The organism is Paraburkholderia sp. CI2, assembly GCF_014201055.1.
Lineage (GTDB): Bacteria > Pseudomonadota > Gammaproteobacteria > Burkholderiales > Burkholderiaceae > Paraburkholderia > Paraburkholderia tuberum.
On the sequence record NZ_JACHDL010000008.1, the window covers coordinates 57,672 to 173,014 of the forward strand.

At 64.1% G+C, this 115,343-nt stretch carries 107 protein-coding genes, 1 tRNA gene and 2 pseudogenes (2 of these 110 cut by a window edge); 84 read left to right on the forward strand and 26 right to left on the reverse strand.

What is annotated here, in order from left to right:
* The 7 genes from HDG32_RS13520 to iscX all read left to right on the forward strand — a co-directional run.
* Positions 1-290: the 3' portion of an IscS subfamily cysteine desulfurase gene (locus HDG32_RS13520; protein WP_184067542.1), read on the forward strand. Its footprint begins 934 nt before the window's first position; the window shows 290 of its 1,224 coding nt (coding positions 935-1,224); its start codon lies off the left edge, out of view; the stop codon is at positions 288-290.
* 72 nt (positions 291-362) lie between these two features.
* Entirely contained in the window at positions 363-776 is a 414-nt protein-coding gene (iscU, locus tag HDG32_RS13525; RefSeq protein ID WP_184022374.1) for a Fe-S cluster assembly scaffold IscU, read from the forward strand.
* Between the two features lie 78 nt (positions 777-854).
* Positions 855-1,178, forward strand: coding sequence for an iron-sulfur cluster assembly protein IscA (gene iscA, locus HDG32_RS13530; RefSeq protein ID WP_184022376.1), 324 nt, complete (start codon positions 855-857; stop codon positions 1,176-1,178).
* Between the two features lie 137 nt (positions 1,179-1,315).
* Positions 1,316-1,843, forward strand: coding sequence for a Fe-S protein assembly co-chaperone HscB (gene hscB, locus HDG32_RS13535; RefSeq protein ID WP_184067544.1), 528 nt, complete (start codon positions 1,316-1,318; stop codon positions 1,841-1,843).
* 164 nt (positions 1,844-2,007) lie between these two features.
* Complete coding sequence (gene hscA, locus HDG32_RS13540) at positions 2,008-3,879, forward strand: Fe-S protein assembly chaperone HscA (protein ID WP_184067547.1); 1,872 nt, start codon at positions 2,008-2,010, stop codon at positions 3,877-3,879.
* Between the two features lie 188 nt (positions 3,880-4,067).
* Positions 4,068-4,409, forward strand: a complete 342-nt coding sequence (gene fdx, locus HDG32_RS13545) for an ISC system 2Fe-2S type ferredoxin (protein WP_090800789.1) — start codon at positions 4,068-4,070, stop codon at positions 4,407-4,409.
* Between the two features lie 15 nt (positions 4,410-4,424).
* A complete protein-coding gene (gene iscX, locus HDG32_RS13550; RefSeq protein ID WP_027198111.1) occupies positions 4,425-4,622 on the forward strand; it encodes a Fe-S cluster assembly protein IscX in 198 nt (65 codons plus the stop codon).
* Between the two features lie 102 nt (positions 4,623-4,724).
* On the opposite strand, the gene HDG32_RS13555 is transcribed toward iscX, so the two are convergent.
* From HDG32_RS13555 to HDG32_RS13575, 5 genes are all read right to left on the reverse strand, one after another.
* On the reverse strand, positions 4,725-5,459 hold the full coding sequence (locus tag HDG32_RS13555; protein WP_184067550.1) for a glycine zipper 2TM domain-containing protein: 735 nt from the start codon (positions 5,457-5,459) through the stop codon (positions 4,725-4,727).
* Between the two features lie 343 nt (positions 5,460-5,802).
* Positions 5,803-7,329 (reverse strand): lysine--tRNA ligase, encoded by a 1,527-nt coding sequence (lysS, locus tag HDG32_RS13560; protein ID WP_184067553.1) that lies wholly within the window; start codon positions 7,327-7,329, stop codon positions 5,803-5,805.
* 174 nt (positions 7,330-7,503) lie between these two features.
* Positions 7,504-8,608, reverse strand: a protein-coding gene (gene prfB, locus HDG32_RS13565; RefSeq protein WP_184067556.1) for a peptide chain release factor 2 whose coding sequence is annotated in 2 segments (ribosomal slippage) — positions 7,504-8,526 and positions 8,528-8,608 — 1,104 coding nt in all. Because the reading frame shifts where the segments join, the coding sequence is not laid out codon by codon here.
* Positions 8,609-8,717: 109 nt separating this feature from the next.
* Positions 8,718-10,424, reverse strand: a complete 1,707-nt coding sequence (gene recJ, locus HDG32_RS13570) for a single-stranded-DNA-specific exonuclease RecJ (protein WP_184067559.1) — start codon at positions 10,422-10,424, stop codon at positions 8,718-8,720.
* Between the two features lie 16 nt (positions 10,425-10,440).
* On the reverse strand, positions 10,441-11,550 hold the full coding sequence (locus HDG32_RS13575; protein WP_184067561.1) for a regulator: 1,110 nt from the start codon (positions 11,548-11,550) through the stop codon (positions 10,441-10,443).
* 305 nt (positions 11,551-11,855) lie between these two features.
* Between HDG32_RS13575 and HDG32_RS13580 the strand changes: the two genes are divergently transcribed.
* From HDG32_RS13580 to ftsB, 9 genes are all read left to right on the forward strand, one after another.
* Positions 11,856-13,109 carry a lipoprotein-releasing ABC transporter permease subunit gene (locus HDG32_RS13580; RefSeq protein ID WP_184067564.1) on the forward strand — a complete coding sequence of 418 codons (1,254 nt, stop codon included), beginning with the start codon at positions 11,856-11,858 and terminating at the stop codon, positions 13,107-13,109.
* A 31-nt stretch (positions 13,110-13,140) separates the two neighbouring features.
* Positions 13,141-13,857 (forward strand): lipoprotein-releasing ABC transporter ATP-binding protein LolD, encoded by a 717-nt coding sequence (gene lolD, locus HDG32_RS13585; RefSeq protein ID WP_409340030.1) that lies wholly within the window; start codon positions 13,141-13,143, stop codon positions 13,855-13,857.
* Between the two features lie 43 nt (positions 13,858-13,900).
* Positions 13,901-14,689, forward strand: a complete 789-nt coding sequence (locus HDG32_RS13590) for a TatD family hydrolase (protein WP_184067570.1) — start codon at positions 13,901-13,903, stop codon at positions 14,687-14,689.
* 115 nt (positions 14,690-14,804) lie between these two features.
* Positions 14,805-17,456 carry a DNA internalization-related competence protein ComEC/Rec2 gene (locus tag HDG32_RS13595; protein WP_184067573.1) on the forward strand — a complete coding sequence of 884 codons (2,652 nt, stop codon included), beginning with the start codon at positions 14,805-14,807 and terminating at the stop codon, positions 17,454-17,456.
* Positions 17,457-17,572: 116 nt separating this feature from the next.
* Positions 17,573-18,376 (forward strand): alpha/beta fold hydrolase, encoded by an 804-nt coding sequence (locus HDG32_RS13600; protein ID WP_184067577.1) that lies wholly within the window; start codon positions 17,573-17,575, stop codon positions 18,374-18,376.
* A 142-nt stretch (positions 18,377-18,518) separates the two neighbouring features.
* Positions 18,519-20,180 carry a CTP synthase gene (locus HDG32_RS13605; RefSeq protein ID WP_184022401.1) on the forward strand — a complete coding sequence of 554 codons (1,662 nt, stop codon included), beginning with the start codon at positions 18,519-18,521 and terminating at the stop codon, positions 20,178-20,180.
* Entirely contained in the window at positions 20,177-21,031 is an 855-nt protein-coding gene (gene kdsA, locus HDG32_RS13610) for a 3-deoxy-8-phosphooctulonate synthase (RefSeq protein ID WP_184067580.1), read from the forward strand. Before HDG32_RS13605 ends, kdsA begins: the two co-directional genes overlap by 4 nt.
* A gap of 215 nt (positions 21,032-21,246) precedes the next feature.
* Positions 21,247-22,530: a phosphopyruvate hydratase gene (gene eno, locus HDG32_RS13615; protein ID WP_184067582.1), complete on the forward strand. Its 1,284-nt coding sequence runs from the start codon at positions 21,247-21,249 to the stop codon at positions 22,528-22,530.
* Positions 22,531-22,644: 114 nt separating this feature from the next.
* Positions 22,645-23,082 (forward strand): cell division protein FtsB, encoded by a 438-nt coding sequence (gene ftsB, locus HDG32_RS13620; RefSeq protein WP_184067585.1) that lies wholly within the window; start codon positions 22,645-22,647, stop codon positions 23,080-23,082.
* 95 nt (positions 23,083-23,177) lie between these two features.
* Here ftsB and HDG32_RS13625 read toward each other — a convergent pair whose 3' ends face one another.
* From HDG32_RS13625 to HDG32_RS13635, 3 genes are all read right to left on the reverse strand, one after another.
* Positions 23,178-23,540 (reverse strand): hypothetical protein, encoded by a 363-nt coding sequence (locus HDG32_RS13625; RefSeq protein ID WP_184067588.1) that lies wholly within the window; start codon positions 23,538-23,540, stop codon positions 23,178-23,180.
* Between the two features lie 202 nt (positions 23,541-23,742).
* Complete coding sequence (gene hslO / locus HDG32_RS13630; protein ID WP_090800759.1) at positions 23,743-24,693, reverse strand: Hsp33 family molecular chaperone HslO; 951 nt, start codon at positions 24,691-24,693, stop codon at positions 23,743-23,745.
* Between the two features lie 63 nt (positions 24,694-24,756).
* Entirely contained in the window at positions 24,757-25,281 is a 525-nt protein-coding gene (locus HDG32_RS13635) for a gamma carbonic anhydrase family protein (protein ID WP_184004143.1), read from the reverse strand.
* 279 nt (positions 25,282-25,560) lie between these two features.
* On the opposite strand from HDG32_RS13635, the gene HDG32_RS13640 reads away from it, so the two are divergent.
* From HDG32_RS13640 to HDG32_RS13685, 10 genes are all read left to right on the forward strand, one after another.
* Positions 25,561-26,466, forward strand: a complete 906-nt coding sequence (locus tag HDG32_RS13640; protein ID WP_184067591.1) for a ferritin-like domain-containing protein — start codon at positions 25,561-25,563, stop codon at positions 26,464-26,466.
* A 70-nt stretch (positions 26,467-26,536) separates the two neighbouring features.
* Entirely contained in the window at positions 26,537-27,421 is an 885-nt protein-coding gene (locus tag HDG32_RS13645) for an alpha/beta fold hydrolase (RefSeq protein ID WP_184067594.1), read from the forward strand.
* 178 nt (positions 27,422-27,599) lie between these two features.
* Positions 27,600-28,430: a 3',5'-nucleoside bisphosphate phosphatase gene (locus tag HDG32_RS13650; protein ID WP_184067596.1), complete on the forward strand. Its 831-nt coding sequence runs from the start codon at positions 27,600-27,602 to the stop codon at positions 28,428-28,430.
* 113 nt (positions 28,431-28,543) lie between these two features.
* Positions 28,544-29,179, forward strand: coding sequence for an L-threonylcarbamoyladenylate synthase (locus HDG32_RS13655; protein WP_090800752.1), 636 nt, complete (start codon positions 28,544-28,546; stop codon positions 29,177-29,179).
* 56 nt (positions 29,180-29,235) lie between these two features.
* Positions 29,236-29,898 (forward strand): site-2 protease family protein, encoded by a 663-nt coding sequence (locus tag HDG32_RS13660; protein ID WP_184067599.1) that lies wholly within the window; start codon positions 29,236-29,238, stop codon positions 29,896-29,898.
* A 6-nt stretch (positions 29,899-29,904) separates the two neighbouring features.
* Positions 29,905-31,107 carry a tryptophan--tRNA ligase gene (locus tag HDG32_RS13665; protein ID WP_090800748.1) on the forward strand — a complete coding sequence of 401 codons (1,203 nt, stop codon included), beginning with the start codon at positions 29,905-29,907 and terminating at the stop codon, positions 31,105-31,107.
* Between the two features lie 28 nt (positions 31,108-31,135).
* Complete coding sequence (locus HDG32_RS13670) at positions 31,136-31,738, forward strand: methyltransferase domain-containing protein (protein WP_184067602.1); 603 nt, start codon at positions 31,136-31,138, stop codon at positions 31,736-31,738.
* A gap of 43 nt (positions 31,739-31,781) precedes the next feature.
* Positions 31,782-32,699, forward strand: a complete 918-nt coding sequence (gene dapA, locus HDG32_RS13675; protein WP_090800745.1) for a 4-hydroxy-tetrahydrodipicolinate synthase — start codon at positions 31,782-31,784, stop codon at positions 32,697-32,699.
* 123 nt (positions 32,700-32,822) lie between these two features.
* Positions 32,823-33,962: an outer membrane protein assembly factor BamC gene (gene bamC, locus HDG32_RS13680; protein WP_184067605.1), complete on the forward strand. Its 1,140-nt coding sequence runs from the start codon at positions 32,823-32,825 to the stop codon at positions 33,960-33,962.
* Positions 33,963-33,970: 8 nt separating this feature from the next.
* Positions 33,971-34,744: an MBL fold metallo-hydrolase gene (locus HDG32_RS13685; protein WP_090800741.1), complete on the forward strand. Its 774-nt coding sequence runs from the start codon at positions 33,971-33,973 to the stop codon at positions 34,742-34,744.
* A gap of 118 nt (positions 34,745-34,862) precedes the next feature.
* On the opposite strand, the gene HDG32_RS13690 is transcribed toward HDG32_RS13685, so the two are convergent.
* Complete coding sequence (locus tag HDG32_RS13690) at positions 34,863-35,561, reverse strand: Bax inhibitor-1/YccA family protein (RefSeq protein ID WP_018417558.1); 699 nt, start codon at positions 35,559-35,561, stop codon at positions 34,863-34,865.
* Between the two features lie 269 nt (positions 35,562-35,830).
* Here HDG32_RS13690 and ndk point away from each other — a divergent pair, with 269 nt between their 5' ends.
* The 17 genes from ndk to HDG32_RS13775 all read left to right on the forward strand — a co-directional run bounded on the left by ndk (position 35,831) and on the right by HDG32_RS13775 (position 55,406).
* Positions 35,831-36,256, forward strand: a complete 426-nt coding sequence (gene ndk, locus HDG32_RS13695; RefSeq protein ID WP_184067608.1) for a nucleoside-diphosphate kinase — start codon at positions 35,831-35,833, stop codon at positions 36,254-36,256.
* A 210-nt stretch (positions 36,257-36,466) separates the two neighbouring features.
* The gene (gene rlmN / locus HDG32_RS13700; protein WP_184067611.1) at positions 36,467-37,618 is read left to right on the forward strand and encodes a 23S rRNA (adenine(2503)-C(2))-methyltransferase RlmN; all 1,152 of its coding nucleotides are present in this window, start codon (positions 36,467-36,469) and stop codon (positions 37,616-37,618) included.
* A 212-nt stretch (positions 37,619-37,830) separates the two neighbouring features.
* Entirely contained in the window at positions 37,831-38,970 is a 1,140-nt protein-coding gene (locus HDG32_RS13705) for a helix-turn-helix domain-containing protein (RefSeq protein ID WP_184067613.1), read from the forward strand.
* An 85-nt stretch (positions 38,971-39,055) separates the two neighbouring features.
* A complete protein-coding gene (gene ispG / locus HDG32_RS13710) occupies positions 39,056-40,372 on the forward strand; it encodes a flavodoxin-dependent (E)-4-hydroxy-3-methylbut-2-enyl-diphosphate synthase (protein ID WP_184067616.1) in 1,317 nt (438 codons plus the stop codon).
* Positions 40,373-40,393: 21 nt separating this feature from the next.
* Positions 40,394-41,734, forward strand: a complete 1,341-nt coding sequence (gene hisS, locus HDG32_RS13715) for a histidine--tRNA ligase (RefSeq protein ID WP_184067619.1) — start codon at positions 40,394-40,396, stop codon at positions 41,732-41,734.
* 66 nt (positions 41,735-41,800) lie between these two features.
* Positions 41,801-42,430, forward strand: a complete 630-nt coding sequence (locus HDG32_RS13720) for a tetratricopeptide repeat protein (RefSeq protein WP_184067622.1) — start codon at positions 41,801-41,803, stop codon at positions 42,428-42,430.
* A gap of 79 nt (positions 42,431-42,509) precedes the next feature.
* A complete protein-coding gene (bamB, locus tag HDG32_RS13725) occupies positions 42,510-43,655 on the forward strand; it encodes an outer membrane protein assembly factor BamB (RefSeq protein ID WP_184067625.1) in 1,146 nt (381 codons plus the stop codon).
* A gap of 468 nt (positions 43,656-44,123) precedes the next feature.
* Entirely contained in the window at positions 44,124-45,461 is a 1,338-nt protein-coding gene (der, locus tag HDG32_RS13730) for a ribosome biogenesis GTPase Der (RefSeq protein ID WP_184067628.1), read from the forward strand.
* Positions 45,462-45,636: 175 nt separating this feature from the next.
* Positions 45,637-45,873 carry an RNA chaperone Hfq gene (gene hfq / locus HDG32_RS13735; RefSeq protein ID WP_006051315.1) on the forward strand — a complete coding sequence of 79 codons (237 nt, stop codon included), beginning with the start codon at positions 45,637-45,639 and terminating at the stop codon, positions 45,871-45,873.
* Positions 45,874-45,903: 30 nt separating this feature from the next.
* Complete coding sequence (gene hflX / locus HDG32_RS13740) at positions 45,904-47,118, forward strand: GTPase HflX (RefSeq protein ID WP_184022437.1); 1,215 nt, start codon at positions 45,904-45,906, stop codon at positions 47,116-47,118.
* 51 nt (positions 47,119-47,169) lie between these two features.
* Positions 47,170-48,573 carry an FtsH protease activity modulator HflK gene (gene hflK, locus HDG32_RS13745; RefSeq protein ID WP_184067632.1) on the forward strand — a complete coding sequence of 468 codons (1,404 nt, stop codon included), beginning with the start codon at positions 47,170-47,172 and terminating at the stop codon, positions 48,571-48,573.
* Between the two features lie 15 nt (positions 48,574-48,588).
* Positions 48,589-49,494 (forward strand): protease modulator HflC, encoded by a 906-nt coding sequence (gene hflC, locus HDG32_RS13750; protein WP_184067635.1) that lies wholly within the window; start codon positions 48,589-48,591, stop codon positions 49,492-49,494.
* Between the two features lie 43 nt (positions 49,495-49,537).
* Positions 49,538-49,729, forward strand: coding sequence for a DUF2065 domain-containing protein (locus HDG32_RS13755; protein ID WP_090800720.1), 192 nt, complete (start codon positions 49,538-49,540; stop codon positions 49,727-49,729).
* A 217-nt stretch (positions 49,730-49,946) separates the two neighbouring features.
* Positions 49,947-51,098, forward strand: coding sequence for an ATP phosphoribosyltransferase regulatory subunit (locus HDG32_RS13760; protein ID WP_184067638.1), 1,152 nt, complete (start codon positions 49,947-49,949; stop codon positions 51,096-51,098).
* Between the two features lie 221 nt (positions 51,099-51,319).
* Positions 51,320-52,666, forward strand: coding sequence for an adenylosuccinate synthase (locus HDG32_RS13765; RefSeq protein WP_184067641.1), 1,347 nt, complete (start codon positions 51,320-51,322; stop codon positions 52,664-52,666).
* Between the two features lie 18 nt (positions 52,667-52,684).
* Positions 52,685-53,257 (forward strand): phosphoribosyltransferase, encoded by a 573-nt coding sequence (locus HDG32_RS13770; RefSeq protein WP_184048954.1) that lies wholly within the window; start codon positions 52,685-52,687, stop codon positions 53,255-53,257.
* A gap of 262 nt (positions 53,258-53,519) precedes the next feature.
* The gene (locus tag HDG32_RS13775; protein ID WP_184067643.1) at positions 53,520-55,406 is read left to right on the forward strand and encodes a potassium transporter Kup; all 1,887 of its coding nucleotides are present in this window, start codon (positions 53,520-53,522) and stop codon (positions 55,404-55,406) included.
* Between the two features lie 149 nt (positions 55,407-55,555).
* Here HDG32_RS13775 and HDG32_RS13780 read toward each other — a convergent pair whose 3' ends face one another.
* Positions 55,556-57,910: a Tex family protein gene (locus HDG32_RS13780; RefSeq protein ID WP_184067646.1), complete on the reverse strand. Its 2,355-nt coding sequence runs from the start codon at positions 57,908-57,910 to the stop codon at positions 55,556-55,558.
* Between the two features lie 319 nt (positions 57,911-58,229).
* Between HDG32_RS13780 and HDG32_RS13785 the strand changes: the two genes are divergently transcribed.
* The 3 genes from HDG32_RS13785 to HDG32_RS13795 all read left to right on the forward strand — a co-directional run bounded on the left by HDG32_RS13785 (position 58,230) and on the right by HDG32_RS13795 (position 61,869).
* On the forward strand, positions 58,230-59,177 hold the full coding sequence (locus HDG32_RS13785) for a hypothetical protein (protein WP_184067649.1): 948 nt from the start codon (positions 58,230-58,232) through the stop codon (positions 59,175-59,177).
* Between the two features lie 148 nt (positions 59,178-59,325).
* Positions 59,326-59,544 carry a DUF465 domain-containing protein gene (locus HDG32_RS13790; protein ID WP_013089766.1) on the forward strand — a complete coding sequence of 73 codons (219 nt, stop codon included), beginning with the start codon at positions 59,326-59,328 and terminating at the stop codon, positions 59,542-59,544.
* A gap of 63 nt (positions 59,545-59,607) precedes the next feature.
* Entirely contained in the window at positions 59,608-61,869 is a 2,262-nt protein-coding gene (locus HDG32_RS13795) for an ATP-dependent DNA helicase (protein WP_184067652.1), read from the forward strand.
* 192 nt (positions 61,870-62,061) lie between these two features.
* Here the strand turns inward: HDG32_RS13795 and HDG32_RS36370 are convergent, their stop codons facing one another.
* Positions 62,062-62,313, reverse strand: a complete 252-nt coding sequence (locus HDG32_RS36370) for a hypothetical protein (RefSeq protein ID WP_167368596.1) — start codon at positions 62,311-62,313, stop codon at positions 62,062-62,064.
* A gap of 231 nt (positions 62,314-62,544) precedes the next feature.
* Positions 62,545-63,798 carry a cupin domain-containing protein gene (locus HDG32_RS13805; protein WP_184067658.1) on the reverse strand — a complete coding sequence of 418 codons (1,254 nt, stop codon included), beginning with the start codon at positions 63,796-63,798 and terminating at the stop codon, positions 62,545-62,547.
* Between the two features lie 32 nt (positions 63,799-63,830).
* Here HDG32_RS13805 and HDG32_RS13810 point away from each other — a divergent pair, with 32 nt between their 5' ends.
* The gene (locus tag HDG32_RS13810; RefSeq protein ID WP_184067661.1) at positions 63,831-64,373 is read left to right on the forward strand and encodes a peptidylprolyl isomerase; all 543 of its coding nucleotides are present in this window, start codon (positions 63,831-63,833) and stop codon (positions 64,371-64,373) included.
* Here the strand turns inward: HDG32_RS13810 and HDG32_RS13815 are convergent.
* The 4 genes from HDG32_RS13815 to HDG32_RS13830 form a co-directional block, all read right to left on the reverse strand.
* Positions 64,353-65,804, reverse strand: coding sequence for a hypothetical protein (locus HDG32_RS13815; RefSeq protein WP_260336448.1), 1,452 nt, complete (start codon positions 65,802-65,804; stop codon positions 64,353-64,355). The genes HDG32_RS13810 and HDG32_RS13815 overlap by 21 nt on opposite strands.
* Positions 65,770-68,457, reverse strand: coding sequence for a DNA mismatch repair protein MutS (mutS, locus tag HDG32_RS13820; RefSeq protein WP_184067664.1), 2,688 nt, complete (start codon positions 68,455-68,457; stop codon positions 65,770-65,772). The genes HDG32_RS13815 and mutS overlap by 35 nt, the downstream gene beginning before the upstream one ends.
* A 208-nt stretch (positions 68,458-68,665) precedes the next feature.
* Entirely contained in the window at positions 68,666-69,964 is a 1,299-nt protein-coding gene (gene lplT / locus HDG32_RS13825; RefSeq protein ID WP_184067667.1) for a lysophospholipid transporter LplT, read from the reverse strand.
* Positions 69,965-70,177: 213 nt separating this feature from the next.
* Complete coding sequence (locus tag HDG32_RS13830; protein WP_184067670.1) at positions 70,178-70,981, reverse strand: inositol monophosphatase family protein; 804 nt, start codon at positions 70,979-70,981, stop codon at positions 70,178-70,180.
* A 407-nt stretch (positions 70,982-71,388) separates the two neighbouring features.
* Here HDG32_RS13830 and HDG32_RS13835 point away from each other — a divergent pair, with 407 nt between their 5' ends.
* Positions 71,389-72,219 carry an RNA methyltransferase gene (locus HDG32_RS13835; protein ID WP_184067673.1) on the forward strand — a complete coding sequence of 277 codons (831 nt, stop codon included), beginning with the start codon at positions 71,389-71,391 and terminating at the stop codon, positions 72,217-72,219.
* Between the two features lie 255 nt (positions 72,220-72,474).
* A complete protein-coding gene (cysE, locus tag HDG32_RS13840) occupies positions 72,475-73,302 on the forward strand; it encodes a serine O-acetyltransferase (RefSeq protein ID WP_184067676.1) in 828 nt (275 codons plus the stop codon).
* Between the two features lie 45 nt (positions 73,303-73,347).
* On the opposite strand, the gene HDG32_RS13845 is transcribed toward cysE, so the two are convergent.
* From HDG32_RS13845 to HDG32_RS13860, 4 genes are all read right to left on the reverse strand, one after another.
* Positions 73,348-74,145: a UDP-2,3-diacylglucosamine diphosphatase gene (locus HDG32_RS13845; RefSeq protein WP_184067678.1), complete on the reverse strand. Its 798-nt coding sequence runs from the start codon at positions 74,143-74,145 to the stop codon at positions 73,348-73,350.
* Between the two features lie 63 nt (positions 74,146-74,208).
* Positions 74,209-74,703, reverse strand: coding sequence for a peptidylprolyl isomerase (locus tag HDG32_RS13850; RefSeq protein WP_184067681.1), 495 nt, complete (start codon positions 74,701-74,703; stop codon positions 74,209-74,211).
* A 126-nt stretch (positions 74,704-74,829) separates the two neighbouring features.
* The gene (locus HDG32_RS13855; RefSeq protein WP_184022474.1) at positions 74,830-75,411 is read right to left on the reverse strand and encodes a peptidylprolyl isomerase; all 582 of its coding nucleotides are present in this window, start codon (positions 75,409-75,411) and stop codon (positions 74,830-74,832) included.
* 50 nt (positions 75,412-75,461) lie between these two features.
* Positions 75,462-76,274, reverse strand: a complete 813-nt coding sequence (locus HDG32_RS13860; RefSeq protein WP_184067684.1) for a tetratricopeptide repeat protein — start codon at positions 76,272-76,274, stop codon at positions 75,462-75,464.
* Positions 76,275-76,524: 250 nt separating this feature from the next.
* On the opposite strand from HDG32_RS13860, the gene cysS reads away from it, so the two are divergent.
* The 8 genes from cysS to HDG32_RS13900 all read left to right on the forward strand — a co-directional run bounded on the left by cysS (position 76,525) and on the right by HDG32_RS13900 (position 85,603).
* Entirely contained in the window at positions 76,525-77,922 is a 1,398-nt protein-coding gene (gene cysS / locus HDG32_RS13865; RefSeq protein WP_184067687.1) for a cysteine--tRNA ligase, read from the forward strand.
* A 47-nt stretch (positions 77,923-77,969) separates the two neighbouring features.
* Entirely contained in the window at positions 77,970-79,094 is a 1,125-nt protein-coding gene (locus tag HDG32_RS13870; RefSeq protein WP_184067690.1) for a DNA-3-methyladenine glycosylase, read from the forward strand.
* Between the two features lie 128 nt (positions 79,095-79,222).
* A complete protein-coding gene (locus tag HDG32_RS13875) occupies positions 79,223-80,194 on the forward strand; it encodes an acetyl-CoA carboxylase carboxyltransferase subunit alpha (protein WP_090800690.1) in 972 nt (323 codons plus the stop codon).
* Positions 80,195-80,247: 53 nt separating this feature from the next.
* A complete protein-coding gene (gene tilS, locus HDG32_RS13880) occupies positions 80,248-81,738 on the forward strand; it encodes a tRNA lysidine(34) synthetase TilS (RefSeq protein WP_184067693.1) in 1,491 nt (496 codons plus the stop codon).
* A 415-nt stretch (positions 81,739-82,153) separates the two neighbouring features.
* The gene (locus tag HDG32_RS13885) at positions 82,154-83,404 is read left to right on the forward strand and encodes an aspartate kinase (RefSeq protein ID WP_184067696.1); all 1,251 of its coding nucleotides are present in this window, start codon (positions 82,154-82,156) and stop codon (positions 83,402-83,404) included.
* Positions 83,405-83,584: 180 nt separating this feature from the next.
* Positions 83,585-83,678 (forward strand) — tRNA-Ser (locus tag HDG32_RS13890).
* 159 nt (positions 83,679-83,837) lie between these two features.
* Entirely contained in the window at positions 83,838-85,052 is a 1,215-nt protein-coding gene (locus HDG32_RS13895; RefSeq protein WP_184067699.1) for a site-specific integrase, read from the forward strand.
* A 323-nt stretch (positions 85,053-85,375) separates the two neighbouring features.
* Positions 85,376-85,603, forward strand: coding sequence for an AlpA family transcriptional regulator (locus HDG32_RS13900; protein WP_184067702.1), 228 nt, complete (start codon positions 85,376-85,378; stop codon positions 85,601-85,603).
* A 448-nt stretch (positions 85,604-86,051) separates the two neighbouring features.
* On the opposite strand, the gene HDG32_RS13905 is transcribed toward HDG32_RS13900, so the two are convergent.
* A complete protein-coding gene (locus HDG32_RS13905; protein ID WP_184067705.1) occupies positions 86,052-86,336 on the reverse strand; it encodes a hypothetical protein in 285 nt (94 codons plus the stop codon).
* Between HDG32_RS13905 and HDG32_RS13910 the strand changes: the two genes are divergently transcribed.
* From HDG32_RS13910 to HDG32_RS37235, 3 genes are read left to right on the forward strand one after another with little or no spacing between them, the layout of a single operon-like run.
* A complete protein-coding gene (locus tag HDG32_RS13910) occupies positions 86,329-86,619 on the forward strand; it encodes a hypothetical protein (RefSeq protein ID WP_184067708.1) in 291 nt (96 codons plus the stop codon). The two genes, HDG32_RS13905 and HDG32_RS13910, sit on opposite strands and share 8 nt — an antisense overlap.
* A 38-nt stretch (positions 86,620-86,657) precedes the next feature.
* On the forward strand, positions 86,658-87,398 hold the full coding sequence (locus HDG32_RS13915) for an autoinducer binding domain-containing protein (protein WP_184067711.1): 741 nt from the start codon (positions 86,658-86,660) through the stop codon (positions 87,396-87,398).
* Positions 87,382-88,413, forward strand: coding sequence for a fatty acid desaturase (locus HDG32_RS37235; protein WP_184067714.1), 1,032 nt, complete (start codon positions 87,382-87,384; stop codon positions 88,411-88,413). Before HDG32_RS13915 ends, HDG32_RS37235 begins: the two co-directional genes overlap by 17 nt.
* Here HDG32_RS37235 and mnmH read toward each other — a convergent pair.
* Positions 88,339-89,397, reverse strand: a complete 1,059-nt coding sequence (gene mnmH / locus HDG32_RS13925) for a tRNA 2-selenouridine(34) synthase MnmH (protein ID WP_184067717.1) — start codon at positions 89,395-89,397, stop codon at positions 88,339-88,341. The two genes, HDG32_RS37235 and mnmH, sit on opposite strands and share 75 nt — an antisense overlap.
* A 421-nt stretch (positions 89,398-89,818) precedes the next feature.
* Here mnmH and HDG32_RS13930 point away from each other — a divergent pair, with 421 nt between their 5' ends.
* From HDG32_RS13930 to HDG32_RS14035, 22 genes and pseudogenes are all read left to right on the forward strand, one after another.
* On the forward strand, positions 89,819-90,379 hold the full coding sequence (locus tag HDG32_RS13930; RefSeq protein WP_184067720.1) for a hypothetical protein: 561 nt from the start codon (positions 89,819-89,821) through the stop codon (positions 90,377-90,379).
* A gap of 1,024 nt (positions 90,380-91,403) precedes the next feature.
* Positions 91,404-91,646 carry an AlpA family phage regulatory protein gene (locus HDG32_RS13935; protein ID WP_184067723.1) on the forward strand — a complete coding sequence of 81 codons (243 nt, stop codon included), beginning with the start codon at positions 91,404-91,406 and terminating at the stop codon, positions 91,644-91,646.
* Positions 91,643-91,969 carry a hypothetical protein gene (locus HDG32_RS13940; RefSeq protein ID WP_184067726.1) on the forward strand — a complete coding sequence of 109 codons (327 nt, stop codon included), beginning with the start codon at positions 91,643-91,645 and terminating at the stop codon, positions 91,967-91,969. Before HDG32_RS13935 ends, HDG32_RS13940 begins: the two co-directional genes overlap by 4 nt.
* 461 nt (positions 91,970-92,430) lie before the next feature.
* Entirely contained in the window at positions 92,431-93,279 is an 849-nt protein-coding gene (locus tag HDG32_RS13945) for a ParA family protein (RefSeq protein ID WP_184067728.1), read from the forward strand.
* On the forward strand, positions 93,272-93,850 hold the full coding sequence (locus HDG32_RS13950) for a hypothetical protein (protein WP_184067731.1): 579 nt from the start codon (positions 93,272-93,274) through the stop codon (positions 93,848-93,850). The genes HDG32_RS13945 and HDG32_RS13950 overlap by 8 nt, the downstream gene beginning before the upstream one ends.
* The gene (locus HDG32_RS13955) at positions 93,847-94,494 is read left to right on the forward strand and encodes a lytic transglycosylase domain-containing protein (RefSeq protein ID WP_184067735.1); all 648 of its coding nucleotides are present in this window, start codon (positions 93,847-93,849) and stop codon (positions 94,492-94,494) included. The genes HDG32_RS13950 and HDG32_RS13955 overlap by 4 nt, the downstream gene beginning before the upstream one ends.
* 35 nt (positions 94,495-94,529) lie before the next feature.
* Positions 94,530-94,871, forward strand: coding sequence for a TrbC/VirB2 family protein (locus HDG32_RS13960; RefSeq protein WP_184057238.1), 342 nt, complete (start codon positions 94,530-94,532; stop codon positions 94,869-94,871).
* 13 nt (positions 94,872-94,884) lie between these two features.
* Positions 94,885-95,205, forward strand: coding sequence for a type IV secretion system protein VirB3 (locus tag HDG32_RS13965; protein WP_184067738.1), 321 nt, complete (start codon positions 94,885-94,887; stop codon positions 95,203-95,205).
* 1 nt (position 95,206) lies between these two features.
* A complete protein-coding gene (locus HDG32_RS13970; RefSeq protein ID WP_184067741.1) occupies positions 95,207-97,696 on the forward strand; it encodes a VirB4 family type IV secretion/conjugal transfer ATPase in 2,490 nt (829 codons plus the stop codon).
* Positions 97,693-98,850 carry a type IV secretion system protein gene (locus HDG32_RS13975; RefSeq protein ID WP_184067744.1) on the forward strand — a complete coding sequence of 386 codons (1,158 nt, stop codon included), beginning with the start codon at positions 97,693-97,695 and terminating at the stop codon, positions 98,848-98,850. The genes HDG32_RS13970 and HDG32_RS13975 overlap by 4 nt, the downstream gene beginning before the upstream one ends.
* Positions 98,847-99,554: a type IV secretion system protein gene (locus tag HDG32_RS13980; RefSeq protein WP_184067748.1), complete on the forward strand. Its 708-nt coding sequence runs from the start codon at positions 98,847-98,849 to the stop codon at positions 99,552-99,554. The genes HDG32_RS13975 and HDG32_RS13980 overlap by 4 nt, the downstream gene beginning before the upstream one ends.
* Before the next feature lie 177 nt (positions 99,555-99,731).
* On the forward strand, positions 99,732-100,448 hold the full coding sequence (locus HDG32_RS13985; protein WP_184067751.1) for a virB8 family protein: 717 nt from the start codon (positions 99,732-99,734) through the stop codon (positions 100,446-100,448).
* Entirely contained in the window at positions 100,445-101,281 is an 837-nt protein-coding gene (locus HDG32_RS13990; RefSeq protein ID WP_184067754.1) for a TrbG/VirB9 family P-type conjugative transfer protein, read from the forward strand. The genes HDG32_RS13985 and HDG32_RS13990 overlap by 4 nt, the downstream gene beginning before the upstream one ends.
* On the forward strand, positions 101,274-102,491 hold the full coding sequence (gene virB10 / locus HDG32_RS13995) for a type IV secretion system protein VirB10 (RefSeq protein ID WP_184067757.1): 1,218 nt from the start codon (positions 101,274-101,276) through the stop codon (positions 102,489-102,491). The genes HDG32_RS13990 and virB10 overlap by 8 nt, the downstream gene beginning before the upstream one ends.
* Entirely contained in the window at positions 102,488-103,615 is a 1,128-nt protein-coding gene (gene virB11 / locus HDG32_RS14000) for a P-type DNA transfer ATPase VirB11 (protein ID WP_184067759.1), read from the forward strand. The genes virB10 and virB11 overlap by 4 nt, the downstream gene beginning before the upstream one ends.
* A 14-nt stretch (positions 103,616-103,629) precedes the next feature.
* The gene (locus HDG32_RS14005; protein ID WP_184067762.1) at positions 103,630-104,031 is read left to right on the forward strand and encodes a hypothetical protein; all 402 of its coding nucleotides are present in this window, start codon (positions 103,630-103,632) and stop codon (positions 104,029-104,031) included.
* The gene (locus tag HDG32_RS14010; protein ID WP_184067765.1) at positions 104,028-105,809 is read left to right on the forward strand and encodes a type IV secretory system conjugative DNA transfer family protein; all 1,782 of its coding nucleotides are present in this window, start codon (positions 104,028-104,030) and stop codon (positions 105,807-105,809) included. Before HDG32_RS14005 ends, HDG32_RS14010 begins: the two co-directional genes overlap by 4 nt.
* Positions 105,806-107,692 (forward strand): PriCT-2 domain-containing protein, encoded by a 1,887-nt coding sequence (locus tag HDG32_RS14015; RefSeq protein WP_184067768.1) that lies wholly within the window; start codon positions 105,806-105,808, stop codon positions 107,690-107,692. The genes HDG32_RS14010 and HDG32_RS14015 overlap by 4 nt, the downstream gene beginning before the upstream one ends.
* A gap of 42 nt (positions 107,693-107,734) precedes the next feature.
* On the forward strand, positions 107,735-109,291 hold the full coding sequence (locus HDG32_RS14020) for an LPD7 domain-containing protein (RefSeq protein WP_184067771.1): 1,557 nt from the start codon (positions 107,735-107,737) through the stop codon (positions 109,289-109,291).
* Between the two features lie 10 nt (positions 109,292-109,301).
* Positions 109,302-109,829 carry a plasmid stabilization protein gene (locus HDG32_RS14025; protein ID WP_184068056.1) on the forward strand — a complete coding sequence of 176 codons (528 nt, stop codon included), beginning with the start codon at positions 109,302-109,304 and terminating at the stop codon, positions 109,827-109,829.
* 1 nt (position 109,830) lies between these two features.
* Entirely contained in the window at positions 109,831-110,880 is a 1,050-nt protein-coding gene (locus HDG32_RS14030) for a relaxase/mobilization nuclease domain-containing protein (protein ID WP_184067774.1), read from the forward strand.
* A 15-nt stretch (positions 110,881-110,895) separates the two neighbouring features.
* Positions 110,896-111,618: pseudogene (locus HDG32_RS14035) on the forward strand (DNA adenine methylase).
* Between the two features lie 60 nt (positions 111,619-111,678).
* Here the strand turns inward: HDG32_RS14035 and HDG32_RS14040 are convergent.
* Both HDG32_RS14040 and HDG32_RS37240 read right to left on the reverse strand, forming a co-directional pair.
* Positions 111,679-112,107: a hypothetical protein gene (locus HDG32_RS14040; RefSeq protein WP_184067777.1), complete on the reverse strand. Its 429-nt coding sequence runs from the start codon at positions 112,105-112,107 to the stop codon at positions 111,679-111,681.
* A gap of 221 nt (positions 112,108-112,328) precedes the next feature.
* The gene (locus tag HDG32_RS37240; RefSeq protein WP_184067780.1) at positions 112,329-112,628 is read right to left on the reverse strand and encodes a hypothetical protein; all 300 of its coding nucleotides are present in this window, start codon (positions 112,626-112,628) and stop codon (positions 112,329-112,331) included.
* A gap of 516 nt (positions 112,629-113,144) precedes the next feature.
* Between HDG32_RS37240 and HDG32_RS14050 the strand changes: the two genes are divergently transcribed.
* A complete protein-coding gene (locus HDG32_RS14050) occupies positions 113,145-113,408 on the forward strand; it encodes a hypothetical protein (RefSeq protein WP_184067783.1) in 264 nt (87 codons plus the stop codon).
* A gap of 160 nt (positions 113,409-113,568) precedes the next feature.
* Positions 113,569-113,822, forward strand: a pseudogene (locus HDG32_RS36375) (tryptophan--tRNA ligase); the annotation flags it as partial.
* A gap of 304 nt (positions 113,823-114,126) precedes the next feature.
* Here HDG32_RS36375 and HDG32_RS14055 read toward each other — a convergent pair.
* Positions 114,127-115,107 (reverse strand): cytochrome d ubiquinol oxidase subunit II, encoded by a 981-nt coding sequence (locus tag HDG32_RS14055; RefSeq protein WP_184067786.1) that lies wholly within the window; start codon positions 115,105-115,107, stop codon positions 114,127-114,129.
* Positions 115,108-115,143: 36 nt separating this feature from the next.
* Positions 115,144-115,343: the 3' portion of a cytochrome ubiquinol oxidase subunit I gene (locus HDG32_RS14060; protein ID WP_184067790.1), read on the reverse strand. It continues 1,192 nt past the right edge of the window; 200 of the gene's 1,392 nt are visible here — the last part of the coding sequence; its start codon lies beyond the right edge, outside the window — the gene reads right to left on this strand; its stop codon occupies positions 115,144-115,146.

The window sequence follows — 115,343 nt, forward strand, 5'->3', positions numbered from 1 at the left end:
AAGGCGAATCGCTGATCATGGCGGTGAAGGACGTCGCGGTGTCGTCGGGCTCGGCGTGCACATCGGCGTCGCTGGAGCCGTCGTACGTGCTGCGCGCGCTTGGCCGCAACGACGAACTCGCGCACAGCTCGATCCGCTTCACGGTGGGACGCTTCACGACCGAGCAGGAAATCGACTACGTGATCAACCTGCTGAAGTCGAAGATTTCCAAGCTGCGCGATCTGTCGCCGCTGTGGGAAATGCACAAGGACGGGATCGATCTGTCGACCATCCATTGGGCCGCGCACTGACGCGCCGGCTGGACGAAGCGGACATCGAACGTTCATCGCATTGCAGGTTGAAACGAATCAAGGAGTGTAATCATGGCTTATAGCGACAAGGTCCTCGACCACTACGAAAACCCGCGCAACGTCGGTTCCTTCGCGAAGGACGACGACACGGTCGGTACCGGCATGGTCGGCGCGCCGGCCTGCGGCGACGTGATGAAGCTGCAGATCCGCGTCGGCGCGGACGGCATCATCGAAGACGCGAAGTTCAAGACCTACGGCTGCGGCTCGGCCATCGCATCGAGCTCGCTCGTCACCGAATGGGTGAAGGGCAAGACGCTCGACCAGGCGATGTCGATCAAGAACACGCAGATCGCCGAAGAACTGGCACTGCCGCCGGTGAAGATCCATTGCTCGATCCTCGCGGAAGACGCGATCAAGGCAGCGGTCGCCGACTACAAGCAGCGCCACGGCGAAGCAGCGGTTGTCGAAGACGGCAAGGCCGCCTGAGCAACAGGGTAAGAAAGAAGCAACCGGTGAGCGCGGCGCGAACACGCGCGCCGCGCACTCTGGCAACTGAGAAACGTTATGGCAATTACGTTGACCGAAAAGGCAGCACAGCACGTCCAGAGGTATCTGACCCGCCGCGGTAAAGGCATCGGGTTGCGCGTCGGCGTGCGCACCACCGGTTGCTCGGGCCTCGCCTACAAGCTCGAGTACGTGGACGAACTCGCGCCGGAAGACCAGGTGTTCGAGACGGGCGGCGTGAAGGTCGTCGTCGACCCGAAGAGTCTCGCGTATATAGACGGCACGGAGCTCGACTTCGCGCGCGAAGGGCTGAACGAAGGCTTCAGGTTCAACAACCCGAACGTGAAAGACGAATGCGGCTGCGGCGAGTCGTTCCGCGTCTAGATTCGTTACCTTCCGCGTGCGGCGGATAAAAGGCGGCGAGGGCCGCCTTTTTAGTTTGATCCGCGCTCCACTGAACCGGTCGCGCCTGACAAGGCCCGACGTCTCCATACCAGTTTTCATCAACGGACTTTAATCCGATGGCCTCGCTGAACGACAGCCACTTCGATCTGTTTGGTCTGCCGGCGCAATTCGCGCTCGACGCGGGCACGCTCGATCACGCGTACCGCACCGTGCAGGCGCAGGTGCATCCGGATCGCTTCGCGGCCGCCGGCGATGCGCAAAAGCGCATCGCGATGCAGTGGGCGACGCGCGCGAACGAGGCCTATCAGACGCTGCGCGATCCGCTCAAGCGCGCGACCTATCTGCTGTCGTTGCGCGGCATCAACGTCGGCGCGGAGAACAACACGGCGATGGAGCCCGCGTTCCTGATGCAGCAGATGGAGTGGCGCGAGAACATCGAGGACGCGGCCGCGGCGAAGAACGTCGACGCGCTCGACGCGCTGCTCATCGAGTTGCGCGACGAGGAGCGTCGGCGCTTCGACAAGCTCGGCGCATCGCTCGATCACGGCGCGAATCAGGCGGCGGGCGAGGCGGTGCGGCAGCTGATGTTCATCGAGCGCGTCGCGTCGGAAATCGATGCCCAGATCGAGCGGCTCGAAGGCTAGCGCGGTTTCGCGCGACGCGCGCAAAAGCGCGGCGCGGGCAAGCAGCAACAGTAGGCAGCGACGTAGTAAGCGACAAACAAAAAACCAGAGCGGCCGCGAGCCGCGGCATCACCCCAGCAACGCGAACATTCAGGACGGGGCACAACGTCCCCGAGAAGATCCAGATGGCCTTACTGCAAATCTCCGAACCCGGCATGGCGCCGGCGCCTCACCAGCGGCGTCTGGCGGTCGGTATCGATCTCGGCACCACCAACTCCCTCGTCGCCGCTGTGCGCAGCGGCGTGCCCGATGTGCTGCCCGACGAAGACGGGCACGTGCTGCTGCCGTCGGTGGTGCGTTACCTGGAGCAGGGCGGCCGTCGCATCGGCCGCCGGGCGAAGGCCGAAGCCGCGACCGACCCGCGCAACACGATCGTGTCGGTCAAGCGCTTCATGGGCCGCGGCAAGGCCGAGGTGGAGGGCGCCGAAAACGCGCCGTACGACTTCGTCGATGCACCCGGCATGGTGCAGATCCGCACCGTCGACGGCGTGAAGAGCCCGGTCGAGGTATCGGCTGAAATTCTCGCGACGCTGCGCCAGCGCGCCGAAGACACGCTCGGCGACGAGCTCGTCGGCGCAGTAATCACGGTGCCCGCTTACTTCGACGAAGCGCAGCGCCAGGCGACCAAGGACGCCGCGCGCCTCGCGGGGCTGAACGTGCTGCGTCTGCTCAACGAACCGACCGCTGCGGCGATCGCCTACGGTCTCGACAACTGCGCGGAAGGTTTGTACGCGGTCTACGACCTCGGCGGCGGCACCTTCGACCTGTCGATCCTGAAGCTCACCAAGGGCGTTTTCGAAGTGCTCGCGGCGGGCGGCGATTCCGCGCTCGGCGGCGACGACTTCGACCATGCGCTATATCGCCATGTGCTCGAACAGGCCGGCATCGCGTCGCAGACGCTCGCGCCGCACGACGTGCGCCTGCTGCTCGATAGCGTGCGCGAGGCCAAGGAGGCGCTGTCGAGCGCGTCGCAAACTACCCTCGAGCTCACGCTTGCCAACGGCACCGCGCTCGATCTGACGATCGACGAAGCCACTTTCGAGACCATCACGGCCGCGCTGGTGCAACGCACGCTGGGCCCGACGAAAAAGGCGCTGCGCGACGCGAAGGTCACCACGAAGGAAATCAAGGGCGTCGTGCTGGTCGGCGGCGCGACGCGCATGCCGGTGATCCGCCGCGCGGTCGAGGCGTTCTTCGGCCAGCCGCCGCTCGTCAATCTCGATCCGGATCAGGTCGTCGCACTCGGCGCCGCGATCCAGGCCGATCTGCTGGCCGGCAACCGCGGGGCGGAAGGCGACGAATGGCTACTGCTCGACGTGATTCCGCTGTCGCTCGGCGTCGAGACGATGGGTGGCCTCACCGAAAAGATCATTCCGCGCAACTCGACGATTCCAGTCGCGCGTGCGCAGGATTTCACGACCTTCAAGGACGGCCAGACCGCGATGGCGATTCACGTCGTCCAAGGCGAGCGCGAGCTCGTCAGCGATTGCCGTTCGCTCGCGCGCTTCGAGCTGCGCGGCATTCCGCCGATGGCCGCCGGCGCCGCGCGCATTCGCGTGACCTATCAGGTCGACGCCGACGGCCTGCTGTCGGTGTTTGCGCGCGAGCTGGCGTCGGGCGTGGAGGCATCGGTCGTCGTGAAGCCTTCGTATGGCCTCGCCGACGACGACATCGCGCGCATGCTCGAAGACAGCTTTTCGACCGCTGAAATCGACATGCGCGCGCGCGCATTGCGCGAGGCGCAGGTCGAAGCGCAGCGTCTCGTCGAAGCGACCGACGCGGCGCTCGCCGCCGACGCCGAGTTGCTCGACGACAGCGAACGCGCCGAACTCGACGCGCTGCTCGCCGCGCTGCGCAACGTCGCGCGAGGCGACGACGTCGGCGCGATCGAAGCCGCGACGAAGGCGCTCGCCGAAGGCACCGACGAATTCGCCGCGCGCCGCATGAACAAGGGAATTCGCCGCGCGCTGTCGGGCCGCAAGCTCGACGAGATCTGAACGGGCGAGCGTAGCGACAGCAACGTGCACGCGACGCGCGCTCAGGCCACGCACGAACTGCGCCCCCCACGAACCACCGATCGCGCCCGCGCGGACTTAAAAAGTCCGCGCGGCGCCAGTAAAATGGCACGGAGCCTGCACCCGGCATTGCTGGCAGCCGCCGTGCCTCAGACCCAAACGGAAACTGTATGCCTCAAATCGTTGTGCTGCCTCACGTCGAACTGTGCCCGGAAGGCGCGGTGATCGACGCCGTTCCCGGCAAGAGCATCTGCGACAACCTGCTCGATAACGGTATCGAAATCGAGCATGCGTGCGAGAAGTCGTGCGCGTGCACGACCTGCCACGTAATCGTGCGTGAGGGTTTCGCCGCCTTGACGCCATCCGAGGAAGACGAGGACGATCTGTTGGACAAGGCATGGGGGCTGGAACCGGCTTCGCGCCTGTCGTGTCAGGCGGTCATGCCGGACGAGCAGGATCTGGTCGTCGAAATTCCGCGTTACTCGATCAATCACGCGAAGGAAAACCACTAACAGGAGGGTGCCGCCATGAAGTGGACCGATACGCAAGACATCGCGATGGCTCTGACGGACAAGCATCAGGACGTCGATCCACAGCAGGTGCGTTTCACCGACCTGCACCGCTGGGTGACCGAGCTCGAAGGCTTCGACGACGATCCGAACCGTTCGAGCGAAAAGATTCTCGAAGCGATTCAGGCGGCATGGATCGAAGACGCGGATTATTGAACGCGTGTTCGAACGGGTGCATTGAACTCCAAAGAAAAGGCGATTCCGATGGAATCGCCTTTTTTCATGGCGCGTCGACGAACGTTGGGCGCCGAGCTCAGCTCAGTCGGCGACGAGGCCGCCGTTCTGAACGCGCACGCGCTCGCCGTCGCGCAACGGCGGCGCCTCGCTATAGGTGAAGTAGCGCGTCTTGCCGTCTTCCATGTGCACGCGCACCGAATACGACGTCGTGCTGCGCAGATGTTTTTCGACCGAGTTGCCGGCGAACCCGCCGCCCAGCGCGCCGAGCAGCGTCATCGCGGTACGCCCGCCGCCGGCGCCGAATTGATTACCGACGACGCCCCCGGCCACCGCACCGCCGACCGCGCCAATGCCGGTGCCATGTCCTTCATGCCGAACCGCCGAGATCGCGACGACGGTGCCGCAAGTCGAGCAATAAGCGGCATGCGGCGCCGGCTGCTGCGCATACTGCGGCGCCGCTTGCGGCTCGGGCTGTGGCGCATATTGCGGCGCGGCCTGTGCCTGCTGTTGCTGCGCGTATTGCTGCTGGGTCGGAGCGGCGGCAGGGGCGGCCGGCACCGCTTGCTGAGCCTGATCCTGCCGCTGTTGCGCAGATGGCTTGACCGGCGCGGCCGATTCGACGACGCCCGGCGCTTGCGTGCTGACCTGCGCGGCCTGCGTCTGATCGTTCTGTGCGCCGTTGCCCGACGCCTTCGGGAACACGCCGGTGATCGCCGCGGTAGCGACGAGACTCGCGACGAGCACCGCGCCGGCGGCCACCGCGATCAACGGATGAAGACGACGTGGCTGCGTGGGTTGATGAGTAGGGTTGTCCATGTAGGGCCTCCGTTTCTGACAGAGCCGACTTCTTGTGAGACTGAGTGTGGGGCAATTCGATCCGGGCAGCGTTTCTATTTGTAACCGCTCAGGTGGCGCCCTCGGGCGTGGGTAGGCGCCCTTCACGCGGTGCACTTTGGTGTCAACAAACTTCTAAGACCATCGAGTCCGCGGCGACTTGCGCGCGAACGAGCAGCTTTTACCGCTGGTTACAAACGATGAGAAGCAGAAAACGGTCCCGCAAAGCGAAAGCGCGCGCATAAGAAAACGCCCGGCATCAACCGGGCGCTCTTCAAACCATCGCATTGCGCGAAGCACAACGAGCGCTCGCGCCCAGCGTCGCTCAGTCTTCGCGACGCAGATGCGGGAACAGAATCACGTCGCGGATGCTCGGGCTATCGGTCAGCATCATGACCAGACGATCGATGCCGATACCGCAGCCGCCCGCCGGCGGCATGCCGTACTCGAGCGCGCGGATGTAGTCGGCGTCGTAGAACATCGCTTCCTCGTCGCCGGCGTCTTTCTGGTCGACCTGCTTCTTGAAGCGCGCGGCCTGATCTTCCGGATCGTTGAGCTCCGAGAACCCGTTGGCGATTTCGCGGCCGGTGATGAACAGCTCGAAACGCTCGGTGATGCCTGCCACCTTGTCCGACGCACGCGCGAGCGGCGACACCTCGATCGGGTAGTCGATGATGTAGGTCGGCTCCCACAGTTGCGACTCGGCGGTCTCTTCGAACAGCGCCAGTTGCAGCGAGCCGACGCCCGCGTTGAGGAACTGCGGCTGCGACGCATCGACGCCGAACTTCTTCAGCTCGGCGCGCAGGAACGTGCCGTCGGCGAGCTGCTCGTTCGTGTATTGCGGCGCGTATTTCTGGATCGCCTGCGTGATCGTGAGCCGATGGAACGGCTTCGACAGATCGAGCTCGCGACCCTGATAAGTGATGGTGGCCGTGCCGAGCGCATCGATCGCGGCCTGGCGAATCAGCTGCTCGGTGAAGTCCATCAGCCACTTGTAATCGGTGTAGGCCGCGTAGAACTCGATCATCGTGAATTCCGGGTTGTGGCGCACGGATACGCCCTCGTTGCGGAAATTACGATTGATCTCGAACACGCGCTCGAAGCCGCCCACCACCAGCCGCTTCAGGTACAGCTCCGGCGCGATGCGCAGGAACATCTGCATGTCGAGCGCGTTGTGGTGCGTCGAGAACGGCTTGGCCGCCGCGCCGCCCGGAATCGGGTGCAGCATCGGTGTTTCGACTTCCATGAAGTTCGCGTCGGCCATGTACTTGCGGATCGACGAAATCGCCTTCGTGCGCGCGACGAACGTGCGGCGCGTTTCCGGCGTGACGATCAGATCGACATAGCGCTGGCGGTACTTCATTTCCTGGTCGGCGAGACCGTGGAACTTGTCCGGCAGCGGACGCAGCGACTTCGACAGCAGACGCAGCTCCGTGCAGCGCACCGATAGCTCGCCCTTGTTGGTGCGAAACAGCACGCCGCGCGCGGCGACGATGTCGCCCATGTCCCACTTCTTGAACGCGTCGTAGGTCTCCTGACCGACGTCGGCCGGTGTGATGAAGAACTGGATCTGACCCGAGCCGTCGCGCACGGTTGCGAAACTTGCCTTGCCCATCACGCGTTTCAGCATCATGCGGCCGGCGATCGCGACTTCGAGCGGATTCGCTTCGAGCGCTTCCTTGTCGGCGTGCTCGTACTGCGCCTGCAGATCTTCGGCGTGGTGCGTGGGACGGAAATCGTTCGGATAGGCGACGCCTCGCTCACGCAGTTCGCGCAGCTTTTCGCGGCGCTCGGCGATGATCTTGTTGTCGTCCGCTTCGGGCACGACAGTCGGCTGGGTCGGTTCAGTCATGATGATTTGGTATTCGGTGGCCCGCCGCGGAGTGCTCCGCTGGCGGGAAGCCAGTCAGTGTAAAAACCTCAGGCGGTACTGGAAAAACGGCGAACAAATAGCGTGGAAGCAACGCAAAGGCGCCAACGAAGAAGGCGCGGTCCCGATCGGTGAACGGGGCGGCGCCGTGCGCGCCTAGACGCCCTGTTTCAGGCTCGCGCTGATGAACGGATCGAGGTCACCGTCGAGCACGCTCTTCGTATTGCTGATTTCGACGTTGGTGCGCAGATCCTTGATGCGGCTGTTGTCGAGCACGTACGAACGGATCTGATGGCCCCAACCCACATCGGTCTTGCCGGCTTCCAGCTTGTCCTGCTCGGCCTGACGCTTGCGGATTTCCGCTTCGTACAGGCGCGATTTCAGCATCGCCATGGCTTCGGCGCGGTTGCGGTGCTGCGAGCGGTCGTTCTGGCACTGCACGACGATGCCCGACGGCATGTGCGTGATACGCACCGCGGAGTCGGTCTTGTTGATGTGCTGACCGCCCGCGCCCGAAGCACGGTACGTGTCGATGCGCAGGTCGGCCGGGTTGATGTCGACTTCGATCGAGTCGTCGATTTCCGGGTACACGAACACCGACGAGAACGACGTGTGACGACCGCCCGACGAGTCGAACGGCGACTTGCGCACGAGCCGGTGCACGCCGGTTTCGGTACGCAGGAAGCCGTACGCGTAGTCGCCTTCGATCTTGATCGTAGCGTTCTTGATGCCGGCGACGTCGCCTTCGGTCTGCTCGAGCACTTCGGTCTTGAAGCCCTTGCGCTCGCAATAACGCAGATACTGGCGCAGCAGCATCGACGCCCAGTCGCACGCCTCGGTGCCGCCGGCGCCGGCCTGGATGTCGAGAAAGGCGTTGTTGGGATCGGCCGGGTTCGCGAACATCCGGCGGAATTCCATGTCGGCGACGCGTGCCTCGATGGCTTGGGCGTCACCCTCGCAGGCGAGCAGCGTGTCGTCGTCGGCTTCTTCGCGTGCCATCGCGAACAGGTCTTGCGCGTCGCGCACGTCGTTCGTGATCGACGTGAGCTTGCCGACCGTGTCGTCGAGCAGCTTCTTTTCCTTACCGAGCGCCTGGGCGTGCTTCGAGTCGTTCCAGACGTCCGGGTCTTCGAGTTCCCGGTTGACTTCGATTAGACGCAGTGCTTTGTCGTCGTAGTCAAAGATACCCCCGTAGGTCGTCCGCGCGCTTGCGCAGGTCGGCCAGAGAGGCTTCGATCGCGTTGAGACGTTCCGCTTCCATGTCGATCTTCTATTCTGCGTAAAAAGCAGAAATTATAGCCGATCGGCACGCCGCGCCGGAGCCTCGCGGGCGACCCAGCGCGTGTTCGCGATTGATTTTGCGGAAGATTTCAGCTCACCGCGTGCTCGACGATCAGTTGCACGCGCGACACGCCGTTCCATGTATCGCTCGCGAGCCGGTAGGCGACGGTGGTGCGCGCGGGCAGCGTGTCGGTGTGATTGAACCAGATCGCGTTGAAGCGCTGGCGGCCGCGCAGCAGTTGCAGCTTCAGGTGCTTGTCCTTCACCAACGCCTGCGAGGCGACCTCGAATTCGCCGGAGAACACCGGCGCCGGAAAACCCTGGCCCCAGACGGCCGCGTCGAGCATTTCGACGAATTGCGGCGTGAAGTACGCGTCTTCGAGCTCGCCGTCGGTTTCGATCGTGCGTGCGAGCGCCTCCGCGGACAGCCATTCGCGGCCGACCGCCTCGAACGCGGCGGTGAAGCGCGGCACGTCGGCGGCGGCGATCGTCAGGCCCGCGGCCATCGCGTGGCCGCCGAATTTGACGATCAGGTCCGGCTCGCGCTTCGAGATCAGATCGAGCGCGTCGCGCAGGTGGAAGCCCGCGATCGAGCGGCCCGAGCCCTTGACGAGCATGCCGGTACCGTCGGCCGGCGCGAACGTGAACGACGGGCGGTGGAACTTCTCTTTCAGCCGTCCCGCGACGATGCCGATCACGCCCTGATGCCAGCCCGGATTGAACAACGTGATCGTGGTCGCGCCGTCGGGATCGACCGTCGACAGGTCGTCCAGCGCCTGCTGCTGCATGCCGGCCTCGATTTCACGGCGCTCGCGGTTCATCGTGTCGAGCTGCTGCGCGAGTTCCCAGGCACGGCCAACGTCGTCGGTGGTCAGGCATTCGATGCCGAGCGACATGTCCGACAGCCGTCCCGCCGCGTTCAGGCGCGGTCCCAGCGCGAAGCCGAGGTCGAAGCCGGAGGCGTTGCGCGCATCGCGCGCGGCGGCGCGAAACAGCGCGGCGATGCCAGGCTGCATGCGGCCGCGGCGGATGCGCTGCAGACCTTGCGCGACCAGCACGCGGTTGTTGCCGTCGAGTTTGACGACATCGGCGACGGTGCCGAGTGCGACCAGATCGAGCAGACCGTCGAGGCGCGGCTCGGGCAGCGCGTCGCCGAACGCCCCACGGCGGCGCAGTTCGGCGCGCAGCGCGAGCAGCACGTAGAACATCACGCCGACGCCGGCGAGGCACTTGCTCGGGAATGTGCAGCCCGGCTGGTTCGGATTGACGATTGCGCGCGCGGCGGGCAGTTCGTCGCCGGGCAGGTGGTGGTCGGTGACGAGCACGTCGATGCCGAGGGCGTTGGCCGCCGCGACGCCGTCGACGCTCGCGATGCCGTTGTCGACGGTGATCAGCAGATCGGGCTTGCCGGCCGCGCTGCGCGCCGCCAGCTCGACGATGTCCGGCGTGAGCCCGTAGCCGTGCTCCATGCGGTTCGGCACCAGGTAGTCGATGCGCGCGCCGAACATGCGCAGCCCGCGCACCGCGACCGCGCAGGCGGTCGCGCCGTCGCAGTCGTAGTCGGCGACGACCAGCATGCGGCGCTGCTGCTGGAGCGCGTCGGCGAGCAGCGCGGCGGCCGCGTCGCAGCCCTTCAGTTCGGCTGGCGGCACGAGCCGCGCGAGGTCGGTTTCGACGTCCTCGGGCAGGCACACGCCGCGCGCTGCGTACAGGCGCGCGAGCACCGGATGCAGGCCGCAGCGGGTCAGCACTTCGGCGTCGACGGGGGAGCAGGGGCGTGTAACGATTCGGGTCATGCGGAAGGGCCGTGGATCATTCGATGAAAAGCGAGGCCAGCACGCGCCGCCGCCAGAATTTGCGCAGATCGCCGCGCGTGACCGTCAGCGTCACCGAGCCGGTGTCGCCGCACAGCGTGAGGCCGAGCTCGGCGAGTTCGCCCGACTGCAATGCCGCGAGCGCGGGCGCGAACCAGTCGGTCTGCAGCGCGGCGAATGCCTGGTTCCAGCGCGCCCAGTCCTGTTCGATGTAGGGCGCGGAGAAGGGGGCGAGTTCGACGAGCGTTGCGCCGCTGCCGTTGGTGGTGCCGCGCAGCGCCGCGGCCAGTTCGCGATACGACGCCGGCGGCGCGCCTGTCGCGACCCCCGCGCTGAGCGCGAGACCGCGCGTTGCGGCGGCATCGGACAGCACCTGCGCGAACGGACTGCGCACGCTCCGCGCGGCGCCTTGCGCGTGAAACCAGATCGAGTTGACGGCCGGCAGCCCGCGCGCCTCCCGCGCTTCGTTGACCGGATGCTCGAACCAGGCCATCTGCACTTCGTTCTGCAGCTTCATCCACGCGCGAGAGCGTTCGCCGGAATGCGCTTCGTGCGGCAACCAGATCTCGATGTTGCGGCCGCTCGCGCGCAACGGCGACGCGCCCGCTAGCGAGCCGAAAGCGTCGCTCGACAGATACCAGCGGATGGGCTTGGGCGCCTCGACGCGCACGCCGAGTTCCTCGATCAGCGGACGCGCGAGCGCGAGCAGCGTGCTCGCTTCGGCGTCCGACAGATTGAGCGACGCCGGGTCGATCAGCACCAGGTGGTCGTGCGCGATGTGCACGTGTACCGGCTGCACGCAGGCCCACGTCGCGTTGCCGGGTTCGCCGCCGTCGGCGCGCAGCATGTAGGGCGCGAGCGGGGCTTCGTCGGCGGCGGCCGAGGCGCCGTCGGGCAGCGCGCCGAATTGTCGCGCGACCCAGCGCTCGTGCGGCAGCGTGCGCTGAAAATCCTCGCCGATCACGCGTTCGATCAGCGTCGCGCGCGCGATCAGCCTGTCGAGAGCGGGGCACTGGATGTCGTGAAGCGCGGTGGAGGCGTCGGCCGCGGCAGGCAGCGCGAAGGGCAGCAGAAGATGGAGGCGGTCGGCAGGCATGATGCTGCGCATTGTAGGGCAAACGGTGCGAGTATTTCGACGAAGCGCGGCCGGTTCGTCGATGGCGCGGCCGAGGCACGTCCTTTGCGCGAGCCGGCGGCATTGTGTGGCAAACTTCGCGCTTGATCGCCGGACCCGGCAGGGTGGCGCACCGCGGCGCCGCGCCTCTATGCGCCGGCAGAGCCGCACAGCGGCCGGGCGCACGAGGAACGATCCGCGCCGCCGCGAGCCCAACGATCACGACGCTCGGGCCGCACGGCGGACGTCGATGTCCGCCGGTCCCGACATACAGTCGAAGAACGCACAAAAGGATTCGCTTGAAATTTCCCTACGAATGGCAGATTGGCTGGCGCTACACACGCGCCGGCAAACGCACGACCGGTAACGGCTTCATTTCGTTCATCGCGCTGGTGTCGATGTCGGGCATCGCGCTTGGCGTCGCGGCGCTGATCGTCGTGTTGTCGGTGATGAACGGCTTTCAGAAAGAGGTGCGCGACCGCATGCTGTCGGTGCTCGCGCACGTCGAGATCTTTTCGCCGACCGGTTCGATGCCCGACTGGCAGCTGACCGCGAAGGAGGCGCGCCAGAACAAGGAGGTGATCGGCGCGGCGCCCTACGTCGAGGCCCAGGCGCTGCTGACGCGCCAGGACGCGGTGAGCGGCGTCGCGTTGCGTGGCATCGAGCCGACGCTCGAGCCTGAAGTGTCGGACATCGGCAAGGAAATGAAGGGCGGCAAGCTGGCCGACCTCGTGCCCGGCGGCTTCGGCATCGTGCTCGGCGCCGATCTCGCGGCCAATCTCGGCGTGCAGCTGAACGACAAGATCACGCTCGTCGCGCCCGAAGGCACGATCACGCCGGCCGGCATGCTGCCGCGCCTGAAGCAGTTCACGGTGGTCGGCATCTTCGAGTCGGGCCATTACGAATACGACAGCACGCTCGCGCTGATCAACATCAAGGACGCAGAGGCGCTGTTCCGGCTGCCCGCACCGACCGGCGTGCGGCTGCGCCTCACCGACATGCAGCGCGCGCCGGAAGTCGCGCATCAGCTCGCGCGCACGCTGTCGGGCGATCTGTACATCCGCGACTGGACCCAGCAGAACAAGACCTGGTTCTCGGCGGTGCAGATCGAGAAGCGCATGATGTTCATCATCCTGACGCTGATCATTGCGGTGGCCGCGTTCAATCTTGTGTCGTCGCTGGTGATGACGGTGACCAACAAGCAGGCCGATATCGCGATCCTGCGCACGCTCGGCGCGCAGCCCGGCTCGATCATGAAGATCTTCGTCGTGCAGGGCGTGACGATCGGCTTCATCGGCACGGCGACCGGCGTCGTGCTCGGCTGTCTGATCGCGTGGAGCATTCCGTGGCTCGTGCCGATGATCGAGCATCTGCTCGGCGTGCAATTCCTGCCGCCGTCGGTGTACTTCATCAGCGAGCTGCCGTCCGAGCTGGTTCCGGCGGACGTCGCGCGCATCGGCCTCATCGCGTTCGTGCTGTCGGCGCTCGCGACGCTCTATCCGAGCTGGCGCGGCGCGAAGGTCCGTCCGGCGGAGGCGCTGCGCTATGAATGACCGCCTCGTCCATCCCTCAACCGATTCATCCATGACCGCTCAGGACTCCGCGTCGCATCCGTTCGTGCTCGAAGCCACCGGCATTTCCAAAGCGTTCGTGCAGGGCGGGCTGAACGTGCAGGTGCTCAACAATGCGCAACTCGCCGTGCGGCGCGGCGAGAAGCTCGCGATCGTCGGCGCGTCGGGCTCCGGCAAGAGCACGCTGCTGCACGTGCTCGGCGGTCTCGACGACCCGAGCGCGGGCCACGTGTCGGTGCTCGGCAAGCCGTTCACGAAGCTCTCCGAGCGCGAGCGCAACGACCTGCGCAATCGCGCGCTCGGTTTCGTGTATCAGTTTCACCATCTGTTGCCGGAGTTTTCCGCGCTCGATAACGTCGCGATGCCGCTGCGGATTCGTCGCGAGACGACCGAAGTCGCGCGCCGCGAGGCCATGGCGGTGCTGGAGCGCGTCGGCATGGGGCATCGCGCGAAGCATCGGCCGGGCGAGCTGTCGGGCGGCGAGCGTCAGCGTGTCGCGATCGCGCGTGCGCTCGTCACGAAGCCCGCCTGCGTGCTCGCCGACGAGCCGACCGGTAACCTTGACGGCGGCACCGCCGACACGGTCTTCAACCTGATGCTCGAACTGTCGCGCACGCTCGAGACGAGCTTCGTGATCGTCACGCACGACCCGGAGCTGGCGGGCCGCTGTGATCGCATCATGCGGTTGCGCGACGGCGTGCTGCACGAAGAGCCGCCAGTGCCGGTCTGAGTGCGGGCCGGCACGGTCCGTCCTCTTGCCAGCGAGATAACCCATGTGGATCGACACGCACTGCCATCTCGACGCTTCGGAGTTCGACGCCGACCGTGATGCGGTTGCGGCGTCCGCGCGCCATGCGGGGGTGTCGCGCATCGTGATTCCGGCGATCGGGCGACAGAACTTCGCGGCGGTGCGCGAGCTCGCGCATCGCGTCGACGGCGGCGCCTACGCGCTCGGCATTCATCCGCTGTTCACGCCGCACGCCGTCGATGCCGACCTCGACCTGTTGCGCATGGAGATCGAGGCGAGTCTCGACGATCCGCGCTTCGTCGGCATCGGCGAGATCGGGCTCGACTATTTCGTCGACGGCCTCGACGATGCGCGCCAGCAGTTTTTCTACAACGGCCAGTTGCAGCTCGCGCGCGAATTCGATTTGCCGGTCATCTGCCATGTGCGCAAATCGCAGGATCAGGTGATCAAAGGGCTGCGCCGGCATCAGATTCATCGCGGCATCGCGCACGCGTTCAATGGCAGTTTCCAGCAGGCGCAGGCGTACATCGATCAGGGCATGCATCTTGGGTTCGGCGGCAACCTCACGTTCGAGCGCGCCCGGCAGATCCGGCGACTCGCCGAACAGCTGCCGTTCGATGCGCTGGTCGTCGAGACCGACGCGCCGGATATCGCGCCGTCGTGGATGTACAGGCAGCGCAATTCACCCGAGCAGATTCCGGCGATCGGCGCGAGCCTCGCGCGACTGCGCGGTGTCACTTCCGACGCAGCCGCCCTTGGCACAACGGCTAACGCGCTCGCCGCGCTGCCGCGACTCGCGCTTTCCTCTGCATAATCGATTCCGTTGATCGAAAGGGTTCGCGTCGGGCGATCCCCTCGCCCGGCGGGCTCGCTGCTGCCCGTTCGCTGGCGCGGTGACGAGGCCGGGCGCCAACGGGTACGGAGGGCGGATGAGGGCGGTCTGGTGTGGATTTGCGTTGGGCGTGGTCTGGCTGCAGCGACAGGCGGTGTTGCCGGATACAGGCGCATGGTGCGCGTTGATACTGGTCGGCTGCACGGCGGCCGGCGTTGCGGTGTGGGGTTTGCGTGGCGGCGGAGCGGCTGCGGCGGCGGGTGTGACAGGTGTGACAGGTGCGGCCGGTGCGGCGCTCCGGCGCGACTACGAGCGGGACTTCTCGCACCAGCTCGCTAGCCGCGTATGGCGCGACGCTCGCATGCGGCGGGTGACCGGTTGGGGCGCGGTATGGTGCGCGGCGATTTGCGTCGGCTTCGGCTACGCGGCCGTGCGCGCGCAAACGCGGCTCGCGGTGAGCCTGCCGCACGAGTGGGAAGGGCGCGATATCGAGGTGGTCGGCACGATCAAGGGATTGCCGACGCGTGACGACAAAGGCGCGCGCTTCCTGTTCGACGTCGATACGAACGGTGCGCGGCTCGCCGCTTTCCCGCGCGTGATCCAGCTAACCTGGATCGCGCGCGACGCCGCGGCGCCGCGGCTCGAACCGGGCGAACGCTGGCGTCTGACCGTGCGCCTGAAGCGCCCGCACGGCAACGCGAATTTCGGCGTGCGCGATGCAGAGGCGAGTCTGCTCGCGCGCAACGTCCGCGCGACCGGCTACGTGAGCGTGCCGGACCATGCGCGGCGCCTGGCCGGTCACGCGCGCGGGCTCGCCGTGCTGGTCGACCGCTGGCGCGCCGGGTTGCGTGCGCGTATCGACACGGTGCTTGCCGATGCGCCGCATCGCGGCATCGTCGTCGCGCTCGCGATCGGCGCGCAGGACGAAGTGAGCCCCGCCGACTGGCAATTGATGCGCGGCACCGGCACGAGTCATCTGGTGGCGATTTCGGGCTTGCATCTCGGCTTGGTCGCGGGGCTGACCGGCTGGCTCGCGGCGGCAATCTGGAGGCGTTCGGGGTGGCTCGGCCGCAACTGGCCGCTGCGCTTGCCCGCGCAGCTCGTCGGCGTGACGGCCGGTGCGATGTTCGCCGCACTGCATGCCGCGCTCGCGGGCTTCAACGTGCCAGCGCAACGCGCGCTGTGGATGGCCGCGCTCGTCGCGCTGGCGTTCGTCGGCGGCCGGCAGCTAGCGCGCTCGACGGTGCTCGCGTGGGCGCTCGGGCTCGTGCTGCTGGTCGATCCGTGGGCGGTCGTGTCGGCCGGATTCTGGCTGTCGTTTTGCGCAGTCGGCGCGATCCTGTTCGCGATGTCGGGGCGGCCGCGCGTGCGGGTTCCACTGGCGTCCCGTCATCATGACGACGAGGAGGGCAGCGCGGCGCGTCCCGTATCGATCCGGCGTCTGCGCGTGCTCGCCGAACGGTTGCGCAGCGCCGCTCACGCGCAGTTCGCGGTGACGGTCGCGCTGGCGCCGCTGACCGCCTACTGGTTCGCGCAAATTCCGCTCGCCGGTCCGCTCGCGAACGCGTTCGCGATTCCCTGGGTGAGCCTGCTCGTCACGCCGACGGTGCTCGCGGGCGTCGCATTGCCCGCGCCGCTCGATGCGTTCGCGTGGCGCGCCGCGCACACGCTGCTCGATGGTCTCGCGGCCGGCCTGCAACTGGCGTCGGGACCGCGCTGGACGCTGTGGTGGCTGCCGCAGCCGCATGCGTGGGCGCTGGCCGCGGCGGCGCTCGGTGTGCTGTGGTGTCTCGCGCCGCGCGGCTGGCCACTGCGCTGGGCGGCGCCGCTGTCGTGGCTGCCGCTGCTGATGCCCAGCGCAAGCGGCGCACTCGCCGAGCCATCAGGCGCGTTCCGTCTGACTGCGCTCGATGTCGGGCAGGGCTCGTCGGTGCTCGTGCAGACCGCGCATCACGCGTTGCTGTTCGATGCGGGTCCCGGTCCGGAATCGAGCCACGCTGGCGAGCGCGTGGTGGTGCCGTTCCTGCGGGCGCAAGGCGTGACGACGCTCGATACGCTGATGATCAGTCACGCCGACTCGGATCATGCGGGCGGCGCCCCTGCCGTTTTCGATGCGATCGAGGTGCGTCAGCTGGTGGCTGCTCTGGAGCCGGACAATCCGCTGTGGCCGAAGGCAAAACAGCATGGCACGCAGACGCTGCCGTGCGTGGCGGGGCAGCGCTGGCAGTGGGATGGTGTTGAGTTCGCCGTGCTGTGGCCTGACGTCGGGGCACTCACGGGCAAGGCGAACGAGCATTGCTGCGTGTTGAGGGTCAGCACGTTGCCGCCCACCAACGCAAGCCAGGCGGCGGCGTTCGTCGGTGCGAACGCGCCGCGTTTCACGGCCCTGCTGACCGCCGACATCGAAGCGCCGACCGAACGCGCGCTGCTCGCGCGCGATCCCGCTATGCTGCGCGCGCAAGTGTTGATGGTGCCGCATCATGGCAGCAAAACGTCGTCGACCGAGCCGTTCCTCGACTCTATCGATCCGTCCATCGCGTTATTTCAGGTAGGCTACGAGAATCGCTTCCATCATCCGAATGCGGGCGTGTTCGCGCGCTACGCGGCGCGTCATATCGAACTCGGGCGCAGCGATCGCGATGGCGCCGTGAGGGTCGACGTCGATCCGGGCGCGCGCGGTGAGGAGGGCGCCGCGCTGACGCTCGAGCGCTATCGGGACACGCAGCGCCGCTACTGGATGGAGCCCTGAGCGCGTCGCGGCCCGATGAGTGCAACAGCGCAGACAACAGGCGCAAGCAGCGGTATAAGCAGCGGCACAGGCAAAGCACCGCCCACGCGTAAAAAACACAACGGAGATCGCCGCAGTTGAAAAACATCATCCATTTCTCGCATGCGAACGGCTTTCCGGCCTCGACTTACCGGACGATCTTCGCCGAGCTCTCCGACGACTACGACGTGCGCTCGATCGAGCGGATCGGCCATGATCCGCGCTTTCCGGTCACGCAGGACTGGCCCCATCTGGTCGAGCAACTGCTTGACGATATCGCCCGCAAGTACGAGCAGCCGGTGTGGCTCGTCGGGCATTCGCTCGGCGGTTATCTGTCGCTGATGGCGGCGCTGAAAAAGCCGCAGTGGGTGAGGGGCGTCGTGATGCTCGACTCGCCGGTGATCGCCGGCTGGCGCAGCAGCATGCTGCGCGTGTCGCAATGGACCGGGCTCGACGAGCGGCTGTCGCCTGCCGCCGCGACGCGCAAGCGGCGCACGCAATGGACGAGCCGTGACGAAGCATGGCGGCACTTCCATTCGAAGCCCGCGTTCGTGCGCTGGGACGAGCGCATGCTGTCCGACTACATCGACTTCGGCATTCCGCAGAGTTCGCCCGACGGCACCCGGGTGCTCGCGTTCGATCGTCGCATCGAATACCAGATCTACCGGACGCTGCCGCATACGCTCGGCGCGCGGCTCGCGCGCGGCGCGCCGGTGCCGGTCGGGTTCATCGCCGGGAAACGCTCGAAGGAAATCCGCCAGGCCGGGCTCGACGCGACGCGACGCGCGACCGGCGGGCATGTCGAGTGGATCGAGGGCAGCCATCTGTATCCGATGGAAAAGCCGATCGAAACCGCGCGCGCGGTGCAACGCATGCTGCGTGAGCTGGAGCGAACCGCCTGACGTGCTGCGCGCACGAAGCGGGCCCCAAACCGCTGCGCCGGCTGCCACGCGAGGCGGCCTCGGCACGCGTGGGTCGGCCGTTTTTTGCTGGGTCGGGAACATCCTTTACGGTATAATCCGTTTTTCCCGCGAGCATCCAGCGATGACCAAATATGTTTTCGTCACCGGCGGCGTAGTATCTTCCCTCGGCAAGGGTATTGCCGCCGCTTCCCTCGCCGCGATCCTCGAATCGCGCGGTCTTAAAGTCACCCTCCTCAAACTCGATCCCTACATCAACGTCGACCCCGGCACGATGAGCCCGTTTCAGCACGGCGAAGTGTTCGTGACGGAAGACGGAGCGGAAACCGACCTCGACCTCGGCCACTACGAGCGCTTCATCAGCACGAAGATGCGCAAGGCCAACAACTTCACCACGGGCCAGATTTACGAGTCGGTAATCCGCAAGGAACGCCGCGGCGATTATCTCGGCAAGACCGTGCAGGTCATCCCGCACATCACGAACGAAATCCAGGCATTCGTCGAGCGCGGCGCAGCGTCTGCGACGTGCGGCGAGCCGGATGTCGCGATCGTCGAAGTGGGTGGCACGGTGGGTGACATCGAATCGCTGCCGTTCCTCGAAGCCGCGCGCCAGATGAGCCTGCGCCTCGGCCGCAACAGCGCGTGCTTCGTGCACCTGACGCTGGTGCCCTGGGTCGCCACGGCCGGCGAACTCAAAACCAAGCCCACCCAGCACAGCGTGCAGAAGCTGCGCGAAATCGGCATTTCGCCGCACGTGCTGCTGTGCCGTGCCGACCGCCGCATTCCGGACGACGAGCGCGCGAAGATCTCGCTGTTCTCGAACGTGCCCGAAGACGCGGTGATTTCCGTGTGGGACGCGGACAGCATCTACAAGATTCCGCAGATGCTGCACGACCAGGGTCTCGACGCGATCATCTGCGAAGAGCTGAAGCTCACGCCGAAGGCGGCGGACCTGTCCATGTGGTCGGACCTCGTCGAGAAGCTGCAGAACCCGAAGCACGAAGTGACGATCGGCATGGTCGGCAAGTACGTCGATCTGACCGAGTCGTACAAGTCGCTGATCGAAGCGCTGCGTCATGCGTCGATGCATACGTCGACGCGCGTGAATATCGAGTACATCGACTCCGAAGAAATCGAAACGCAAGGCGTCGGGAGCCTCAAGCATCTCGACGCGGTGCTCGTGCCGGGCGGCTTCGGCCGTCGCGGCACCGAAGGCAAGATCGCCGCGATCCGTTATGCGCGCGAAGCGAAGGTGCCGTATCTCGGCATCTGCCTCGGCATGCAGCTCGCCGTGATCGAATTCGCCCGCGACGTCGTCGGCCTGAAGGACGCGAACAGCACCGAATTCGATCAGGAAACGAAGAACCGCGTGGTCGCGCTGATCACCGAGTGGTACGACCGCGAAGGCCGAGTCGAGAAGCGTACCGAAGAGTCGGATCTCGGCGGCACGATGCGCCTCGGCTCGCAGCGCTGCCCGATCAAGCCCGGCACGCTCGCCGAAGAGATCTACGGCACCGATGTGAACGAACGCCACCGTCACCGTTATGAGGTGAATAACCGTTTCGTGCCCCAGCTCGAAGGCGGTGGCCTTATCATTAGCGCCCGTACCCCGAGCGAGGATTTGCCGGAAATGATGGAGCTGCCGCGCAGCATGCACCCGTGGTTCGTCGGCGTCCAGTTCCACCCTGAATTCACGTCTACGCCGCGTGACGGTCATCCGCTGTTCAAGTCGTTCGTCGAAGCGGCGCTCGCGCATCAGCAGTCGAGGGTCGAGGAGAAAGCATGAAACTGGGCGATTTCGACGTCGGGCTCGACAAGCCGTTTTTCCTGATCGCCGGTACCTGTGTCGTCGAATCGGAACAGATGACGATCGACACGGCCGGCCGCCTGAAGGAAATCTGCGCGAAGCTGAACATTCCGTTCATCTACAAATCGTCGTACGACAAGGCCAATCGCAGCAGCGGCAAGTCGTTTCGCGGTCTGGGCATGGACGAAGGTCTGCGCATCCTGTCGGAAGTGAAGCGCCAGCTCGGTCTGCCGGTGCTGACCGACGTGCACGCCGAACACGAGATCGAGCAGGTGGCGTCGGTCGTCGACGTGCTGCAAACGCCCGCGTTCCTGTGCCGTCAGACCGACTTCATCCACGCGTGCGCGCGCTCGGGCAAGCCGGTCAACATCAAGAAGGGCCAATTTCTCGCGCCGCACGACATGAAGAACGTGATCGACAAGGCGCGCGACGCCGCGCGTGAAGCGGGTCTGTCGGAAGACCGTTTCATGGCGTGCGAGCGCGGCGTGTCGTTCGGCTATAACAACCTCGTGTCGGACATGCGTTCGCTCGCGATCATGCGCGAGACCAACGCGCCGGTCGTGTTCGACGCGACGCATTCGGTGCAGTTGCCGGGCGGTCAGGGCACGAGCTCGGGCGGCCAGCGCGAATTCGTGCCGGTGCTCGCGCGCGCCGCGGTCGCGGTCGGCGTCGCCGGTCTGTTCATGGAAACGCACCCGAATCCGGCGCAAGCGAAGTCGGACGGGCCGAACGCGGTGCCGCTCAATCGCATGGCCGGGCTGCTCGAGACGCTCGTCACGCTCGACCGGGCCGTCAAGCGCGGGCCGTTCCTCGAAAGCGATTTCAACTGATTCAGGTGTGCGCCGCGTGTCACGATTGCACTCGATAATCGACCCGCGGCGTTTTCGCATAATGGTCGTCGAACGTATCGGCGCGCGAGCTGTCTGTCGGGGAGACCGGCAGGCGCTTTGCATGGGACCGGAGTAGGCGCTAAAGCGCCAACTCCGGTTCGACAGCGCGATGCAAGGTCACAGTAAAGAATTCAACGTCATCCTTTGAGGAAACCATGAGTGCTATCGTAGACATCATCGGTCGAGAGATTCTCGATTCGCGAGGCAACCCCACCGTCGAATGCGACGTGCTGCTCGAGTCAGGCACGATGGGGCGCGCGGCCGTACCGTCAGGCGCGTCGACCGGCTCGCGCGAAGCGATCGAACTGCGCGACGGCGAAGCCGGCCGCTACGGCGGCAAGGGTGTGCTGAAGGCCGTCGAGCACATCAACACGGAAATCTCCGAAGCGATCATGGGTCTCGACGCTTCCGAGCAGGCGTTCCTCGACAAGACGCTGCTCGAGCTCGATGGCACCGACAACAAGTCGCGCCTCGGCGCGAACGCGATGCTGGCCGTGTCGATGGCTGTCGCGAAGGCCGCGGCCGAGGAGGCCGGTCTGCCGCTGTACCGCTACTTCGGCGGCTCGGGCGCCATGCAACTGCCGGTGCCGATGATGAACATCGTCAACGGCGGCGCGCATGCGAACAACAGCCTGGACATCCAGGAATTCATGATCGTGCCGGTCAGCCAGCCGAGCTTCCGCGAAGCACTGCGCTGCGGCGCCGAAGTGTTCCACGCGCTGAAGAAGATCCTGTCGGACCGCGGCATGAGCACGGCAGTCGGCGACGAAGGCGGCTTCGCACCGAACTTCGGCAGCAACGAGGAATGCCTGTCCACTATCTTGCAAGCCATCGAGAAAGCAGGCTACCGCGCCGGTGAAGACGTGCTGCTCGCGCTCGACTGCGCGGCGAGCGAGTTCTACCACGACGGCAAGTACCAGCTCGCGGGCGAAGGCCTGCAGCTGTCGTCGACGGAATTCGCGGACTACCTCGCGAACCTCGCCGACAAGTTCCCGATCGTGTCGATCGAAGACGGCATGCACGAGAGCGACTGGGAAGGCTGGAAGACGCTGACCGACAAGCTCGGCAACAAGGTCCAGCTGGTCGGCGACGACCTGTTCGTGACGAACACGCGCATCCTGAAGGAAGGCATCGAGAAGGGCATCGCGAACTCGATCCTGATCAAGATCAACCAGATCGGCACGCTGACGGAAACCTTCGCGGCGATCGAAATGGCCAAGCGCGCGGGCTACACGGCGGTGATTTCGCACCGTTCGGGCGAAACTGAAGACTCGACGATCGCGGACATCGCAGTCGGTCTGAACGCCGGCCAGATCAAGACAGGTTCGCTGTCGCGTTCCGACCGCATCTCGAAGTACAACCAGCTGCTGCGTATCGAGGAAGATCTCGGCGATATCGCGAGCTACCCGGGCAAGTCGGCCTTCTACAATCTGCGCTAAGCGGTCTTCGCCAGATTGTTCACGCCGATCGATGAGCCGGTTATCCTTCGTTTCTGATTGACCTCGCCGCCCTGCGTATAGCGCAGGGCGGCGCGTATTTATTGTGCTTACTTCATGCGGCTTGTCACTGCTGTCCTGATCGTTCTGCTGGCGTTGATCCAGTACCCGCTCTGGTGGGGGCACGGCGGCTGGCTGCGCGTGCATGAGTTGCAGGGACAACTCGCGCAGCAACTGCAGAAGAATGCCGACGCGAAGCTGCGCAACGAGCGCATCCAGGGCGAAGTGCAGGACCTGCAGAATGGCACGGCCGCGGTCGAAGAGCGGGCGCGCTACGAAATGGGCATGGTCAAGGACGGCGAAGTGTTCGTGCAGTTCGTGTCGCCGAACCAGCCGTTGCCGTTGGCGAATACGCCGTCGGCGAACACCTCGACGCGCGGTGAGGTGTCGGTCGCGCCGCTGCATGTGGTGCCGAATCCGGAGTCGCGCGCGAAGCCGGATCGCAAGCATGGCGGGAAGGCAGCGGCTGCGAAGGAGAAGAAGCCGGTGCACTGAGGTTCGATATTTCGCATCGGCCTCGCAGGAAGGCGCAAAAAAAGCGCGGTTCATCTTGAACCGCGTTTTTTTGTTTTTATGCTGCCGTGTTCGCCCTACCAGCCCCAATACGGCCCGAACCCGACGCCGATCCCGGTTCCCCAGCCACGTCCCCAGCCGCCGCTCGAGAAGCCCGCGGAAAACCTCACGGGCGGCGAACGCGAGTAATAGCGCGACCAGGCTTGCGCGGCGGCGTCCGCGGCCATCGTCTGATTCTGTTCGAACATGACCTGTTGCTCGATCGCGTCATAGCGCGCGCGTTCCTCCGGTGTCAGCGTCTGCGTATGACTGATGGCTTCGGCCTGATCGGGCGGCAGACGGCTCAGAATCGGCGCTGGACCACGCGGATCGATCGAGCAGCCGGCCAGCACCGCGCTGCCCGTGAGGACGGCAAGCATCAACGAAAGCGTGTGCTTCATGGTCGAATCTCCATCGGTCCGAGGCTCGAGCAAGCGTCTTCCAAAGCGCAGCGCCGCATGCATCGTTCCAAAGTATCGACGCCGCGCTCAAAAGCAACGCGCCGCCCGAGCCGTGACGAGGCATGGGGCGGCGCGGTCAGGACTTGCGTTGAAGAGCCCGATCAGTTCACGGGCACGTACTCCGCTTCGGCGAAAGCGCGGTCTAGTGCCGCTGCGCGGCCGCCGGCGTCACACCTTGTGAGAGTCCGCCGGCCACGAAAAGTTGCGCGACGTCGACCGGGTCGAACTCGTAGCGCTGATTACAAAACTCGCAGTGAATCTCGACGTGGCCGCGTTCCTCGATCACGCTGTCGACTTCATCGCGGCCAAGCATCTTCAGCATCGCGCCGACTTTTTCGCGCGAGCACGTGCATTCGAAGCGCGCGGTAACCGGCTCGAAATGCTGGACGTTTTCCTGCCAGAACAGGCGTCGGAACACCGTCTCAGGTTCTTCCTTCAGCAGCTCGTCGTGCGACAGCGTGCCGCCGAGCGTGCACACGCGTTCCCACGTATCCGCGTCGAGCTCGCCCGGATGCGGGACGATGCCGCCGTCGCCCGGCAGTTTCTGCAGCAGCATGCCGACCGCGCGCTCGGTGTTCGCCGCGAGCCACATGCGCGTGTCGAGCTGCTCGGAGTGATGCATATAGTGCTCGAGCACCTCGGCGATCGACTTCAGCGCTCCGTCCACGCCCGACAGCGGCACGATACTCTGGTACGGCTGCTGGCCGGGCTGCTTGGCGGTCGGGTCGAGCGTGATCACGCAGCGGCCGTAGCCGCTCGCGTTCACCAGATCGATGAGCGAGGTCGTGTCGTCGATCGTATGGGCGGCTTCGCCGGACAGCTTCGCGGTGGCGCGCATCGTCAGGTTCGAGCTGCACTGCACGACCAGCATCTTGACCGGGCCATCGCCGAAAATCTGCATGACGAGCGTGCCGTCGAACTTCAGGTTCGCCGACAGCAGCGCGCACGCGGCCATCATTTCGCCCAGAATCGTTCGCACGGGCGCCGGATAATCGCGGCGCGTCAGCACGTCCTGCCAGGTATTGCGCAGGGAAACGATCTCGCCGCGCACCGGCGCCGCGCTGAACATGAATTTTTGCAACTGGTCGCTCACAACTTTTCCTCGCTGGAATGACGCGGCATGACGCCGCGCCTTTGCGCACCGCGCGCCGGCCGTCTAGCCGATGCGTACGAGCTGCGCCTTGAAATACTCGCGGCGCCCGGCATAGCTTGCCGCGCCGCGCTGCATGTTGGCGATATCCGCTTCCGTCAGTTCGCGCACCGCCTTCGCGGGCGCGCCGAGGATCAGCGTATTGTCGGGAAACACCTTGCCCTCGGTGACGATGGCGCCCGCTCCGACCAGACAGTTGCGGCCGATCACCGCGCCATTCAAGACCACCGCCTGAATTCCGATCAACGCGCCTTCCTTGATCGTGCAGCCGTGCAGCATCGCCTGATGGCCGATCGTCACGTTTGACTCGACCGTCAGCGGATAGCCGGGGTCGGTGTGCAGCACCGCGCTTTCCTGCACGTTGCTGCCGGCGCCGATCGTGATCGGCTCGTTGTCGCCGCGCAGGGTCGCGCCGAACCACACGCTCGCGTTCTCCTCGAGCGTTACGTTGCCGATGATGTTCGCCGAATCCGCGACGAACACGCTTTCATGAATGATCGGGGCGGCTTCGCCCAGCTTGTAAATCGTCACAATGTCTCCTTGTTGGTCAGAGCCGGGCCTTCGGTGACTCCGATCCTGTGCGCGATGATGGTCTGATCGGTTGCCACGCATGGGCGGGACGGCGCGCAGCCGGCGCGGTGCGAGGTTGGCGGTCTTGCGTCGCCAACTGACGGGCGTGCCCGAAAGCGCGCCGGTTGGTCGAATCGGGTATTGTAAACGGTTGTGTGCTTGAGCCGCTTGGCCGCTCGCGCGCGGCTCAGCCGCCGTCTGTCCGCCGTCTTTTCCGCCTCCAACGCCGATCTGTTTGTCATGACGTCCGCCGCTTCGCCCGTTTCTGTCGCTTCTCCCGCATCGAATTCTCACGACGAGCCGCCGTGCGCGCGCCGCGCCGCGCTCGCCGCGTTGCGCGAGCGGGATCCGGCCGCGAAGGCCGCGGCGGCCCGCGAGCTGTACGCTGCGGTACTCGACGGTCGCGCGCTCTGTGACTCCGGCCTCGATCTCGCCGAGCCCACTGGCCTGCCGGGCCGCCCCGAACGGCCCGAACTGGTCGAACCGCGCCAACTCGGTCGACGCAGCATGCAGTCGCCGCAGGGCCGCGCGGTGCTGCTCCACGCGCTCGCGCACATCGAGTTCAATGCGATCAATCTGGCGCTCGACGCCATCTGGCGTTTCCCCGGCATGCCCGCCGGGTTCTATACCGACTGGCTCAAAGTCGCCGCTGAAGAGGCGTATCACTACTCGCTGCTCGCCGCGCGTCTCGCCGAATATGGCCACGCGTACGGCGACTTCCCGGCGCACGGCGGCCTATGGGACATGTGCGAGCGCACCCGCGGCGACGTGCTCGCGCGCATGGCGCTCGTGCCGCGTACGCTCGAAGCGCGCGGCCTCGACGCGTCGCCGCCGATCCGCGCGCGTTTGCAGCAGGCCGGCGATCACGCGTCGGCGGCGATTCTCGACGTGATCCTGCGCGATGAAATCGGCCACGTGCTGATCGGCAACCGCTGGTTTCGTCACCTGTGCGACGCGGACGGCCTCGATCCGCACCACACCTATCTGCGTCTCGCCGACCAGTATCACGCGCCGAAACTGCGTGGCCCGTTCAATTTCGAAGCGCGCCGCGACGCTGGTTTCGACGATGCCGAGCTCGCCGCGCTCGCGAGTCAGGATGCGCAGCAAGCCGTGCAGGCAACGGACGACCGAGCATCGCGTCAATAAACCGTTACCACTTCTTGCGCCGCTGTTCTTATAATCGAACGACCATTCTTTTTTTACGGGTGCGCCGTTCATGAATACATCCCGCTCTGAGTTCGTTGCCGCGCGCGGCGTCCGGCTGCACGTGCGGCGCTGGGGCCATCCCGATGCGCGGATACTGTTCATGCTGCACGGCTGGATGGACGTCGGCGCGTCGTTCCAGTTCGTCGTCGATGCGCTCGGTGGCGACTGGCAGGTGATCGCGCCCGACATGCGCGGCTTCGGTCTGTCCGACTGGCCGGTCGCCGAGCGCGGCGGCGGCAGCTACTGGGTGCAGGACTATCTCGGCGATCTCGACGCGCTGATCGACCACTACGCGCCCGACGGCCAGGTGAACCTCGTCGGTCACAGCATGGGCGCGAACGTCGTGTGCCTGTATGCGGGCGTGCGGCCGCAGCGGGTACGGCGCGTGGTCGATCTGGAAGGCTTCGGGTTCGCGCGATCGCATCCGGAGCAGGCGCCGAAGCGCCTGCTCAATTGGCTCGACGACTTGCGCGATCCACCGCAGCTCAAGCGCTACGCGTCGCTCGACGAGGTCGCCGCGCGCCTGATCAAAACCAATCCGCGCCTCGATCCGCGGCGTGCGCAATTTCTCGCGCAGCACTGGTCGAAGCCGGATGGCGAAGGGCGCTTCATGCTGCTCGCCGATCCGGCGCACAAGGTCCGCGGCCCGACGCTGTATCGCCTCGACGAGGTGATGGCGGTGTGGCGTAAGGTCAGCGCGAAGGTGCTGCACGTCGAGGCCGCCGGCTCGCCGACGCTCGCGCAGATCGCCGGCGACATTCCGCTCGCCGAATTCAAGGCGCGTTTCCAGGCGTTTCCCGATTGGCGCGAGAAGATCATCGACGGCGCGGGGCACATGCTGCATCACGACCAGCCGGAGCAGATCGCCGCGTTGATCGAGGGGTTCTGCACCTGACACCGCGCCTGAAGCTACGTTTGAAACGGCGCTCGTGGGTCGCCCGGAGCTCGCGGGATCGGCGCTGACTGGTCTTGACCTCGCGGCACGCCGGCAACCGGCACTGGCGTCGCGAGATACCCCTGCGGCCCCTTACTGCATTGCAGTAAAATGCCCCCAGAACCCTTCCAGGACCACGATGAACGCCGATCTTCACTGCCACTCCACCGTTTCCGACGGCCAGTTCGCGCCGGCCGACGTCGCGCGCCGCGCGCACGCTAACGGCGTGACGCTGTGGGCGCTCACCGATCACGACGAAGTGGGCGGCCAGCACGAGGCGCGCACCGCGGCCGAGGCTCTCGGCATGGATTACCTGAGCGGCGTCGAGATTTCGGTCACGTGGGCGGGGCGCACCGTGCACATCGTCGGACTCGGCATCGATCCGGGCAGCCAGATCCTGATCGACGGTCTCGCCCGCACGCGCGACGGCCGCGCCGCGCGCGCCGAAGCAATCGGCGAGCAACTGGCCACGCTCGGCATTCCAGACGCGTACGAGGGCGCGCTGCATTACGTATCGAATCCCGACATGATGTCGCGCACGCATTTCGCGCGCTTTCTGGTCGAGCACGGCCACTGCGCAAACACCCAGGAAGTGTTCGACCGCTATCTCGGCGACGGCAAGCCGGCTTACGTCGCGCACCGCTGGGCCAGGCTCGCCGACGCACTCGGCTGGATCCAGGCCGCGGGCGGCGTCGCGATCGTCGCGCATCCCGGTCGTTACGCATATTCGCAACTCGAATTCGACGCGTTCTTTGGCGAATTCATCGACCTCGGCGGCGAGGCGATCGAGGTCGTGACCGGCAGCCACACGCCCGGCCAGTACCGCGAATATGCGGACGTCGCGCGTCGCTATGGCTTCGAGGCCTCGCGCGGTTCCGACTTCCATGCGCCTGGCGAAGGCCGCGTCGAACTCGGTGCACTGCCGCCGCTACCCGCCGATCTGAAGCCCGTTTGGGAACGCTGGCTGTGACCGCGCGCCGTGCCGGAGCGGCACGGCGCGCGCGGGGGCCGGCTGGATGCGGCACGCGCTCTGCTCGCCGCAGCCCATCCGCCGCAGTTCGTCTGCCGCCATCGTGAGTCTCCATGTCCCAATACTTTCGGCTTCACCCCGACAATCCGCAACCGCGTCTCGTCAAGCAGGCCGTGCAGATCATCAACGGCGGCGGCGTGGTCGCCTTGCCGACCGATTCGACCTACGCGCTCGCCTGCCGTCTCGACGACAAGGATGCGGTCGAACGCCTGCGGCGCATCCGCGGACTCGACGAAAAGCAACTACTGTCGCTGCTCGTGCGTGATCTGTCGGAGCTCGCCAATTTTGCTATGGTGGACAACTGGCAGTACAGGCTGCTTAAGTCGGTGACCCCGGGTCCGTACGTGTTCGTGCTGCAGGCCACCAAGGAAGTGCCGCGGCGCGTGTCGCATCCGTCGCGCAAGACGATCGGCCTGCGCGTGCCGGATCACGCGATCACGCTCGCGATTCTCGAGGAGCTCGGCCAGCCGCTGCTGGGCTCGACACTGATCATGCCCGGCGAAACCGAGCCGCTGAACGACCCCGAGGAAATCCGCGCGCGGCTCGAAAAGCAGCTCGATCTGGTGATCGACGGCGGCGCGTGCGTGTGCGAGCCGTCCACCGTAATCGATCTGACCGGCTCGGAGCCGGTGCTGGTGCGGGCAGGGCGCGGCTCGCTCGCGCCGTTCGGTCTCGAGGAAACGGCGTGAGCGTCGTGAGCGAAAGCGGACAGACACGCGCGAGCGCATTGTTACAATAGCGAGCTATGGATTCTTCCCTGATACAGACGATTGCGGTGTACGCGCTGCCGGTGATCTTCGCGATTACGCTGCACGAGGCTGCGCATGGCTACGTCGCGCGCTGGCTCGGCGACAACACCGCGTACGTGCTCGGCCGCGTGTCGCTGAACCCGATGCGGCACATCGATCCGCTCGGCACGATCGCCATTCCGCTGCTGCTGTACTTCGCGACGAGCGGCGCGTTCGTGTTCGGCTATGCGAAGCCGGTGCCGGTCGCGTTCGGCAATCTGCGCAACCCGCGCTGGGGCAGCCTATGGGTCGCGGCGGCCGGGCCCGTGTGCAATTTCATCCAGGCGCTGTTCTGGGGCGTGTTCGGCGTTGCGCTCGCGGGGCTCAATGTCAACGAACCGTTTTTCACGCGCATGGCGGGCGCGGGCGTCGGCGTCAATCTCGTGCTCGGCGTGCTGAACCTGTTTCCATTGCCGCCGCTCGATGGCGGCCGCGTGGTGATGGCCCTGTTGCCGCCGAAGCAATCGATCGCGTTGTCGCGGCTCGAGCCGTACGGCTTTTTCATCGTCATGGCGCTGGTGATGACGGGTACGCTCACGCGATTCTGGTTGAGGCCACTCGTGACGCTCGGGTATAGCGCGATCACCGCAATTCTGACTCCACTTGTATCGCTTTTCTAAATAACCATGTTCCCAGACCGTATCTTCTCCGGCATGCGGCCCACCGGGTCGTTGCACCTCGGCCACTATCACGGCGTGCTGAAAAACTGGGTGCGGCTGCAGTCCGAATACCCGTGCTTCTTCTGCGTGGTCGACTGGCACGCACTGACGACGCACTACGAAACGCCCGAAGTGATCGAAAAGAACGTGTGGGACGTGCTGATCGACTGGCTCGCTTCCGGCATCGATCCGGCGCAGGCGACGCTGTTCATCCAGAGCAAGGTGCCCGAGCATGCCGAGCTGGCGCTGCTGCTCGGCATGAGCACGCCGCTCGGCTGGCTCGAACGCGTGCCGACCTACAAGGAGCAGATGGAAAAGCTGAAGGACAAGGACCTGTCCACCTACGGCTTCCTCGGCTATCCGGTGCTGATGGCGGCGGACATTCTGCTGTATCGCGGCTCGCTCGTGCCGGTCGGTGAAGACCAGGTGCCGCACGTCGAGATGACGCGCGAAATCGCCCGTCGTTTCAACTACCTGTACGGCCGTGAGCCGGGCTTCGAGGAGAAGGCGAACGAAGCCGCGAAGAAGCTCGGCGGCAAGCGCTCGAAGCTGTATCACGAGTTGCGCAACGCGTATCAGCAGGAAGGCGACGACGAAGCGCTCGAACGCGCGCGGGCGATGCTGCAGGAATCGCAAAGCCTGTCGATGAGCGATCGCGAGCGCCTGTTCGGCTATCTCGAAGGTTCGCGCAAGATCATCCTCGTCGAGCCGCAGGCGATGCTGACCGAGGCGTCGCGCATGCCGGGTCTCGACGGCCAGAAGATGTCGAAGTCGTACGGCAACACGATCGGCCTGCGCGAAGACGCGGAAACCATCACGAAGAAGGTCCGTACGATGCCGACTGACCCCGCGCGCGTGCGCCGCACCGATCCGGGCGATCCCGACAAGTGCCCGGTGTGGCAATTGCATCAGGTCTATACCGACGAAGCGACCCACGAGTGGGTGCAGAAGGGCTGCCGCTCGGCAGGCATCGGTTGCCTCGATTGCAAGCAGCCGGTCGTCGAAGGGATTCTGCGCGAGCAGCAGCCGATGCTCGAGCGCGCGCAGAAGTACATGGACGACCCGTCGCTGTTGCGCGCGATCGTCGCCGATGGCTGCGACAAGGCACGCCGGTTCGCGACCGAAACGATGCGCGACGTCCGTGAGGCGATGGGGCTGTCGTACAACTGATGCGCACCCGACGCACCGCGGTGCAGCGATGAGCACGCCCGTTACCAGTGGCTTGCATGGCCTCGGTGAACCGTCGCGCTGGGTGCGTCACTGGGCGCACCTGATCGCGCCGGGCGGCGCGGTGCTCGACGTCGCGTCGGGGGCCGGGCGGCATGCGCGCTTTTTTGCGTCGCTCGGCCATCCGGTCACCGCGATCGATCGTGACGCGGCTGCTCTCGACCTGCTGCGCGACGCGCTGCTCGTCACACCTCTCGTGGCCGATCTCGAAGGCGCGACGTGGCCGCTACCGGCCGATGCGGCGTTCGCCGCCGTCGTGGTCACCAACTACCTGCACCGGCCGCTTTTTCCGCAGTTGCTGCGCGCGCTCGCGCCCGGCGGCGTACTGGTTTACGAGACCTTCGCGCAAGGAAACGAAAGCGTCGGCAAACCCTCCAATCCGGCGTTTTTGCTCGCGCCTGGCGAGCTGCTCGACACCGTGCGGGGCCACCTGCGGGTGATCGCATTTCAGGACGGATTTCTCGCCGAGCCGCGTCCGGCCTACGTTCAGCGCATCTGCGCGGTTCGGGAAACGGCCCGGGCGCATGATCCCGCACGGGCAACAGCGCCACCTTGTTACGAGTTGGCTGGCTAATCCGCTACAATCGCGGTTTACCTGATCATATTCATGGCGTTTCATGACTAACGGCAACCACAGCGGTCACCAGGACGGCGTTCAGATCCGCGGCAGCATTCCTGCCATCATCACTCCGATGCTCGAAGACGGCAGCCTCGATCTGCCGGCGTTTCGCAAACTGATCGACTGGCACGTCGAGGAAGGCACGAATGCGCTCGTCGTGGTCGGCACGAGCGGCGAGTCGGCCACGCTGTCGGTCGAAGAACACGTGCTGATGGTCAAGACCGCGGTCGAGCACACCGCTGGACGCATTCCTGTCATCGCGGGCGCGGGTGCCAATTCCACCGCTGAGGCGATCGAACTCACGCAACACGCGAAGGACGTCGGCGCGGATGCCACGCTGCAGGTCGTGCCGTACTACAACAAGCCGACCCAGGAAGGCATCTACCGCCATTTCGCGAAGATCGCCGAAACCGTCGATCTGCCAGTGATTCTGTACAACGTGCCGGGCCGCACCGTCGCCGACATGAGCAACGAGACCATCCTGCGCTGCGCACAGGTGCCGGGCATCGTCGGCGTGAAGGAGGCCACGGGCAACATCGACCGCGCCGCGCATCTGATCAAGTCGGCGCCGGCGCATTTCGGCATCTATAGCGGCGACGACCCCACCGCGATCGCGCTGATGCTGCTCGGCGGTCACGGCAATATTTCGGTCACCGCGAACGTCGCGCCGCGCGCAATGAGCGAACTGTGCAAGGCCGCGCTCGCCGCGGACGTGAAGACCGCGCGCGAGATTCATCTGAAACTCCTGTCACTGCACAAGTACCTGTTTGCCGAAGCGAATCCGATTCCGGCGAAGTGGGCGCTGCAGCAACTGGGGCGTGTGCAGGGCGGCATCCGCCTGCCGCTCACGCCGCTCGACGCGCAATACCACGAAGTGGTGCGCGGCGCGCTGCGCGAAGCGGGCCTGCTCGGCTGAACGGGCCGACCGTCCCGCCGCCCACGCAAGACCGCCACCGGCATTTCATTAACCGACGTCGCTTCAGCCCACGTTCCCGGCAGATCGAACGAGGCATCGCGTTCCAGCATCACGAAGGACCTCATGAAACGTTCCGCACTTTCCCTCCACGCAACCCGCATGGCGGCGCTGGCGCTTGCCCTGTCGACGCTCGCCGGCTGTGACACGCTGAACGACTGGTTCGCTTCCGACCGCGTCAACTACAAGGCGACCTCGAGCGCGCCGCCGCTCGCCGTGCCGAGCGATCTGAGCACGTCGCCGAACGACCAGCGCTATGTGGCACCGCCGGCCAATCTGGCGCTTGGTGGCACGCCGACGCGCGCTGTCACGGCGGCCGGCAACGCGACCGAAGGTCAGCCGAACGCGCAGGATCCGCTCGGCATGCATATCGAGCGCGACGGCGACCGTCGCTGGCTGGTGGTCGACGGCCGTTCCCCGGAACAGCTCTGGCCGCAGCTGCAGGAGTTCTGGCAGGAAAACGGCTTCGTGCTGAAGACCGATGCGCCGGCCACCGGCATCATGACGACCGACTGGGCGGAAAACCGCGCGAACATTCCGGACGACTGGTTCCGCCGCACGATCGGCAAGGTCATCGACTTCGCCTATTCGTCGGGCACCCGCGACAGTTTCCGCACGCTGGTATCGCGCGGTCCGGACGGCGCGACCGATATCTCGATCACGCACAGCGCGATGGAAGAGGTGATGACCGGGCAGGACAAGACGTCTTCGCGCTGGGAAGAGCGTCCGCGTGATCCGGCGCTCGAGGCGCTGTTTCTCGCCAAGCTGATGCAGAAGTTCGGCCTGACCGAAGCACAATCGAAGCAACTGCTGACCGACGCGCGCACCGCCGCCGCGCCGACCACGATCGAGCAGAGCGCGGGTGCGTCGACGCTCGATCTGCAGGAGTCGTTCGACCGTGCCTGGCTGCGTGTGGGCCTCGCGCTCGATCGCACCAACTTTACGGTCGACAACCGCGATCGCGAGAAGGGCATCTACTACGTGCGCTACGCGGATTCGATGCAGGAACTGAAGAAGGAAGGCCTGTTCGGCAAACTATTCTACAGCGGCAATTCGACGCGCAAGCCGGGCCAGGAATTCCTCGTCAATGTGCGCGCGAAGGGCGACGCGGTGACGCAGGTCGCGGTCGTCGACGCGAATGGGCAGATCGACACGTCGTCGGACGCGCAGCGCATCGTGTCGCTGCTGCACGCGCAACTGAACTAAGGCGGGTCGTGCGCTTCGCAAGTCTCGGCAGCGGCAGTGAAGGCAATGCGCTGCTGGTGGAGGCGCGCAGCGGTGCGGTCACCACGCGTGTGCTGCTCGATTGCGGTTTTTCCGCGCGCGAAGTCGAGCGGCGTCTGACGCGGCTCGGCGCGAGTGCCGAGCACCTCGACGCGATCCTGATTACGCATGAACATAGCGATCACATCGGCAGCGCATTGACGCTGGCGCGCAAGTGGTCGATTCCGCTGTACATGAGCTGGGGCACCGCGCGCGCGGTGGGCGCCGACGAAGCCGATGTTGACCTGCAGGTGCTGTGGGGCGACGAGGCGGTATCGATCGGAGAGCTCAGCGTTCTCCCTTATACCGTTCCGCACGACGCTCGCGAACCGCTCCAATACGTGTTCTCGAACGGCGCGAGCCGGCTTGGCGTGCTCACCGACGTGGGCACCTCCACGCCGCATATCAGCGCGGTGCTGAGTGGCTGCGACGCGCTCGTGCTCGAATGCAATCATGACGTGCAGATGCTCGCGGGCAGTCGTTATCCGCCGTCGCTGAAGGCGCGTATCGGCGGCAATCACGGGCATCTGAACAATCACGCGGCAGCTGAAATCCTGGCGTCGCTCGACCGCTCGCGCTTGCGGCATCTGGTCGCAGCGCATCTGAGCCAGCAGAACAATCTGCCGGAACTTGCGCAGGCGGCGCTGGCGGGCGTGCTTGACGCGGCTCCCACGGAGGTGGTGGTTGCGTCGCAGAGCGAAGGTTTCGCGTGGTTGACGGTGTGACTGTGGCACCCGGTTGGCGTCCGGTCGCGCTGCACGCCATGCGCCGGGTGGTCAGGTAATGAAAAAGCCCATAACGAGCAATCGTTATGGGCTTCTAATTTGAGCGTCGAGGGCAAACTTAATTGCGGTTGCCGCCAAAAATGCCGAGCAGCGCAAGCAGATTGACGAACACGTTGTACAGATCCAGGTAGATCGCCAGCGTCGCCGTGATGTAATTCGTCTCGCCGCCGTTCACGACGCGCTGCACGTCAAACATGATGTAGGCGGAAAAGATCACGATTGCCATGACTGAAACCGTCAGCATCAGCGCCGGCAGTTGCAGGAACACGTTCGCGACCGAAGCCAGCAGGATCACGATCACGCCCATGAAGAGCCACTTGCCGAGGCCCGAGAAGTCGCGTTTGCTGACCGTGGCGATGGTCGCCATGGCCGCGAAGATCACACCGGTGCCACCAAAAGCGAGCATGATCAGCGACGGGCCGTTCGAGAAGCCGAGCACGAACGCGAGAATGCGCGACAGCATCAGCCCCATGAAGAACGTGAAGCCGAGCAGTACGAAAACGCCGACGGCGCTGTCCTTGGTGCGCTGGATCGCGAACATGAAGCCGAAGGCGATCGCGAAGAATGCCAGCATGCTCATGGCGGGGCTGGTGGCGGCGAACAGTGAGAAGCCGGTGGCAAGACCCACCCACGCGCCGAGCACGGTCGGAATCATGGACAGCGCGAGCAGCCAGTAGGTATTCCGTAGCACGCGGTTGCGTGTTTCGACCGTGCTGACCGCGCCGTTGCGGCCAAACATATACGGATGTTCGTTCATGATCTCTCCTTACCTCGGAAGCGTGTTTCGTGATGGTGATACGGCAATTTGCGAAGCGCCGGCGGGCGCACCGTTCATCCGTAAGATTAGCGCGGCAGCACGGAGTTTCAATACCTCCAGTCGCCCACATGGCCTACGCTACCAGTATTTCGCGCCCTTTGCTTTGATTCTTTCAGTGCTGTAAGGGTTCAATCGCAATGGCGCACGGGGAACATGCTACAATAGCGGATTCATTTGAATCTGTAACTTCTTAATTTTTTGGAGTTTTTATGGCGATCGAGCGCACCCTGTCGATTATCAAGCCGGACGCAGTGGCCAAGAACGTGATCGGCCAGATCTATACCCGTTTTGAAAACGCTGGTCTGAAGATCGTGGCATCGCGCATGGTTCATCTGTCGCGTGCTGACGCCGAGAAGTTCTACGCCGTGCACGCAGCACGTCCGTTCTTCAAGGACCTCGTCGAATTCATGATCTCGGGTCCGGTGGTCGTGCAGGCGCTGGAAGGCGAAAACGCGATCCTGAAACACCGTGATCTGATGGGTGCGACTGACCCGAAGAAGGCAGAAAAGGGCACGATCCGTGCCGACTTCGCGGACAGCATCGACGCCAACGCGGTGCACGGCTCGGACGCATCGGAAACGGCCGCGATTGAAATCGCATTCTTCTTCCCCCAAGTCAACGTCTACTCGCGTTGAGCGCCTCGCGCTGAGGTCAGGCACTGGCCTCGGTCGTAAGTCGAGTCCGCCTGGCGCGTTTCGTGCAGCCGAATTGTTTTATCGCATGAATCGCGCGCGTTGCACGGCAAAGTAGTAAGGTAAAAGCAGCAGGAATGGGCGCGAACGGGCACGGCGTTCATGCAGCTTGTTGCATGAACGTAGTCTCGCAATGAAATGGCAGGATTCGATATGACGAGCAGTCCCTCCGTCAACCTTCTCGACCTCGACGCCCAAGGGCTCGTCGCCTATTGCGACAGCCTGGGCGAGAAACCGTTTCGCGCCAAGCAATTGCAGCGCTGGATTCATCAATACAACGCTGCCGACTTCGACGGCATGACCGATCTCGCGAAGTCCTTGCGCGAAAAGCTTAAAGGGCGCGCCGCGATCACGATGCCGGACGTCGTCAGCGACCACGTTTCGTCGGACGGCACACGCAAGTGGCTGATCGACGTCGGAAACGGCAACGCCGTTGAAACCGTCTACATCCCCGAAGAAACGCGCGGCACGCTGTGTGTGTCGTCACAGGCTGGGTGTGCGGTCAACTGCCGGTTCTGCTCGACCGGCAAGCAGGGGTTCTCCCGCAATCTCACTACCGGCGAAATCATCGGCCAGTTGCGCATGGCTGAGTTTGCGCTGCGCGCGTCGCGTGGTGATGCCGGCGGCCGCGCGATGGGGGGCGACGGCAAGGGCGAGCGCGTCGTCACGAACGTCGTGATGATGGGGATGGGCGAGCCGCTGCTCAATTACGACGCAGTCGTGCCGGCCATGCGCCTGATGCTCGACGACAATGCGTACGGCCTGTCGCGCCGGCGCGTCACGTTGTCCACTTCGGGCGTCGTACCGATGATGGACCGGCTCGGCGCGGATCTGCCCGTGGCGCTCGCGGTGTCGCTGCATGCCTCGAACGACGCGCTGCGCGACGTGCTGGTGCCGCTCAACAAAAAGTACCCGCTGCGCGAGCTGATGGCGGCGTGCGAGCGCTATCTGAAAGTCGCGCCGCGAGATTTCATTACGTTCGAATACTGCATGCTCGATGGCGTGAACGACAGCGAGGCGCACGCGCGCGAGTTGCTCGCCGTCACGCGTAACGTGCCGTGCAAGTTCAATCTGATTCCGTTCAATCCGTTCCCCGAATCGGGCCTTATCCGTTCGAAGCCGGAACAGATCAAGCGGTTTGCGCAGGTGTTGATGGACGCTGGCGTGGTCACCACTGTGCGCAAGACCCGCGGCGACGATATCGATGCTGCCTGCGGTCAGCTGGCCGGCGCGGTGAAAGACCGCACGCGTCTTGCTGAGCGCACCGGGAAGGCGGCGAAGGTGATCGAGGTTCGCGCCGTGTAATCGCGAGGGGCGGCAGGGCGTCGGCGTTCGGCGGAAAGCACCGCGAGCGCAAAAATGCTCCCATGCCACCGGCGATTAAAAGAAAGTTTGCAGAATCGATCGGGAGCGGTACACAAAGCCGCACATTTTGTTATAAACGGTCTGCGATTTGGACGTGACGCTCGAGCCCGTCCGGTCGCACGATTAAAAGAATCGACGCGAAAGGATTTGGGATGAGTGAGCCGCAGCACCCGCAGCCGCACGAGACAGACACGAGCGATGGCCATCCGGCACCCGTTGCAAGGGCGGTGGTCCAGCCTGTCGTGCAGCCGGCCCTTGATTCGTTGGCAGCGGTTGGCGCGCGCTTGACCCAGTTGCGCGAGTCGAAAGGCTGGACTATCGAGGACGTGTCGGCGCGGCTGAAGGTGTCGGTCGTCAAGCTGAGCGCGCTCGAGGCGGGCGACGTCAGCCATCTGCCGGACACGACGTTCGCACTCGGCGTCGTGCGCAGCTACGCGAAAATGCTGGGCGCCGATCCGGCGCCTTTTACGGCGGCGCTGCGTCGCGAGAAGGGCGTGCCGGCGCCGAATCTGTCGATGCCGGCGTCATCGGGCAAGGATCTGCCGCGCGGCAAGGTTTCGCTGTCGCTCGGCGACAGCGGGCATAAGAGCCGTTCGTGGCTGTGGGGCATTGCGGCGATCGTCGTCGCGGTCATCGCACTCGGGATGTGGCGCACTAACGGCGGTGATTCGTCCGCGTGGCTCGCGCGCCTGAAGGCAAGCGCGAATAGTTCGACTATCAGCGACACGGCGGCTTCGGGCGCGGTCGCTCAGGGTCCGGCGACGGCGGCGGAAGGGGCATCGGCGCCGGATGCGGCGGCCACGGCTGACAACGCGGCGAGCGCTGATAATGCGGTGTCTGCGTCGGCAACGCCGATGCCGGCTCCGCTTGCCACTGGCACCGCGCCGGGCTCGGCCCCGGCAGCGAATACAGCGGCAACGCCGGCACCGACGGCCGCGGCACCGAAGGCCGGCTCGCAGGCTCAGGCACAGGCCGCCATGGAGAGCGCAAATGCACCGGCGGTCGTGGCGAACGCGTCGGCACCGGCGGTCACGCCAGCGCTCGGCGAGGCGGTCGTCGCGCTGCGCGTGACGCAGGACAGCTGGTTCAGCGTGCGTGACAAGAACGGCAAGGAACTGTTCTCCGGCCTCGTGCATGCCGGCGATCCGAAGCAAGTGACGGGTGTCGGTCCGTTCAAGGTCACGGTCGGCAACACGGCGGGTCTCGAGTCGGTGACGCTCGACGGCCAGCCGGTCGATCCGTCGAAATATGCGACAGCCAAGGGCAACGTGGCGCGCTTTGCGCTGCCTTGACAGATACGGTATGCGCCGCGGTCAACCGGTCCGCGGCGCTTTTTCAATTCAGGCGCTGCGTTTTTGCATAGCGCGTGCGGCGTAAATGGGTTTTTCGATGCAAACCGAAGCTCAATCCCAATCCTGTAGCAAGATCGTTTCAGACGAGCCGGTGTTCGGCGGCCCCGCGATGCGGCGCAAGTCGCATGCGGTCAACGTCCGCTGGGGCGGCCAGCTCGTGACCGTCGGCGGCGATGCGCCGGTGCGCGTGCAGTCGATGACCAACACCGACACCGCCGACGCGATCGGCACCGCTATCCAGATCAAGGAACTGGCGCAAGCCGGGTCCGAACTGGTGCGTATCACCGTGAATACGCCGGAAGCGGCGGCGGCCGTTCCGGCGATCCGCGAGCAACTCGACCGCATGGGCGTGATGGTGCCGCTCATCGGCGACTTCCACTACAACGGCCACCTGCTGCTGCGCGACTATCCGGGCTGCGCGGAATCGCTGTCGAAGTACCGGATCAATCCGGGCAACGTCGGGCACGGCGCGAAGCGCGACACGCAGTTCGCGCAGATGATCGAGACGGCGGTCAAATACGACAAGCCGGTGCGCATCGGCGTGAACTGGGGCAGCCTCGACCAGGACCTGCTCGCGAAGATGATGGACGAAAACGGCTCGCGCGCCACTCCGTGGGAAGCGCAAAGCGTGATGTACGAAGCGTTGATCCAGTCGGCGATCGGCTCGGCGGAACGTGCGGTCGAACTCGGCCTCGGGCGCGACCAGATCATCCTGTCGTGCAAGGTCAGCGGCGTGCAGGATCTGATTGCCGTGTACCGCGAACTCGCGCGCCGTTGCGATTTCGCGCTGCATCTTGGCCTGACCGAAGCGGGCATGGGCTCGAAGGGCATCGTCGCGTCAACCGCGGCGCTGTCGGTTCTGCTGCAGCAGGGCATCGGCGATACGATCCGTATTTCGCTGACGCCGGAACCGGGCGCGTCGCGCACAGGCGAAGTGATCGTCGGTCAGGAAATTCTGCAGACCATGGGCCTCCGGTCGTTCACGCCGATGGTGATCGCGTGCCCCGGCTGCGGCCGCACCACGAGCACGCTGTTCCAGGAACTCGCGTCGCAGATCCAGACCTACCTTCGTCAGCAGATGCCGGTGTGGCGCGACCAGTATCCCGGCGTCGAGCAGATGCACGTCGCGGTGATGGGCTGCATCGTCAATGGTCCGGGCGAATCGAAGCAGGCGAATATCGGCATCAGCCTGCCGGGCTCGGGCGAGAATCCGGCCGCGCCGGTGTTCATCGACGGCGAAAAGGTGAAGACGCTGCGCGGCGAGAACATCGCGCAAGAATTCCAGCAAATCGTGAGCGACTACGTCGAGCGCCGCTATGGCCGCGCCGACGCGCTCAACTAAATACCCGCTATCGAAACACAGATGACTGAACAGAAGAAAAAGCTCGAGAAGCTGTCTGGCGTGAAGGGCATGAACGACATCCTTCCGCAGGAAGCCGGGCTCTGGGAATTTTTCGAAACCACCGTCAAGTCGATGCTGCGTTCGTACGGATACCAGAATATCCGCACGCCGATCGTCGAGCATACGCAGCTGTTCACACGCGGTATCGGCGAAGTGACCGACATCGTCGAAAAAGAGATGTACAGCTTCACCGACGCATTGAACGGCGAAAACCTGACGATGCGCCCGGAAAACACGGCGGCCGTGGTGCGCGCGTCGATCGAACACAACATGCTGTACGATGGCCCGAAGCGTCTGTGGTATATCGGTCCGATGTTCCGTCACGAGCGTCCGCAGCGCGGCCGTTATCGCCAGTTCCACCAGGTCGGTGTCGAGGCGCTCGGTTTCGCGGGTCCGGATGCGGACGCGGAAATCATCATGATGTGCCAGCGTCTGTGGGACGACCTCGGCCTGACTGGCATCAAGCTCGAAATCAACTCGTTGGGCCTCGCTGAAGAGCGCGCCGCGCATCGTGTCGAACTGATCGCGTATTTCGAAAAGCACATGGACGTGCTCGACGAAGACGCGAAGCGCCGTCTCTATACGAACCCGCTGCGCGTGCTCGATACGAAGAATCCTGCGCTGCAGGAAGTCGCGCGGAACGCGCCGAAGCTGATCGATTTTCTTGGGGAAGAATCGCGCGCGCACTTCGAAGCTCTGCAGCGTCTGCTGAAGGCGAACAACCTTCCGTTCACGATCAATCCGCGTCTCGTGCGCGGTCTCGATTACTACAATCTGACCGTGTTCGAGTGGGTGACCGACAAACTCGGCGCGCAAGGCACGGTCGCGGCGGGCGGCCGCTACGATCCGCTGATCGAACAGCTCGGCGGCAAGCCGACGGCTGCGTGCGGCTGGGCGATGGGCGTCGAGCGGATTCTCGAGCTGCTGAAGGAGGAACAGCTCGTGCCGGAAGACGAAGGTTGCGACGTGTACGTGGTCCATCAGGGCGACACCGCGCGCGAGCAGGCGTTCATCATCGCCGAGCGTCTGCGCGATACCGGTCTCGACGTGATCCTGCATTGCAGCGTGGACGGTCAGTCGGCAAGCTTCAAGTCGCAGATGAAGCGCGCCGACGCGAGCGGCGCCGCGTTCGCGGTCGTGCTCGGCGAAGATGAGATCGCCAACGGCACGGTCGGCGTGAAACCGCTGCGCGATACGCAAGCCCACGGCGGTAAGAACGAGCAACAGAACGTGCCCGCCGAAGACTTGACCGAATATCTAATCAATGCGATGGTTGCATCCGCCGAAGACGGCGACGACTGATCGCGATGTCGTTGGGCCGGCTGGCTCGACACGCACACGTAGCAAGAATGAGGAAATCGCCGGGCAATGAGTTACCACGACGAACAAGAATCGATTGAAAGTCTGAAGGCATGGTGGACGCAGTGGGGCAATGCGACCACGTGGATCGTGCTGGTGGTGTTGCTGGCAGGCGCGAGCTGGAACGGCTGGAATTTCTGGCAGCGTCGTCAGGCCGCGGAAGCCGCGGTGCTGTATGACCAGGTTCAGCAAGCCGAGGCATCGGGCGATAAGGCGCAGATTGCGCGCGTCGCCGCCGACATGGAAGACAAGTTCGGCCGCACTGCCTACGCGCAGATGACCGCGCTGGGCGCCGCCAAGGCGCTGTACGCCGCTGGCGACGAAGCCGGCGCGAAGGCGCAACTGCAATGGGCGATCGATCACGCGAAGGACGACGAGTTCAAGCAGATCGCGAAGCTGCGCATGGCATCGCTGCTGCTCGACGACAAGGCATACGACCAGGGCCTCGCGCTCCTGGCCGAGCCACAATCCGATGCCTTCAAGGGCGTCGTGGCGGACCGCCGCGGCGACCTGCTCGCCGCCCAGGGCAAGCGCGACGACGCGCGCGCGGCCTACAAGCTCGCGCTCGACTCGCTGTCGAACAGCGACAGTTCGGCGCGCCAGCTGATCCAGTTCAAGCTGGATGCGCTTGGCGGCTGAGCGTCCCGCGCAGCGCGCCGCGAGCCACGACCGCAAGGCGGTCTCCTTTAATCCAATTTCCTGAATGCTTCGTCCACCGATGAATCTGCTGAAACGTTACGCCGTGCCCGTTATCTGTGCGATGACCGTTCTCACGCTGGCGGCTTGCTCATCCACGAAAGACGAGCGCCGTGTGCCGACGCCGCTCACCGAGTTCAAACCCGTGCTCGACGTGCAGCAGTCCTGGTCGGCGAGCGTCGGCAAGGCGGGCCGCTACCTGTTCTCGCCGGTTGCGGTCGGCAACGCCGTGTATGCTGCCGGCACGAATGGCACGGTCGCCAAGATCGACGCGCAAACGGGCAAGGACGTGTGGCGCGTCAAGTTGCACGATGATCTGTCGGCGGGCGTCGGCAGCGATGGCACGCTCACCGCGGTCGGTGGCTTGAAGGGCGACGTGTACGTGCTAGGCGCGGACGGCAAGCAGCTGTGGACCGCGAAGGCGCCGGGCGAGATCATTACGCCGCCGCTCGTCGGCAACGGCCTCGTGATCGTGCGCACGATCGACGGCCAGATCGTCGCGTTCAACGCGCAAACCGGCGAGCAGAAGTGGAACTTCCGCAACCGCGCGGTGCCGCTGAACCTGCGCGTGTCGTCGGGCATGACGTTCGCAGGTGACGCGGCCGTGCTGGCCGGCTTCCCGGGCGGCTCGTTCGCCGCGATCAACTTGCAGACGGGCGACGCCTACTGGCAAACGCCGGTGTCATATCCGAAGGGCGTGACCGAGGTCGAGCGTATCAACGACGTGACCGGCCCGCCTACGCTGGTGGGTTCGGAGACCTGCGCGGTGACGTTCCAGGGCCAGATTGGCTGTTTCGACGCCAACTCGGGCCGCGCGCTGTGGGGCAAGCCGTTCTCGAGCACGAGCGGCCTCGCGCAGGATGAGCGCAGCGTGGTCGCCGCCGACGACTGGTCGGTCGTGTCCGCATTCGACGTGAGCAACGGCTCGGTGCTGTGGAAGAACGACACGCTGAAGAACCGCGACCTGAGCGTGCCGACGCTGCTCGGCCGCGCGGCCGTGTTCGGCGACTACAAGGGCTTCGTGCATTTCCTGTCGACCGTCGACGGCACGCTCGTCGCACGAGTGAAGACCGACGGCAGCGCGATTACCGCGGCGCCGGTGCTGGCTGGCGACACGCTGGTCGTACAGACGCGCGACGGCGGCCTGTTCGGCTATCGTCCGCGCTGATCGCTATAAATGATGTCGGGCGCGCAGGCCGGCTTTGCCGGCCGCGCGCTTTTTAATTGAAGTCTGCGCCGGCTTTGGCGTGCGGCTCCTGCGTCGGGTTGCCATGCTGCCCGTCGCGTGATCGGGCAGGCTCAATAGAAAAAATCGCCGGACGGGCTGGTCCGGCAAGTCGGATCGAGGCCGTGGCCGCCGGCATGCAAGGCGGCGCGTGCGCTTCGTCGGCGGCCTTGCAAATTAACGACGCCCTCGAACACGAGCGCGTCAGCCGTCGAGCAGCCCGGTCTGAAGCAGGCCCCCGGCGGCGTCTGTGCAGCCCACGCCCGTCCGCTTGGATGCGCATATCGATCGCGCATCCGGAGCAGGCTGAATTCGTGATAATTTCGTCAGAACGCCACCCCGTGGCGGCCGCCTGGCGTCGCTACGCGCGCGATCGGTTGCGATCCCGCGTTTCACCGTGAACAACATCAGATGAAACCCGTTATTGCCCTCGTTGGGCGCCCCAATGTGGGGAAATCCACGCTGTTCAACCGCCTTACGCGTTCGCGTGACGCGCTGGTTGCCGACCTGCCCGGTCTCACGCGCGATCGCCATTACGGCGAAGGACGCGCCGGCGAGCGGCCGTATCTGGTCGTCGACACCGGCGGCTTCGAGCCGGTCGCGAAAGACGGCATCCTGCACGAGATGGCGCGCCAGACCCGCCAGGCGGTCGAGGAGTCGGACGTCGTCGTGTTCATCGTCGATGGGCGCAACGGTCTCGCGCCGCAGGACAAGTCGATCGCCGACTATCTGCGCAAGGTCGGCCGGCCGATCTTCCTCGTCGTGAACAAGGCCGAGGGCATGAAGTACGCCAACGTCGCGGCCGACTTCTACGAACTCGGTCTCGGCGATCCGCGCGCGATTTCGGCCGCGCACGGCGACGGCGTCACCGACATGATCAACGAGGCGCTCGAAGTCGCGTATGCCGGTCAGCCGGAAGAGAACGAGGAAGACAAGGAAGCGCGCGGCGTGAAGATCGCCATCGTCGGCCGGCCGAACGTTGGTAAGTCGACGCTGATCAATGCGCTGGTCGGCGAAGAGCGCGTGATCGCGTTCGACATGCCCGGCACTACGCGCGACTCGATCTACGTCGATTTCGAGCGCAACGGCAAGCCGTATACGCTGATCGACACGGCCGGCCTGCGCCGCCGCGGCAAGGTGTTCGAGGCGATCGAAAAGTTCTCGGTCGTGAAGACGCTGCAGTCGATCTCCGATGCGAACGTCGTGATCCTGCTGCTCGACGCGCGTCAGGACATCTCGGATCAGGATGCGCACATCGCTGGCTTCGTCGTCGAGCAGGGCCGCGCGCTGGTGGTTGGCGTGAACAAATGGGACGGTCTCGATCCGCATGTGCGCGAGCGCACCAAAGCCGACCTCGAACGCAAACTAAAATTTCTGGACTTCGCCAAATTCCATTTCATTTCCGCTGCGGAAAAAACCGGAATCGGGCCGCTGATGCGTTCGGTCGACGACGCGTACACGGCCGCGATGTCGAAGCTGCCGACGCCGAAGCTGACGCGCGCGCTGATCGAGGCGGTCGAATTCCAGCAGCCGCGCCGTCGCGGTCCAGTGCGTCCGAAGCTGCGTTACGCACACCAGGGCGGACAGAATCCGCCGATTATCGTGATTCACGGCAATGCGCTCGACGCGATCACCGACACGTATAAGCGGTACCTCGAAAATCGCTTCCGGGAAACTTTCAAGCTGACGGGGACTCCATTGCGAATAGAGTTCAGATCGTCGACGAACCCTTACGCGGACAAAGGCTGAAGCAAGCTGAAGCTGGTCTTATACCTGGGCTGAAACCCGCGTGTATGCTGGGTTTGGCCGGGGGTCCCGGGCCCGCGCGTCGAAATGAAAATCAGCTATAGTGTAGCGGTTGGCGGCGGATCTCTTTTTCTTCGCCGTCAATTCAGTCAACCTGCAAAAAAATACGGAGTTTGCTATGAGCAACAAAGGGCAATTGTTACAAGACCCGTTTTTGAACGCACTGCGTAAAGAGCATGTGCCGGTGTCGATCTACCTGGTCAACGGCATCAAGCTTCAAGGGAACATCGAATCGTTCGACCAGTACGTCGTGTTGCTCCGGAATACGGTCACCCAGATGGTCTACAAGCACGCCATTTCGACGGTCGTGCCTGCCCGTCCGGTGAATTTCCACCCGGATTCCGAACAGTCCTAACCCTCGCCGCGGCCGGCACACTGTCGCCCGTTGGCGATCACTCCCGGCCGCGTCATTTTGATACCCTCCAATTTGATCAATGCAGCGCTCGTTGGCATCGACTTCGGCAAGATCGATTTCGAAGCCAGTCTCGAAGAACTCAGCCTGCTCGCGCAAAGCGCGGGCGCGAACCCCCTGGTCACCCTCACCGGACGCCGTTCCAGTCCCGACGCGAAGATGTTCGTCGGCAGCGGCAAGGCCGAAGAATTGCGCCTTGCGTGCGAAGCAAACGACATCGAACTCGTGATCTTCAACCATGCTCTGGCGCCTGCGCAGCAGCGCAATCTGGAGCGGGCGCTTAATCGGCGCGTGGTCGATCGCACCAGTCTGATCCTCGACATTTTCGCGCAGCGCGCGCGCAGCCACGAAGGCAAGCTGCAGGTCGAACTCGCGCAGCTGCAATATCTGTCGACCCGGCTGATTCGCGCGTGGACCCACCTCGAACGTCAGAAGGGCGGTATCGGATTGCGCGGTCCAGGCGAGACGCAGCTCGAAACCGACCGCCGGCTGATCGGCGAGCGCATCAAGGCGCTCAAGATCCGCCTCGACAAGCTGCGCCGCCAGCATGGCACGCAACGCCGGGCGCGGAATCGCAACCAGACGATGTCGGTGTCGCTCGTCGGCTACACGAACGCCGGCAAATCGACGCTCTTCAACGCGCTGACCAAGGCGCAGGCGTATGCCGCCGACCAGTTGTTCGCCACGCTCGATACCACCTCGCGGCGCGTGTATCTGGGCGACGAAGCGGGGCAGGTGGTGGTGTCCGATACCGTCGGTTTCATCCGCGAGCTGCCGCACCAACTCGTCGCCGCGTTCCGCGCGACGCTCGAGGAAACCATTCACGCGGACCTGCTGCTGCATGTCGTCGATGCATCGAGCGCGGTGCGGCTCGACCAGATCGATCAGGTCAACGAGGTGTTGCACGCGATCGGCGCGGACACGATCCGTCAGGTGCTCGTGTTCAACAAGATCGACGCGGTGCCAGAGCTGGCAGCCCGTGGCGACGCGGTCGAGCGGGACGAGTATGGTAATATTTCGCGCGTCTTTTTGAGCGCGCGCACCGGGCAGGGGCTGGATGCATTGCGCGCTGCCATCGCCGAAATCGCTACAGCCGAACCGCTTGCCGACATGCCGTTCGATGCGTCGCAAGATGACCGCGCGGCGCAACTGCGCGACGACCACAAGGTTCCAGAACTCGGGCACTGACCCGTTCCAAAATTGCACTGACCCGCTGTCTACTCTGGTGAACGAACACAGGTGAACGATTACAACGAGCGGAGTATCTGGCTGCGTATGCGCGCCTTGCTTTCACTGAACGATCCGCGTTGGGGCCGGGGCGACGGCAACGGCGACCGGCAACGGCCGAACGATCCGAAGCGACCGGCACGCGACGGTGAAGGTCCGCCCGATCTCGACGAAATGTGGCGTGATTTCAATCGCCGTCTGTCCCGGATTTTCGGGCGCAGGGGCGGCGGTGTCGGCGGTGGCCGTCCTGACAACGGCCGTGGCGCGCGCATCGGCGTCGGCATCGTGATCGGCGTGCTGATCGCGATCTATCTCGGCAGCGGCGTGTTCGTCGTGCAGGATGGCCAGGCGGCCGTCGTGCTGCAGTTCGGCAAGTATCGCTATACCGCGGCGCCGGGCGTGCACTGGCGTCTGCCGTTTCCGTTCGAGTCCCACGAGTTCGTCAATGTCGGGCAGATCCGCCAGGTCGAGATCGGCCGTAGCAATGTGGTGCGTCTCGCGAACGTGAAGGACGCGTCAATGCTCACACACGACGGCGACATCGTCGACGTGCGCTTCGCCGTGCAGTACCAGGTGCGCAATCCCAACGACTTTCTGTTTCGCAGCGTCGATCCCGATCAGAGCGTGATGCACGCCGCGCAGGCGGCGGTGCGCGGCATCGTCGGCGCGCAGAGCACTAGCGATATCCTCGATCAGGATCACGAAACTTTGCGCCAGCAGCTGATCGCGGCGATCCAGCAATCGCTCGATCAGTACCAGTCCGGTCTGGCAGTCACGGGCGTGACGATCCAGAGCGTGCAAGTGCCCGAGCAGGTGCAACCGGCGTTCGCCGACGCTGCGAAGGTGCACGACGAAAACGAACGCGCGAAACGCGATGCGCAGGCTTATGCGGCCGATCTCCTGCCGCGCGCGCAGGCCGACGTCGATCGTCAGGTCCAGGAAGCCAAAACCTATAGCCAGACCACGGTCGCGCAGGCGCAGGCCGAGGCCGAGCGCTTCAACCAGGTCTACGCCCAATACGCGAAGGCGCCGGCCGTCGTGCGCTTCCGCCTGTACATGGAAACCATGCAGCAGATTTACGCGAACGCGACCAAGGTGTTCGTCGACGCGAAGAACGGCAACAACGTGCTGTATCTGCCGCTCGACAGGCTCGTCGAGCAGAACCGCGAACGCCAGGCCGCGGCGGCGGGCGCCGCCGCTTCGGGTCCTGCTGTCGCGGGCGCGCCGCAAGCGGCGAGTGCGGCCGCGCCGTCGGCCGCTTCGGCCGCTGAGACCGGTGCCGCGGCAGGCTCCGCCGCCGATGGCGCATCCGCACCCGCCGCTTCCGCGCCTGCGCCAGCGAGCCGGCCGAGCGCCGCGTCGCTGCGCTCGCGCGAAGCGTTCCGCAATCGCATACGCGAAGACGACGTTCAATAAGGAGCGCACAAGAATATGAACCGAATCATTGCGCTCGTCGTCGCGGTCGTCATCGTGCTGTTCGCGGCATCGTCGATGGTGTTCGTCGTCGATCAACGGCATATGGCCGTGTTATCCGCGCGCGGCGACGCGACGCCCACGCTGCTCGGCCCGGGGCTGCACGTGAAGCTGCCGCCGCCGCTGCAAACGGTCGTGTTCGTCGACAATCGCATCCAGTCGCTCGACGCACCCGACGAAGATCATTACGTCACGTCCGACAAAACTGATCTGCTGGTCAACCCGGTGATCAAGTTCCGCGTGACCGATCCGCTGAAGCTGATCGCCGAAACGAAGGGTGATCCGCAGAGTCTGCCCGACCGGCTCGCGCTGCTGTCGCGCGGCGCGCTCGGCGACGCGTTCGGCAAGTTCACGCTGTCCGACGCGCTCGCCAAACAACCGGCGGTCGCCGAAGAGGCCCGCGGTGCGATGGACAAGGGCGCGGCATCGCTCGGCGTATCGGTCGTGGATGTGCAACTCACGCGCGTCGATTTCCCGGCCGCGGTGGCCGACGCGGTATTCAAGCGCATGATCGCCGCGCGCCAGCAGGTCGCGGCGGACGAGCGAGCGAAGGGCGCCGCCGAAGCGAACCAGATCCGCGCGGACGCGCTCGCCAAGCAGCAGGCGGTGCTCGCCGACGGCCTCGCGCAGGCGCAGGGCATTCGCGGCGAAGGCGATGCAAAGGCCGCGGAGATCGCTGCCGAAGCGTTCGGCAAGGATCCGCAGTTCTACCAGTTTTATCAAAGCATGCAGGCGTACCGGAAGACCTTCAAGCCGGGCGACCTGATCGTGGTCGACTCCAGTAGCGAGTTCTTCCGCTTCATGCGTAGCCCGACCGGCGGCGTCGCCCCGGACGCTTCCGCGCCTGCTGCGCGCAAACGCTGATTACCGAAGGCCGCGGCATCCGCATCGCGGCCGCTTCACTCGCATGGACATAGCTGGTTCGTTATTGCTCGCGATCGCGCTGATGCTGATTATCGAGGGGATGTTTCCGTTCGTTTTTCCAACCGCCTGGCGCGACACGTTCCGTAAAATAGCGGAACGACCGCCGCATCAGATTCGTGTCGGAGGGCTCATCGTGATGTTGCTCGGGCTGGTTCTACTGTTCATCGCGACCTGAAGCCGGCTTGCTGGTCTGACGAACGCCGCGTGTTGCGGCGTGTTTTGCCGGCCCGAGCAAAACGCGTACTGACCGGCCACGCCGCCGCGCGTCGCGCGCGTGCCGCAAAGCGCCGCCCGGGCGTCTGTGTCAGCCGCCAGAATCAAGCCGCTCTACGTCATTCACACTCATCATCGGCGCTGCAAGACGCCGTGTTCAACGCCGTAGGACTGTATCGATGTCGACCTGGTTGCTTCCTGAGAATATCGCCGACGTGCTGCCGTCGGAGGCCCGCAAGATCGAAGAATTGCGGCGTCATTTGCTGGACCGTTTCCGCTCGTACGGCTACGAGATGGTGATGCCGCCGCTGCTCGAATACCTCGAGTCGCTGCTGACGGGCGGTGGGCACGATCTGAATCTGCGCACCTTCAAGCTCGTCGATCAGCTGTCGGGCCGCACGCTCGGTCTGCGCGCCGACATCACGCCGCAGGTCGCGCGCATCGACGCGCATCTGCTGAACCGCCAGGGCGTCACGCGTCTTTGCTATGCGGGCAACGTCGCGCATACGCGCCCGCGCGGCCTGCATGCGACGCGTGAGCAGATCCAGATCGGTGCGGAAATCTACGGCCACGCGGGGCTCGAAGCGGACCTCGAAATCCAGCAGCTGATGCTCGACTCGCTGCGTCTCGCCGGCCTCGCGAAGGTGCGTCTGGACCTGTGTCACGCGGGCGTGCTGGCGGCGCTGATCGAAGCCGAGCCGGCCGCCGAGGAACTCGGCCAGGCGCTCTACGACGCGCTGGCCGGCAAGGACGTGCCGCGCCTGGTCGAGATGACCGCGCAATTCTCGCCGGTGATTCGCGATGCGCTGCGCGCGCTGCCGACGCTGTACGGCGACGCGTCGGTGCTCGAAGAGGCCCGGGCGCGTCTGCCGAATTCACCGGCGATCGCCCGCGCGCTCGACGACCTCGCGTTTCTCGCGAGCCAGGTCGACGGCGCCGAAGTGATGATCGACCTCGCCGATCTGCGCGGCTACGCGTACCACAGCGGCGTGATGTTCTCCGCTTACGTGGACGGCGTGCCGAACGCGGTCGCGCGCGGCGGCCGTTACGACCACGTCGGTCAGGCCTATGGCCGCGCTCGCGCGGCAACCGGCTTTTCGCTGGATCTGCGCGAAGTCGCGCGGATCTCGCCGGTCGAAGCGCGCAGCAGCGCGATCCTCGCGCCGTGGCGGCACGACGAAGCGTTGCGCGTGGCGGTCGCGGCATTGCGCGATGGCGGTGAAGTGGTCATCCAGGCGCTGCCCGGCCACAAGCACGATCTCGATGAATTCGCGTTCGACCGCGTGCTGGTCGAGCGCAATGGCGCATGGGTGGTTGAACCGCGCGCTTGAGCCGCGCGTTCCGATCTACGCTGCCGGGGACCCGTCCCCCGACGTTCGCCCGAGGGCGGCGCAACCACCGCCCGAATCGCGCGCGGTCGAGCGACTCTTCGCGGCCGCGCATCCCTCCCAATACTCAACATAACGTGCATACCGTTGAGCGGAAACGGAAAAATTCCGGAAGCTTCCGCGAACCTAGGTAAAATACGTTTTTAACCAGCTTACGAAACAACATGTCTGCCAGCGCAGTGAATGTGAACCCCGGGCGCAACGTCGTCGTCGTGGGTACCCAATGGGGTGATGAGGGCAAGGGCAAGATCGTCGACTGGCTGACGGACCACGCTCAGGGCGTCGTTCGCTTCCAGGGCGGTCACAATGCCGGTCACACGCTTATCATCGGCGGCAAGAAAACCATCTTGCGTCTGATTCCGTCGGGCATCATGCATCCCGGCGTCGCGTGCTACATCGGCAATGGCGTCGTGTTGTCGCCGGAAGCGCTGTTCAAGGAAATCGGCGAACTCGAAGCCGCCGGCATCGACGTCCAGAAGCGCCTGTTCATTTCCGAAGCCACCACGCTGATCCTGCCGTACCACATCGCGATCGACCAGGGCCGCGAAGCGCGCCGCGGCGCGAGCAAGATCGGCACGACCGGCCGCGGCATCGGCCCGGCCTACGAAGACAAGGTCGCGCGCCGCGGCCTGCGCGTGCAGGACCTGTTCGACGCGCCAGCCTTCGCCGAGCGTCTGCGCGAAAACCTCGACTATCACAACTTCGTGCTCACGCAGTACCTCGGCGCTGCCGCGGTCGACTTCCAGCAAACGCTCGACACGATGCTGAGCTACGCCGACCGACTGAAGCCGATGGTCACCGACGTGTCGCGCCGTCTCTACGACGTCAACGCGAACGGCGGCAATCTGCTGTTCGAAGGCGCGCAGGGCACGCTGCTCGACATCGACCATGGCACCTATCCGTTCGTCACCTCGAGCAACTGCGTCGCGGGTGCCGCGACGGCGGGCGCGGGCGTCGGTCCGCAGAAGCTCAACTACATCGTCGGCATCACGAAGGCGTACTGCACGCGTGTCGGTTCGGGCCCGTTCCCGAGCGAACTGTACGATGCGGACAATGCCTCGCGCCAGGACCCGATCGGCCTCGAACTCGCCACCGTCGGCAAGGAATTCGGCTCGGTCACCGGCCGTCCGCGCCGCACCGGCTGGCTCGACGTCTCCGCGCTGCGTCGCTCGATCCAGATCAACGGCGTGACGGGGCTGTGCATGACCAAGCTCGACGTGCTCGACGGTCTCGACGAAGTGAAGCTGTGCGTCGCCTACACGATCGACGGCCACAACGTCGATCTGCTGCCGCGCGGCGCGACGGAAGTCGCGCGCTGCGTACCGGTCTACGAAACCTTTGCGGGATGGAAGGAAAGCACGGTCGGCATCAAGGAGTGGGACAAGCTGCCCGCCAACGCGCGTGCGTACCTGACGCGCGTGCAGGAAGTCGCGGGCATTCCGATCGACATGGTCTCCACCGGTCCGGACCGCGACGAAACGATTCTGCTGCGTCATCCGTTCAAGGTCTAAGCGATGCAAGGTGTACCCATGATCGCGATGAAAGATCCGCGCAACGACGACAAGAACCTGTGGGTCGGCTGGGACGAATATCACCGGCTGATCGAGATGCTTGCACTTGCCGTGCACGAATCGGGCTGGAAGTTCGACAAGATCCTGTGCCTCGCGCGCGGCGGTCTGCGCGTCGGCGACCAGCTGTCGCGCATCTACGATCTGCCGTTGGCGATTCTGGCAACGAGCTCTTATCGCGAGGCAGCGGGCACGCAGCAGGGCGAACTCGACATCGCGCAATACATCACGATGACGCGCGGCGAACTGCACGGTAACGTGCTGCTCGTCGACGACCTCGTCGATTCGGGCGTCACGCTCGCGCGCGTGCAGCAGCATCTGAAGGAACGCTATCCGGCCATCACCGCGGTGCGCTCGGCCGTGCTGTGGTACAAGGGCTGCTCGAAGGTAAAGCCCGATTACCACGTGCAGTATCTGCCGACCAACCCGTGGATTCATCAGCCGTTCGAGGAGTGGGACACGGTGCGTCCGCATAACCTCGGCGCGTGGATCAAGCGCGGCATCGCCCAGGCCGATGAGGCGTCGGACAATTGACGCGAAGCCGCGCGCCTCACGCTTTGTCGCATCGGATCTCGCGCGTCATCGGGGTGTCACAAAACGGAGCCCAGTCGGGCTCCGTTTTTTTATGCGTCACGCGCGGCGCCAGAACGTCCGCACCGCGACAGGCGCGTCCATATCGCAGTGCTACACTGCGCGGACATCCACGTGGCGTATCCACAACAAGCCGGGCGGTACCGGATGGGCAGTTTAAAATAGCGGTCGTTTTTTCCGCCCGGGAACGGATTTCCTCGCGTCCATGACAGATAACAATCACGTACACAAACAGCCACTGCCTTCCCTTGCGATTGCCGCGATCGGAGTGGTGTTCGGCGACATCGGTACGAGCCCGTTGTACGCGCTGAAGGAAGCCTTCAGTCCGTCGCACGGCATCCCGTTGACCGATCAGTCGATCCTTGGGGTTATTTCGCTGCTGTTCTGGGCAATCGTGATCGTGGTCGGCGTCAAGTACGTGCTGTTCGTGATGCGCGCCGACAACAACGGCGAGGGCGGCGTCCTCGCGCTGATGGCGCTGGCGATGCGCTCGGTCGATCAGAAATCGAAAATGGCCGGCCTTCTGATGATGCTCGGCATCTTCGGCGCCTGCATGTTTTACGGCGACGCGGTGATCACGCCGGCAATCTCGGTGATCTCGGCGGTCGAAGGTCTCCAGATCGCCGCGCCGCATCTGGCGCATCTGGTGATTCCGCTGACCGTCGTGATCCTGATCGTGCTGTTCTGGATCCAGCGGCACGGCACGGCCACGGTCGGCCGTCTGTTCGGGCCGATCATGACGCTTTGGTTCCTCGTGCTCGCCGTGCTCGGCCTGTGGCACATCATGCAGTCGCCGAATGTGATCCAGGCGCTCAATCCCTACTACGCGTACACGTTCATGGCCGCGCACGTGCTGCAGGCCTACGTGGTGCTCGGCTCGGTCGTGCTGGTGCTGACCGGCGCGGAGGCGCTGTACGCGGACATGGGCCACTTCGGCGCGCAGCCGATCCGCATGGCGTGGTACGTGCTCGTAATGCCTTCGCTCGTGCTGAACTACTTCGGCCAGGGCGCGCTGCTGATGCACGACCCAAAGGCGATCGAAAATCCGTTCTTCCTGCTCGCGCCGGACTGGGCGTTGTTGCCGCTCGTCGTGCTGTCGACGGTCGCGACGGTGATCGCGTCGCAGGCGGTGATTTCGGGCGCGTACTCGCTGACGAGCCAGGCGATCCAGCTCGGCTACGTGCCGCGCATGAAGGTCCTGCACACGTCCGAACTCGCGATCGGGCAGATCTATGTGCCGGTCGTGAACTGGATGCTGCTGTTCATCATCCTGTGCATCGTGATCGCGTTCAAGAGCTCGGACAATCTGGCGGCCGCGTACGGTATCGCGGTGACGGCAACGATGGTGATCACGACGATCCTTGCCTGCGTCGTGATGGTGAAGGTGTGGAACTGGAACAAACTGCTGGTTGGGCTCATCATCGGCGTGTTCATGGTGGTCGACCTGGGCTTTTTCGGCGCGAACCTGCTGAAGGTCGAAGAGGGCGGCTGGTTGCCGCTGTGCATCGGCGGCCTGCTGTTCTTCCTGCTGATGACGTGGTTCAAGGGCAGGATGATCGTGAAGGAACGCACGGCCGCCGACGGTATTCCGCTGATGCCGTTCCTGCAAGGCCTGCTCGCGCATCCGCCGCATCGCGTGTCGGGCACCGCGATCTATCTGACCGGCAGCGATTCGCTGGTGCCGGTGAGCCTGCTGCACAATCTGAAACACAACAAGGTGCTGCACGAGCGCACGATCTTTCTGACCTTCGTCACGCGCGACATTCCGTACGTGAAGGACGCCGATCGCGTGACCGTGAAGGACATGAACGGTGGCCTGTGGCTGGTGAAGGCAGCCTACGGCTTTAACGAAACGCCCGACGTGAAGGCGGTGCTGCTCGACGTCGGCCGCACGCACGACATGAGCTTCGAAATAATGGACACGTCATTCTTCCTCGCGCGCGAAACGGTGGTGCCGACGCAATTGCCGGGCATGTCGGTATGGCGCGAGCGTGTGTTCGCGTGGATGCATCAGAACGCCGCGAAGCCGACCGACTTCTTCAGCATCCCGGCTAACCGGGTCGTGGAACTGGGAACGAAGATCGAGATTTGACGGCTCGCGCGTGACGTGCGGGAGCGCAAACAAAAAGCCCACGCAATGCGTGGGCTTTTTGTTCATGCGCGCGTGCAAGCGGTTGAGCGCGCGACGCAGTCATGTCACGGACCGGAGCGCGTGCGCCGACGTGCTCCGGTCCGTGACGCTCACTTCTGCTTGAGCTTCGCAAACGCAGCCGCCATCGCGCCGCCCGGCTCCGGTTCGCGCGAGCGTTGCGGCGCACCGCGTCCCGCTCCGCCGCGATTGAAGCTGCCGCCCGAGCCACCGCGATCCTGCTGCGCACCGCCGCCGCTGCGCGCGGCCGCTGCACCGGGTTCGTCGTCGAGACGCATCGTCAGTGCGATACGCTGGCGCTTCACGTCGACTTCGAGCACCTTGACCTTGACGATCTGACCGGCTTTCACGACCTCATGCGGGTCCTTCACGAACTTCGTCGACATCGCCGACACGTGCACGAGGCCATCCTGATGCACACCGATGTCGATGAACGCGCCGAACGCCGCGACGTTCGTCACGACGCCCTCGAGCACCATGCCCGGGATCAGATCGCTGACCTTCTCGACACCTTCGCGGAACGTCGCGGTCTTGAACTCGGGACGCGGATCGCGGCCCGGCTTCTCGAGTTCGACCAGGATGTCGCGCACGGTTGGAAGACCGAAACGCTCGTCGACGAATTCGGTGGGTGACAGTCCGCGCAACGCATCGCGATTGCCGAGCACTTCGCCGACCTGCTTACTGATCTTCGCGAGGATGCGCTGGACGACCGGATACGCTTCCGGGTGCACCGACGAACGGTCGAGCGGATTCTCGCCGTTATTGATGCGCAGGAAGCCGGCAGCCTGCTCGAAGGTCTTGTCGCCGAGACGCGGCACCTTGCGTAGATGCTCGCGCGACGGGAACGGCCCGTTCGCATCGCGATAGTCGACGATGTTGCGCGCGAGCGTTGCGTTTAAACCCGACACCCGCGCGAGCAGCGCGACCGACGCGGTGTTCGCATCGACGCCGACCGCATTCACGCAGTCTTCGACGACCGCGTCGAGCGAGCGCGCGAGTTCGCGCTGGTTCACGTCGTGCTGATACTGGCCGACGCCGATCGCCTTCGGCTCGATCTTCACGAGCTCGGCGAGCGGGTCCTGCAGACGTCGCGCGATCGACACCGCGCCGCGCAGCGACACGTCCATGGCGGGGAATTCCTTCGCGGCAAGCTCGGACGCCGAGTACACCGACGCGCCGGCTTCGGACACGACGATCTTCTGCAGCTTCAGCTCCGGGTGACGCGCGATCAGCTCGCTCGCGAGCTTGTCCGTCTCACGCGACGCGGTGCCGTTGCCGATGCTGATCAGCTCGGCCTGCGTTTGCGCAGCGATTCGCGCGAGCTTCGCGAGCGAGCCGTCCCAGTCGCGGCGCGGCTCGTGCGGGTAGATCGTGTCGGTCGCGAGCACCTTGCCGGTGCGGTCGACCACCGCCACCTTCACGCCGGTGCGCAAGCCTGGATCCAGTCCGATCACGGCCTTCGGACCAGCCGGCGCCGCGAGCAGCAGGTCCTTCAGATTGCGCGCGAACACGCGGATCGCTTCGTGTTCGGCTTCGTCGCGCAGATTGGTCAGCAGCTCGTTTTCGAGGTGCGGCTGCACCTTCACGCGCCAGCACCAGCGGCACACGTCGGAGAGCCACTTGTCGGCGGGGCGGTTCTGATTGGCGATGCCGAAGTGCCGCGCGATCAGCGCTTCGCCCGGGTGCGGCACCTGCGCGTCGAGCTCTTCGCCGAGGCCGAGCTTGATCATCAGCACGCCGGCATTGCGGCCGCGGAACAGTGCGAGCGCGCGATGCGACGGCACCGTGCGGATCGTTTCGGCGTAGTCGTAGTAGTCGCGGAATTTCTCCTCTTCCGCCATTTCCTTGCCTTCCACGACCTTCGACGACACCACGCCCTGGTTGAACAGATAGTCGCGCAGCTTGCCGAGCAGTTCGGCGGTCTCGCCGAATTGTTCGGAGAGGATGTCGCGCGCGCCGTCGAGCGCGGCCTTCACATCGGCGACGCCTTTGTCCGCGTCCACGTACGCCGCGGCTTCGGCTTGCGGATCGAGCAGCGGATTGCCGAGCAGCGCGTCGGCGAGCGGCTGCAAGCCGGCTTCGCGCGCGATCTGCGCGCGCGTGCGGCGCTTCGGTTTGTATGGCAGATAGAGGTCTTCGAGCACCTGTTTGCTGTCGGCGCCTTCGATCGCGCCGCGCAGCTCGTCGGTGAGCTTGCCCTGTTCGTCGATGCTCGCGATGATCGCCGCGCGCCGGTCTTCCAGCTCGCGCAAATAGAGCAGGCGCTCCTCGAGATTGCGCAGTTGCGTGTCGTCGAGATTGCCGGTCACTTCCTTGCGATAACGGGCGATGAACGGAACGGTCGCGCCTTCGTCGAGAAGTTCCACTGCGGCCGCGACCTGGCGCGGCTGGACGGACAGTTCGGTGGCGATGCGCTGGACGATCTTGAGTGCTACGGTTTCCGTCATAAGGTCTTGGTGTTCCTGCGGACTCAGTGATGGGCCGCGCGCGGGCGGCAAATCGGGACAGGCCGGGCGTGCGCCGCGACCAGGTTGCTAGAGCGGGGCATTTTGCCATAAATGCCAAAGGGCTCAACCGTGGGGTGTTAGAATTTCGGGCATGTTCCGTTGACCCTCTACGACGTTGCCAATCTCCTTGTCCCTCAACCGCCTGGTCTCTTCGCTGGCGTCAGGTTCACTGCCGGGTTCACTGCCGGGTTCGTCTCAATTGCCGCTGGTTTCTTTGCGCTCGTTCGGTCGGTCGGCTTTAACGGCTGCCGCGTCGTGCGTGATCGCCGCAGCGCTCGTCGTGCCGGTGTCGGCCGCGGCGCAAAGCGCGACGCCGGCGCAAGGTACGGGGCCCGTCGCGGCCTCGGGCCCGCAAGCCGCCGCAACCGCCGACGGCCCTCAAAGCGCAAGTGACGTAGCCGTGCTGGACAAGTCGTTCGACGAGCGGCAACAGGTGCTCAATCAGCGCACCGACGACAACAACTATCAATTCGCTGTCGCGCAACACAACTGCTACAGCCGCTTCTTCGTCAATCACTGTCTGAACCGCGCGCGCGACGCGATGCGCAGCGTGCAGGCGGACATCCGCAAGGAACAGCTCGCGCTCGACGCCGAGCAGCGTGCGCAGCGCGCCCGTGAACGCGACGAACGCACCGCGTTGCGGCGCGCGCAAAACGAGGCGGAAGCGCCGCAACGTGCCGCCGAAGACGCGCGCAACGAGCAGGCGTATCAGGAAAAGCTGCGTCAGCACGCGCTCGATCAGGCGCAGCACAACGCCGAGGCGCCGCAGCGCGAAGCCAATGCGCAGGCCTACGCGGAGAAGCAACGTCAGCACGCGCTCGATCAGGCGCAGCGCAACGCCGCGGCACCGCAGCACGAAGCCAATGCGCAGGCCTACGAGGAGAAGCAGCGCCAGCACGCGCTCGATCAGGCGCAGCGTGGTGTCACGCCTGCGCAGGCGGCGGCCAATCAGAAGGCCTACGACCAGAAGCAGAGCGACTACCAGCGCCAGCTCGAGGAAGCGCGTCGGCAGGGTGCGCAAAAGGCCGCGGAGCGCCAGCAGAAACAGGAGACTTTCGAGCGGAAGCAGGCCGAGGCCGCGCAGCACAAGCTCGATGTCGAAGCACGTCAAAAGCAGGCCGCCGAGAAGGCCGAGCAGAAGCGTCAGGACGAGCTGAAGCAGCAACAGCTCGAAGAGCAGCAAAAGCAGCAACAAGAGCAACAGTAAGCGTGCTGTAGTGGCTGTATCGTAGAGTAAGCCGTGGCGGTCGTGGCCAGGGCCGCCGTAGTCGCCGTAATGCGTTTTGAGGCGGACAGCAACCTCAGGCATTGGACCGCGCGCACGCGGTTCGTGCCGCCGACCAGAGGAGGCGAGCATGCGCGATCGTCATCACGTCATCGACGCAAACACACTTCGCGACCGCATTCTGCAACTGGAATCGGAGCATAGTGGACTCGACCGGTTGATCGACCGGATGTCGGATGAACCCGGCATCGACGACTTCGAGTTGCAGCGCCTGAAAAAGCGCAAACTTAAAGTCAAGGACACCATCATCTTGCTGCAATTGCAGCTCGAACCGGACGCGCGCGCCTGAGTTCGCGGCCTGGCAGGCGCCGGGCGCGCAGCGCGCGAGCCGGACTTAGCAGGAACGCTTGCCTTGAATTTATCGCATGACACTTCATCCCGGGCCGCGCCGGACAACGCATCTGCTTCGGGCACGCCCGCGCCGCGCGCGGCAGCACCGGTGCCAGGTGTGTCGCTGAATCGGCGCCGCGCGAGCGAGCTCGACGACATCTTCGCCGACAACGGTCTGCTCGCACGGCAGATCGACGGTTATCGGCCGCGTGCGTCGCAGATCGAGATGGCGCGCGCGGTTGCCGCGGCGATGGAGGCGTCGGGCCGCGCGATGCCCGAGCCCGCGATGTTCGAGACGCAGAAGCGCCCGGCGCGGCGCCTGCAGCAGACCGGCGCCGAAGCCGTCTCTGAGTCGACCGGGAGCAACGCGCAAGCCGATGGCGTCGACGGTGGTCAGAATACGCTGATCGTAGAGGCGGGTACCGGCACCGGCAAGACCTATGCGTACCTCGTGCCGGCCATGCTGTGGGGCGGCAAGGTGATCGTCTCGACCGGCACCAAGCATCTGCAGGATCAGCTGTTCCAGCGCGACATTCCGACCGTGCGCGACGCGCTCGCGGTGCCGGTGTCGGTCGCGATGCTGAAGGGCCGCGCGAACTACCTGTGCCATTACTACCTGCAACGCACCGCGGACAACGGCCGTCTGCCGTCGCGCCAGGAGACCTCGTATCTGCAGGACATCGTGCGCTTCGCTAAGATCACGCGCACCGGCGACAAGGCCGAACTCGCGAGCGTGCCGGAAACGGCGCAGGTGTGGTCGATGGTCACGTCGACGCGCGACAACTGTCTCGGCCAGGAGTGTCCCCACTACAAGGACTGCTTCGTGATGCAGGCGCGCCGCGAAGCGCAGCAGGCCGATATCGTGGTGGTCAACCACCATCTGTTTTTCGCCGACATCATGCTGCGCGATACCGGCATGGCGGAGCTGCTGCCGACTGCGAATACGGTCATCTTCGACGAAGCGCACCAGCTGCCCGAAACCGCGACGCTGTTTTTCGGCGAGACGCTATCGACCGCGCAGTTTCTCGAACTCGCACGCGATTCGGTCGCCGAGGGCCTCGGTCACGCACGCGATGCGGTCGATTGGGTCAACCTCGGCGCGACGCTCGAGCGCGCCGCGCGCGACGTGCGGCTCGCGTTCAAGGAAGACTCGGTGCGTCTGTCGATCGGCCAGCTGCCCGACGATCACCCGCTGTTCGCCGCGCTCGAGACGCTCGAGGCCGAACTCGACGCGTTGGCCTCGGCGTTGGCGGGCCAGGCCGAGCGAGCCGAATCGCTCGGCGCGTGTTTGCGTCGCGCGCGCGAGTTGCAGGACGTGCTGAGCGGCTGGACCACGCCACCCACGAGTGCAGAACGCGACGCGGTTGCGACCCGCGAGGGTGACGCCAGCGCGGAGCGCGCCGATCCGAATGAAAAGGTGCGCTGGATCGAGGTGTTCTCGCACACGGTGCAGCTGCACGAAACGCCGTTGTCGGTCGCGCCGATTTTCGCGAAGCAGCGGGCCGGCGTACCGCGCGCGTGGATCTTCACATCGGCGACGCTGTCGGTGCGCGGCGACTTCACGCACTATGCGGCGCAGATGGGCTTGAACTCGAAGCGCTCGATGACATTGCCGAGCCCATTCGACTATCCATCGCAAGGGCTTCTGTACGTACCGCGCAATCTGCCACAGCCGTCATCGCCGATGTTCACCGACGCCGTGTTCGATGCCGCATTGCCCGCGATCGAAGCCTCGGGCGGCGGCGTCTTCATGCTGTGCACGACGCTGCGCGCGGTGGATCGTATCTCGGCGAAGCTGCGCGACGCGATCGAGTCGCGCGGCTGGGACTATCCGCTGCTCGTGCAGGGCGATGCGAGCCGCACCGAACTGCTCGACCGCTTTCGCGCCTACGGCAATGCGATCCTGGTCGGCAGTCAGAGCTTCTGGGAAGGGGTGGACGTGCGCGGCGACGCGCTGTCGCTGGTCGTGATCGACAAGCTGCCGTTTGCGCCGCCGGACGATCCCGTGCTGGCCGCGCGGCTCGACGCACTGACGAAGAAGGGCTTGAGCCCGTTCGCCGTGCATCAGCTGCCGCAGGCCGTCATCACGCTGAAGCAGGGCGCCGGCCGGCTGATTCGCGCGGAGACCGATCGTGGCGTGCTGATGATCTGCGATACACGTCTCGTCGATAAACCTTATGGCCGCCGCATCTGGCAGAGTCTGCCGCCGTTCAAGCGCACCCGCGAGATCGACGTGGTGCGTGAGTTCTTTGAGGAGAGCGCTGGGCCAGCGGAGCCGATTTGATAGGGGATGTGTTCCACACATGCGACGAGCTCCGCAGCGGAAAGCGGCCCTGAATGACAAAACGCCACGGATGTGAATCCGTGGCGTTTTTCTTTTCCCGTTTGCGGCTCGCGCCGTTTCCGGCCAGCCTCCAAACGTTTCGTGCGCAGGCGCTGTAGCGGGAGCGCCGCTACAGCGCCGAACCGTTGCGGCTTACTGGCTTGCGCCTGCTGCCGGCGATGCTGCTTCAGCCGGCGATGCTGCTTCAGCCGGCGATGCTGCTTCGGCCGGCGATGCTGCTTCGGCCGGCGATGCTGCAACTGCCGGCGATGCTGCTTCAGCAGGCGATGCTGCCGCCGGTGCGGACGCAGCTTCCGACGGTGCAGCAGCCTGATCGTTGCTCTTGTTGCATGCAGCGAGTGCCACAACTGCCAACAGGGATGCTACGAGGAGGGATTTCTTCATGATCACGTCCTTTTATGGTTTAAAGGTAAGCAACAGCGCAAAATAAAACCGGTAATGTGCTCCAACACCGACCTGGGCCGCTGGTGGAGATGCTCTTTTGACGAGCTGGAATCTTCCCTACGGCTTGGGCGGAAATTATATGCACTTTCGTACTGACAGTCGATAAATGCGGGTCAATACGTTGTCTTTCTCATACAAAATTTCACTGTACGGTATAACAGGCGGGCAGAGTTACGCAATCTCGCCTACCTGTATCCAGCCCGCACAATACCACTCGTGTAGCAGTGCTGTCACCGATGAATCGTGCGATAGTGTTACAAAGCGTTTCGCACTCATGCACCGCAGATTTGCGAGTTCAAACAGCCATTTTTTCGCGCCGGTCCACGATATTTCTTCTCCATTTACGAAGAAAAAACGTCGTTCATACAACAGGTTAGTCTTGCGATCGAGCCGTAGACCGGATCTCGACGCCGCGCCGATGAAACGGGCTTCGTTGAGCGGCCGTTGCGGCGGATCGAAGACGACACTCGGCTTGGGTTCGCTGAGGTACGTACCAAGGAACGACGCAATGTCCTGCTCATTCCATCGCACTTTAGCAAGCATCGCGCCCACCCGTTCGACGAGCGCCGCGGGCAACTCGGCCGGCTGTTCGACGGCGGCCTGCCGTGGGTCGCGATAAAGGGCGCCCGCCTTGCCCGTAGCCTCTCCGCGCTCGGCCAGGTGGTAGAGGAACTGCGCGGTCAGCTCGCTTTCGGAGGGCGCGCGAAAACCGATCGAGCAGGTCATGCATTCGCCCTCGGCGATGCCGTCGTGCGCGATGTGCGGCGGCAGGTACAGCATGTCGCCGGGCTCGAGTACCCACTCCTGTTCGTGCTCGAAGTGCTGTAAAACCTTCAACGGCAAGCCGGGTTGCAGCGTCAGATCTTTCTGCGCGCTAATGCGCCAGCGGCGCTTGCCTTTTACTTGCAAAAGAAACACATCGTAGGAATCGAAGTGCGGGCCGACGCCGCCGCTATCGGTCGCATACGAAATCATCAGGTCGTCGAGACGCGCGTCCGGCACGAAACGGAAACGGTCGAGCAACGCGCGCGCGCGGTCGTCGTGCAGATCCACGCCCTGCACGAGCAGTGTCCATGCGCGCTGTTTGACGGACGGCAGTTCGTCGGGCGCGAACGGGCCGTGCTCCAGCTGCCATTTGTTGCGGAAGTGCGTGATCAGGCGCGCTTCGACGTCGTCCCGATCGGCCAGCTCGAACAGCTCGTCGCGCGACAGCGGCGCTTCGATGTCCGGAATCGCCTGACGGATCAGCAGCGGCTTTTTCTGCCAGTAGCGGCGCATGAATTGCGACGGGCTCAGATGGCCGAGAAGTGCGGTCGGAACGTCGGGCGAGGGCGGAAGAATGGGCCGCGTGGCCGGCTTTGCAGCAGACGGCGAGTTGCTTGCCGAACCTGCATCGGCCGGGAGGTGAGTGGGCCGCCTGGGCATCGTATAATGTGAGTTGTATTTTGGAGAATCGAATGAAAATCGCAAAGAACACCGTCGTGTCGGTCGCCTACAAGCTGTCGGATGCGCAGGGCAATCTGATCGAGGAAAGCGAAGAGCCGATGGTCTATCTTCACGGCGGCTATGATGGCACGTTCCCCAAGATCGAGGAAGAGCTCGACGGCCACGAGGCTGGCTTCGAGACCCAGATCCAGCTCGAGCCGCAAGACGCGTTCGGCGAATACGATCCCGAGCTTGTGAAGATCGAGCCGCGCGATCGCTTCCCGGAACCGCTCGAAGTCGGCATGCAATTCGAAGGCACCCCCGAAGATGGCGACGAGGAAATCGATGCGCTGGTGTACGTGGTGACCGACGTCGCGGAAGACAAGGTCGTGCTCGACGGCAATCATCCGCTCGCCGGCATGGCGCTGCGTTTCGCGTTGACCGTCAAAGACGTGCGTCCGGCAACTGAAGACGAAATCCAGCACGAGCACGCGCATGGCGCGGACGGCCTCGAAGTTCTCGACGACGATGAAGACGAGGACGAAGAAGACAGATCAAAACCGACCCTGCACTGAGCTTGCGGGCATGCGCGGTGTCGTCGCGGGGGCAGACGGCACCGATGCGGGCAACGCAGGCGAGGCTGGCAGTATCGACCCCGGCGGCATCGAGATAGCGGGCCCATAGTCGCTGCCGCCCTGGTCGGACGGGATGCGCGGCTGCTGCTCCTGCGACTCTCCAGGCGTCTGCAATACGGGCGGCAATTCCGACGCCGGCCCGAAACCTTCTACATTCGGCATCTCCGGCGCAACCGGCATCGACGCGCCGGATTCGTCGCGCGGCGATGCGGGCGGCAAGACCGGCGGCGTGGTGGGCAGCGGCATCTGCTTCGGCACGTCGCGCACGCTGACTCTGAACGGCGGCTTCCTGCCGAAATCCGCTTCTATCTGAATCCATTGGTTGAGACGATCATGCGGCGCGAGCGCAATGCGCGTGAGGTTCGTCACGACCGTCCCCTTGTCGTTGCGTAGCGGCTGATCGATGACGAAACCGCCGGCCGGCCGGTCGTCGTCTGCATGAATGACGACCACGGGTCCGGGGAAAATCTGCGCGAGCTTGACCAGACTGCGCTTGAATTCCAGAAAGCCGTCGCGGCGCGAGCTATGTGCGAAGTGCAGCCAGGCGAACCGTTCGGGTCGCTCGTAGCGCTCCGGGTCGAAGTCGCCCTGAATGAACACGACGATCGCGCGCGCGTCGCGGCGCTTCGCGTATTCGGCCGCGTGCTCGAGCCAGAATGCGTTGGCGATCACGCGATCTTCGAACTCGCCGTTGCGGCCGCCCGCGCTCAGGTAGTGGTTGTTCGGACCCGGCGCGTTCAGACCGATGAAGACGATGTCGCCAGCTTTGTCGTTCGCTTTGTCGTTCGTTGTTTCGTTGACCACCCAGCGCACGTTTTCACGGAACGGGCGGAAGCGCGACACCTCGCTCTCGCGCGTCAACGCGATCGGGTTCTGCCCCATCGACGTTGGATCGGCGAACAGCGTTTGCCGCAACTGGTCGAGCCGCTCGACCGGATCGAAGCCGCCGCCTTCCGCCGTGCCGCAATCGACCCAGTCATGCTGGCCGGGGATAAAGAAGAGGGCAGTGCGCGAGCTGTCGAGCAGCGCGTGGCGGCGCTCGAATAGCGCGTCGCGGCAAACTTCCTTTGGCCCCTTCAGATTGCCGTCGTAGACGATGAAGCGCACGTCGCGCTCGCGGCCGATCGCCTCGAGCAGCCGTTGCGTGGCGGCTTCGTCGGCGGGGCTGTGCATCGTGCCGGAAATCACCGCGAACGCGAAGCGCGAGGCCTCGGCGTGCGCCGGCGCGGTCCATGCGCACACTGCCACGAGCACGACGATGCCGCCTGCCGGTGCGAGCACGTGGCGCAGCGCCGCGCGAAGCCCGCGCGGGCGCGGCGGCGGGTGTCCCGGCGTGTCAGTGGTCCGCATCCGGCGCGACGGCCAGTTCATGCAGTTCGTACAGCAGATCGAGCGCTTCGCGCGGCCGCAGATCGTTCGGATCGATGCCGCGCAGACGCTCGACGAGTGTCTGCATCGCGGGCGACGCAGGGGTTGCGTCGCTCGCCGCCTCGTGGTCGTCGTCCGCATCTTCGGCGAGCATGGCAGGCTGCGTCGCGAACAGATCGAGTTGCGGCGCGGGCTGCGCGGCCGATTGCTGCTCCAGATGCGCGAGATGCTTGCGTGCCGCGCGGATCACCGCGTTCGGCACGCCGGCGAGTTGCGCGACCTGCAGACCGTAGCTCTGATTGGCGGGCCCTTCGTTGACCGCGTGCAGGAACACGATGCCGTGCCCGTGCTCGACTGCCGACAGATGCACGTTGGCCGCGTGCGGAAACTCCGCGGGTAGTTGCGTCAGCTCGAAATAGTGCGTCGCGAACAGCGTGTAGCAGCCGTTGTGGGCGAGCAGGTGGCGCGCGATCGCCCACGCCAGCGCGAGGCCGTCGAACGTCGACGTGCCGCGGCCGATCTCGTCCATCAGCACGAGGCTTTGCGGTGTCGCGTCGTTGAGGATCGCGGCGGCTTCGGTCATCTCCACCATGAAGGTCGAGCGGCCGCCGGCGAGGTCGTCGGCCGCGCCGATGCGCGTGAAGATGCGGTCGATCGGTCCGAAGGCCGCGCGCCGCGCTGGTACATAGCTGCCCACGTAAGCGAGCAGCGCGATCAGCGCGGTCTGGCGCATGAAAGTCGACTTACCGCCCATGTTGGGACCGGTGATCAACAGCAGCTTGCGCTCGGTCGCGAGTGAGCAATCGTTGGCGATGAACTGCTCGACCTGCGCCTCGACCACTGGATGACGACCTTGCTCGATGTCGATACCCGCGTTCGCCGAGAACGTCGGCGCAACCCAGTCGAGCGCGCGAGCGCGTTCGCCGAGCGCGGCCAGCAGATCGAGTTCGGCGAGCGCGAGCGCAACGCGCTGACAGTCGGGAATGAACGGCAGCAACGATTGCAGCAACGCGTCGTACAGTGCGCGTTCGCGCGCGAGCGCGCGTTCCTGCGCGGACAGCGCTTTGTCCTCGAAGGTCTTCAGCTCGGGCGTGATATAGCGCTCGGCATTCTTCAGCGTTTGCCGACGGCGATAGTCGTCCGGCACCTTGTCGGTCTGGCCGCGCGTGACTTCGATATAGAAGCCGTGCACCTTGTTGTACTCGACGCGCAGATTGCTGATGCCGGTGCGGGCGCGTTCGCGTGTTTCGAGATCGATCAGGAACTGTCCACAGTTCTCCGAAATATCGCGCAGTTCGTCGAGCTCGGCGTCATAACGACGCGCGATGACGCCGCCATCGCGCACCATCGCGGCCGGCTCTTGCGCGACCGCGAGCTTCAGCAAATCGGCGCACGCGTGCGGCGGTTCGAGCGCCGCGTCGATGCGCGCGAGCGAATCCGCGTTCGAGGCCACCGCCGCGAGCTGCGCGCGCAATGCAGGTAGCGCGATGAAGGTATCGCGCAGGCTCGACAGATCGCGCGGCCGCGCCGACAGCAGCGCGAGACGTCCGGTGATCCGTTCGATGTCCGAAATCTGCCGCAATGCGCTGCGCAATGTATCGAGATCGGCGCCCGGCGGCGCGTCGAGCAACGCGCCGATCGCCTGCTGACGCGCCTGAGCCACCGCCGAATCGCGCGGCGGATGATGCAGCCAGTGCCGCAGCAGGCGGCTGCCCATCGTCGTGCAGCAGGTGTCGAGCAGCGAGCACAGCGTCGGCGATTCGGTGCCGCGCAGTGTCTCCGTGAGTTCGAGGTTGCGGCGCGTGGCCGGATCGAGGCCGATGTATTCGGATTCGTATTCGACCTTCAGGCTGCGCACATGGCGCAGTTGCTGGCCCTGCGTGGACGCCGCATACAGCAGCAACGCGCCGGCCGCGCCGCACGCGCAGCCGAGCGAATGCGCGCCGAAGCCGTCGAGGCTCGCGACTTCGAGCTGGTCGCACAGGCGCTTCGTGCCCGAGGTGATATCGAAGTGCCAGGCCGGTACACGCTTGAGCGCGCTGGCGTTGACAGGCGGTGTCCAGCTGGTCGAATCGGCGGTGGCGTCGGCGACCAGAATTTCCGCGGGACGGATGCGCTCCAGCGCGGCGGCGACCTGATCGGGCGCGACTTCGGCGAGGCGCAGCGCGCCGCTCGCGAGATTGAGCCACGCGAGACCGACGCTCGTGGCGACACCGCGGCGATTGTGCGCGACGCCCAGCGCGAGCAGATAGACGTCGCTCTTGTCGGACAGCAGCGCGGCGTCGGTCAGCGTGCCAGGCGTAACCACGCGCATGACCTTGCGCTCGACCGGGCCTTTCGAGGTGGCCGGGTCGCCGATCTGTTCGCAGATCGCGACCGATTCGCCGAGCTTCACGAGCCTGGCCAGATACTGTTCGACAGCGTGATGCGGCACGCCGGCCATCTTGATCGGATTGCCCGCCGACGCGCCGCGCTGCGTGAGCGTCAGGTCGAGCAGGCGCGCGGCTTTTTCGGCGTCGTCGAAAAAGAGTTCGTAGAAGTCGCCCATCCGGTAGAACACCAGCGTGCCCGGATGCTCCGCCTTGATGCGCAGGTACTGCTGCATCATCGGCGTGTGTTGTGCGACGTCGTTGGCCGCTGCGGTTTGAATACCCATCCTTCGTGTCTTCTTGCGGTAGATGCTCAGGGCGTGAGTTTAACCCGCCGGCGCGGCGAGCGGACCCTGGCCGAACGGACGATGCCCAACACAAGAGCTGAATGTCAGCATGACCTATTCGATCAAAGCGGGGGTTGCACGCCGTCGCGGCGGGTTACGGCCGTCGAGCCGAGCCTCGCGCTGTCATTGCTGGAGCACCGTGGTGCATTCATTCCTCGATCATCGCCCGCATGTCCACCCTGCGTTCGTTCGCCGCGCTGCGGCGTTTCGCGAGCCACATCAGCAGCGTGATGAAGGTGCCGAACACGACGATGATCCACTGCGCGGGCATCTTCGCCGTGAGCAGCAGCGCGTACACGCCGAGCATCAGCAGCACCGCGAGGTTCTGGTTGAAATTCTGCACGGCGATCGAGTGACCGGCCGACAGCAGCGTCGCGCCGCGATGCTGCAGGATCGCATTCATCGGCACGATGAAAAAGCCCGACAACGCACCGAGCACGATCATCAGCGGATAGGCCAGCAGAATGTAGTAGGGCGCGACGTGCGTGCCGAAGCGCAGGCCCGCGCCCGCCGGGAACAGGTCCTTGTTGTAGAAGGCCATCGCGATCGCCACCGCGCCCGTCAGCACGCCGACCGGCAACACCTTCAGCGAGTGGCGCAATGGAATCAGCGCGGCCGCGCCCGCCGCGCCGATCGCGATGCCGAAGCCGGTCACGCCTTGCATCACCGCCGCCTTCGACAACGACAGCCCGAGGTTCACGTTCGCCCATTTGAGCACCAGCAGCTGCATCGTCACGACGGCGCCCCACATCAGCGTGGTCACCCACAGCGCGATCTGCGCGAGCTTGTCGGCCCACAGCACCCGGAAGCAGTGATGGAAATCGCCGACCAGCTTATTCGGCTCGGTCAGCCGGTTCGGATAGCGCGCGCCAGTGTCCGGAATGAAGATGTTGATCGCGGCGGCGATCGCGTAGGTGAGCATGACCGCACCCATCGCGAGATCGGCGGCCGAGCGGATCAGCGGCATATGCGCACGCGTGACGAAATGCTCGAAGACGGTGCTGATCAGCGCACCGCCGAGCATCGTGCCGGCGATCGTCGACAGCACCGTCGCCGATTCGAGCCACGCGTTCGCCTCCACGAGCTTTCCGGCGGGCAGCAGCTCGGTGAGGATGCCGTACTTGGCGGGCGAATACGCGGCTGCGCCGAAGCCGACCACGCCGTAGGCGATCATCGGATGAACGCCCAGAATCATCATCAGGCAGCCGCTCGCTTTCAGCGCGTTGGAGACGAACATCACGTGGCGCTTCTGCATCGAATCGGCGAACGCGCCGACGAACGGCGCGAGCAGCACGTACGAGATCGTGAAAAAAATCTGCAGCAGCGGCGTAACCCACGCGGCCGAGCGCATCACGGAAAGCAGGGCGATGGCGGCGATCAACAGCGCATTGTCGGCCAGCGACGAAATGAACTGTGCCGCGATGATCGTATGGAAGCCTTTTTTCATGGGGCAGATTGGAGGCTGCGCCCGGGGCGAAAGTCGGGCAGGGTCAAAGCGGCATGGAGCAGGGAACGGTCCCGCCGGAGTACCGCCCCGAATAACTTCCCGCTTTTTAGCACGACGCTCCGCACACTGGAGCGCCGCCAACAGAAAAGCGGCCGAAGCCGCTTTTCTCTGCAACCGTTATGCGTTGCCGCGGACCGGCCGCGGCGGCGCACCTTACGCCGACTGCTGGCGCGTGCGGCTGTAGCGCGACAGGATCGGAATCATCTGCGCGTAGACCTTCGGGTTGCCCGCGACGACTTCGCCGACGTGCAGGAACTCCGAATCACCGGTGTAGTTGCCGACCAGGCCGCCGGCTTCGGTGATCAGCAGGCTGCCCGCCGCGACGTCCCATGCGTTCAGGCCCTGCTCGAAGAAGCCGTCCATGTGGCCGGCCGCGACGTTGGCCAGATCGAGCGCGGCGGCGCCCGGACGGCGCAGGCCGGCGCAGGCTTCGGTCATCTCGGCGAACTGACGGCCGTACGATTCGAGGCTGTCCTGCGTGCGGAACGGAAAGCCGGTGCCGATCAGGCAGTCGGCCAGGCGGTCACGCTTGGCGACGCGGATGCGGCGATCGTTGAGAAACGCGCCACGGCCGCGCGATGCGGTGAACAGATCGTTGCGGGTCGGATCGTAGACGACGGCCTGCGTGACGACGCCCTTGTGCGCGAGCGCGATCGACACGCAGTAGTAAGGGAAGCCGTGGATGAAGTTGGTGGTGCCGTCGAGCGGATCGATGATCCACTGGTATTCGGAATCGTGGTCCGACTTGCCCGACTCTTCGGCGAGGATGGCGTGATCGGGATAGGCGGTCTTCAGCGTTTCGATGATCGCCGCTTCGGACGCTTTGTCGACCTCCGTGACGAAATCGTTGTGCTGCTTTTTGCTGACCTGAATCAGGTCGAGATCGAGCGATGCGCGGTTGATGATCTGAGCTGCGCGGCGCGCGGCCTTCACAGCGATATTGAGCATGGGATGCATAAACTGATCCTTGTGCCGGGGCAGCACGGCTGCCGGCCGGTAAATAAGCGCGAAACTGCGCTGACGGGCGCCGCAACGACGCAAAAACAGCACGGAACGGCAGTCCGGCTATCAAACCGGAGAGCATTCCGTCGACGGAGACGAATTGAATAAGAACGGTGCGACCGGTTCGACGCAAGCTTCAGCAAACGTCGGCGCCGGACGCGAAAAGCGGTATTTTACCTGAGTCCGGGCGCCCTCGCGCATGCTCGCTCACGTGCGGCTGATGTACCGCACAGGCGCCCGCCGGTGCCGGTCCGATGCTGCGCCCTCGTCCGCGCGCGTGGCTCGCGCGTGCGCCTGATTCGGCATCGGTGCCCGTTGGCGCTACCATACGCGTCTTGAGTCCTAGCCAGCCGAGTTTCATCGTGGATCACACCCACCATTCCTCCGACCCCACCGTGGCCGATTTGCGCGGCGGCTTCACGTCGACGCGTTTCGTGCTGGTCGAGCCCAGCCATCCGGGCAATGTCGGCGCCGCGGCGCGCGCGCTGAAAACCATGGGCTTTTCGCGGCTCGTGCTCGTGTCGCCGCGCGTGCCGAACGTGCAGAACGACCCCGAAGCGATCGCGATGGCGAGCGGCGCCGATGACGTACTCGCCTCCGTGCACGTGGTGCCGTCGCTCGCCGATGCACTGACTGGCGTGCACTGGTCGATTGCGCTGACCGCGCGGCTGCGCGAATACGGTCCGCCGCAATGGACGCCGCGCGCGGCTGCCGCCGCCGCGCACGCAGAGGCGATGCACGGCGAGATCGCGCTGGTGTTCGGCAACGAGCGCACGGGCCTGTCGAACGAGGACGTCGAGCGATGCAGCGCGATCGCGCATATTCCGGCCAATCCGGCCTATAGCTCGCTCAATCTCGCGCAGGCGGTGCAGGTGCTCGCCTACGAGCTACGCACCGCGTACCTCGGCGCCGACGAAGCGAGCGACGGCGCACCCACCGCGGGAGCACACGCGGCGCCGGCCGAATCCGCCGCTCCACGCGCGCAGATGGCGGCCAGCGACGAGATCGAGAGCATGTTCGCGCATCTGGAAAGCGCACTGGTCGCGCTCGAGTTTCTCGATCCGGCCAATCCGAAGAAGCTGATGTCACGGCTGCGGCGGCTCTTCGCGCGCTCTGGCCTCGAGCGCGAGGAGGTCAACATCGTGCGCGGCATCGCCAAGCACATCCTGCTCAAGACCAGACGGACCGGCTGACGGTCCGTTGACCAGCCCGTGACGGCGCACCTGATGCGCCGCCTTCGTCTGACGACAACCTTGCAGGTGACGGGGACTTCCGGCACGTTTCGCGCAATCGCCCTACAATCCACGAAACGTTAGAAGCAAAGCTGCCGCCGTACTAAGCGGCAGCGATGCCGTTAGCTATGGCGCGAAACGCAGAGTCCCGCGCATGCGCAAACCGCGCGGGTTCGCTCACGCAGACGGTTTTCCCCCAACAATACAGTCCCTGCCATGTTCACGAGACTTCGCGAAGATATCGCCACCATCCGCGAGCGCGATCCCGCCGCCCGCAGCGCATGGGAAGTGCTCACGTGTTATCCGGGGCTGCACGCGCTCGTGCTGCATCGGATCGCTCACGCGTGCTGGCGCGCGAAGCGCCGCTGGCTCGCGCGTTTCGTGTCCCAGATGGCGCGCTTCATGACCGGCATCGAGATTCATCCGGGCGCGAGCGTCGGGCGGCGCGTGTTCATCGATCACGGCATGGGCGTCGTGATCGGCGAGACCGCGCGGATCGGCGACGACTGCACGATCTACCAGGGTGTGACGCTCGGTGGCACGTCGCTCACGCGCGGCGCGAAGCGGCATCCGACGCTCGAGCGTGGTGTGATCGTCGGTGCGGGCGCGAAGGTGCTCGGCGGCTTCACAGTCGGCGCGGACGCGAAGATCGGATCGAACGCGGTCGTGACGAAGCCGGTGCCGGCGCGTGGCACGGCGCTCGGCAATCCGGCGCGGATCATCGTGCCGGCCGCGGCGGCTGCGAACGGTGCGAACCCGAATGCGAACAACGCCGCGCGTGACGCGAAGCGCGGCAGCGAAATCAGCGCGTTTTGCGCATACGGCATCACGCCCAACGCGGACGATCCGGTTTCGCTCGCGATTCACGGTCTGATCGACCATGCGGCTACTCAGGCGCGACGAATCGATGAAATCGTCGATGCGCTCGAGCGGCTCGGCACGAGCCTCGAAGGTCTGCAAGGCGCGGATGCGGCGTTGCTCGATTTGCGGCGGCTATCGGCGGCGATCGCGGGGAAGGTGGAGGGGCTGGCGGGGGAGCGCTAGGTATCGGCGCCTCGGCAGCGCGAAGCGCACGCCGTATCCACGAGGTCAATCCAGCGGCAACGCTCGAATCCCGTCGGCATCGATCTTCAGATAGCCGCCCCGGCGCTCGCCGTGATCGAGATCCCAGTCGGGCAGAACCCAGCGCGTGCCGCCCGGCTCGCGATGCCGCGCGGGCAGATGGGTATGCCCATGAATGATCGTCGCGGTCTTCGATTTCCTGAACAACGCGGCGACACCTTGCGGGGTCACGTCATACTTGATCGGCATCGGCCGCGTGCGGCCATGCTCGCTCTTCGAGCGCATGTTCTCGGCGAGCTTGCGACGCCAACGAAACGGCCACGCGAGAAACAGAATCTGCGCGAGTCGATTGCGCGCGAAACACCTGAACAACTGATAGCCGCGATCCGCGGTGCACAGACCATCGCCATGGGCGAGCGCAATGCGCGTGCCGAACGCGGTAATCACGAACGGATCGGGCAGCCAGATCGCGCCGGCCGCTTTCATGAAGCGCTTGCCCAGCAGAAAGTCGCGGTTGCCGTGCATGATGTAAAGCGCGATGCCGCGCTCGGACAGCGTGTGCAGCAGCGCCGCAATATGGGCGACGAACGGCTCGCTCAGCATGTCGTCGCCGACCCAGTAGTCGAACAGGTCGCCGAGGATGAACACCGAGTCGGCCGCCTCCGCGCTCACGCGGATGAAATGCTCGAACGCGGCGACCGTGCGCGGAATCGCCTCGCTCAGATGCAGATCGGAGAGGAAGAAAAAAGGGCGCGCGGCGTGCGGGCGTCGGCCCTCGCCTGGCACGCCCGCGGCGACGCTTCGCAGCGGCGTCTCTTGCAGCATTGAAGGTGCCTGATTTCAGTTCAAAGGAGTCGACGCCCGCATGAGGCGCGACTCACTCACGGTTTAGTCGACGACGACAGCTTTTTCGATCACGACGTCATCGACCGGCACGTCCTGATGGAAGCCCTTCGAACCGGTCTTGACCTTCTTGATCTTCTCGACCACGTCCATGCCTTCGACGACCTTGCCGAACACCGCATAGCCCCAGCCTTGCGGCGTCGGCGACGAGTGGTTCAGGAAGTCGTTGTCGTTCACGTTGATGAAGAATTGCGCGGTCGCCGAATGAGGGTCGTTGGTACGCGCCATCGCGATCGAGCCGTTCTCGTTCTTCAGACCGTTGTTCGCCTCGTTGGTGATCGGCTCGGCCGTCGGCTTCTGCTTCATTCCGGGTTCGAAGCCGCCGCCCTGGATCATGAAGCCGTCGATCACGCGGTGAAACACCGTGTTGTCGTAGTGGCCGGCCTTCACGTAGTTCAGGAAGTTCTCGACCGACTTCGGCGCCTTTTCGGCATTCAGCTCGAGTTTGATGAGGCCGTGGTTCGTATGCAGTTCAACCATGATGGAATCCTTTGATGAACAGGTGGATAAAAGGCGCGGCGCGTCGTCATGTGCTGACGACCGGCCGCGCCGGGGCGTTGGTTGGGGCCGGGCTTCGGCCGCGCGGGTTTGCTTGCCCGTTCGTTTTTACTTGCTCACCACCGTCGCCGACTGGATCACGACCGGCTTCTGCGGCACATCGCTCATCGGGCCGCGCGTGGTGGTGGGCGTGGCTTCGATGCGTTTCACGACGTCCATGCCGCTCGTGACCTTGCCGAATACCGCGTAGCCGTTGCCGTCCGGATTCGGGTAGTCGAGATTGGCATTGTCCACCGTGTTGATGAAGAACTGCGCGGTGGCCGAATTCGGGTCGCTGGTGCGTGCCATCGCGATCGTGCCAGCGGTGTTCTTCAGACCGGTGCGGCTCTCGAGCGGAATCGGCGCGCGCGTCGGCTTCTCGACGAAGCTCTGCGTATAGCCGCCGCCCTGGATCATGAAGCCCGGAATCACGCGATGGAAGATCGTGCCGCTATATTGGCCGGCTTTCACGTAGTCGAGGAAATTGGCGACCGTCTTTGGCGCTTTCTCGGGATACAGCTCGACGCGGATGTCACCCTCCGACGTCTTCAGCAGCACGGAAGGATGAGCGGCCTGCGAACCGGACTGCGCAAAGGCGGGTGCGTTTGCGATCAGGGCGGCGCTGCCGAGCGCCAACATCAACCATTTCATGAAAGTCCTCGGGGTTGGAGAAAACTTGCGGCAGGCACCGAGCCCGGCGCTCAGCGCGACGGCGCCATGTACGGCGGCATGGCGAGCGAGCCATTCGGGCCGCCGAACTGGAAGCTCGGGCTGTCCGTGATGTTCGACGTGGGGTGCGCGGCGGGCACGGTCGTCTGCTCGGCGGCGGGCTGCGACGCCGCGGCAGCGGGCTGCGACGCCGCGGCAGCGGGCGTTGCCGGCGACACGACCTTCTGGATATCCGCGAGACGCTGCGCGGTCCTCGGGCTCGCCTTGCCGAGGCTCTCCGCGCGACGGTACGCGGCATCGGCGAGGCGCAGATAGAGGTCACCGAGGTTCTCGAACGCGAGGCCGTAGTTCGGATTGACCTGGGTGGCCATCTCGAGCGCCGCGCGCGCTTCGGTCAGACGGCCTTGTCTCGCGAAGAGTGTGGCGAGGTTGTTGTACGGCTCGGGCAACTCGGGATACAGCTGCGTGAGTTCGGTGAACGCTGTGATCGCTTCGTCGTCGCGATTCAGATGCACGAGCACGTTTGCGCGTTTGAACTTCGCTTGTGCGTCGCGCGGATTCGCGGCGACGCGCGCATCGAGTTGGGTCAGCGCGGCTTGCCAGTTTTTCTGCGCAATCGACGCGTCGATTTCCGGCGTATTGTCACGCACGGCGGGGCCTTGCGGCATCACCGCGGTCTTCTGCGCATAAGCGCTCGCGACCGGCACCGCGGCAAGTGCGGCAACGACGGTGACGCGCCACGCGAGGGCACGCGCCGCTTCGAAAGTAACGCCACCGACAACGTTGCCAAACGCAGTCGCGGCGAGGGTCGCAGCGCTGTGCGCGCGGCCGCTGGAGTGTTTCATAGGCTCAGGTCTGGATGTTATACTCCGAGCCATTCTAACAAAAGGTCTGCGCGTTCCGTCGAACCGCCGACTGTCTTTTCGCCACTCGTGGCCGTCTCCGCCCGGTTCGCAGCCTCGTCTGCAGCCTGATCGCCGCACGTGGTGCGCCGGTTTCAGCTGTATGCGATGCACCCGTTATCCTGTTCGTTTCGCGGGTCGCGGCGCGCATGAAGCACAATGCGGACTTCTTTCGGCCCACGCACCGCTCTCTATGGAATCTCTGCGCATTTACAACACGCTCGCGCGTGACAAACAGACTTTCGTGCCGCTGCGCGAAGGTGTCGTGCGGATGTACGTCTGCGGGATGACCGTGTACGACTATTGTCACGTCGGTCATGCGCGGGTGATGGTCGTGTTCGACATCGTGCAGCGCTGGTTGCGTGCGCTTGGCTACAACGTGACTTACGTGCGCAACATTACCGATATCGACGACAAGATCATCAAGCGTGCAGTCGAGAACGGTGAAACCATCAAATCGCTGACCGATCGCTTCATCGCCGCGCTGCATGAAGACGCGGACGCGCTCGGCATCGAGCGTCCGGACATCGAGCCGCGCGCGACCGACTTCATTCCGCAGATGCTCGGCATGATCGAGACGCTCGAGAAAAACGGCTACGCCTACCAGGCGAGCGACGGCGACGTCAACTACGCGGTACGCAAATTCGCAGGCTACGGCAAGCTGTCGGGCAAGTCGCTCGAAGACCTGCGCGCTGGCGAACGCGTCGCGGCCAACGACGCAAAACAGGACCCGCTCGACTTCGTGCTGTGGAAGCAGGCGAAGCCCGAGGAACCGGCCGACACCGGCTGGGATTCGAAGTACGGGCGCGGTCGTCCCGGCTGGCACATCGAGTGCTCGGCGATGGGCTGCACGCTGCTCGGTGAACAGTTCGACATTCACGGTGGCGGCCAGGATCTGCAGTTTCCGCACCACGAAAACGAGATCGCGCAAAGTGAGGCCGCGACCGGACAAACATTCGTCAATTACTGGATGCACAACGGCTACGTACAGATCGACAATGAGAAGATGTCGAAGTCGTTGAACAATTTTTTTACGATTCGCGAAGTGCTCGCGCAGTACGATGCAGAGGTGGTGCGTTTCTTCATTGCGCGCGCGCATTACCGCTCGCCGTTGAACTACAGCGACGTACATATCGACGACGCGCGCAATGCACTCGCGCGTTTGTACACGGCGTTGAAAGACGTGACGCCCGATAGCGCCGTGCTCGACTGGAACGAAGCGCACGCGCAGCGTTTCCAGGCGGCAATGAACGACGACTTCAACACGCCGGTGGCCGTGTCGGTGCTGTTCGAGCTGGCCACCGATGTGAACCGCACGCGCGACCCCGCGCTGGCCCGTCAATTGCGCGCGCTTGGCGCGGTGCTCGGGCTGCTCGGACGCGAACCGCGTGCATACCTGCAGCAGGCAGCGGGTGCTGCAGCCGAAGGCGCGCTCGAGCCCGTCGCGATCGAAGCGAAGATCGCCGCGCGCATCGCCGCCAAGCAGGCAAAGGACTATGCGGCAGCAGACCGGATCCGGGCCGAATTGCTCGATGCCGGCGTTGCCCTTGAAGACAAACCCGGCGGGTTGACCGAGTGGCGGCGCGTGTGAGCGCACCTCGTACTTCCCTCTGAACGACTCGCCAGGCAGGAGGCAGGATGGCAACGGCCACGAAGACGCCGGCTAAACGCGCGGCGTCTCAAACCAGTGCGGCAGCCGCGGCATCGGCTGCCGCAGCGTCGGCAGCCGCAGCATCGGCTGCCGCAGCTCAGTCGACTCGTGCGGGCGGCGGCGCGGTAGACAAAGCGCCCTCGACGGCGGGCGGGGCGGCGGCGAAAGCCGACTCGACCGCGGCAAAGAAGAGCGCAGCCAAACGCTCGCTCAATGGCGCGGCCACTGAAGCTGCGCACGCGCCTGCGAAACGCGCGAAAACGGCGTCGCGTGCGAAGGGCAACGGTGCGTTGCCGGCCAAACTCGCGGCCGAGCTCGCCGGCGACGTGCAGGAACTCGCGCGCGACACGAACGCGGGCGAAGTCGTGCGCAAGACGCGCGTATCGGCCACCTCGGCGAGCACGGCCAGCGCGGGCGGCGAAGCGGCCGGTGTCGCATCGCTCGCGAACGAAGTCGCGGTGCCGGTGCAGATCGGCGCTCTCGCGCCTGAAGTCACGCGTCCCGCGTATTGGGACAAGGCGTGCGCGGATCTCGTCAAGCGCGATCGCATTTTGAAGAAGCTGATTCCGAAGTTCGGCCCCGTGCATTTGCTGAGTCGTAGCGATCCTTTCGTCACGCTTGCGCGCTCGGTGGTCGGCCAGCAGATCTCGGTCGCGTCGGCGCAGGCCGTGTGGGCGAGGGTCGAAGTCGCGTGTCCGAAGCTCGTGCCGCAGCAGTTCATCAAGCTCGGTCTCGAGAAGCTGACCGCGTGCGGTTTGTCGAAACGCAAGGCCGAATACGTGCTCGATCTCGCGAGGCATTTCGTGTCGGGCGCGTTGCACGTCGGCAAGTGGACGTCGATGGACGACGAGGCGGTGATCGCCGAACTCACGCAGATTCGCGGCATCGGCCGCTGGACCGCGGAGATGTTCCTGATTTTCAACCTGTCGCGTCCCGATGTGCTACCGCTCGACGACCTCGGCCTGATCCGCGCGATCAGCGTCAACTATTTCAGCGGCGAACCCGTCACGCGCAGCGAAGCGCGCGAGGTTGCCGCGAACTGGGAGCCGTGGCGCACGGTGGCGACCTGGTACATGTGGCGTAGTCTCGATCCGTTACCGGTCGACTACTAAAGAAGAACAGGAAACGAAGCCGTTTCAAAGACTATCGCGTATATGATATCGATAGTTGAGAAATGGTTTTGACATCGGCGCACGCGGTTAGAATACGCGCTGCCCGGTAAGTCCAAGGATTACAACCAATGAAGACCACGTTTCTGGATTTCGAACAGCCGATCGCTGAACTCGAAGCGAAGATCGAAGAATTGCGCTTCGTGCAGGACGACTCGGCCGTCGATATTTCGGAAGAGATCGAGCGGCTGTCCAAGAAGAGCCAGCAGCTCACCAAAGATCTGTATGCGAACCTCACACCGTGGCAGGTTTCGCAAATCGCCCGTCATCCGCAGCGTCCGTACACGTTCGACTACGTGAGCGAGCTGTTTACCGATTTCCATGAACTGCATGGCGACCGCAACTTCGCGGACGATCTGTCGATCGTCGGCGGTCTCGCGCGGTTCAACGGCCAGGCGTGCATGGTGATCGGTCATCAGAAGGGCCGCGACACCAAGGAGCGCGCGCTACGCAACTTCGGCATGCCGCGTCCGGAAGGCTATCGCAAGGCCGAGCGGCTGATGCGCCTCGCCGAGAAGTTCGGCCTGCCGATCTTCACGTTCATCGACACGCCGGGCGCGTACCCGGGCATCGGCGCGGAAGAGCGGGGCCAGTCCGAAGCGATCGGCCGCAATCTGTACGTGATGGCCGAGCTGAAGACGCCGCTGATCGCGACGATCATCGGCGAGGGCGGCTCGGGCGGCGCACTCGCTATCGCGGTGGGCGACAGCGTGCTGATGTTGCAGTTCTCGACCTACTCGGTGATCTCGCCGGAAGGCTGCGCATCGATCCTGTGGAAAAGCGCCGCCAAGGCACCGGAAGCAGCGGAGGCGCTCGGTCTGACCGCGCATCGTCTGAAGGCGCTCGGTTTGATCGACAAGATCGTCAACGAGCCGCTCGGCGGCGCGCATCGCGATCCGAAGGGCATGGCGGCGATGCTGCGCCGTGCGCTCGCCGATTCGCTGCGCCAGTTCCAGGGTATGAGCACCAACGACCTGCGCGAACGCCGTTTCGAACGGCTGATGGCGTACGGCAAATTCAAGGAAACGACGCCGGGCGCATAAGCCCGCGCGTTGGCCTGTCTCTTTCGTCCACCGGCGCTTTCCGCGCTAACGACGTGACCACCACCGCCGACTCATCCGCCGAGCGCCTCGTGATCGAGGCGCTCGGCGCCGCGCTCTCCGGGCTCGATTCGAACGCGCGCATTGCGGTCGCATTCAGCGGCGGCGTCGATTCGAGCGTGCTCCTCGATGCGGCGGTGCGCGTCGCGGGTGCGTCGCGCTGTATCGCGCTGCACGTGCATCATGGATTGAGTCCACATGCCGATACGTGGCTCGCGCACTGCGAGGCTTTCGCGCGCGAACGTGGCGTCGAATTCGACGCGCGACGCGTGGATGTTTCGCGCGCGCCGGGCCTGAGCATCGAGGCCGCGGCACGCGACGCGCGTTATCGCGCGCTCGACGCGATGTGCGCAACGCACGGCATTGGCACGCTATGGCTCGCGCAGCATGCGGACGATCAGGCCGAGACCGTGCTGCTGCAACTGCTGCGCGGCGCGGGGCTCGCGGGTCTCGCGGCGATGGCGCCCGGCACGCTGCCGACAGGTGCGTCGACGACACGTGTGCGGCCGCTTTTGCATCTGCTGCGCGCGCAGCTCGAACACTATGCGAGCGCGCGCAAGCTGCGCTGGATCGACGACGAATCGAACGCGGACACGCGTTATGCGCGCAACGCCTTGCGTCATCAGGTGATGCCGGCGCTCGCGGTGCACTTCCCGGGCTTTCGCGATGCGCTCGCGCGCACGGCCGCGCATTCGGCATCGGCGCAGCGATTGCTCGACACGCTCGCGCGCGCCGACATGGAAAGCGCGTCGCGCGATGAAGGACGCGCCCTCGCGCACGACGTGCTGCTCGCTCTCGACGACGATCGCGCGCTGAATCTGCTGCGCTACTGGATGCGTACGCTCGGCTTCGTCGCGGCATCGAGCGCACGTGTCGCGGATGCACTGCGGCAGTTGCGCGAAGTGGCTGCGGGGCAGGACGGACATCGGCTCCGCATCGATCATGCGGGGCATGCGTTGCGCAGCTATCGCGGCCTCGTCTACTGGGAAGCCGGCGATAGCAGCGAACCCGCCGACGAAACCGCGCTCGTCGAGCGCGAGATCAGTGAACTCGCGTGGCAAGGGCAAGAGATCTGGCATTTGCCGCAATGGCGCGGCACGTTCGTGTTCGCGATGGTGGATGCAGCCGCTGTGGATGCAGCCGCTGCTTCCGACGTAGCCGATGCAGCGCACGCAGCGCCACGTAACGAAGCATGCGACATCGTTCCTGTCAGCGTCCTGCAACGAGCCTCTCTAAGCGTGCGGGCGCGCCGCGGCGGAGAACGCATGCGCATCGGTGTGCCGAACACGCCCAGCCGCACGCTGAAGAACCTGTTTCAGGAGCGCGGCATTCCCGCATGGAAGCGCGACGTGCCATTGCTTTACGTTGGCGATGAACTGCTGTTCGTGCCGCTGATCGGCGTGAATCGCGGGACCGTGCGCGACGCATCTCCGGAGCGCGAAGCGTGCGTGAAAATCGTCTGGCGCGAGGATCTGCTGATCGCCTGAGCGCCGGTCGGACAGTCGCGCAAGCCGTGCGTGCAGATGTCGAAAGCGTGAAACAGGGCGCAAATCAACGATAAAACAGGCAATTGCAGGCCTGATTCGACGCATTTGAGCGCTCGTTGCGTCTTGTCTTTTTGCGCCTAATCAGGTACTTTAACTTGTTTGCCCGACCCGATTTCGCCGTCGCTTTTGTCGCTATCGGTCGTTAGTGCCGGCAGGCGTGCGTGATCCGTCGTCGCCGTTCAATTCCGATCAGCCATTTGCGATTTCATCCCGGGCAAATCCGCGCGTGCTGCACGCGTGCTGCATCTACGCCGCCACACACTTTGCCGCCGTTCACGAGACGTTGCGCCCCTGTGCTTTCTGTGCGGTCGTCTCCAGCGCGCCAGCGCGGTTTCTCTTCCAGTTCAGAACGACAATGGCACTCATCGTACATAAATACGGCGGCACCTCGATGGGCTCGGTCGAGCGCATCAAGAACGTCGCCAGGCGCGTCGCGAAATGGCACATGGCCGGCCATCAGATGGTCGTCGTGCCGTCGGCAATGTCCGGCGAAACCAATCGCCTGCTTGGCCTCGCGAAAGAAATCACGACTCAACCGAGCCCGCGTGAGCTCGACATGATCGCCGCCACCGGCGAGCAGGTCAGCTCGGGTTTGCTCGCGATCGCGCTGCAGGAAGCCGGCGTCGAAGCGGTCAGCTACGCAGGCTGGCAGGTGCCGGTCAAGACCGATAGCGCGTTTACGAAAGCGCGCATCAGCGACATCGACGGCGAGCGCGTCATGCAAGACCTCGCAGCCGGCAAGGTGGTCGTGATCACCGGCTTCCAGGGCATTGACCCGGACGGCCACATCACGACGCTCGGCCGCGGCGGCTCGGACACGTCGGCAGTCGCGGTCGCGGCCGCGCTGAAGGCCGACGAGTGCCTGATCTACACGGATGTCGACGGTGTGTACACGACGGACCCGCGCGTCGTTGAAGAAGCGCGCCGGCTCGACCGCGTGACGTTCGAAGAAATGCTGGAAATGGCCAGCCTGGGTTCGAAGGTGCTGCAGATCCGCTCGGTGGAATTCGCCGGCAAATATCAGGTGAAAACGCGCGTGCTGTCGAGCCTGACCGATCCGCTGATGCCACTCGACGAAGAAATGAAGTCGGGCACCCTGATTACTTTTGAAGAAGACGAGACCATGGAAAAAGCAGTCATCTCGGGTATCGCGTTCCAGCGCGACGAAGCTCGTATCGCCGTGATGGGCGTGCCCGACAAGCCGGGCATCGCGTATCAGATTCTCGGCCCGGTGGCGGACGCGAATATCGATGTCGACATGATCATCCAGAACCAGAGCGTCGAGGGCAAGACGGCATTCACGTTCACGGTTGGCCGCGGCGACTATGCGCGTGCAATGGAAATCCTCACCGGCACGGTAAAGGCGCACGTCCAGGCCGAGCAGGTGCTGGGCGACCCGAAGGTGTCGAAGGTGTCGGTGGTCGGCGTCGGGATGCGCTCGCACGTCGGCATCGCCAGCAAGATGTTCCGCACGTTGTCGGAAGAGGGCATCAACATTCAGATGATCTCGACCTCGGAGATCAAGATTTCGGTGTTGATCGACGAAAAGTACATGGAGCTCGCGGTACGCGCGCTGCATAAGGCCTTCGAACTCGATCAGGCATAAGTGGCGGGAAAAACGGGGCGCTCTGGAGCGTCCCGTTTGTTTTGTGGCGTTCATGTGAATGAATTGCGTGATGAGACGCCACGTTGGCACAAATAATGTTCGTCAGACATTGACCTTATCGGCCCGGCCCGCTATCATCTTGGCTTCGTCGCACTGACTCCCTGTGCGACAGAAAGTTTGGGAGACGTGGCCGAGAGGTCGAAGGCACTCCCCTGCTAAGGGAGCATCTGGGCCAAAACCTGGATCGAGGGTTCGAATCCCTCCGTCTCCGCCAGGAGCACCTCCCGGGGCATCTCACAATGTCCCGGACCAAACCCCGGAAGGCCGCCACATGGGCCTTCCGGGGTTTTTTCTTGTGCCGGACCTTCCCGCTCCATACCACCCAATCGCAAACAAAAGTATGGGTAGTAGTATGGGTAGAAAGGAGGCAGTCATGAGCACGATTTCACGCTCCATCCACCGTCTTTCCGCGCTCGGCGTCGCGCGTCTGAAGCAGCCTGGCCATTACTGCGATGGCGGTTGTCTGTACCTTCAGGTGTCGGTGGCGCGTACGCGCTCATGGGTCTACCGCTTCAGGCGCAAGGGCCGGTTGCGTGAGATGGGCCTGGGGCCACTGCATGTCGTCTCGCTTGCCGATGCACGCGAGCTCGCAGCCCGCTACCGGAAGATGCTTTTCGAAGGTGTCGATCCGATCGAGGCGCGCCGTGCCGAACGCGCGCAGCAGCTTGCGATGGCCGCACATAACAAGACGTTTGATGAGTGCACCAAGGCATTCATCAAGGCCAACCGTGCAGGGTGGAAAAATGAAAAGCACGTGACGCAATGGGAGAACACCCTGGCCACTTACGCTTCTCCATTTTTCGGCCAGCTTTCCGTGCGCGATATCGATACAACGCTCGTCTTGAGTGTTCTCGAACCCATCTGGGAGGCGAAGCCCGAGACGGCCAGTCGCGTGAGGGGGCGCATCGAGTCGGTGCTTGACTGGGCAACCGCGCACAGGTATCGGGAGGGAGAGAACCCGGCACGATGGAAAGGCCATCTCGACAAAATCCTGCCTGCGCGCATCAGGGTGCGCAAGGTTCGGCACCATCCCGCGTTGCCCTTCGGCGAAGTGCCCGCATTCATGAAGGCTCTCAAGGCTCAGGATGGTCTCGCAGCACGCGCGCTGGAACTCGTGATTCTCACTGCGGGCAGGACCAACGAAGTGATCGGCGCGATACGCAGCGAGTTCGATCTCGATGCCGCGACGTGGACAATCCCTGCGGAGCGGATGAAGGCTGAGCGCCCGCATCGGGTTCCGCTGTCCGCGTCGGCTCTTGCGCTGGTGCGCCGCCTGCTTGATGAGACGGACGGAGAACTGGTCTTTCCGGGCGCGAAGAAGGGCAAGCCGCTGTCGAACATGGCAATGCTTACCGTCCTTCGCCGCATGCAGCGCGGCGACCTCACCGTGCACGGCTTTCGTTCGACCTTCCGCGACTGGGCCGCCGAATGTACGACGTACCCCAACGAAATGGCCGAAATGGCGCTCGCTCACGCGGTGGACGACAAGGTTGAGGCCGCCTATCGTCGAGGGGACATGTTCCAGCGACGCAGGCAGATGATGGATGACTGGGTGGCTTACTGCAGCCCGAAAGCGAAAGCAGCCTGATGTCGTGCGCGGATTGTCTGAGGCCTTGTCGGCGCGGCCGCTGCGAACAGGTAGCGTTTCCTGGCGCACGCATCTCTCACGGGCCGCAAGGATTAGTTTCGGGCAAATCGCGAAGTTTCGCTCGCTGGTGGCTTGCCGGTGGGAGGATTGCCCCGTCGTCCCTGGAGAGTGGGAACAGCAGGGAATCCAGGGGAAATCGCCTTCGGAGTGTGGCTCCGGATTTCCGCAATCCTGTTCCTCATCGCAAGTTTGCAGCGCCTTCTGCGACAAGCTAGATTGGCGATGTCCGGGGTTATCCGGACGTAGTCGGGAGGGCCAGGACAATGGACGAACAGATTGTCGAACGCGCTGGCGCGAGAGTGCGCCTGATTCGCCTTCGCGAGGTACGTACCCGCGTTGGCCTCGGTGCAAGCACTGTATACCGGTATCTGGCGGTCGGGAAATTTCCACGGCCGGTGGAGATTGGCGGCGGCAGAGTAGCATGGCTGGAAAGCGAGATTGACGCATGGATCGCTAACCGCATGGAGGCGGGACGGCGCGGGCCAGGATGAAGTGGCTTATTCTGGTAGTCCGAGTGCGATGTTGTCATCCGTGCAATAAACGTACCGTGCGTCGTACTGCCAGGTATTTTATGCGGGACGCCATCGACGCACGCAATTGCTTGCTAGTCAGGCAAAGACGCCCCGGTTCTCCAGTACGGTTGGAACCATCGTGAATGGTAAGGGCGCGCGCCAGGTGGCCTCACGAGCTTGATTCGTAAAGGCATTGAGCTTACCTTTCGCTGTACCTTGCTCCCATTCTAGGGTGATTCGTGTAGTTCGTCTGGCATTGCAAATTTCGCTTCGAGGATTTGACGGTACACCAGCCCTCGGTCTTCGCGAGACGGGTGATATCACTCCTTCCAGACTTGGTTCGGTGCTGTTGCAGTGAGGTGGCGCTCCAGTTCATTGGGAACCACCGGCAAATTGTGGCTGATTGCGCAGACGAAATAAGACAGTGCTAAGCTAAGTCATTACTTGTCGGAACGCGAATTGTTTCATAAAGCTTTCGAATATGACAAACGTAATATCCGAACTGGGATTTCTTTGCCCCAAGTGTAGCTTCCCGATGGAAGACGGTTGGGAAGTCCTTGCTGCAGGGGAGATTCACCGCCTTACTTGCCAGTGCTGCGGCACCGAGTATGACGGTTTGATTGTCGAATGTTTCGCTTGTGGATCCGAGGACTTTATCACGAGCGTCTCGATAATCGATCCCGAAGGGATCGCCTGCTCTTCTTGTGGTCATTGCAATCGCCCTGCCGGAGCCGATGATGAAGAGTCTTGTTTTTGAGCGCGGGCTCAATATCGGTGGGGAACACGTCATGCTCAGCCTTTTCCTGGCGGCGCGCGGTTTTTCTCTTGAACGGCGGCTTATTGAAAGGGATCAAACAGCGTCTGTTCAAGTGCTGCCTATTTCTGCCTTAGGCGATCTACACAGATTTGCAGACGCGGACCCGTATTCGGAGGAACTGGCTCCGTTGTATTACGAAGTTCGGCGTCACCTTGTAGAAAATCGCGTGGCCGAATAGCTAGGCAAGCGCGTGAAGGGGTTGAGGAGGGTGAGGAAATGATTGCCCAACAGGCGTCCCGTGAAGTTGGCAGTCTCTTCGAAGAACTCATGGCCGCCAAGGACGACTCTGAACTGGCAGATTGCGTCAAATCAATCGTCACAGCGCTTGGTGGGGAGTCGTATGTCTTCGTTTCGCTTCATTCCAGCGCGACAACGGCTAGTCGTGCCACGCATCGCTTTCTCATTGGCTGCCGCCCAGAATGGTGCCAGATGTATAACGCCAATAAATGGTATATGACCGACCCGTTCTTGGAGTATGCGCGAAGCAACACCGCTCCGATAACGGGGTCCCAGATTGTCGCCGAAACACAAGGCCAGCGCGAAATGCTCGTCGCGGCTAGCGAACACGGCTTCAGAAGCGGGATCGTCGTGCCGGTCCACACCAGCGCCACAGAGCGTATGGGTGTTCTGTACATCGGATCTGAAGATAGCCAGGCTGTCGGGGAAAAGAGACTGACCGCGCACCGATTGTATTTCAGAGCGCTTGCCATGGAATTGCTCGATTGGTCCATCCGAATGGCTAGACGCGAGGTCCTTGAGGCGCATGGTATTACTGAAATGGATCTGCGTGTAGTGGGGTACCTTAGAAGTGGATTTACTGCGGAAGACATTGCTCGCGAGATGGACATCTCCGTTCAGACCGTCTACGTAAACTATAGAAAAATAAAGGACAAGATTGGTGTTTCGCACATCTCAGAAGCGGTTAAGTTCGCGGAAGTGAATGACCTTCTGGCGTAACTCGGGTAGAGCGTTTTGGCTCTCGCTCACTTTACCCACGGCTGCAGGCGCCCTGTTCTTTGTCGGACGCCCTTGGGCATTTGTGGCTGTGGTCCTGTTCGTTGTTCCTGCGCTGGACGCAACGATAGGGCGAGGAGCCCCCAGGTCGGGGCAAGCCATTGGGAAAACAGATGAAGATCAGGTACCTGGCTGGTTTGCTTTCTCTTGGGCCTTGGCACTCGGAATCGGTGCGCACCGTGCGTCAACTGCATCATGGGTGGAACTGATCGGACTTGGCGTCGCGTGCGGAGTGTTAAGCGCGACCGCAATGGCACACCTGCATGAGCTTACGCACCGACCAGCCAGAATATGGCAGCACGTTAGTGACCTGGCATTCGTCATCGCCGGCTATCCGCATTACCGGATTGCGCACCAACTGCATCATCGACATGTTGGAAATCCGCAATTCGGTTCGACTGCTTCATTGGGCACGACGGTATGGTGTCATGTTGGACGCTCTTATGCAGCGGGGTTGGTCTCGTCGTTTTCGCGGCGTTCCCATCCGGGGGGAAAGGTACCGCATAGCCTTTTTCGAAATGCACTTTTCACAATATTGTTGCTGGGCTTCGCCGCGCTTCTGCAATGGAAAATTGCGCTTTTCTATATCGGATACGCTGTTGTGAGCGTGTTTGTCGTTGAAGCAGTCGGGTACATGCAGCACTACGGATTCGACGCGGACATTTCGCGCACTGCGCTTACGTCGTGGGATGTTGACTTTTGGTTGTCGAACTGCCTACTCGTGAACAACGGCTTCCATAATGCTCACCATCAGGACGGTGAAACGCCATATCAGAGTCTCACCGCGCAACGAACCACTTTGCCGGGTGGTTACTTTCAAATGCTTTGGTTGACGCTTCTCTCGCCGTTCTGGTTTTCGATAATGAATCGACGAACGAAGGTCTTACTCAGGCGGCGGCGACGTCAGAGCGTCACTGTCAGAAATCAAACGTCTTGCGACGTTTGCGAGATACGATGAGTCAAGCGTTTCAAGTTGGATCTTGATGGCGTGCTCCGTATGCAAATAATTTTTTTTCGTCGAGCGAGTGTACGCAGGGTCGTAATAGTCGACCATGATGCTCTCGAAGAGAGCTTCGATCTCGCGGCGTTCAGCCATCGACGCCCACTTCTGTAGTGTCGCCCCGCTTACGAGTGCTTTTAGGTGGCCAAGTTGTGTGACTAGGCCCGTGGGGTCTATTTCGAAGTGGGGATACTCGCGACGCCACATTCCAATTCTTTCGCGCATCGGGGTCTCGACGGCGAATAAACGTCCGCCATGCATTCTATGGAACAGCGCAGTCGGCAATTGGACGTGACCGATTCGCTTGCTTTCACTTTCGATCCAAATCTGCTTTGCCGAGTCCAGACGACTTATCTCGGCAAGCAAAAGGCTGTCAAAAAATTTCTGGCTTGGTTGGGCTCGCCCTGGAATTGCCCCAATGATCGAGCCGCGGTGCGAGGCAAGGTCCTCTAGATCGATGACCTGTGCACCTGCCGTCCGTAGCGCGAGTAGCAGTCGAGTTTTTCCGCATCCGGTGGGGCCAGAGAGCACATTGAACTGCAAGTGCGCGGGGACCTCTTCGAGAGTCTGACGCACCCAATTTCGATATCCTTTCCAACCAGTTGGCAGCCTGTCGACCTTGTAGCCGATCGTTTCCAGAGCGTCTGTCCAAAGCTTGCTTCGCTTCCCACCACGGAAGCAATAAACCAGGACTGACATTCGTCGATCGCTCCGAAAAAGCGGAAGCTCGAGGTGCCGAGCGATGTTCTTTAGGGAGTAGGCGACACCGATCTGATACGCGCGCATCGGATTGGTGCGATGAGTAGTACCGACTTCCGCATACTCATCGTCGAAGACGACCGGAAGGTTTATGGCCCCAGGCAAATGATCTTCGGCAAATTCGCGTGGGCTTCGTGCGTCGATAATCAGGTCAAATTTCTTGAGGGCATCCAAATTATACATAATTCGCTCCTAGCATGTTTTTTTCAAAAGTCAATGCAAAATGGCATCGCCCCGATGCTAGGAGTGACGGATTAAACTCTCGCTTACTGAGCAGCTCGCTAACGGTCTGCAACTCTTGGTTCGAATTGGCGGATTTCTGTACGTCAGAACTGCCGTCACGGCATCGCCCCGTAGCTTTAGCGTAGCTGTATGGAGTTAGGAGTCGGAGTGACGGATATTTTGTTTGTGAAGATAAGCCGATTTTACGTCGGTGGGACCAAAGCGTCACCGAACAAGAAAAACGCAGGGCGCGTCATTGCACAACAGGCCCAAGCCCGTCGATGAAGGAGATGGCCCATCTGGTCATGCGGGAAAGTTTTGAGCGGACCCGTCGGGGGGCAGAGAGTGATGCGGCATAACGCTGCAGCCAATGAGGACGATCATGGATCACTCACATAACGCGTGCCAGGCACCAGGCGCTTGCGACGGAATCGTCTCAAGGGCTACCTTCAACACATTGCAGCGGCGCGTGGACCGGGCCGAGGCCGATGTCCGCCGGCTAACCGAGCGGTTGCGAGAAAAGGATCGACAGTTAGCTGAGATGGGGAAGGCGCTGCTGCGCACGGTAGCATTGCATCATGCAACCGAGGAAGGGCTGGAGGAGGAAATTGACTCTCTACGTGCGATAATTCCAGTGTGGAAAGCCTGCCTGTACACGAGCGCGGGGCCGTCGGAGCAGTCCGACGGAATCACAATTCACCTGCCGTTCATCACCGAAATTCTGTCCGGGATGTTCGATATCATGCACACGTTCTGGTCGAGCTATGACGAGAACAATCCGCCCAAGTCGTCTGTGGTCGCGCATGCGATCGACAAACGATTAAACCTAAAAGGCCAGCCCAATGGAGAAGCGTCGCGCAGCGGACAGACGTACGCTTCTGCGATTCGGCCTGACTGGCTAAAAGAAGCTGATAGTCGTCATCACACGCGACCCCGATCCTGACGGGGCGCTCTGACGGTAAGACGGGTTTGCCCGTCGCTTGATCCACTTGCTTGAATGGTCCCCGTAGTTCGCAGCCCTTGCTGGCGAAAGCACCGGGGTTCGTCATGAGCGAAACGGTACCATGTAGAGCAGGGCAGGCCAACTGCAGCGCGAATGGGTTGTACTTCGTGGGGCCGTTTCCGCGGCGGCCACCGTCCAAAGCCTTCATACGGCGTCGCTCTTTCTCAACGGCGTGACGGGAGAGAACCGCGTGGCTCCGGAAGGGGACCGGTTACGGGCAGCGCAGTTCTACGTCCAGTACGAACGGGTGGCAACAATGATCTTACGGACGATTCATACAGGTGGGGGCGAGTCCACAGGTCGGAGCACGCAGCGTGTTGGTGTCGTGGGCGGGAATCCGTCGGCGGCCCTTAGGTACGACTACTACTTTCGAGGCGAATCGACGTTTACGCTGCATGGCGTTACGATGCAATAACACAGCGTGTCGTCAGGCAACACTTGGGCGCTGGTATGAGGACGAAGTTCTGGCGTCCCTGTCGATCCGCTGGTGTCTTGGCACGCTTGCCCGTTCGGCCGGCGCCAGTGAGGCGGAAAAGTCAAGCCTGTCGACTACTTCGTCGGCCGGATTTGTCCGGCCACCGTCTGCATCGGCCAGGCCGCGGGTATCGAGGCGTCGAGCGAGGCGGGCTACGTCTCGCGATCCCGGATGGAGCACACGCCTTCGCGACCCACCTCACTTTGAGCCGTATCGCCCGGACTCGACGAGCTGCGCAACGTAGCTTTCGAGCTATTGTCCCGGATCGGCACCGATCATCGTCGTTTCTCCTTCGTAATGCACCTATCCTGAATCGTTTAGTAACTCTTAAAGATACCGACTGGGGTTCGTCTCACATGGTGACCGGTCAGGCTTTCACGACGGTGCCTCCCGACGATAAGACGGGTTTGGCTGACGGACGCAATCGCTGCTTGAATGCCCTCTGTGGTCCGGCCATCCGGGCCGGAAAGAAAACACAGGAGGGAAGTCATGTCCGTCGAAGACAACGAATCTCGGGCGATATTGCGCCGCCGGCAGGTCGAAGCGAAGACGGGGCTATCACGCTCAACCATATACCGGCGCATGCGGGTCGGCACGTTTCCGTCGGCAATATCACTGGGGGGCCGGATGGTAGGTTGGCGCGCAACTGACATCGGGCAGTTTCTCGCGAATCCGGCGCGTTACCGGGCACCGGAGCCGGAACACCGGGACAATGCGGAGTCGTTGCCATGAGCCGCGACCTCGCCGAGGCGCCCCTCGCCCGTCGACTTGAGAACTGGGGAAACGTGTCACGCGGTGCCTATGATCCGATCGATGCGGCGCTGGTGATGAAAGCATGGCAGACGTTGCATCCGTCGCATCGGGAAATACTGAGGATGGTCTATCTGTGGCATGCCGATCGCGAGGTTGTTTGCCGACGGCTGCGCATAGCCCGGCGGCCGGCGCAACGCTTCGACCTAGAACTCGCGGCAGCGCGTTTAGCGCTCGCGCAAGCCCTTGCCGGCAGGATGAAGGAAGTTGGTGCCAGCGGGCTACCTCCGGCCGAAGAAACATGAAACGCGCGAGCCTGTTTTCGGGCGATAATGCCCCGGGCGGCCCGCATTTTATTGCGCGGCGTCGTTCCGCTGGCGGGTGTCGGTGTCGAAGCTCCAAGATGTGAAATTTTTTTGGGAACACGATAGAACTCCATGGAACACGTGGGTAGATGGATAGGCGGAGACGCTCTCCCGGGCGCTTGCATTGCGTCTTGGGCTGAACTAGATTGAAGCCAACAATCTGATCCGGTCAACGTGCCCCGCACGACCGAGTACGCGTTAGCGGCCCCGCAGTTCGATGTCTGTGCGACGACGTGGTGTGCCGTGACGCATTCGCAAAAAGCCTGCATCTGCAGGCTTTTCTGCTTTCTGGCGCTGATGCAATGATCCCCCGTTGAGCCCGCGGTCAGCCTCTCTGGCGCCGCGGGTTCCTTTTTCTTCGCAGGTTCATCGACAGCGGGCGCGGCTGAGGACGATGAACCATGAAATCGCTTCTGATCATTTCGGCAAAGAGTAACTCAGGCAGGACGATGCTGACCTGCCTGCTTGCCCGTCACCTGCATCGCGTCAATCACTGGCGCGTGCTGGTACTGGACCTTGCCGAGCCGCCGCGCTGCGCACAGATGCTCGCCAGCGGGCAGCATGACGCGATCGGGTCCGGCAACCCGGTGCCGGACCCGCCCGGGCGCGCCCGACCCGCGCCCGGCGGCTGCGTTCGCGTGTTCAGCGGCGACGCCGTCGACGGTCTACGCTCGCGTGACGATCCCGCCCGCACCCGCTACTACGCGAACCTTCGTCATCTGCTATGCGTGGTGGCGCCGCGGTTCGACGTGTGCCTGATCGATACTCCCGTGCTGCCCGACCTGCGCGCTGTCTGTGCAGAGGCGCTGGTGGACGCGGTACTGAGCCCCATAGCGATGTCGCCGGAATGCGTCGACTGCGCCTCGGAAATCATCAACGGCACGTACGGGATCCGCAACGTCCGGGCGCGACTGAATCCGGCACTGCACTTTGTCGGGCTTCTGCCCGTCGTCGCAATCCCTGGACCGATGGAAGAAGCGTGGGTGAAGGTGATGGAAACGACGCTGCGTGAATGGCTGATCGCAGACCAGGCTTTTCCCCTCGGATACGCCTGGCTGCCCCGCCTGACAGCTGTCGGGCGCGCCGCGGGTTCCTCAGTGCCGCGCGGCCGGCCAGCCGCGCAGGATGTCCGGGTAGCCGAATCCTCGCGGACAGTAGTCGCCTGTCTGGAGGTCCTCGCTCGCCGGCTCGATGCAATCGGGAACGGTGCAATGCCTGCCCTTCGTCGTGCAGAGGTGTGCGATGCATGACGCAGCCATCTCATTCGACATTGCCATCGCCGGCCGCGGGCTGCTGCGGGTGTTGCGCCGCTGGTTGATTGTCCTCGCCGCATTCGTCGGTGCATCAATCCTGGCGCCTGGCACTGCCCATGCCGACGACTGGGGTTGCCAGGTGATCCTGTGTCTCTCGAATCCCGGTGGCCCTGAGCAGTATGGCGAGTGTGTCCCGCCGATCGAGAGGCTGTGGGCAGCCTTGCGCCATGGCGATCCTTTTCCGGCGTGTGACTTCGGTGCAGGTGGCTCGCAGGGGACGTCGGCGGTGAACATCTTTGCGGGCACCGGGTACTGCCGCGAGGACCTGCTGTACTGGGGCGGCCCTGAGCAGAGTGAGCTGCTATGCAATGCGCGCGGCGCAATCAATGTCGAAATCGACGGCGCCCTGTACACGCGGGTGTGGTGGGACGCGGGAGGCGCAGACCGCACGACCACTGAGTTCTACGGAGCCGGCAGTACCGTTATCCCGTACGAGCCGACCCAGTCCGCACGTCTCTTTCTGGAGCGGGAGTACGAAAGCTCGGGCGGTCAGGGAGGTGGCAAATGATTCCACTCACCGCATTCCTGGCCCTGACACAGCAGTGCGCGCCGGCCGTGGCTCCCGCCACGATGGCAGCCATCGTGCGGGTCGAGTCGGGTTTCAACCCGTACGCGATCGGGGTTGTCCATGGCCGTCTCGAGCGCCAGCCAGCGAACCTCAACGAGGCCGTTGCGACGGCGCGCGCGCTGGAGGCGGCCGGGTGGGATTACAGCGCAGGTCTCGCGCAGGTAAACCGGGCGAACTGGATCCGGTTCGGCCTGACGCCGGAGACCGTCTTCGATCCGTGCCGCAATCTCGCCGCCGGCGCGGCCATCCTCCAGGGCTGCTTCGAGCGCGCGCGGCACGAGTATGCAGGAGCGCAGGACGCATTGCGCGCGGGGCTGTCGTGCTACGCGAGCGGCGACTTTTCCACGGGATTTCGCACGGGCTATGTGCAGAGGGTCGTCGCCGAAGCTGCGCTCCCTGATCCGGTGGTTCCGGCGACTGCCGCCGACGTCCCGCCCATTCGCGTCATTCCGTCCAGTCCGCAGGGCGCGCGTTCCGGTCCGTCGCGCATCCCGGATGGAACGCCTTCGACCACGGGCCGCAGACGAAATCGCCAGACTGGTCTACCCGGCGACATGGCGCAGGAAAGCGCGGTCGTCTTCTGACCAAGCGAGACCCATGTGTGTAACAGGAGCAGCCCATGAAATCAGGACTACAAATCAAATGGAGAAATATTCCACGGGAGACGTGGATGCGTGGGTCGGCGCGAGCCGTCCGGCGCGGGCTCGCGATTGCGCCCCTGCTGGCACTGACGGTGACGCCGGCATATGCGCAGCTCTCTCAGGTCAACACCCTGCTGACAACGATCCAGACCACATTACTCAGCGTGGGTGCAGTGGTGTGCTCGATCTCAATCATCTGGGCGGGCTTCAAGATGATGTTCCAGCACGCGCGCTTTGGCGATATCGCCAACGTGTTCATCGGCGGCCTGTTCGTGGGCTGCGCCACGGTGATCGCAGCGATGCTGATCCCGACGAGCTGATCCGGAGGCGCACATGGACCAGCTCAGGGATCCCGTCTTCAAGGGCTGCACACGACCCGCGATGCTGTGGGGCGTGCCGCTTGTGCCGTTCCTGATGATGGGCGGCAGCATCCTGATTCCCGCGATCTGGGCGCTGCTCGCAAGCCCGCCGGTGGGCGTCGGCATCGTGCTGCTCCTCGTTCCGGTGTTCGTGACGATGCGTTCGGTCACGCGGCACGACGACCAGCGGCTTGCGCAGTGTGTGCTGTGCGTTCGTATGGCGTTTCGCCAGCGTAATCGCCGCTTGTGGGGCGCGCACGCCTACGTGCCGGTTCGCGTCAAAAGGAGGGGCTGACATGGCTGCGCAACCGCACCTCATCGATGTGGCCGAACGCGAGGTCGTGCTCGCGGACTTCGTGCCGTTCTCATCGCACGTGACCGACCACGTGATCCGCACGCGGGAAGGCGACTATCTGCGCGTGTGGAAGATCGCCGGCATTGCCTTCGAGGCGGCCGATCCAGGTGACATCGTGGTGCGTCACGAAGGGTTCAACCAGCTCGTGCGCAGCCTGCCGGGTGGCCATGTGGGACTCTGGTCCCATCGGCTCCGCCGGCGCGTGACTGACCACTTCGCCACGCCTTACGGCAACCCGTTCTGCCAGGAGCTTGCCACACGGTACTACGCGAGCTTTGCGGGCTACCGGATGATGGCCAACGAGCTGTACCTGACGGTCGTCTACCGGCCGCACCGCACACGTCTGGGGCGCATCTTCAGTCACGCAGCCCGTCGCACCGCCGACGATATCAGGCGGGACGAGTATGAGGCGCTGAAGGTGATGGCGGAACTCGCCGCGCAGGTCGAATCGGGCCTGAAACCGTGGGATCCGGTGGCCCTTGGCGTCTACAGGAACCAGGTTCGCGACGCGAAGCAGATCCACCACACGCAGCGGCCCGTGCGTTTCTCGGCGGCACTGGAGTTCCTCGGTTACCTCGTCAACGCCGCCTGGGAGCCCGTACCGGTGCCGTCTGGCCGCATTGCCGAGGCACTGCCGACGTCGAGACTTTTCTTCCGCACCGAGAAGGTCGAGATCCGCATGCCGGGCGCAACGCGCTACGCGGCGCTGCTCGACCTGAAGGACTACCCCGAAGAAACGGAGCCCGGGATGCTCGACGGTCTGCTCTACGGCGACTTCGAGTACATCGAGACGCAGAGCTTCACGATCCTTGACCGTCCCACGGCAAAGGAAGCGCTTGAGCGACAGCGCAACCAGCTGATTGCCGGCGAGGACGTCGCGGTGTCACAGGTCGAGGCGATGGACCAGGCGCTGAACGACCTGATCAATGGCGATTTCGTCCTGGGCGAATACCATTATTCGCTTGCCGTGCTCGGGGACCGCCCGGACGAGGTAGCGCGGCACGTGGCGAAGGCGCGCACGCAGCTCGCGGACGTGGGCTTCCAGACCGCGCTCGTCGACCTCGTGGCGGACGCGGCGTGGTTCGCGCAGCTGCCCGGCAACTGGCGCTACCGGCCACGGGAGGCGAAGCTCACCTCGCGCAATTTCTGTGGGCTCGCGAGCCTGCACAACTTCGCGACGGGCAAGCGCGACGGCAACCCGTGGGGCGAGGCAATCACCATTGTCAAGACGCCGAGCGGCCAGCCGCTCTATCTGAACTTCCACGCGACTCCGGAAAAGAAGGAATCGGCCGACGAGAAGGCACTCGCCAACACCCAGATCATTGGGCAGGCGGGCGCGGGCAAGACGGTACTTGAGCTGTTCCTGCTTGCCATGGCGATGAAGTATGGCGTCACGGGCGTTGTCTACGACAAGGACCGCGGTACCGAGATCGCGATCCGCGCGGTGGGCGGCCGCTACACCGTCTTTCACCGGGGTGTCCCGACTGGGCTCAATCCGTTCCAGCTCGAACCGGACGAGGCGGTACTGGATTTCTGGGAGCGCCTCGTGCGCCGGCTCGTCGACACGGGTGCGCCGCTTTCGGCCAGGGATGAGCTCGACGTTTCGCGTGCCGTGCGGGAAGTGGCCCGCATGGCACAGCCGCTTCGGCGCCTGTCGATGGTGCGGCAGCTGATGCCCAACGTGGGCGAGAACAGCCTGCATGCGCGACTGACCAAGTGGTGTGCGGGCGGCCGGCTCGGCTGGGTGCTGGACAACCCGTCGGACCTGCTGGATTTCAGCCACAACCAGCTCTTCGGCTTCGACGATACAGAACTGCTGGACGATCCGGAGGTGTCGACGCCGGTGACGATGTACCTGCTGCACCTGACCGAAAGCCTGATCGACGGGCGGCGCTTCATCTATGTGATGACCGAGTTCTGGAAGCGCCTCGGTGATCCGGTATTTACGGATTTCGCGAACAACAAGCAGAAGACCATCCGCAAGCAGAACGGTCTGGGCATCTTCGACACGCAGTCGCCGGCGGACGTCCTGCGCAGCCCTATCGCGCGGGCGCTCATCGAGCAGACCGCGACATTCTTCTTCCTGCCCAATCCGCGGGCGGACTACGACGACTACGTGCACGGCTTCAAGCTCACCGAGGCCGAATTCAATATCGTTCGCACGCTTGGGGAGAACAGCCGCCTGTTCCTTGTCAAGCAGGGACACCACTCGGCGATCGGCAGACTGGATCTCGGCGGACTCGGCGACGTGCTCGACGTGCTGTCGGGAACGACGGACAACGTCGAACTGCTCGACGGCATCCGTGCCGAGGTGGGCGACGAACCCGCTGCGTGGCTTCCCGTGTTTCATGAACGGCTGGCGCGACGGCGTGCGACCGGGGCAGCCCTGAACATGCTGGCCCCGCGTGTGTCGGGAAGAGGTGCTCGATGAGCGGCCTTTTCACAGCGGTTGGCGGCACGCTCGAAAACGGCATGTCGACGTACGTCACAAGCGTGTCCTCGGCGCTCTCCAGTGCGCTGGTGCCGGTCGTCACGACGGCCCTCACGATCTGGATCATCGTGTACGGTTTCGCCGTGGTGCGTGGCGAGGCCCATGAGTCGGTACCGGCATTTGCGTGGCGTGGGATGAAGGTGGCCATCATGCTTGCCTTTGCGCTCGGTGCGGGCATCTACCAGTCGCAGATCGTCACCGCGGTGGAGGGCGCTACCTCAGGCCTGGCCCGGACGATCCAGACTGCGGCCGCGAATGCCGGAGCCGGCAACGCCGGCTGCGGAACGGTGAGTGGCGCCAGCGTGACGGGTACGAGCGCGTCCTCCATTTACCAGACCCTCGACTGCTATGACCGGCAGATCGACATCGTGATGGATGCCTACTTCAACAAGGCGACGCACGAAGGCTTCAGCATGGCGGGCATCGTGGCCGGTATCGGCGATTTCTTTTGCGGGCTGGTAGCCGCGCTCGGTGCCTCGGTCTTCCTGATCGTCCTCGCATTCGAGGTGCTGATGGCGAGGATGCTGCTGGAGCTTGTGCTCGGCCTTGGCCCCCTGTTCATCGCATGTGGCGCATTCAGCCCGACAGCCCGGTTCTTCGAGGCATGGACCGCGAAGATTGCGAACTACGCGCTGTTGCAGGTACTCATTGCGGCGTTTCTGGGCATGGCGCTGATCGCGTTCTCCGCAGATCTCGCGCCGTTCCAGGTGACGACCTCGGCACCCGATGCGAATGCGTCCTCGCTGACAGCCGCTGTTCACAGCGCACTCGACAGCGCAGCGTCTTGGGGAGCGGGACTGGGAATGTGCGTCACGGGCCTCCTGCTGGCCACTGTCGGATGGCAACTGCCTGGGGTCGCCTCCGGTCTGGCTGGTGGCGCGACCCTGTCCGGGTTTGGTGCATTCGTTGCGGGATACGCCGCACGCCAGGCGCTTCGCGGCGTCGGTGCCGTCATGCGCTTCGGGCACGGTCCACGCCGGCCGGGCGGAAAGATTTCGGATGGCGGAGCGGGAAGCGGTTCGATGCCAGCCTACCAGCGTGCGGCCCGCGAGCACCTGGGCGATCAGGGAAACGATGGAGAGTCAGCATCATGACCACTTCACATGTACGGCGCGCTCTGATAGCAGGCGCAATCGCCGCGACCGGTTGCCTGTCCTCCGTCGTTCGTGCCCAGGGGATTCCTGTGTATGACGCACAGAACGTCGTGCAGGCGATCGCGACTGTCGGGCAACTGAAGGAGGAAGTGCAGCAGGAGCTCCAGCTGTATCAGTCGCTCAGTGGCACCCGTGGATTTGGGTCCCTGATGAGCAAGCCGGTTCTGTCGAACTCGCTGCCGTCGAACTGGCAGTCCGTCTATACGGCGATTCAGAACGGCGGATATGCGAGTCTCACCAGCAGTGCGCAGACGCTGCGCTCGGCGAGCGAGATCTACAACTGCGAGGACCAGAACGGCGTCGACCAGCAGGTCTGTCAGCGCGCGCTCAACAAGCCGTTCCAGGACAAGGCATTCGGCACACAGGCGTACCAGACGGAGCTCCAGGAGCTCGACCAGATCCAGGGCCTGATGCAGCAGATCGATGTGACGCAGGACCAGAAGGGCATTTCGGAACTGGAGGCTCGCATCCAGATTGAGAGCACGGCGGTTGGCAACGAAATGACGAAGCTGCAGCTCTTCAGGATGCTCGCCGATTCCGAAGACCGGCTGATTGCCGGGCAGCAGCAGGAGCTCGTCCTTAAGCGCGCCGGCAATACCGCACGGTTGCAGGACCAGATGGTACCCGCAAGTTTTGGCAACTGAGTTCGGTAACCGAGGAGGATGACATGATCCGTTCCATCACCGCGGTCGTTGTCATGCAGTTAGTGATACTTATTAATGGGTGCGCCGGCAGCCCACCTAAACCCGTTCTGCCGGATGGCTCGCAACGTGTTCCGGTGAACCGCGTCCCACCCACGCCCCCATCGGATGGAGGCGGCCATGAGCAGTGACCGTGACTATCGTCGGGCGCTCGATTTCGAGGTGTCGGTCACGCACCTGCAGGAGCGGTCCGAGCGTCGGGCATGGTACGTGGCCGCGACCTCGGTCGTGGTGGCCATCCTGTGTGCAACCGCATTGGCTGTGATGATCCCCTTCTATCGGCTCGTGCCACTGCCGATCGAAGTTGACCGGCTGACGGGCGAAGCGCAGGTGATCGACGTGCTCGACGCGAAGCACATCCCTATGCGCGACGTCGAGGACAAGCACTGGGTCGAGGTGTACGTGCGCTCGCGCGAGCGTTTCGACTGGGGCCTGCTGCAGATGGACTACGACCGCGTGCTCGACATGAGCGACGACCGGGTCGCGCGTGATTACCGGGCGATCTACGGCGGACCGGACGCGCTGGACCGGCAGCTCGGGGCAAATGCACAGCGGCGCATCCGCATCCTCTCGACGACGCTTGTGCCGGATGAACCGGGGCATGCCGTCGTGCATATCGAGCGGACCTCGTGGAAGAACGGTATCGATAACGCGGAGGCGCCGCAGCGTTTCGTCATCACGCTGGCCTTCACGTACCGGCCATCCGTCTTTACACGCGAGCGCACGGCGATTGAAAACCCGTTCGGCTTCAGGGTGACCGCATACAGCCGCGATCCCGAATACGCCCCTGCAGCGTCATCGCCGGCGTCACAGTCGGTCCCGGGAGGTGCACGATGAGACTGGACAACCTGGTGAGAACCGTTGTGCTGGCGACCACGCTGGCAGCGCTCTGCGGTGGCGCCCGCGCGTACGACGTGCCCGGCTGGTCCGGCGACTCGCGTGTGCGCCAGGTCGTGTATCGGCAGGACGAGGTGGTGCGGGTCATCGCACAGCGCGGTTTCGCCACGCACATTGCGTTCGATCCGGCCGAGCACATTCTCGTCGTGGCCCCCGGCGACCGGGACGGATGGCAGGTGGTTGCAAACCGTGGAGACCACGACGTCTACCTCAAGCCCCAACTCGCCGCGCACGACACGAACCTCGAGATCCGTACAGACCGGCGCAGCTACAGCTTTGACCTCGTGGTGCTGCCGCTCAGGGCCCGGTTCGCCAACGACGAGGAGATGTATCGCATCACCTTCGTCTATCCCGACGCGCAGGGGGCAAAGACAAAGGCCACCGATGATGCCGCCCTCGTGCGGGCGCGTCTGGACCAGCCGCCGGCGGTGCGCAATACCGCCTACTCGATGCAGGTGATGCCGCACTCGGAGGATATCGCGCCTACTGCGGCATGGGATGACGGGCGCTTCACCTATATCCGCATTCCCAACAACCGGCGTATCCCTGCGATCTTCCGCGTGGCCGGCAACCACAGCGAAAGCGTCGTCGACCGGCACATGGAAGACGACGTGATCGTCGTGCATGAGGTCGCGCGACGTTTCGTGCTGCGTCTCGGTGACGAGGTGGTCGGTCTGTGGAACGACGCGTTCGACGTGGACGGGGTGCCGCCTGCGGATGGCACGACGGTGAGCGGTGTGAAGCGTGTCCTGCGGAGCGACGGCCATGAATGAGGAAACGCCGCGCAATGTGATTGCGCCCGAGGTTGTGTCCGAGGGCGACACCGCAAAGGTCACAGGAACCATAAACGGTGACCTTGCGAACCAGCCAACCGATCGTGGCATGCCGGAGCTGGGGCAGCAGGGTGGTCGGCCCCGTGCCTGGTGGCTTGCGCCGCTCGTGGTCGTAGCGGTCTTGATCGGCGGAGCGGTCTGGACGATACACGGGTTTCTCGAGCGGCACGATGCGGCTGAAAAGGCCAGACGAGACGCCGTGCAGGACCAGCCGTCTCAGGGGCGGGTGTTCGGCGACGGGACCGTAGCGGCATCAGCAGTTGCCGCAGTGCCAGGCAGCCCGGTCACAGCGAGTGCCGCCGCGTCGGCCCCCGTTGCCGCCGCGACGCCCCACACTCCTGTCCATACCGCGCCGGCTCGCAGCTATTACGACGCGCCGCTGCTCGCCACCGGAAGCACAGGCGGAAGCAATGGTCCCGCCAACGCAGCGGCGGAGCTTGCCGCATCAACACCGGGCGTTTCACCGGGCGCGACTGCTGTGATGGTCAGCCAGCCCCTGGGCAGCAGTCCGCTTGCCCAGGCGCTGACGCCGACCGTGACGCCGAAAGCGCGCGCGGGCTTTCTGGGCAACCGCAGTCTGGTCCTTGCAGAAGGCGCCAAGATCGACTGCGTGGGAGATACCGCGTTCGATTCGACCCAGGCGGGTATCTCGACCTGCACGGTGACGAAGAACGTCTATTCGGATGACGGCCATGTGGTGCTGATTGAACGCGGTTCGCAGATCAACAGCGAGTACCGCTCGAACCTGGCGCCTGGGCAGAAGCGGGTGTTCATCCTCTCGGCCCGCATCAAGACCCCCGAAGGGGTGACGGTCGAGATCGATTCACCGGCCGCGGACGCGCTCGGACGCATGGGCGTGAGCGGCTATGTCAACAACCATTGGGGCGAACGGATCGGCGCGGCCATGCTGTTCGGCATGACGCAGGACGCGATCGGCTATCTCGCGACGCGCGGCGGCAACAGCAACGGCTCGGTGGTGTTCGAGAACACGCAGCAGCAGGGCAATGACATGGCCTCGCGGGTACTCGACAGCACGATCAACATCCCGCCCACGCTGTCGCAGAACCAGGGGGCCGAGTTCACGATCGTCGTCGCGCGGGACCTGGACTTCAGTGCGGTCTATGCGCTCGATCCGGAGGGCTCGCGATGAACGCGCCGGCCCACATCCTGAGCGACGCACCTGTGTCAGCCGATGCCCCACTGCCGAGGCTGGCAGAGGACGCGTCGGTACGCGAGCTCATGCGGCCGTTCGCGGGGCTGCTCGATGACCCGACGGTCACGGAGCTGGTGATCAACCGGCCACAACGCGTGCTGACCGAAACCCATCTCGGATGGCATGTGCACGAGTGCGCGGACCTTGATTTCGAGCGCCTGATGTCGTTCGCGGTCGCGATTGCCACGCTCACGAACCAGGAGGTCTCGGCGCTGCATCCGGTGCTCTCCGCGCTGCTGCCAGGTGATGCGCGCATCCAGATCGTGATCCCGCCGGTGGTACCTCCGCGTACCGTGTCGGTGACGATCCGCCGTCCCTCTTCGCGCGAGAAAACGCTCGATACGTATGCAGGCGAGGGCCTGTTCGCGCACACCACGTGGCGCCGCCCGGCTGGACTTGATGAGGCGATGCCGGCGCTACGGCCTCTCGATCGCGAACTCGCCAGGTACCTCGAAGCGCGTGATTTCCCGGCCTTCTTCGAGCGGGCGGTGCGCGGGCGGCTGAACCTCGCGATCGTGGGCAACACCGGCTCGGGCAAGACGAGCTTCATGAAGACGCTGTGCCGGTACATTCCGGCCACCGAGCGCATCGTGACGATCGAGGATGTGCGCGAACTCTTCATCCGCCACATCGACAACTGCGTGCACCTGATCTACAGCAAGGGTGGTCACGCTCAGGCGCGGGTGACGCCCGCGGACCTGATCGCCAGCACGATGCGCATGCGTCCCGACCGCGTGTTGCTCGCCGAACTGCGCGGCAGCGAGGCGTACGACTTTCTGAAACTCCTGACCACGGGCCATTCGGGTTCGATCACGAGCTATCACGCATCGAGCGCCCCGGTCGCGATCGAGCGGTTCGCGCTGATGGCGAAGGAACATCCGGAAGCTTCGACGTGGGATGACGCGGCACTGCGCCGGCTGCTCTTCATGACGATCGATGTGGTGGCGCACATGGAGGCTACGGCTCTTTTCGACGGGTCAGGTGAGCAGACCGGCCGGCGATGGTCGATGACGGAAGTCTGGTTCGATCCGCTGCATCGCCATCAGGCGGATTTCCGGTGAAAGGAGAGCAGGTCATGGACATCGGAAAGTCAACCGGAACGGTACGGTCAACCACCAGGGGGGGCGGGTATCACGCGGTGCGCGCGCTGGTCACGCTCGCGATTGTGGCCACTGCTGCTGCCGGTCTGATCCTCGCCCTCTGGCCGGCGTCGTTTTTCTTCGTCGCGAGCCAGCATGCCAATCCGCTTCATGCCGGGTTTCATGCCTGGCCGGATGCTGCACTGGCCTGGTACGACGGACGCCTGCCAGGGCAGGGGCGGCGGCTTGCTGGCGCCGCGCTGTTCGGCCTCGTGCTCGCGTTTGGTGCGCCGGCGCTTGGCGCTTACACGCTGCTGGGTCGCTCCGGCCGCCGGCGTCTCTATGGCAGCGCGCGGTTCGCAAACGAGGCGGACATCCGCCGGGCAGGGCTGCTATGAGCACGGTGACGACATCAGAAGCATTCAGCTGCCCGCCGCTGGTCGTGGGCGTCTGGCGTGGCCGCTACCTTCGGTTCACGGGCCAGCAGTTCGTGCTGCTTGCGGCGCCGGCACGGTCGGGTAAGGGCGTCGGCATCGTGGTGCCCAACCTGCTCAGCTACCCGGATTCGGTGGTCGTGCTCGATATCAAGCAGGAGAACTTCAACCTCACGGCAGGGTTTCGTCGCGCACACGGCCATGACGTGTACCTGTTCAATCCGTTTGCCGAGGATGGCCGTACGCACCGGTATAACCCGTTGTCGCCGATCCCGGACGGATTGTTCCGCGTCGGCGATATTCTTGCAATCGGATATGCGCTGTATCCGGTCGGCGGTCACGACGACTTCTGGAAGGATCAGGCCCGCAACCTGTTTCTCGGGATCGTACTGCTGCTATGCGAGTGGCGCGATGCGCGCCGCAGCGGCGACACCGATGTGCCCGACTATCCGGTGACGATGGGCGAGGTGCTGCGGCAGTCGTCCGGTAACGGCATGCCCGTCAAGGTGTATCTCCAGCAGGCGCTGCTGCAGAACCGGCGGCTGCTCACTGGTGCGTGCGTCGACGCGCTGAACCGCTTTCTTGCGAACGACGACAAGGTCCTTGCGAGCATACTCGCGACGTTCAATGCGCCGCTGACGATCTGGGCCAATCCGATCGTAGATGCCGCGACGAGCGCCAATGACTTCGACCTGCGCGACGTGCGCAGGCGCCGCATGTCGGTGTATGTCGGCATCACGCCGGACCACCTGGCCGAGGCCGCGTTGGTCGTCAACCTGGTGTTCTCGCAACTCGTCAATCTGAACACGCGGCAACTGCCCCAGGACAACCCGGAGCTGACGGTACAGTGCCTGATGCTGATGGACGAATTCACGTCGGTCGGCAGGATTCACATCATCGCCCGCGCTGTCGCCTATATGGCGGGATACAACCTGCGGCTGCTTTCGATCGTGCAGTCGATCTCACAGCTTGAATCGGTCTATGGCCGCGCGGACGCGAGGACTTTCGTCACGAATCACGCGATGCAGATCATCTACGCACCACGTGAGCAGAAGGATGCGAACGAATACTCGGAGATGCTCGGCACCTTCACGGACCGCTCGCGCAGTGTGAGCCGGTCGACCGCGATCTTTGGCGGCCGGGGCGGCTCGAGCGAGAGCTTCTCCGAGCAGCGCCGGCCCCTGCTGTTGCCTCAGGAACTGAAGGAACTGGGGCGCGAGAAGGAAATCATCCTGCTCGAAAACACGAAGCCGATCCTGGCCGAACGGATCTGCTACTGGCGTGATCCGGTGTTCACCTCCCGCCTGCGCACGGCGCCAGCCGTCCCGGCGATGGATCTCGTGCGTTTTGTGGCTCAGGTCGAACGGCGCGTGAGGGATGTGCAACCTGACGACGTGGATGAAGCCGGCGTGATGCACATTCCGCCGGAGTATCTGGAAGTGCTCCAGGCCTGGGATCCGCGCGACCTGCCACGGCACCTTAACGACATGAGCGACGACGAGGCCGCCGCCTATGCCGAGCGGCATTTCATGCTGCTAGGGGTGCCGGCTGCGCGCATTGCCGTCGCGGCGCGGCGGCTGTCGCCGTCTGATCTCGACGTCGCGGAACTGCGCCCCTCGGATGGCACGCTTAGGCGGAAGTCTGCGCGCGCCGCGGGCGCATGTCGCACCCAGCGCGGGCGAGCTGCATCGCATGTGGGTGACAGTTCGAATGTCGTGCCGCTTCACGGAGAACGCCAATGAATGCCCGGTACCTGAGTGAAGAGGAGCGTGCGCGCGCGGCACTGGCCACGATTCCAGCCGAAGACTACACCACCTGGGTCGACATGGCGTTCGCGCTCAAGCAGGGATTCGGCGAGGCCGGCTTCGACATCTGGGACGAATGGAGCCGCACCGCCCACAACTATAGCGAGCGTGCGGCGCGGGTGACGTGGCGCTCGGCCGGAGAGTCGGGCGGCAAGACACTCGCGTCGCTCTTCTGGCTGGCGCAGCAGCACGGCTTCGATGTCAGGGCGTCGCGCGCGGCGATGGAACCGACGGACCGACCGCGCGTGCCATCAGCGCGTCCGTCCGTGGACCAGGCGCAGCAGGAGGACATAGTTGAGGCGCGTGTGCGTGCGCGACAGGCGGCCGTCGCGCGGGAGGCACTGGCGATCTGGAAGTGGGCACGGCCGGTGGGGCCCGGACATCCGTATCTCAAACGCAAGCAGGTCAGGGCGGTCCCCACGCTGCGCGAACTCGAGGCCGAGGAGCTGCATGCGCTGCTCGGATATGCGCCGCGCAGTGCCGGGGAGCCGCTCACCGGCCGCGTGCTGGTGGTGCCGGTCCGCATCGGCGAGACCCTTTCGACACTGGAACTGATCGATGCCGAAGGACGCAAGTCTGCGCTGGCCGGTGGTGCCAAGTCGGGCGGCTACTGGGTGGTTGAACCGGGCCAGTTTCGCGAGGGTGCGGTCACGCCGATCCTGATCGCCGAAGGGGTGGCAACGGCACTGGCAGTCTGGCAGGCGACTGGCTGGTTCAGCGTCGCCGCGCTGTCGAGCGGCAACCTGCGGCCGGTGGCAGCGATGTGGCGCGGCCGTTACCCGGAAGGGGAGATCGCGGTGCTCGCCGATCTCGGTGCCGGGTATGAACATGCGAAGCAGGCCGCGCTCGGCACGTCGTCGCTGCTGGCAGAACCGCACTTTGCACCGGAGGCCCGCATTGTCGGCGAGATGCCGACTGACTTCGATGACATGACCGTGCTGTCCGGATCCCGTGCCGTTGGTGAGCTTTTACGGCAGTCACTCTACGAGGCGCCTGGGCGGGCGGTTGTGGATGCGGAAGTGACTGGACAGGCCATGGCTGAAGACGGATCGGGCGATGCACTGAAGGAGGGTGAAATGGGTAACGTGAAAGAGAAACTCGTGGGTGACGCAGAGGCGTCGGGCCGGCGTCGTACCTCGCGTCGGCGGGCGGCGAATCAGGACGCGCCAGGACTGGCACTGCAGGAAAACCCGGCGCCTGCAGCCGGGCAGCCACAGTCCCAGCCGCCGGAACAGGACCGGCGCGTGACCAAGGCGCCGAACGTTGAGTCTCCACCAGCGCGTGCGCCGGATGCGCCGGTGCGCCGTCAGGTGGGCGAACCGCTGTATGGACTCGACGAGGTGCCGGGCGAGATCAAGGCGCTGGCCCAGCATCGTTTCGGCGCACAGATCCGCATGGCGACGCCCCGTGAGAATGGTGGTCCGTACCGTGGCGAGGTGATCAACACCGAGCACTACCTGATCCAGGAAGTGTCGACGCGTAGCGTGGTATTCCACGCGAAGGCGAGTGTGGAATTCGTCTCGGACCGGCTGCGGTGGATGGACGAAAACCAGCGCCTCAATGGGGCGGAGGTGCAGGTTGGCTACGACGGCAACCACGGGAAGGTGTATCCGTGGGACCGTGCGCGCGATCTGTTCGAGCGCACGGTTGCATCCCTGAAGAAGTCCGCACGCGAGGTGGGTTTCGGCAACGACCTCGATGCGACACTCGACCAGTTGCAGGGCGTGTCATGGACGCGGGTGAGGGAAGCACGGGCAGCCGCCCTCGCGCAGTCGAAGGAGCGCGCCGGCCGCGAACAGGGTGAAGGGCAGCAACGCTGATCGCGCGCGACGCTGTGTCAGCCAGCGACCAGAGGGAGATCCATGATGGATGAAACCACAACCTCGACCGGCACGCCTGCGGACGATCCGGTTATCAACGTGATCGAACCAGATCCGCCGCCGCTTCAGGATCCGCAGGGCGGCGCTGCGGGCGCAGACCGCTTCGACCAGACGGCGGCCGATGCGCTGGGCGCACGCCGGCGCCGCGAGTTCGATGCCGCGCGGGCGCGGCTGCGCGATCAGGCCATCCAGGCGGAGGCCCCGCCGCAGGTTGCGGCACGGCAACCGGCATCGGAAGCGACGCCGCGTGGCAGCGACGATGCGGCCGCCATGCGATGGGCGCCGCTTGGGAATCCGCCAGAGACAGTGCGAAAGCGCTACCTGCGGGCGGGCAATCAGTATTTCCTGAAGGATGCGCCGCATCAGATCGCATTCGAGGATATCGGTCCCTGCCTGGTGACGGAATACAACCGGCCGGACGTCGTTGAGTCGATGGTGGACATGGTTCGTGCCAAGGCCTGGGGGCGCGTGCGGGTGTCAGGCCACGAGCAGTTCCGGCGCGAGGTGTGGGTCCGGGCGATGCTGCTCGGCATCGAGGTGAGCGGATACGAGCCGAAGGCAGTCGACCTGGCGCGTCTGGCCGAAGGTCGTCGTGACCGGATGACGAACCGCATTGACGTGTCGCAAACGGCTGAGGCTGCGCGGGTTCCTGCGGATTCCCCGAAAGCGCCTGCGGTGACGACTGGTCCCACGGAATCGCAGGCGGCGCAACCAGCGAAGCGCGATGCCTCCCGGCAACTGGAGAAGGGCGCCGCCGCGCGACCGGCGGCTGGCGAACCGCCGCATGCTGCTCCAGCCGCCAAAACCGGGCCACACGTTGCTGAATCTGAGGGGCAGGAGCGTCAGCGCTACGTGGGCGAACTGGTCGAGTACGGCGGCGCGCCCTATCAGCACAATCCTGCGCGCAGTGACTCGTATTACGTTGTCTATCGCGATGCGGGTGGTGCGGACCGTGTCGTCTGGGGTGCGGATCTGGAGCGGGCCGTTGCGGAGTCCGGCGCACTCCCCGGACAGCAGGCGATGCTTGAAAACCTTGGCCGGCGTCTCGTGACGGTGATGGTGCCGGTTCTCGACGCGACGGGAAATGTGATTGGCGAAGAGGAAAAGGAGGTCTATCGCAATACGTGGAAGGTCGATGTCGTGGGGAAGGAGCCGACGCAGTCGCGTCGCGAGGCGTCCGACAGTAGGGGCGAGGCGGGAAGGAGCGGGACTGCGCGGCCGGCAACTCCGCAGCACACCCAGGCCGTGCGGCGTGAAACTCCCGTCGCGTCACCCGAAGAGCACGCCGTGCAGATGGCTGTGCTGACCGCCGCGATGCGGCAGCAGGGTTTCAGCGAGCGATCCATTGCGCGCGTGCAGCAGCACGCGCAACGGCTGCTGGCCGCATTCGTGGCGGAGGGCGTCACCGTGCCGCGACCGCGCGTGTTTGATCCCGAGGCCCCTTCCGCACGCAACCGCCGCACTCGCACGGCAGCGCAGCGCGTCCCGACCCGCGAGGTCGAACGTGGTCCGGCAGAACCGGCGCATCCGTCCCTGTAGGAGCACGCGCATGACCACGCGTATGCGACTGTGTGTGGATCTCGGGCCGGCGAAGCCACGCTGGCAGGCGTGGTGCGTCCTTCACGGCGTCACGGCGGCCGATGGTGTGCGGCAACTGGTCCACGGTGTGCTGGGGCAGGACGAGTCGCCGGACGGGTTCGCCGGGCATGAAGGCCATTTTCCGGTCGACGGGCATCGCGAACGCATCGAAGTTCGCCTCACACAGGAGGAACTCGAAGCGGCCCGACAGCGTGCATTGGCAAGTGGACTGAATGTCAACCGCTGGGTGGTTGCCGTGATCCGCGCGCAGCTTGTGCACGAGCCGCAACTGGGCGAGCGGGAGATGCGACTGCTTGCAGATTCAAACCAGCATCTGGCCACGATCGTGACGTTGCTCGGACGGTTGCAGGCGCATGGTGATGCGCGCGACGCGGCGCACATGACGCACATGATCGAGGGCGCCCGTGCCGTGATCGATACGCACTTGCGTGCAGTCATGTTGGTGTTGCGCGCCAATCTCGATCGCTGGAGCCGCTAGCATGCCTTTTCCGAAGACATACGTCGATCAGATGCTGCTGAACTGGGGTGACCGGCTCTTTCACGACCCGCTGCGGCACGTGCGGGCGCCGCGTGTGTCGCGCGGCGAACTCCAGCGGGATGTGCGACACATGCGCGAGCAGCTCGCCCGCACGCTCAGGCGTATCCCCGAGGTGATGGTCAAGATCACGAACAAGGCGTCGAGCGCGCAGGGCATGGGCGCTGTGCGCCGTCATCTGCGCTACATCTCGCGCAACGGTAAGGTGGAACTCGAGGACCAGGACGGGATGACCGTGCTTGGTCGCGAGGCGCTGCACGATCTCGCGGACGCGTGGCACCTCGGTGGATGGGGTATTCCAGAGGAAAGCCGCAGGCGGGAGGTGTTCAACGTGTTGCTGTCAATGCCACCGGGGACGGACCGGCAGGCGGTGCGCAACGCCGCGCGCGCGTTCGCGGCTGCGGAATTCGGTGACGGTAAACGGTATGTCTTTGCGGCGCACGATGACGAAGCGCACCCGCACGTGCATCTGAGCGTGCAGGCACGCGGGACGGACGGCAGGCGGCTCAACCCGCGCAGGAAGGACCTGCAACGTTGGCGCGAACGGTTTGCCGGGCAGTTGCGGGAGCACGGAGTTGAGGCAAACGCGACGCCGCGACTCGCCCGTGGCGAAACGCGGCGCTATCCGAAACAGGCTGTCGTGCATCTGACCGCGCGCGGAGAATTACCACGTTACTGGCGATCGGGGCTGGACGAGCCGACCCGCCTTGCCTTGTGGCACGCACACGCTGGGCCGCTCGAAGCATGGCAAGGCGTCGTTCACGCGATGGCTGGCTCGCAGAGTGCTGATGACCGGAACCTGGCGGAAATGATCACAGAGTTTGTGCAGACGATGCCGGTCCAGTACGACCGGCCCGACACCGGACGCACCGGCCCGAATGAAGGGATACGTCGTCGTAGCTCGATGCGTGAGCGTGGATTACGTCGCACGGACCGCGGTGAGACCCAGCAGGAACTGTTTCTGGACGATCTGGATGTCCGCGTGGAGCGGTGAGCAGAGGAGATGTGAATGGCGATGCCGATCATTCCGTGGATAGGCGGCAAGCGGCGGCTCGCGGACGTACTCATTCCGCGGTTTCCGGCCCACAGCTGTTACGTTGAGGTCTTCGCGGGTGCAGCGGCGCTCTTCTTCATGCGGCCGCCCGCGGCGGTCGAAGTCCTGAACGACGTGAACGATGAGCTCGTGAACCTGTACCGCGTGGTGCAGCATCACCTCGAAGAGTCACACACTGACCGACATCCAGCGTGCAGCGCGCTTCTACTACCTCCAGCAGAACTGATTCGGTGGCCGGGTTGAAGGGCGGACTTTCGGTACCGCGACGACCTCGTCGCCGGGGCTCAATCTGTTGCGCCTGGAGGAGACGCTGTCGGCGGCCCATCTCAGGCTGTCGCGAGCGTATATCGAAAAGCTGGACCGGCATGCCTGCATGGACCGGTACGATCGGCCACACACTTTTTTCTATCTTGCCCCCCATACTGGGAAACAGAGGGCTGCGGCCTGCCGTTTGAATTTGAACAGTACGAGCGTATGGCGGGAATGCTGGGCGGGTCGCGGGGGCGGGCGATCCTGACGCTCAATAACCACCCGGCGATGAGGGCGTTGTTCGCGCAGTTTGATATGGAATGCGTCGATATCCAGTACACCGTTGGCGGCGTAGGAAATACCGCGCCGCGCAGCGAACTCATTATCTACGGCGGGGACCGGTCGAAAGACCCTGTGGGACCATTCTGACATTGGTAACGGCGCCAGTTTGAGCGCGTCTGGCGCCGCGCTTCGACTCACGTTCTGGTGTCAGCGATCCATGAGCAGTGCGGGGCCCGCCTTGTACGAGGCGACCAGCACGAAGACCATGCCCATGATCAGCAACGGAAAGCTGTAAAGTGCGAGCGGAAAAAACAGGAGCAGTTGCAGCGTTGAGCCACCGATTCCGTGGACGAGATCGGTGTCGCGGATATTCTCGTACAGCAGCCACGCAACGGCGGCAAGCCCGAAGATCATCAGGATGATTCCGTCGGATGTTGTCGTGTGCTGAAGGTGTGCTTTCCCCCAGAAATAGAAGCCCCACCAGAGCAGATTGATCGCGATGGCGGTGAGCCAGAATCCGCGTGTTGTAAAGAAGGAATGGCCGAACCGGCGCCGGCAGTGCCGGTTGAACAGCTGGAGGCCTTTTGCGACAGCGACGACGATAGCGACGATCAGCGCGAGTTTCAGCCAACCCATGATTCGCTCCTTCAGGCACGCTTTGCGGCATAAACCTGCTCCGGCCAAGACATGGGCTCAGGCAGCAGCGAGGTTTCATCTGCGAAATATAGACGTTTGACTGACGAATGCAACGTGATCGATTCAGATGCGGAAGCGCGACTGCCGCGGCGATCTGCCAGGCGCCAGAACTGGCAGGAAGTAGAAATGCGTCTGGCGAAGGAGATTCCTGGTGACAGGCTTCATCCGGTCGCCAGCGTCGACGTTCGATTCGACAGGGATTCGGACAAGGCGACAAGAAGTCCAGTGGCATCGTGGCGCGTATGCTTCAGCTCGTGCAAAGGAACGGTCTTGAAATCTTCGGTTGAAGTCTCAGGAGCGTCATTGATCAGGGGCCCGTTTTGCGCAGGCCCTTGGTTTTCCCAACAGATAATCGCTGGTAGGCCGTACAGGATTCGAAGCTGTGACCATGCGCCAATTTCCGGTTTGTGCGTGGCTTTACGGACATTGTCAGTTGCCCGCACCACATGCTGTCGATCCATAGCGGCGGTGTTCCAACGCAGGCAGCAATTGTTGTATTAGCGGGAGGGGCGACAGGCCTCCTGTTTAGTTCGTAATCCTAATGTAGGCGGCCGTGTCTTCATAGAGGTCGTTTCGGTAGCCAAAGCTCCTGTCTTGGGTCCGGCACGAGTCGGTTGTCCGGGCGGAATGGCAGCCTCCTTCGCGAAGACTAGGAGTTGCTTGAATAGGGAGCTATTAATATAGGCAAACTTATCTAATTGACCGGGTCTCGGATGCGCTTTTCGCAAATGCATCTTCACAGATTGGGGCGCGGCGCTGTTGTGATGGATAGGCCGGTGTCCGCATTGACATACAGTCGGTAGCTCTTTATTACTCAGCGTGGCGCGGGGATGGGAACTGGCGTGGATCACCGTTCTCCGTCGACGCGGTGTGAGTCCGGGCAGCGATCTCCGCTCCCCGACGCCGCTCGGTAGGATTGTGGTAAAACAGCGCGCGAATGCGCCGGTCCGCGGCGCACATGCGATCAGGAGTAGAGGTTGAGAAGGAAGTCAGGGAACAGCTCGCACGTCATCGCGGTAGGCGTCGAGGCGGCGATCGAGCAGCGATTGAGACTGTTGGCGGAAGTCACGGGGCGCAGCCAGTCGTTTTTTCTCAAGCAGTTGATCGAGAAAGGCGTCGACGCGATGGAAGACGCGTGGCTGCCGCAAGAAGTGGTTGCCAAGGTCCGCAGCGGGGCACTGCCGCCGCTGCAGCGTGGCACGACGTTGGATCTGTTCGAGGGTCCAATTAACGAGGAGTGAGCACGACCGCACCGCGTATCCGTGAAAGACGGCGGCGAGAGGGTGCAACTCGCCCACGTCGCTCAGATCCATCGAATCGCTGCTTCAGTCCGTAGATGAAGGGTACACAATTGCGGCTATCTCCCTTTTCATTTCCGGACAAACCGAGGAAGAGGCGAACGACGCGCCCAAGGTGGACGAGCTGATGTCGCACTATCGCTAGGTGGACTGGGCGATAGCGCGGTCAACCGAGTGTTGAACGAGCGCCTTCAATCGCTTATTGAACCGATTTGCGCACGCTGTCGCGAGCTAGCGGGAGACAGGGCTGAGGTGCTTGCCATCCTGAATCGAGGCACGGTGTGCGCCCGGGATGTGGCGGGCCAGACATTGTCCGAGGTGAAAAGCGCTTTGGGCTTGACCTACTTCGAGCGTTGAAGAGCGGTTCGGCTTGTTCCGTGGCCCGAGGCGGTGACCAGTGACTGCTATCCGGCGGAACTTGGCCGGATGGGCGTCGCACTCGGAGCGTGCATGAACTGCCTCACGCGGCCGAGTACCGTCGGCTACGTCCGCGTCCGCGTCCGCGGACTCGGCTCCCACCTGAGGAAGCGGCACCCACCCGGCGCAGGCCGGTAACGAATTTATTTCTCACGCTCCAAACGATTGCCCGGTAAGGCTCCGCCGCACTTGAGGACTCGCATGGGTCGCCTGTTGACACCGTATTGACGCAACGATGACAGTTTTAATGCGGTCTACGGGTGACCTTCCCACGGAAGATGAAGTACTGGAAAAGGTTATAGCCGATCATCACCGGAAAAATCAGTCCGATGCCCACGAGCATGAAGATCAGCGTCGGCGAATCGGACGCGGCATCCACAATGCCTAACTTACCGGGAATGAAATCGGGAAACAGGCTGATGACGAGCCCGGCGAACGAGAAGAGAAACAGGGCAACCGACGCACGAAATGGTCCGGACGTGTTGCCACTATTGAGCGAAACGACGAGATAGGCGAAGCATAGTGCTGCTGCGAAACCGAGTGCGATCAACAGGTGGAAGACTCCAGGCTGAGTCCAGCGAATGTGACCGATGCCACTGAAAAACCACGTCGCCGCCGTCATCAGCAGCGCGGCTGCGACCGTCAGCAAGGCGCATATCAGAGCTATGCGCCGCGCCCATCGTTCGATGGAGTCGACCGTCTTTTTCATGAGGTACGTTGCGCCGAGCAGCGAATAGCCCGCAACCACGCCGCCTGCCGAAACGGTCACGAAGAGCCCGCTGAGACCACCAGGTAACAGGCCAGTAAGGATTTTTCCGAGCACAATACCCTGCGACGCCGCCGCGACGAGACTGCCGATGCCAAACACCGTATCCCACAGTCGGCCGTGCTCCACGCTGTGACGGAATTCGATTGCCGCACCGCGCATGATCAATCCGGCGATCAGCGCCATCACTGGCACGTACAGGTTTTGAAGCAACAATGCGTATGCGGCGGGAAACGCACCAAACAGCGCTCCACCTAGCACGACTAACCAGGTTTCATTGGCGTCCCATACGTGGCTGATAGTCTTGACCATCACGTCGTGGTCTTCGCGATTTCGCCTTAGAAGGCTTAGAATTCCAACGCCGAGATCGAAGCCATCCGTCACGACGTAGAACGCCAGCATCAGACCCAGTAAGCCGAACCAGGTGATCGCGAGCATTGTATGAGTGGTGCTTTCCATGGGACATCCTCGCTTCTGAAAAGTGGCCGCCTAAGATTAGTCGACTGTAACTACGGCCTGTGTGAGGACGATAGTCGGCGGAAGGATTGTGAGGTCCGGACCTTTGCGTAGCCACGCCCGAGCCAAGGCGAAGAAGGTGACCAAAAGCACAAGATAAAACGTGAAGAACATCGCGATGCTTCCGGACACCGCAGATGCGCCGACTTGTGACGCCGCGGCGCTGGTACGAAGCAAAC

Coding starts and splice junctions, on each gene's coding strand:
- iscU (WP_184022374.1), top strand. CDS start 363: ATGGCTTATAGCGACAAGGTCCTCGACCACTACGAAAACCCGCGCAAC.
- iscA (WP_184022376.1), top strand. CDS start 855: ATGGCAATTACGTTGACCGAAAAGGCAGCACAGCACGTCCAGAGGTAT.
- hscB (WP_184067544.1), top strand. CDS start 1,316: ATGGCCTCGCTGAACGACAGCCACTTCGATCTGTTTGGTCTGCCGGCG.
- hscA (WP_184067547.1), top strand. CDS start 2,008: ATGGCCTTACTGCAAATCTCCGAACCCGGCATGGCGCCGGCGCCTCAC.
- fdx (WP_090800789.1), top strand. CDS start 4,068: ATGCCTCAAATCGTTGTGCTGCCTCACGTCGAACTGTGCCCGGAAGGC.
- iscX (WP_027198111.1), top strand. CDS start 4,425: ATGAAGTGGACCGATACGCAAGACATCGCGATGGCTCTGACGGACAAG.
- HDG32_RS13555 (WP_184067550.1), bottom strand. CDS start 5,459: ATGGACAACCCTACTCATCAACCCACGCAGCCACGTCGTCTTCATCCG.
- lysS (WP_184067553.1), bottom strand. CDS start 7,329: ATGACTGAACCGACCCAGCCGACTGTCGTGCCCGAAGCGGACGACAAC.
- recJ (WP_184067559.1), bottom strand. CDS start 10,424: ATGACCCGAATCGTTACACGCCCCTGCTCCCCCGTCGACGCCGAAGTG.
- HDG32_RS13575 (WP_184067561.1), bottom strand. CDS start 11,550: ATGCGCAGCATCATGCCTGCCGACCGCCTCCATCTTCTGCTGCCCTTC.
- lolD (WP_409340030.1), top strand. CDS start 13,141: ATGACCGCTCAGGACTCCGCGTCGCATCCGTTCGTGCTCGAAGCCACC.
- HDG32_RS13590 (WP_184067570.1), top strand. CDS start 13,901: ATGTGGATCGACACGCACTGCCATCTCGACGCTTCGGAGTTCGACGCC.
- HDG32_RS13595 (WP_184067573.1), top strand. CDS start 14,805: ATGAGGGCGGTCTGGTGTGGATTTGCGTTGGGCGTGGTCTGGCTGCAG.
- HDG32_RS13605 (WP_184022401.1), top strand. CDS start 18,519: ATGACCAAATATGTTTTCGTCACCGGCGGCGTAGTATCTTCCCTCGGC.
- kdsA (WP_184067580.1), top strand. CDS start 20,177: ATGAAACTGGGCGATTTCGACGTCGGGCTCGACAAGCCGTTTTTCCTG.
- eno (WP_184067582.1), top strand. CDS start 21,247: ATGAGTGCTATCGTAGACATCATCGGTCGAGAGATTCTCGATTCGCGA.
- ftsB (WP_184067585.1), top strand. CDS start 22,645: ATGCGGCTTGTCACTGCTGTCCTGATCGTTCTGCTGGCGTTGATCCAG.
- HDG32_RS13625 (WP_184067588.1), bottom strand. CDS start 23,540: ATGAAGCACACGCTTTCGTTGATGCTTGCCGTCCTCACGGGCAGCGCG.
- HDG32_RS13640 (WP_184067591.1), top strand. CDS start 25,561: ATGACGTCCGCCGCTTCGCCCGTTTCTGTCGCTTCTCCCGCATCGAAT.
- HDG32_RS13645 (WP_184067594.1), top strand. CDS start 26,537: ATGAATACATCCCGCTCTGAGTTCGTTGCCGCGCGCGGCGTCCGGCTG.
- HDG32_RS13650 (WP_184067596.1), top strand. CDS start 27,600: ATGAACGCCGATCTTCACTGCCACTCCACCGTTTCCGACGGCCAGTTC.
- HDG32_RS13655 (WP_090800752.1), top strand. CDS start 28,544: ATGTCCCAATACTTTCGGCTTCACCCCGACAATCCGCAACCGCGTCTC.
- HDG32_RS13660 (WP_184067599.1), top strand. CDS start 29,236: ATGGATTCTTCCCTGATACAGACGATTGCGGTGTACGCGCTGCCGGTG.
- HDG32_RS13665 (WP_090800748.1), top strand. CDS start 29,905: ATGTTCCCAGACCGTATCTTCTCCGGCATGCGGCCCACCGGGTCGTTG.
- HDG32_RS13670 (WP_184067602.1), top strand. CDS start 31,136: ATGAGCACGCCCGTTACCAGTGGCTTGCATGGCCTCGGTGAACCGTCG.
- dapA (WP_090800745.1), top strand. CDS start 31,782: ATGACTAACGGCAACCACAGCGGTCACCAGGACGGCGTTCAGATCCGC.
- bamC (WP_184067605.1), top strand. CDS start 32,823: ATGAAACGTTCCGCACTTTCCCTCCACGCAACCCGCATGGCGGCGCTG.
- HDG32_RS13690 (WP_018417558.1), bottom strand. CDS start 35,561: ATGAACGAACATCCGTATATGTTTGGCCGCAACGGCGCGGTCAGCACG.
- ndk (WP_184067608.1), top strand. CDS start 35,831: ATGGCGATCGAGCGCACCCTGTCGATTATCAAGCCGGACGCAGTGGCC.
- rlmN (WP_184067611.1), top strand. CDS start 36,467: ATGACGAGCAGTCCCTCCGTCAACCTTCTCGACCTCGACGCCCAAGGG.
- HDG32_RS13705 (WP_184067613.1), top strand. CDS start 37,831: ATGAGTGAGCCGCAGCACCCGCAGCCGCACGAGACAGACACGAGCGAT.
- ispG (WP_184067616.1), top strand. CDS start 39,056: ATGGGTTTTTCGATGCAAACCGAAGCTCAATCCCAATCCTGTAGCAAG.
- hisS (WP_184067619.1), top strand. CDS start 40,394: ATGACTGAACAGAAGAAAAAGCTCGAGAAGCTGTCTGGCGTGAAGGGC.
- HDG32_RS13720 (WP_184067622.1), top strand. CDS start 41,801: ATGAGTTACCACGACGAACAAGAATCGATTGAAAGTCTGAAGGCATGG.
- bamB (WP_184067625.1), top strand. CDS start 42,510: ATGAATCTGCTGAAACGTTACGCCGTGCCCGTTATCTGTGCGATGACC.
- der (WP_184067628.1), top strand. CDS start 44,124: ATGAAACCCGTTATTGCCCTCGTTGGGCGCCCCAATGTGGGGAAATCC.
- hfq (WP_006051315.1), top strand. CDS start 45,637: ATGAGCAACAAAGGGCAATTGTTACAAGACCCGTTTTTGAACGCACTG.
- hflC (WP_184067635.1), top strand. CDS start 48,589: ATGAACCGAATCATTGCGCTCGTCGTCGCGGTCGTCATCGTGCTGTTC.
- HDG32_RS13755 (WP_090800720.1), top strand. CDS start 49,538: ATGGACATAGCTGGTTCGTTATTGCTCGCGATCGCGCTGATGCTGATT.
- HDG32_RS13760 (WP_184067638.1), top strand. CDS start 49,947: ATGTCGACCTGGTTGCTTCCTGAGAATATCGCCGACGTGCTGCCGTCG.
- HDG32_RS13765 (WP_184067641.1), top strand. CDS start 51,320: ATGTCTGCCAGCGCAGTGAATGTGAACCCCGGGCGCAACGTCGTCGTC.
- HDG32_RS13770 (WP_184048954.1), top strand. CDS start 52,685: ATGATCGCGATGAAAGATCCGCGCAACGACGACAAGAACCTGTGGGTC.
- HDG32_RS13775 (WP_184067643.1), top strand. CDS start 53,520: ATGACAGATAACAATCACGTACACAAACAGCCACTGCCTTCCCTTGCG.
- HDG32_RS13780 (WP_184067646.1), bottom strand. CDS start 57,910: ATGACGGAAACCGTAGCACTCAAGATCGTCCAGCGCATCGCCACCGAA.
- HDG32_RS13790 (WP_013089766.1), top strand. CDS start 59,326: ATGCGCGATCGTCATCACGTCATCGACGCAAACACACTTCGCGACCGC.
- HDG32_RS36370 (WP_167368596.1), bottom strand. CDS start 62,313: ATGAAGAAATCCCTCCTCGTAGCATCCCTGTTGGCAGTTGTGGCACTC.
- HDG32_RS13805 (WP_184067658.1), bottom strand. CDS start 63,798: ATGCCCAGGCGGCCCACTCACCTCCCGGCCGATGCAGGTTCGGCAAGC.
- HDG32_RS13810 (WP_184067661.1), top strand. CDS start 63,831: ATGAAAATCGCAAAGAACACCGTCGTGTCGGTCGCCTACAAGCTGTCG.
- HDG32_RS13815 (WP_260336448.1), bottom strand. CDS start 65,804: ATGAACTGGCCGTCGCGCCGGATGCGGACCACTGACACGCCGGGACAC.
- mutS (WP_184067664.1), bottom strand. CDS start 68,457: ATGGGTATTCAAACCGCAGCGGCCAACGACGTCGCACAACACACGCCG.
- lplT (WP_184067667.1), bottom strand. CDS start 69,964: ATGAAAAAAGGCTTCCATACGATCATCGCGGCACAGTTCATTTCGTCG.
- HDG32_RS13830 (WP_184067670.1), bottom strand. CDS start 70,981: ATGCATCCCATGCTCAATATCGCTGTGAAGGCCGCGCGCCGCGCAGCT.
- cysE (WP_184067676.1), top strand. CDS start 72,475: ATGTTCACGAGACTTCGCGAAGATATCGCCACCATCCGCGAGCGCGAT.
- HDG32_RS13845 (WP_184067678.1), bottom strand. CDS start 74,145: ATGCTGCAAGAGACGCCGCTGCGAAGCGTCGCCGCGGGCGTGCCAGGC.
- HDG32_RS13850 (WP_184067681.1), bottom strand. CDS start 74,703: ATGGTTGAACTGCATACGAACCACGGCCTCATCAAACTCGAGCTGAAT.
- HDG32_RS13855 (WP_184022474.1), bottom strand. CDS start 75,411: ATGAAATGGTTGATGTTGGCGCTCGGCAGCGCCGCCCTGATCGCAAAC.
- HDG32_RS13860 (WP_184067684.1), bottom strand. CDS start 76,274: ATGAAACACTCCAGCGGCCGCGCGCACAGCGCTGCGACCCTCGCCGCG.
- cysS (WP_184067687.1), top strand. CDS start 76,525: ATGGAATCTCTGCGCATTTACAACACGCTCGCGCGTGACAAACAGACT.
- HDG32_RS13870 (WP_184067690.1), top strand. CDS start 77,970: ATGGCAACGGCCACGAAGACGCCGGCTAAACGCGCGGCGTCTCAAACC.
- HDG32_RS13875 (WP_090800690.1), top strand. CDS start 79,223: ATGAAGACCACGTTTCTGGATTTCGAACAGCCGATCGCTGAACTCGAA.
- HDG32_RS13885 (WP_184067696.1), top strand. CDS start 82,154: ATGGCACTCATCGTACATAAATACGGCGGCACCTCGATGGGCTCGGTC.
- HDG32_RS13895 (WP_184067699.1), top strand. CDS start 83,838: ATGAGCACGATTTCACGCTCCATCCACCGTCTTTCCGCGCTCGGCGTC.
- HDG32_RS13900 (WP_184067702.1), top strand. CDS start 85,376: ATGGACGAACAGATTGTCGAACGCGCTGGCGCGAGAGTGCGCCTGATT.
- HDG32_RS13905 (WP_184067705.1), bottom strand. CDS start 86,336: ATGACCACAAGAAGAGCAGGCGATCCCTTCGGGATCGATTATCGAGAC.
- HDG32_RS13915 (WP_184067711.1), top strand. CDS start 86,658: ATGATTGCCCAACAGGCGTCCCGTGAAGTTGGCAGTCTCTTCGAAGAA.
- HDG32_RS37235 (WP_184067714.1), top strand. CDS start 87,382: ATGACCTTCTGGCGTAACTCGGGTAGAGCGTTTTGGCTCTCGCTCACT.
- mnmH (WP_184067717.1), bottom strand. CDS start 89,397: ATGTATAATTTGGATGCCCTCAAGAAATTTGACCTGATTATCGACGCA.
- HDG32_RS13930 (WP_184067720.1), top strand. CDS start 89,819: ATGGATCACTCACATAACGCGTGCCAGGCACCAGGCGCTTGCGACGGA.
- HDG32_RS13935 (WP_184067723.1), top strand. CDS start 91,404: ATGTCCGTCGAAGACAACGAATCTCGGGCGATATTGCGCCGCCGGCAG.
- HDG32_RS13940 (WP_184067726.1), top strand. CDS start 91,643: ATGAGCCGCGACCTCGCCGAGGCGCCCCTCGCCCGTCGACTTGAGAAC.
- HDG32_RS13945 (WP_184067728.1), top strand. CDS start 92,431: ATGAAATCGCTTCTGATCATTTCGGCAAAGAGTAACTCAGGCAGGACG.
- HDG32_RS13950 (WP_184067731.1), top strand. CDS start 93,272: ATGCATGACGCAGCCATCTCATTCGACATTGCCATCGCCGGCCGCGGG.
- HDG32_RS13955 (WP_184067735.1), top strand. CDS start 93,847: ATGATTCCACTCACCGCATTCCTGGCCCTGACACAGCAGTGCGCGCCG.
- HDG32_RS13960 (WP_184057238.1), top strand. CDS start 94,530: ATGAAATCAGGACTACAAATCAAATGGAGAAATATTCCACGGGAGACG.
- HDG32_RS13965 (WP_184067738.1), top strand. CDS start 94,885: ATGGACCAGCTCAGGGATCCCGTCTTCAAGGGCTGCACACGACCCGCG.
- HDG32_RS13970 (WP_184067741.1), top strand. CDS start 95,207: ATGGCTGCGCAACCGCACCTCATCGATGTGGCCGAACGCGAGGTCGTG.
- HDG32_RS13975 (WP_184067744.1), top strand. CDS start 97,693: ATGAGCGGCCTTTTCACAGCGGTTGGCGGCACGCTCGAAAACGGCATG.
- HDG32_RS13980 (WP_184067748.1), top strand. CDS start 98,847: ATGACCACTTCACATGTACGGCGCGCTCTGATAGCAGGCGCAATCGCC.
- HDG32_RS13985 (WP_184067751.1), top strand. CDS start 99,732: ATGAGCAGTGACCGTGACTATCGTCGGGCGCTCGATTTCGAGGTGTCG.
- HDG32_RS13990 (WP_184067754.1), top strand. CDS start 100,445: ATGAGACTGGACAACCTGGTGAGAACCGTTGTGCTGGCGACCACGCTG.
- virB10 (WP_184067757.1), top strand. CDS start 101,274: ATGAATGAGGAAACGCCGCGCAATGTGATTGCGCCCGAGGTTGTGTCC.
- virB11 (WP_184067759.1), top strand. CDS start 102,488: ATGAACGCGCCGGCCCACATCCTGAGCGACGCACCTGTGTCAGCCGAT.
- HDG32_RS14005 (WP_184067762.1), top strand. CDS start 103,630: ATGGACATCGGAAAGTCAACCGGAACGGTACGGTCAACCACCAGGGGG.
- HDG32_RS14010 (WP_184067765.1), top strand. CDS start 104,028: ATGAGCACGGTGACGACATCAGAAGCATTCAGCTGCCCGCCGCTGGTC.
- HDG32_RS14015 (WP_184067768.1), top strand. CDS start 105,806: ATGAATGCCCGGTACCTGAGTGAAGAGGAGCGTGCGCGCGCGGCACTG.
- HDG32_RS14020 (WP_184067771.1), top strand. CDS start 107,735: ATGATGGATGAAACCACAACCTCGACCGGCACGCCTGCGGACGATCCG.
- HDG32_RS14025 (WP_184068056.1), top strand. CDS start 109,302: ATGACCACGCGTATGCGACTGTGTGTGGATCTCGGGCCGGCGAAGCCA.
- HDG32_RS14030 (WP_184067774.1), top strand. CDS start 109,831: ATGCCTTTTCCGAAGACATACGTCGATCAGATGCTGCTGAACTGGGGT.
- HDG32_RS14040 (WP_184067777.1), bottom strand. CDS start 112,107: ATGGGTTGGCTGAAACTCGCGCTGATCGTCGCTATCGTCGTCGCTGTC.
- HDG32_RS37240 (WP_184067780.1), bottom strand. CDS start 112,628: ATGGATCGACAGCATGTGGTGCGGGCAACTGACAATGTCCGTAAAGCC.
- HDG32_RS14055 (WP_184067786.1), bottom strand. CDS start 115,107: ATGGAAAGCACCACTCATACAATGCTCGCGATCACCTGGTTCGGCTTA.